This window comes from Thalassospira sp. (assembly GCF_040218635.1).
Classification (GTDB): domain Bacteria; phylum Pseudomonadota; class Alphaproteobacteria; order Rhodospirillales; family Thalassospiraceae; genus Thalassospira.
In genome coordinates, this window is sequence record NZ_JAVJRB010000004.1 from 172,191 (window position 1) to 284,596 (window position 112,406).

The window sequence follows — 112,406 nt, forward strand, 5'->3', positions numbered from 1 at the left end:
TGTCTCGCCACCCAAAAAGCTTCGCGCTTGAAACGTTCATCGCGCCGCATATCGACGAAAGGGAAACCCATTATGGCCAACTCTTTCACGACTGGTGTCAGGGTTTTCTCGACGCGTACGCGGTCAATCGGCTTTTGGGCTCCTGTCCGGTCCTGGACGACCCCGCCGTACCCGGCGGCGACATCCTTGCCGGCGTGACGAACGATGAGTTCTGCGCCTATTACGACAAGGTCGAGAAGCATCGGGATGACGCCGCAAATGCGCTCGCAGAAGAGGACCAGAACAAAGCGACCGATTATTGGCGCCGGATATTTGGGGAACGGTTCCCGAAACCAAAACAGGCGGATCTCTCCACGAAAAGCGCCGCAATCGGCATGTCACCTTTGAGCTTTACAGCTACGAAGGCAGCGCCGGCGGCGAGACCCGCGAAATTCGCGTGAGCCGATGTGGTGGCTGACGGATCAGACGCGCTTACGAACTGAACGCCAGGCCATTGAGCCGCTCGGCGCCGAATGGTTTCAGAATCCGAACTGGTCCGTCGACGGAGAATTCCGTTTGACCCTGACCTTCGATCTTGTCCTTGCGCGCGGACGTTTCCCGCTCCGCCTGATCTATCACAATACCTTTCCGGTCTCCCCGCCGAGCATTCGTCCGGTAGACGGCGAGACGCGGCTTTCGGGCCATCAATACGGTGCCGGCGGCGACCTGTGTCTCGACATCCGCAATGACAATTGGACGCTGGATGTGACTGGCGCCGACATGATCGAGAGCACCCGGCGTTTGTTGGACGCTGAAGCGCCTGGCGAAGACGGCGCACCTGTTCACGCGCCTTCAGCACACGATTTTCCGGAAACGCTTTCGCTCAGATCCGATCTGACGCGCTTCTATGTCGATCCGATGGCGCGTCTCGTTCTTGCAGGTGACGACATCGACGGTCTGCCAATAGAAATCGGAATTGACCATCGTAGCGGCAGAGCTTTCATGGCGTATCCCCTGTCAATCGGCGGAGACGGCGAGCACGCAAAACCTGTGTTCACGCCGGAACCGCTGAGGAAATCGTGTGCTGTGGAGACTGGCGCCGCCTTCGTAGCCGATGCTCCAACCACGAAGCTACAAGGGATCAAAACGCTCGGCGAACTGCGCAACCTTCTGGGCGCGCGTCTCACTTTCCAGGATGACGCGCATTGGTCTGTATTGCTCAAAGGTTCGGATGGCGGCTTCACATTGCTCAGCCATTTCAAGGATGACGACGAGTTGATGTGCTTCACCACTGTGCTGGCACCGTTCGAGGCGAACCGGTCCGGCGTCGAACTTGCGGATCTTAAAGAGAAAAAGGTCGGCCTAGTGGGCCTCGGATCGCTCGGATCGAAAATCGCCGTCTCTCTTGCACGATCTGGTGTGCGCCGGTTCGAACTGGTGGATGGCGACATTCTCCACATGGGCAATCTGGAGCGCCATGACGGCGACTGGCGGGATGTCGGCAGGCACAAGGCTGATCTGACGGCGCATCGTCTCCGGCTTATTCATTGCAGCATCGAAACCGGTGTCTGGCGAAGCGCCATCGGCGCACAGGTCTCGTCACAAGAGGCGGCGAATGTGAACCAGGCGCTCGCATCCTGCGATCTCATCATCGACGCAACGGCGAACCCCGACGTGTTCAACCAACTCGCGGGCCTGTGCCTTCGTCACAATCGCACCCTGGTTTGGGGCGCGGTCTATGCAGGCGGGGTCGGCGGCGAAATGGCACGGGCGCGGATCGACAAGGATCCGTCGCCCTATGACATTCGCGCGGTCATCAACCAGTATTACGAGACCAGCGACGAGACGCCACCAATTGCTGCGGGACGCGGCTATGACGGGTCTGTGGGCCAAGCCGCGTTGATGCAGGCTTGCGATGCGGACGTTTCCGTATACTCCGCACATATCGCCGCCTTCGCGCTCGATGCGCTGACCGGCGTCGAACCCTCGAATTATGACGCACACGCCTATCTTGTGGGGCTGAAGCGCGGATGGCTGTTTGACGGACCCTTCGACGCCCGGCCTATAGTCGTCGAAGCGCCAATCCGTCGCGCCTTATCCACAGGGAAGGAAACCGCGATAGAGTCGGAATTTATTCAATCCTTATTTCAGGGTGTGAGCAATGAGACTGCGGATACCGAAAATGATCGTTGAACGGTGGGCCGCGGATCTCAAACGGACGGGCGCCAAGGAGATCGGTGGCGTTCTCTTCGGCGAGCAGATCGATGAAGGCGATTTCCGCATAGTAGAGGCGACGCGGCAGAGATTCTGGGGCGGGACCGCAACAACGTTCAAGCGTCGTGGCGGTGGCGCGCGAAAGGAGATCCTCGCGCTTCATGAAAAAGCCGGCGGCGATCCTGAGCGCTTCAACTATCTCGGCGAATGGCATTCTCATCCAAATGCCCCGGCGTGGCCGAGCCTTCAGGACGAGATCACCATGTACAATCTGCTCGCCGACCAGGGCGAGGCCGTGAATTTCCTGGTTCTGATGATTGTGAAACTCGATGAGCGGGAACAGCTCCATATCGGCGCCAGGACCTATCTTGCTTCTGGTCATAAGCTCCCTTGCAAAATCGAAATTGAAGACTTCGCCGTTAAAGTCGAATGCGGCGGGCTAAGTGGCGATGAGGAAAAAGAATGAGCGATTGGTCACTAACGAAGATTTTGTCCGGACTGCATGACGATATTCAGCGGCGTCTGGAGACAGTTCGGGAAACGATGGCACATCCCGGGACAAAGGGCGATGCGAGCGAAGGCGTCTGGAACGGGTTGTTCAACAAGTATCTGCCGGCTCGCTACAAAGCAGACAAGGCGCATGTCGTCGACAGTAAGGGGACGTTCAGCCAACAGATCGATGTCGTTATTTATGATCGGCAGTACTCCCCCTTCATCTTTCACTTTGAGGGACAGATCATTATCCCTGCGGAAAGTGTCTACGCCGTATTTGAAGCCAAGCAGTCAGCCAATCTTGACCATGTTAAGTACGCTCAAGAGAAAGTCCAAAGTGTGCGCCGATTGCATCGCACCAGCCTGCCCATCCCGCACGCTGGGGGAACATATCCGGCAAAACCGCTGATACCGATTTACGGCGGATTACTGACGTTCGAGAGCGATTGGACGCCAGCGATCGGGGACAGCTTTATCAACGCCGTCAAGAAGGATCAGGGAGACGGAAAGCTCGACTTTGGTTGCGTCGCGGCACATGGATATTTTCATTCGGTTGATCAAGCGGGGGAGTATGCCGTGCACGCCGGTGGCAAGCCCGCCACCGCGTTTCTGTTCAAGCTGATTTCACAACTCCAATTCAGCGGCACCGTTCCAATGATCGACGTTCAAGCCTACAGCGAATGGCTGGCAGAATAGCTCCCCTCTTCGCGTGAGCATTACAGCTACTGCCAGTCTTTGCGCACCTAGAACTACTACGCTTTCAAAGCTGTTGCGGCTGATCCATTAACGGTCTTCTTGATGAGCCCCGTAATCCAACGCGGGGTCGCCGATGCTGTTCAGCAATAGAGCGCCGAATGGCCTCTCATGGCGCAACTATATCGCTCCGATGGATGGCGTAAATGGCAAAATTCTACCTTATGCGGTCGCTTCGATAGATGGGATGGACGGGCTCAATCGAGCCGTTCATCACGTCCGACACCGATGGATGCAACGGGTTGGAACCGGTATTCGCTTGCGCGGACCTACGGTTCCGTCTCGGGTGCCAAGCGCGTGGTTTTTACCGCTTGGTCAGGGGCGGTGGCGGCCTGAAAGTGAGAGGGAAGTTCGGGTTTTCCATGAACGGGTTGGAAGGGGAAAGAAGGCTTTCTCCGCCCGTTCTGGAGAAACCGACATGGCAACCCCCAAGAAAATCACCCTGTCCCAGTCCCGGGACATTCCGTTCAACAAGCTGGTGCTCTCAAACCGCAACGTCCGTCGCGTGCAGGCGGGCGTGTCAATCGAGGAACTGGCCGAGGATATCGCCCGGCGCACGCTGTTGCAGTCCCTGAGCGTGCGGCCCGTGCTCGGCGAGGATGGCCAGCCCACGGACCGATATGAGGTGCAAGCCGGCGGGCGGCGTTACCGGGCGCTTGAACTGCTGGTCAAGCAGAAGCGCCTCAATAAGACCGCGCCGATCCCCTGCGTCATTCGCGAGGACGGTATTCTCGAAGAGGACAGCCTCGCCGAGAACGTCCAGAGGCAAGCGCTCCATCCGCTCGACCAGTTTCGCGCGTTCCAGTCCCTGAAAGATCAGGGCCTCGGAGACGAGGACATCGCGGCGCGGTTTTTTGTCACCCCGCAGATCGTCAGGCAGCGTCTGAAACTGGCGTCAGTGTCGCCGAAGCTACTTGAAATCTATGCGGCCGACGAGATGACGCTGGAACAGCTCATGGCCTTCAGCATCGCGGCCAACCATGAGCGGCAGGAGCAAGTGTGGGAGGCCGTGCAGCGCGGCTACAACCAGGAACCATACTATATCCGCAAGTTGCTGACGGAAGACGCTGTTCGGGCATCGGACAAGCGGGTTCGCCTCATTGGCCTCGATACCTATGAAGCCGAAGGGGGCAGCGTCCTACGCGATCTGTTTTCCCAGAATGACGATGGCTGGTTGCAGGACGTGGCGCTCCTGGAACGCTTGGTCACCGCGAAGCTGACCGGTGAAGCTGAGACGATTAAGGCGGAAGGCTGGCGCTGGGTCCAGATCGCCCAGGACTTCCCCTATGGGCATACTGGCGATTTGCGTCGTGTCATGGGCGAAATGCAGCCTCTGTCGGATGAGGAACAAGCAAAGCGCGAAGCCCTGCGCGACGAAATGGCGGAGATCGAGGAGCGCTACTCTGGCACGGACGAGGATCTGCCCGAGAAGGTCGACCGGCGGCTTAGCGAGATCGAGACCAAACTCGACGGTTTCGAAGATCGGCCCGTCATCTACGATCCCGCCGATATCGCTTGCGCGGGCGTGTTCGTCAGCATCGACGGTGACGGTCGACTCAAGATCGAACGCGGCTATGTCCGGCCCGAGGACGAGGCGCAGAATGAGGCCGATGGCGAAGCAGCCGACGCCGACGCCTTCGTCCGCGATCATGTCGAAATCGTCCATGTCGGTGCAGATGGCGAGACCCGGCAGGTCGATCCCGCCGCGCTATCTGGTAATGCGTCTCCAGACGAGGAGGACGAAGGCATCAAGCCACTTTCGGACCGGCTGGTAATGGAACTCACTGCGCACCGGACGCTGGCCTTGCGCGATGCTCTGGCGGGCGACCCGGACATTGCCTTCATCGCCGTGCTGCATGGGCTGGCGCTCCAGACCTTCTACCGCTACGCCACCGATAGCTGCCTGGAGATCACGTGGAAGAGCAGCGGCTTTCCCGTGCAGGGACCGGACCTGAAGGAATGCCCGTCTGCCAAGGCCATCGACGAGCGACACGCCAATTGGGAAAAGCAGCTTCCCGACGAGTCCGACATGCTCTGGGAGTTTCTCTGCGGCATTGACCATGACAGCCGCATGGCGCTGTTTGCCCATTGTGCCTCGCTCGCTGTCAACGCGGTTCATGAGCCCTGGAACCGCGCGCAGGGCCGCCGGCACCATGCCGATCAGCTCGCCTGCGCCGTGTCGCTCGACATGGCCGCCGCCGGCTGGAAACCTACGCCTGAGAATTACCTGAACCGGGTACCGAAAGCGCGGATTCTGGAGGCGGTGACCGAGGCCAAGGGCGATGCCGCGGCCGAACTGATCGATCATCTCAAGAAATCCGACATGGCCGAACAGGCCGAACGGCTGCTTGATGGCACCGGCTGGCTGCCGGAGCCGCTGAGGACGTCCGGTGTCGAGTCCATGAGCGCGCCGAATACGGACGAACCGGAGGTGGCGTCTGACGCCGAGCTTCCGGAATTCCTCACCGCCGCCGAATAAGCGGTCTCAACCCAATTTATCAACTATGGCCCGGTTCACGCCGGGCCTTTTGATTTTCAGGAGACATCGACATGCAATCCGCACGCATGATTTCCAGACACGCCCTCTGCGTCCACACTCCCTGGGGCATCGCCGATCATTGCCGCGAATATGCCGAGGGTATCACCTTCTACGGCACACCGTCGCATGGCGGCTTTAAGCTCAGCCCCGAGCGCCTGGCGGCGATGCACCCCGCCTTGCGCGTGCCTGCCGGCTGGTTCGAGGAGGATTGCGAATGGGCCAAAGTCGCCTTCGCCTTTCCCGAATGCTTCACACCTGAACAGCGCGAGGCGGCAATCCATACGCTGAAGGATTGGTGCCCCGACGCCTATGAAGCCGCCACCGGCGAAACCCTTGCGCCGGGCGCATCCTACATCAAGGATCAGCGGCTTTTCCATGAGAAGCACGCCGAGGATTGGATCGTGATTTCGGCGATTTCATCCGACCAGCATCCGGGACAAGTCGAATGCATCGCTACGATTGGCGGCAAACGCGGCGAATGGGGCAAGGCTGACCCGGAGGAACGGCGCTATCTGGTGCCCAAGGCGGAATATGACAAACGCGGATCACATGGCTTCGTCATCAATCCTGCCCTTCATGCGCCCTATGACGGCCAGAGCAGTTTCATTGCGCGGAGGGCGTCGTCATGATCCCGGATTACGTCAGCGCCAATTTTCAAACCCTGCTGCGCGCTGCCGAAAACGGTGATCTCGCTTTGATGGAATGCACCGATATTCATTCCGAAGCGCCGCGTTATATCATTGCTGCCGTGCAGCGTGGCGATAAGAAGGATTGCGACTCCACACCCTTCGGACATCTGGCGGAGGGAAACCCGTTCGAGGCTTACAGGCCACCAGAGTGAGAGGAGTTTCCGGGAAGGGTGAACGGAATGGGTGAGAGAAAGCCTGTTCCGGTTCGGTTTTCAAACCTCAACCCGGAGACATCCCATGAATTATGCTCTATCCGCAGCGGCGGTTCGTACCGCCGCGCCATTCCGCACGCCCGATAACACTGCTGCCTGCATCCTCACCGCCGCCAACCGCATTCTTGCCGGTCTGGAGCGCGGCATCACCATTGAAACCCGCTTCCTGCGCCAGGCGATGGAAGAGGCATTCGGTGGCTCGGACGCCGAGGGTTTTTGGTGCTGGAAAGACGCCTATGAAGCCTGCGAGGCGGCGCAGGTGCTGTTTCTGCGCAAATATGGCCGCGCCATGCAGGAGAAGGCGGCATCGCCCGCAGCACTTCTATCGATGATCGGCCGCATCGCCGGATTGCTCCCTACCCATACGCGGCGCTCGGAGGAATCCCAATCTCTGCAACAGTTTTCGACCCCGGCGCCCCTGGCGCTGGTGGCGGCCATCGCTGCCGGAGTCACGCCCGATGACGTGGTGCTGGAGCCGTCTGCCGGGACCGGCCTGATGGCCATTTTCGCCGAGATCATGGGCGTCCGTCTGGCGCTCAACGAGGTCGCCGAAACGCGCGTGGCGTTATTGCGGCGGCTATTTCCCGACGCCGTCACCTCCACTCATGACGCGGCCAGCATTGATGACCGGTTGACGGACGATGTTACGCCGTCGGTTGTCATCATGAATCCGCCTTTCTCGGCGGCGGTGAATGTGAAAGGGCGTTCAGCCGACGCCGATTTCCATCATGTGCGTTCGGCCCTGTCCCGCTTGGCCGTTGGCGGAAGGCTGGTGACGATCACCGGCCATAATTTTCCCTATGAGCGACTGAACGGCGCAATTCGCTTTTCCTGCGTCATCGATGGCAGTGCCTATGCCAAGCATGGCACGACGTTCGAGACGCGCCTCACCGTGATCGACAAGGTTCCGGATATTGGCGTCTCCCCGATCATGCCGAAGGTGCAAAGCGCTGCCGAGTTGCTGGCCAATGTCACCCTTCATGTGCCGCCGCGCATGAAGGTGGAGGGCGAGATCGGTCTTGGCGCGGTGAAGGCGATCACGCCGATCCACCACGCTCCGGCTGCACCCAGGCCGACGACGATCTCTTCCGCTCCCGATGCCACAGAGATTGCCTATGAGCCGACCGAATGGACGGCCGCCCAAGGTGCCGATCTTGCCGACACGCTCTATGAGGGTTACGCGCTGCAATCGATCCGCATCCCTGACGCGCACCCGCACCCGACCAAGCTGGTGCAGTCCGCCGCCATGGCCTCGGTCGCGCCGCCGCAGCCGAGCTACCGGCCGTATCTCCCCACGCATATTATAAAGAGCGGTGTTCTTTCCGACGCTCAGCTTGAAAGCGTCATCTATGCGGGTGAGGCGCACACCAAGCATCTTGCCGGATCGTGGACGCTCGACGATACGTTCGACAATATTCATGCCGCCGCTGACGATGCCGAGAATGCCGTACGCTTCCGGCGCGGCTGGTTTCTTGGTGATGGCACCGGTTGCGGCAAGGGAAGGCAAGTCGCGGGCATCATCCTCGATAACTGGATCAGGGGCCGCCGCAAGGCAGTCTGGCTCAGCCGGTCCGATAAGCTCCTCGAAGACGCGCAGCGTGACTGGTTGGCGCTCGGCATGGAAAAGCTGCTGGTCCAGCCCTTGTCGCGCTTCAAACAGGGCACGCCGATCCGCCTGTCGGAAGGCATCCTGTTCGTCACCTATGCCACCTTGCGCTCCGCCGAGCGCGAAGGGAAAGCCTCACGCCTTCAGCAGATTATCGACTGGCTTGGCCATGACTTTGATGGCGTCATCGTCTTCGATGAAGCCCATGCCATGGCCAATGCCGCCGGCGGCAAGGGCGAGCGTGGCGATGTCGCGCCCTCGCAGCAGGGCCGCGCCGGGCTGCGATTGCAGCGCGCCGTGCCCGATGCCCGCATTGTATATGTGTCGGCGACCGGCGCGACCGACGTGCGCAATCTGGCCTATGCCGAACGGCTCGGCCTGTGGGGTGGCGAGGATTTCCCTTTTACGAACAGGGGCGAGTTTGTTCAGGCCGTTGAAGCGGGCGGTGTTGCGGCGATGGAAGTGATGAGCCGCGACGTGAAGGCGCTCGGGCTCTATACCGCGCGGTCGCTGTCATACGAAGGTGTCGAGGTCGAGATCGTCGAGCACGCCCTGACACCGGAGCAGGTGGCGATCTATGACGCCTATGCCACCGCGTTTCAGGTGATCCATAACAATCTGAATGAGGCGCTGGAAGCCACAAACGTCACCGGCGAAAGCCGGACATTGAACGGTCAGGCGAAGTCGGCGGCCAAATCCGCATTCGAGGGGGCGAAGCAGCGGTTCTTCAATGGCCTGATCACCGGCATGAAGGTGGTGACGCTGATCAAAAGCGTCGAGCGTGACATCGCCGATGGTCATGCACCGGTGATCCAGCTTGTCTCCACCGGCGAAGCGGTGATGGAACGCAAACTCGCTGATATCCCCGCCGAGGAATGGCATGACCTGACCATCGACTTGAGCCCGCGCGAGGTCGTCGGCTCTTACCTCCAGCATTCCTTCCCGACGCAATTGTTTGAATCTTACACGGACGATGAAGGTAATTTGCGCTCGCGCCCCGCGTTCGATGCCGAGGGCAACCCGATCCAGTGCAAAGCGGCATTGGCGGCCCGTGATCGCATGATCGAGCAACTCGCGACGCTCGATCCCGTGCCTGGAGCGCTCGACCAGATCATCCAGCACTTCGGGACGGACAAGGTCGCCGAGGTGACAGGCCGTTCACGCCGGATTGTCAGGAAAGGCGAGCGGCTTTGTGTCGAAAATCGCGCTCCATCGGCGAACCTCTCTGAAACACAAGCCTTCATGGATGATGACAAACGCATTCTCGTCTTCTCCGACGCTGGCGGTACCGGGCGCAGCTATCACGCTGACCGGGATGCCAAGAACCAGCGCTTGCGGGTGCATTATCTCCTGGAAGCTGGTTGGAAAGCCGATGCCGCCATTCAGGGGCTTGGGCGCTCCAACCGCACCAATCAGGCGCAACCGCCGCTGTTCCGGCCGATCGCGACGGATGTGAAGGCGGAAAAGCGGTTCCTGTCCACCATCGCCCGGCGCTTGGATACGTTGGGCGCCATCACGCGCGGCCAGCGCCAGACCGGCGGTCAGGGCCTCTTTCGCGCCGAAGATAATCTCGAAGGCGATCAGGCCCGCGCTGCACTGCGGCAGTTTTACATGTTGCTCGCACAGGGTGGTATCGAAGGGTGTTCGCTCACACGTTTCGAGGAGGCGACCGGCCTGTCGCTGACCTTCGAGGGTGGGACGCTGAAGGAGGATCTGCCGCCGATCACCACTTTCCTCAACCGCCTGTTGGCGCTGCCCATCGCCATGCAGAACGATTTGTTCACGGCGTTCGAGGAGTTGCTCAACGCCCGGATCGAAGCAGCGATCCAGGCGGGCATGCATGATGCGGGGCTGGAAACCATCCGCGCCGAGAGCCTGACCGTCACCGACCGTCGCACAGTATGGAAACATGACAGCGGTGCGGAAACCCGGCTCTTCACGATTGAGCGCAAGGACCGCAACAGGCCGATGTCCGTCGATGACGCATTGGCGATTCGTAACGGCAAATTGCTGGTCAATGAACGCTCGCACCGCGCGGCGGTCAGGACATCGGCGACCAGCCTGATGCTTGATGATGGCAGTATGCAGCGCCGGGTACGCATGATCCGGCCCATGCAGCGCGACATCATGAGCGTCGAGGATTTTGCATCGAGCCATTGGAAGGAAGCCGACGAGGCGCAGTTTGCCGAGGTCTGGAATACCGAGGTCACCGCAATCCCCGCGTTTTCGACCAGCACGTTCCATCTGGTGACGGGATTGTTATTGCCGATCTGGCGGCGCCTGCCGGAAAGCAACGCCCGCGTCTATCGGCTGCAAGCCGATGATGGCGAACGGGTGATCGGGCGCATGTTGTCGCAAATCGAGATGGAGGCCGTCTGCCGCAATCTCGGCATCAACGCGCCGAAAATCTCAAACGAAGACGCCTGGGGGCTCATCACGGACGGCAAGGTTACGGCCCATCTCGCCGATGGCCTGTCACTGCGCCGCGTGCGGGTGATGAATGAGCACCGCGTTGAGCTGAGCGGCTTCACCTCCGGTCTGGTCGAGGCGCTGAAGGCGCGCGGACTGATGTCGGAGATCATCAATTGGAAACTGCGGCTGTTCGTGCCGGTCGGCGATCGGGGGCAGGTGATTTTCGAAAGCCTGCTCGACCGCTGGGCGCTGACGCAAATCGCGGAAAGGGGGTGAGCCATGTCGAGCGCTTCCGATCTGGCGCGCGGTCTCGGCGACAATGCCGAGGCCGTGTGCCAAACCTATCTGACCAAAGGCCGCCGCCAGGGCCGCTATTGGATCTGCGGCGATGTGTATGGCACGCCGGGGCGCTCGCTCTATGTCCAGCTTTTCGGTGAACGTGCCGGAAAGTGGACGGACGGAGCCGAGGGCACGCATGGCGATCTTCTTGACCTCATCATGGCCAACCGCGGTCTTGATTTTCGTGCGGCGTGCGATGAGGCGCGGGCGTTCCTCAGCCTGCCAATCATTCCAATGAAACGACCAGAACCCGCACCGCCCGGCACTTCAGTGGCTGCGCGTAGGCTGTTTGCCGCATCGAGTTCGATCCGGGGCACGTTGGCGGAGGTTTATCTGTGCCAGCGTGGTGTTACTCTGCCTTCGGACGTTTCCGCCCTGCGTTTCCATCCGCGATGTTATTATCGTGCGCCGTTGGGGCGCGAGACATGGCCCGCGCTGATTGCCGCCGTCACAGATGGCAAGGGCGCGGTGACCGGCGTGCATCGCACATGGCTTTCACCGGATGGCGGCAAAGCGCCGGTCGATCAGCCGCGCCGAGCGTTGGGGCATCTCGCCGGAAACGGGGTGCGTTTCGGAACTGTCACCGACACCATGCTGGCGGCGGAAGGGTTAGAGACCGCCCTGGCGCTCAAGATGATCATGCCCGAAATGCCGGTCATGGCCGCCCTTTCGGCCGCGCACCTCGCCGCCCTGACCTGGCCGCCGAAACTCCGCCGGCTCTATGTCGCGCGCGATAATGACGAGGTCGGGCGGCTCGCGCTGGAGAAAATTCGATCCAGGGCAGGCGAGATCGACGTCCGCGAACTTGTCCCACGGGCGGAGGATTTCAACGCTGATCTCCTTACCCTCGGTCCGGATCGTCTGCGAGGCTGGATCGGGGAGCAACTCGCCCCGGACGATAGTCATTTCCTCATTCACGATGGGCGGCAATGCGCATGATGGTTTCGCCATCGGGCCGTGACGGGGTGAGCATTCCGGCAAGCCTCACCGTTCGCAAAGGGGCCGCGCCCCGGCCTTTCCAAAAGGGGTATCTGCCAGCGCCAATCGGCTTTGCAACGGCTGCGCCGTCCTCCACTGCGTTGCGGCCCTGCGGGTGCAAACCCGCTTTGCGGCGCTGGCGGACGATCCCCGGAAAGGCCGCGGGTGGCGCGGCCTCGCAAAACGGGAGACCCCGCCATGACACTTCACAACCCCTTCATCGAACCCTTCGACGACGAGCCCCATCACACATCATCGCCAACCGCCCATCTCTTGGACGAGTTGCAGATGTATGGCTATCGCCCCCATGGCGATGATCCCGATCCGCGCCCGCTGCCCGAAGCCGCCCGTGCCGAACAGGAGATTGAAAACACCTTCGAGTCCCTCACCGCCCTGATGGCCAACACGCGGCTCGAAGGCGATCTCGACGATGTGCTCTGGAACCTTGTCAACATCTTCCACCGCAAGATCGCCAATCTCGACCGTGCGCTCGACGACAATGAGCAGGCGCAGCGCCGGATGCAGCGTGAACAGGACGGCTCGGAGGTCAAATCCGTCGAACTGGAACGAATGACCGCGCAGGGCATCTCGATCATCGAGCGCCGTAACGCGTTCGAAGCCTTCCGTGAAATAGGCGCATCATGGTTCGAGAAATACACCTTCTCCGCCTGGAAACCGCGTTCCGGCTCGATGGCCAATCGCCAGACGATGACGGCGAGCATGATCGACAGCCGCGATTTTATCGCCGCCAAACGCAAGGCCGAGATCGAGCCGCTGCTGCCCACAGGGCCGCGCATTGCCTTCACCGGCGGAATGGACTGCAACGATCACGCCCGCATCTGGGACGCCCTCGACAAAGCCCACGCCAAGCACCCCGATATGGTGCTAATCCATGGCGGATCGCCGAAAGGCGCCGAGAAAATCGCCGCCTGTTGGGCTGATAACCGCAAAGTGCAGCAGATTGTCTTCAAGCCCGACTGGACCCGCTTTAAGAACGCCGCTCCCTTCAAGCGCAACGATCAAATGCTTGATGCAATGCCCATCGGCGTCATCGCCTTTCCTGGCTCAGGGATCTCTCAAAACCTCGCCGACAAAGCCCGCAAAATGGGCATCAAGGTGTGGCAATGCGAGGGCGGCGCTTAATGCGCCGTCGTTTCTTTAGGAAACTATCTCGACGTTCGGGGTCACTACCGTCTTAGTTAATTCAATCTGGATCAGGCAACCTGAACCGTCTGCACTCCCGCTTTCCTAAGTAGACCATAAAGAGTTGCGATCTTCGTTCGCGCGCCACGACGGGCACAATAGGTGAAGACGACGCGCTGCTTGGCACGGGTAAAGGCGACAAAGAACCCCGCCGTCGCCTCAATCTGATCGCCGGCGAAACTCCACCATGCGCCGTCGTCGAGACCCACGAAGATGACTGTGTGATATTCGAGACCTTTGCTCTTGTGAATCGTCATCAACGGGATCGCGTGAACGCCTTCATAAGCGTCTAGGGCGGAAGGCCAATCCACTCCATTCGCGGATGATGCAAGCAGGTGCTCTGCGGCCGCATCGAGCACCTTTTCGAGCCAGCCACCCTGGCCATAGGCGGGATGAACGGCGATCAGCCGTTCTCGACCGATGAACGCCAGAATGTCGTCCACGATGGATCGCGCCATCGCCTTTGATTTTGGTGGATTGGGACGGGCGGCTCTGAGTTTGATCGCGTATGCGTCCAGTTCGCGGGCAAGTTTGGCCTGCGCGGCATCTTCATCAGGCGCGACACCACGGAGTGCAGCCAGCGCCTCCTGACAGTCCGTCCAGTGCCGGCCAGCCCGCTTGGTCATCGCAAGGTGCAGAAGGGTGACGATTAGTTCCGATGCTTCTTCCGCCAGCAGTTCTTGCAGCATGACCGCGCCGACGGCCCCGGCCTCGTTGCGCAGGGGAATGCCTGCGGCCATGAACGCCGGTTCAAGGACAGCCGCGTAGTCGGCAGCCTTCTGGCGGACAAGCAGAACGAAATCACGTGGGCCGAGCTTGTGGGTTTTCATCTCGGCGGCGACGAACGCCGCCAGGCGGTCCGCCTCGACCTCCGGCGTCGAGAAATCCAAGATCGCACAACTGTCCCCGGCGATCGTGCCCACCGTTTTCGATACCGGCGCCACAGCGCGGGCGTCCAAAGCCTGTGCAAGGACATGCTGGATACGCACCAACTCGGGTGAAGAGCGATAGTTGTTATAGAGCGGCGTTCGCTTCGCGCCGAAGTCGGCGTCAAAGGCGGTGAAGGGATCATCCATCGCCATCGCCCAGCGCATGATCTGCTGCTTGTTGTCCCCAACGGCTGTGATCACCGTATCGGTACCGAGGAAGATGGTGCGAACCAGATCGAATTGGATCTGCGTTGTATCCTGAAACTCGTCCATAAACAGGTGCGAATAGGTCAGTCGAAGCGCGTCGCACGCCATCGGATTGACCCGCAACAGCAGTTCGGCGAGCCGCCCGATCATGGGGAACGACAGGACGCTCTTCTTGCCCTCGTGAAGCGACGTTTGCCAGAAGCGATCCGCCGCCCATTGGCCAGGTGTCGGATTTGGCCAGCCGTCCAATGGGAGCGGCGACCCCACCAGATGACAGCGCTCGAAAGCCTTCACCGCTATCGCCTGGATGTCGGCATAGGTGCCGACCGATGCCGGAGGCGTACCGACCTGCTGATACAGGAAGTCACGGTAATCCCGATCATTGGGGAACATAATTTCGTAGTCGGGCCGTGGCCGCCAGCGTTCGGGCAGCGCCTGACCAAAGCGATCGACAAGCCCCTTCGCAAAGGCGTCGAACGTCATCGAGTCGAAGCGCCCGGCATGATTGAGATGGCAGCGCTGACGGACGCGCGCGGCGAGGTTCGTGGCGGCGTCTCGCTTGAAGCTGATCGCGAGAATACGCCTCGGCGCAGGTGCAGTGCCCGTCTGAAGAAGATAGGCTGCGCGTTGCGCAAGCAACTCCGTCTTTCCCGCACCGGGGCCGGCGATGACGGATCGATTGTCTGCCGAGCGGACAACCTTCAACGCATTCGCTTCGAGCGCATCAACGCCCACCGGCTTCCAATCATCCGGTCGAACCCGTCGTGACAGCACTGCCATGGCTAGTCCCGCCGCAACGACTTGGCGATATGCTTGAGAACCTCGGCCAGCACAGCCGGCATCTTTTCCGCCAAGTCCTTTTTCTTGATGTGGGTCAGGGCCGCGAGATGCGTCGCAGGCTTACTGTTGGTGAGGAAGTGATAGCGGTAAGCCGGGAGCAGCGCCGGATAGTCCTTGAATGGACCTGTGTAGAGCGTGAGCCCTGGTCCCGCGGTCCCAAGGACAACCTCGGCTGCCTTGTCGGCCGCCATCCTCGGACCGCCGCCCTTGGGGATGATCAACTTGTAAGCGTCAGGAAACGCTTCGAGCATGGCGAGATCGAGGTCGAGCGGCGCAGAGAAATAGACGCCGTGCGGTTTGAGGCAATTGATCCATCCGTTCAGAATTTTGCGATCTTCCGCGTCCTGCCAAGTGTGCATTATAGCGAAATCATCGTCGGACAACATGCCGTCGTCGATCTTCAGAAGTGTCTCTTTTTTCACGCCGAATTCGATGAGCTTCTCGATCGCTGTCTTGACCCGGCCAAAGCCACCGCCCTCACGTCCCAGATCGAGATCCAGGAGTGTCGCGTGTGGAATGCCCAGATGTTTCAGCAACCTCCAAAAATGCTGCACATGCCGCCCGCCCAAGGGTACGATGGCGACGAAGGCAGGGTCGATCAGCAGGTCGAGCGCTTCGGCCAAGGGCGGCAGGACGATACGTTCCGAATCACCTTCAACGAGCAGGACAAACCGGGCGAAGTAGAGTTCAGGATACGCGAGCATCGCGCCCCGGACGAACTTGGCGGACTCATCAGTGCCTGACGGCATCTTGATCTTCTTCACCGTTGAGACGCGCGTCTTCGGGTCGCAGCGGCAGTAGCGGACCTCACGCGGATTGACGCGGCTCAACACCGCCGGCGAATGACTGGTGACGATGGCCTGCGCACCGCCGGCATCGGTCAGCGAGCGGACCTGACGGATGATCCGCGCGAGGAAGTATGGAGAGAGATGGTTTTCCGGCTCTTCCAGAGCGAACAGCGTGAGCGCAGGAATCCGCAGGGTGTCGTCGCGGAAGCCCTCCACTGTGCCGGCGACAACATCACGTTCGAGATCAAAAACGGCCGCAGCCAGCGCAAAATAGAAGAGCGATTGCTGCCCATCGCTCAGGGCGTCGAGACCGCGTTCCTGGCCGTCCGGTCCCTGCTCGAAGATGACGGCGATCTTGGTAATGACGTCCTCGAACCGGCGACTGACCAGACTGAGCCGGGGTTTCGTATCGACCACATCGTCGTGAAGCCCTGACCAGCGCGCCTGCAAGGCTTTGCCGATGGCGGCAATCGCGGACTCTCCCTCGAAAGCCGTGGCCAGATTCTCGGTGGCTTCCTCAACCGCCTGCTCGGTTTCGGACGACCATTCGATAGCGCGGAGCAGGCGGGCGGCAAGCGCGCCCGTCGTCGCCTTGATCTGGGCCGCCGCGTCCCGGCTGGCAGGTGTGTAGTAGAGTTGGATGAGGCCGCGATCCGCGGCCGAGACCGGGTGGCACTTGTCTTCAGCCGGTTCGTCATCGAGCGTGTCGACCCAGAAAAGCTCCTGCGAAACCTCGCCCTCGACGGTCCCGTCATCTTCCCATCGCGCTTCGAGGCGCAGACGGCAGACCGGCGGTTTGCCCTCCCGCTCGATCTGCATGTGCCGGAACGACGGCGCGATCGTCTCCGGTGTCGCGGTGCCATCGGCCAGTTCGGGCAAACCGATCAGCACGTTGATGAACAGACACTTGGGTTCGCGATCATCCGGATCGTCGTCTGCGCCTAGGTGAAAATCCGAATGCTGAACGGTGCGCTGCGCGCGCGATACGCCAAACAGCTTCGACAGTGCGTTTAGGAGCGCGGTCTTGCCCGCCGCATTCGGGCCGACGACGGCCGTGATCTCCGATGAAATCGGCACCGTGATCGGATCGGGGCCGAAACAGCGGAAGCCGGACAGGGTTACAGATTCGATACGCACAGGCTTCCTTCCGTCAGATCGCAGTGGGGAGCGGATCGGTGCCGTCGCTCCGGATTGCGAGAGACTGCTGGTACCCGTTACAGGTCCAGACCATCAGTAAGATGAGTTCCTTGGCAAGGCCATCGCCCATAGGCATTTCAAGATCGTCGGGGTTATGCGATCCATAGGAGGCGCCGGCTCGGAGCATAAGCATCAGTCGGCCGTTCTGATAAGCGTTATTCATGTCGAATAACATTGGATGCTCCAAGCGGATATTTCTTAAATAATATAATGATTTGATACGGCTTTTTGTTTTGCCGTCAAGTATTGTCACGCACATCAGCCGGTAAAATTGATCTGCTCACTATACACATGGGTGCGCGAGGCAGTTTCTCTTTAAGTATGAGTATTGTTTGGATCCCAAAATTGGCTGGCACCCGCGCGGGAACGAGCCCCGCGCACCGGGCTGTCGTGAACCGAACCCGCTTCGCGGTTTCGGCCCTTCGGGCGTCCATCCCATGGCGCTTTTGCCGGTATTCTCGGGCGGCTGGCGGCTCACTGTTACCGCCATGAAAAGCCCCGCACTTTGAGCAATTAGACATGGCTGGGAGGGGTGATGGGATTGGCGGTGCAGTAGATCCCGTTGGCAGCATGACGATCGTCTTGCGGGCGTGCCCAGCTTGGGCTTGGGCGGCGCATCTGGGGTCGAAATAGCGCGGCGGATGAGGATTGCGGCGGTCTTTGCTGCGTATTTTGGTGTGTCTATCCGGCTTCATTTTCCGTATCGTGCCACCGGCATTTAGGGCGAGGAATGGGCGTTAAGAGGCTCATCCTTGCACGGAAGAATGCCGATCCGACAGGCGGTGGTGGGCATTCGAGTAAACGGTGAAGCCGCCAGATGCATCGGTGAAAGTTGCGGGCGATAAGGCCATTCGTCTCCCTGTCCCGCCATTCATCGAGGACCAATCCCTGCATGTCTCTTGACGCTTAAATCCCGCGCCGGTCCGTTCAACCCTTCGGGCGGAGTAATTTCCCCTGCCGCTACGCGGCATTCCTCGCGAGGCAAATTTCCCCGCCCGGCGGGTGCTCCGCTTTGCTTCGCCCTTACAGGTGAACCGCCCGCCTTTGCGGTCTTTTCGCTGGTGACATCGCAGGGATGGTCCCGCGATTAACAGCATAGGAGACTTATCATGGCTATCACCCTTGGCGCTTTCACCAAATCCGTGGACGGCAGCTTCACCGGCACGCTCAAAACCCTCAACGTCACCGCCAGCCTCGTCATCGTCCCCGTGGACAAGATGAGCGAAAACGCCCCCGATCATCGCGTCTATGCCGGCAATGGCAACCGCTACGAAGTCGGCGCCGGCTGGAGCCAGGTCGCCAAATCGAGCGGCGAGACCTACCTCAACCTCAAGATCGGCGCGCCGGAATTCGGCCCCAACTGGGTGCGCGCCCGCCTCGTCAAGCTGGAACAGCCCGGCGAAGACGGTACCACCCATATCGCCCTCTGGGAGCCGCGCGACCGCTAATCCGGTTTCCCTCAAAGCCCCGCTGCGGATCGACCGTGGCGGGGCTTTTCTCGTGCTTTCGCGCCTGTTGAACCGCTGGAATTGATGCGGAGTTTCCTGCGGAAACGGGCTTTCCGTCTCGATTTCTTCAGTATGCCACCCGGCCAAACGCGAGCCTCAAGGCTGCGCGGTACCCCCAAAATGCTGCGCATTTCGGCTCCCCCACGCCCCGCTTCGCGGCGCTGACGCGGCCTTGACCCTCGCTATCCGGATGACCGCTGGGCGCGTTCTCGACGGGAGAACGGCTCAATCATCAGGAGATTTTCACCATGTCACGCATCGATATCGCTATCTGGATCGAACTCTTGGACATCGAATTGCGCGGGGGACTGCCCGCAGATGAGCGCGCATGGAACCGCGCCAAGATCGCCGAATTACGGGCCCAGCTCGATGCGATGAAGGAAGCGGAAGGGGCATAGCGCCCCTTCTTTCCGCGCGTTTTCTTCGACGGAAGCCGTGTCGCGCGCCGCCACTTTCGCGTGAGCGAAAAGGGCAACGAAAGAGGGGGCTCGATTTCGATACCCCCCGTTTTTCAAGCGTCCCGCAACGCGCCCTTGCTCGCCATCCTTAGCCCATTCACGCCGAAAGGAGCTAACGATGCAAGACGATCAATCACGGGCGAGCGAGGCCAAAAAGGGCAGCCCGTTTCTCACCACGAGAGAGGCCGCACATTACCTCAGCCTCTCCTATCGCACACTTGAGAAGATGCGCCTCACCGGCCATGGCCCGCGCTTTCGCAAGCATGGCCGCTATGTGCGCTATCACATCGCCGACCTTGATGATTGGTCAAAAGGACGGCGGCAAAGCTCCACATCGGATGGGGCGCTGTGATGAAAAAAGCCGTCCTCCTTCCCCTTGCTGCCGTCCTTTCTGGCGTCGCACTGATCGGCTTTTCCGCCATCGCCCACGCGCCGCTTCTGGTCTGGAACGCCTCGGCCAGCGCGCCGATTGGCCTCTATCGCGTCACATCCGGTGCGCCGGAACGTGGCGACCTGGTGCTCGTTCAACCCTCGAAATCCATCGCCAAACTGACCGCCGAGCGCCGCTATCTGCCCGCTGGCGTGCCGCTGATCAAACGCATCGCGGCCATGGGTGGCGATGATGTTTGCGTCTTTGACGGCGCGATCATCATCAACGGCAAAATCGTCGCCCACCAGCTTGAAGTCGACCACAAAGGTCGCCCCATGCCGCGCTGGAACGAGTGCCGCGCACTCACTGCCGACGAGATTTTCCTGCTCCTCACTCCCGCCGATTCCTTCGACAGCCGCTATTTCGGGCCAGTCCCGCGTGCCCAGATCATCGGGAGGCTTGCGCCGCTATGCACCGAATAACGCCCCTCATCATCGCGACTGCGGCCATCATCGCCCCCGCAGAAGCGGCTACGCTTGACCAGTTTCAGGCGCATATCAAAGAAGCGTCACAGCGTTTCGCCATTCCAGCAAAATGGATCGAGGCCGTCATCGTGGCCGAGAGCAATGGCGATCCGCGCGCTGTCTCGCCCAGGGGTGCGATGGGCCTGATGCAGCTCATGCCCGGCACCTGGGACGAGCTGCGCGACCAGCACAGATTGGGCACAGATCCTTTCGATCCGCATACGAATATTCTGGCAGGAACGGCCTATCTCAAGGCCATGTACGAGCGGTTCGACAGTCCCGGTCTCTTCGCCGCTTACAATGCCGGGCCGGGGCGTTATGCGGAGCATTTGCGCACAGGAAAACCGCTTCCTGCCGAGACCCGCGCCTATGTCGCTGGCTTAGAGGCGGCGCTTGCTGGCGCGCCGGAAACCACCGTCACAAATGCAAAACCCAGCCCATCGCCCGCACAAAATTCGCCGCAAATCGTCTTCGATACGCGGCTGTTTTTCCCGATTTCAACGGGTGAAAACAGCGAAAATCCCGTGGGAAATGGCGAACTTTTCGTGCCGCTTTCCACCCAAGACTCGAGCGAGAAATGAGATGAACATGCCGATTTTCATTGCGGTTTTCAGCCGGTTTATTGCCCAGTGGCGCGACCTTGCCGCCGCCGGGGTTGCTGCCCCGGTGGAGGAGTGGTCGCAGGTGATCGTGGATGGCCGCAGGAGGGATGATCAAAGCCGCGTAAGGCAAGATAAAGCTCCGGCACCATCCGCGAGCATCGCGAATGGTAAGCCTTTGTCTGCACATTGTTTTTTCGGGAGGCTGGATAGTGCCAAGCGCTATGCCGTGGTGCCAGACCTCCGGCAACACCCTGATTTTCCTCAATATCTTTAACACTATATTTCATGAGGCGTTCCATGGCTGATGATGACGATTTCAAACCAAAGCTTGGCAAGATCCGCTCGCGCGGCTCCAAAAGCGGACGTAAATTTCTGCATCAGGTTCTGGCCGCGTCGAATCTCACCCGTAGCGGTGGGGGCAAATCAAACTTCAGCGGCAGCCGTATCGGGCGCGGCGTTGGCGCTGGCCGCGTGCTCGCCAGCCGTGACCGTTATGCCGCCTTTCGTCAGCGCCGGGTCATCATCAAATCCCGCATTGTTAAACTGGCGGGCAAGGGCATGAACGGCGCGCGGGCGCATCTGCGCTATATCCAGCGCGACGGCGTGACCCGGGAGGGCGAGCCGGGTCAGCTATACAATGCGCTGGAGACCGAAGCCGATGGCAAAGCATTTCTCGAACGCGCCGATGGTGATCGGCATCAATTCCGTTTCATCGTCGCGCCGGAAGACGGCATCGAATATGAAGACCTGAAGCCGCTCACTCGCCGTTTGATGGCGCGCATGGAAGAAGACCTCGGCACCAAGCTCGATTGGGTGGCCGTGGATCACTTCAACACCGGCCATCCGCACACCCATATCATGCTGCGCGGCAAGGATGATCGGGGTCGTGACCTGATCATTGCCCGCGACTATATCACCACCGGCATGCGCGAGCGTGCCGCGGAACTGGTCAGCCTTGATCTCGGCCCGCGCACAGACCGCGAGATCGAGAACCGGCTGCGCCATGAAGTTGAGCAGGAGCGGCTGACCAGCATCGACCGCCGCCTCATGCGCGAAATGGACGAGAATGGCATCGTTTCCGCTATCGACCGCAACGCTTTTCAGCAGACATTGCGGGCGGGTCGATTGAAGAAGCTGGCACGCCTTGGCCTCGCCGAAGAACTTCGCCCCGGTGGGTGGCGATTGGAAGAGGGGCTGGAAGACACGCTGCGCCGCATGGGCGAGCGTGGTGACATCATCAAGACCCTGCACCGCGAGATGGCGACGAAAGACATCACTCGCAGCCCCGCCGATTACGTCATCCATGATCCGGTCGATCCGCACATCAAACCTGTCACCGGGCGCGTGGTGGCACGTGGGCTGTCCGATGAGATCAACGATCGGCATTATCTGATCGTTGATGGGCTGGACGGACGCGCCCACTATATCGACATCGGCAAGGGCGAGGCGACCGAACCCTTACCGGAAGGCGGTATCGTCAGCGCCACGCCGAAAAGCATCGAGCCGCGCAAGGTGGATCGCACCGTCACTGAGGTCGCCGCCGCGAATGGCGGGCGTTATAATATCGACATCCACTTGCAGCACGATCCCCGCGCCACCGAGAGTTTTGCTGAAACCCATGTCCGGAGGCTGGAAGCGATCCGCCGCGCCACCGGCAAGATCGACCGCGCGCCGAACGGCACCTGGATCATTACGCCTGACCATCTCGACCGCGTGATGGAATATGAACGCGGGCGGGCCAAGGCAGCGCCAGTCATTGTCGAAAAGCTGTCACACCTGAATCTCGATCAGCAGGTGGGCTCTGATGGGGCGACCTGGCTCGACCGCGAACTGATCGCCGACACGTTTGAGCCCACCCGCGATTCCGGTTTCGGGCGCGAGGTGAAGGAGGCCCAGTCCCGCCGCCGTCAATGGCTGATCTCGGAGGGGCTGGCGCGTCAAGAACAGGGCCGCACGATTTTCCGCGCCAACATGCTGGATACCCTGCGCCGCCGCGAACTAACCCGCGTTGCCGGACAACTCTCCGAACAACTCGGCCTCGCCTATGCCGAAACCCGCCACGGCGAACCCGTTGAAGGCACGCTCCGCCACGCGGTCGAACTCGCCAGCGGGAAATACGCCGTCGTTGAGAAATCCCGCGAGTTCACCCTCGTCCCCTGGCGCCCTGTCCTCGACCGCCACATCGGGCAAAATGTTTCCGGCATCATGCGTGGCGACAGCATCTCCTGGACCATCGGGCGGCAGAGAAGTGGGCCGAGCATATCGTGATTAGAAAGTGATGTACTGATTGATACTTAATAACGGAAACCAAGCAAACTTCCGCTTGGATCGGTGTCGGTCAGTCGAAGGCGGACTAAGTTTTCGTAGTCGAACCCCGCTGAGAAGTCACTGACTGGCACCATGTCAGTATTGAGTGTGCAGATATACTGAAAGCCGTGCTTCGCGGACATCGCGGCCGCAAGTTCGAGCGCATGCGCTCGCTGTCGCGGATCGACGCCATCGAAGATCGTGCTATCGTGGATCAGGAAGTCGATGCCCAGTCCGCGTTGCCGTGCGAAAGATATGAGCACGAGGTCATAGCAGAAAATCTTCATCTTGCTGATGCCCTCACTGGGACTACCGGCAATTTCGACATCGAACTTGTAGCCCGTGTCATCAATATCGATGACGAGCCGTCCAGGGGATTTGTAAAGATGCTCCGAGAAATCGGAGAACAGGCTCAACGCCTGGGACCAGAGCGCGCGCCGCTCTTCATAGTCGAGCGTGGTTGCGCGCTTGAGCTCGACGGTCTCAACCTTGATAGTGTCGGCCTTGGACGTCATCTGCCGCAATTGCGTGATGCGGTTGGTCAGTTCATCAACTCTGAGCCGTGTTGCGGCATGCAGTTCCTGCAACTGTGTCAGTTCTTCGAGTGCTCCTTGTCCGGCAAGGGCACCAAGATAACCTGCGCGCCGATCCGTGAGGGCGGCAATCTGATCGTCGCGCTCCGTGATCGCGGTCTCATGAGCGGCGATTTCACTGGCGATGAACTCGCGCCGGTTGACAATGATCTGCTCGTTAAAGGCGCGGGCGTCCGAGAGCGTCTTCCGGACGGCACCTGGTAACGCGATGCCGGCTTCATTGTAGAGCGCCGCGAGGCGGTCTTCGGTGGGTGCGTCTTCGGAGACCAGAGAATCTCGATAACGCTCCAGTCGGCGTTTGTCCGTGATGTTGGCGTTGACTAGGCTATGGATCTCGGTGGTGAGCGCGTTTGCCTGTGCTTCGATCTCGCGGTACTGGGGCAGTACGCGGAAATTGGACAAAGCATCCCGATCGCGCTCGAGTTGGGTTGTCAGACGCAGGCGTTCCGCTTCCAGCTCACCCAGCGACGCGAGTTCTCCGTCAACGGCGCCGGTCTTGATGGCCTGCTTCAGCGCATCCAGCGCATTCTTCTGGTCCTTGAGCTGCTGCCAGGTTGCGGCCTTTTCCCAATCGAGGCCGAGAAGGAAGGCGTTATGGACCTGAATGTCCCAAGTCTTCTGGTTGTCGAAATGTTTGAAGGGCGTGTTATAGGCTGCGAGTTGGCTTCGAACGAAGTAGGAGAGCAGCGAGCGTGCGGAGGGTTTGTATCCGCCCTCGGGGCTCAGTTCGCTGAGCCCAAACAGAGCCCAAGCGAGCACCGACCTCCACTTTTTCGTGTCGAGGCCGGTTATGCCATCCTTGTTGGTCGTAGGCTGAACAGGCCAGCCGGTGGTCGGCCCTTCGATAGCAAAGAAACCTGGCGCATCGGTGGACCGGGTCACCGCGACATCATTGCCACTGACGGTTAACTCAAGAGTGAAAGCCCATTCCTCCAAGGGTTCTACGCGGAGGCCTTTCCTGGGCGACGTGTTGCTGCCCAGGCAGAAGTCGATGATCTCGATGAGCGTGGATTTGCCGAGCGCATTCGTCGTGTCCTTGTCGCCAGCCGTGGTCGAGCGGTCGGCGAGTACGAGATTCACTCCAGGGGTAAACGTGCCCTGGTGGAAGCCTCTCCGATTGGCGCGTATTGCTCGAATCATGATGCGGTCCTGACTATCAGGCCGTCTTTCATGTCGATGGCGCCGATCAGATAGAGAAGGTTGGAGGCGAGGACGAAGCGCTCGAAGGTGCCAACATTCGCCTCTGACCTCAGACGTTCCCAGAGGCCTGAGACTGTCATCGGTCCGTTCAGATGTGCGAGAACCGTCGCGCCGACACCGATCAGCGCTTCATTTTGCGGGATGTGTTTGGTTGGCAGAATCATTTTTCGAACACATCGCAGATTTCGAACAGGTAGATCAGCACGGCGATGCCGGCCGTCCTGTCGGCCTGGCGGCGCATCCCTTGCTGAGCGAAGTCGCACATCAGTTCAAATAGCTCGTCACCCTTATGACCTTTTTTTCGCATGGCATAGTATTGCTCAAGAAAACCGGCCTTGAGGCGCTCAGGAAAATCGGAATCGAGCTGCGCTTCCGCCTCGACATAGGCTGCGACGGTCGCGCGCGAGGTCAGGCCGGCGGCGATGATGTGTCGGGCGCCGTTCGAAAGGTCATTCTTTTTGATCTTCTCGTCCGGAGTGATGAGATCGAACGATCCGTCGCCAGCAGGCGCTTGCTTGGCGACCCAGGACACAGCGTTTTGGAGCTCGGGGAAGGCGACGTCTGCGAACGCCTCTTCCATCGCTTCTCGCACCTGCTTCTCGTGTGACTCCTTCAGTGCCTGAAGTATCGGAACTGGCCAGTCAGCCTCCACCTTGTCGATGATCGTGTGATGATCCGTGCACAAGTAGATAAGGTTGCGCACGCTATCGCGTTCCTCATCGGTCATGGACGCGTCATAGCGCGCTGCTCCAGATTTCTCGCCGCGAATATGCGCGGCCTCTCCGATGTAGGTATCGTCGCCCACCTTGGCCTCATATGTGAGGTGCTTGCAGCACTTTGGGAAGGCGCAGATGCCGCCACTTCGAAAGGCCAAGATGATCCTTGTCGGGTAACTAGCGCCCATTGCAGCTACCAATCGCACAGAAATCGCGCCGCGAATGCACCGATCCGACGCGCCAGATGCCAATAATGACGAAGTATAATAGTTTGTTATAGTTCATTATTTACTTCTTACTTGACCTGTCGATACAAGTCAAAAATTCCATCTCGAAATTGGCTCTCAGGCAATCGATTAGGCTTGGTTGTGGCAGTTCCGCGCCTTCGGGCGCAGTTCAGCATCGCCGGAGAATAGAGCCTGTTTCATCGTACATAAAGGCTATAAGCGTATCCCGCCACCTGCACGATACTTGCTCCGTTTGTCTTATCGAAGAACGGAGCCATCGTCATGACACCCACCAAACTCCTGATCGGCCAGATCGCTATCGTGTTCGCCATCGTCATTCTGGGCGTGTGGGCAGCGACGCAGTGGTGTGCGGACATGCTGGGCTATCAAGCGCAGTGGGGCAACCCGTGGTTCGTGCTGTTCGGCTGGCCTGTTTATGAGCCGTGGAAGCTGTTCGAGTGGTGGTATTTCTACGAAGCCTATGCGCCCGAGGTGTTCGACAAGGCGGGCATGTTGGCCGGGGCGTCTGGCTTCATGGGCTGCGCGGCAGCGGTGGTCGGTTCGCTGTGGCGGGCGCGGCAGAGCCGGTTGGTGACGACCTATGGTTCTTCGCGCTGGGCCCTGAAGGGGGAGATGAGGAAGGCCGGGCTGTTCCGGTCCGCAGGCGTGTTCCTTGGTCAGTTTCAGGAAAAATACCTGCGTCATGACGGGCCGGAGCATGTGATGGCTTTCGCGCCAACGCGCTCGGGCAAGGGCGTCGGGCTGGTCGTGCCGACGTTGCTGTCCTGGACAGGATCGACGGTGATCCACGACATCAAGGGTGAGAACTGGCAGTTGACCGCCGGTTGGCGCACCAAGTTTTCGCATTGCCTGCTGTTCAATCCGACCGACCCACATTCCGCCCGTTACAATCCGCTGCTTGAAGTGCGCAAGGGGGCGGACGAGGTGCGCGATGTCCAGAATATCGCCGATATCTTGGTCGATCCCGAAGGCGCGCTGGAACGCCGGAACCATTGGGAAAAGACCAGCCACGCGCTGCTGGTGGGGACGATCCTGCATGTGCTCTATGCCGAGGAAGAAAAAACGCTGGCGCGCGTCGCGACGTTCCTTTCTGACCCGACACGATCTTTTCCAGCAACGCTGAGGCGGATGATGGCGACCAATCATCTGGGCACGGCGGAAAATCCGCAGGTGCATCCGGTGGTGGCCTCCGCCGCGCGCGAGGTACTGAACAAATCCGAGAATGAACGTTCTGGCGTGCTTTCGACCGCCATGTCCTTCCTCGGCCTGTACCGTGACCCCACTGTCGCTGCGACGACATCGGCCTGCGACTGGCGCATCGCCGATCTGATGGACGCCAAACATCCGGTGTCGCTCTATCTGGTGGTGCCGCCTTCGGATATTTCGCGGACGAAACCACTGGTGCGGTTGATCCTCAATCAGATCGGGCGGCGGTTGACCGAGCGGCTGGAGGGCGACCCGAAGAAGTCGCGCAAGCACCAGCTTTTGATGATGCTGGATGAGTTCCCCGCTTTGGGGCGGCTCGATTTCTTCGAGACGGCCTTGGCCTTCATGGCCGGGTACGGCATCCGCGCCTATCTCATCGCGCAATCGCTGAACCAGATTTCCAAAGCCTATGGCGAGAATAACGCCATCCTCGATAACTGCCATGTGCGGATTGCTTTCAGCAGCAATGACGAACGCACCGCCAAACGGATTTCCGATGCGCTGGGGACAGCAACGGAACTGCGTGCCATGCGCAATTATGCCGGCCACCGGCTGGCACCCTGGCTCAGCCATGTCATGGTCAGCCGCCAGGAAACAGCGCGACCGCTCCTGACCCCCGGCGAGGTGATGCAGCTCCCACCCACGGATGAACTGGTTCTGGTCTCTGGCCTCGCGCCGATCCGGGCGAAGAAGCTTCGCTATTACGAGGATGAGAACTTCACCGAGCGGGTGCTGCCCGCGCCGGCGCTGGCGACAAGCGATTATGCTGACAAGCCTGAAACGCGACCAGATGATTGGGGCAAGCAGGTGCGCAAGGCTGACGCGCGGTTGGCCGCTGAAGATGATGCGAAGTCGACCTCTGTTGATGAGGGCGGGATGCAGCAACAGCGCCATCCGGGGCTGGGCGAGGAAATTGTTAAAACCGCCGAACCCGAGCAGGGCGAATTGCCGAACCTCTTGGATGATGATCCTGACAGCACTGCCGATAAGAACATGATCGATCGCGCCGCCACACCCGCGCGCGCCTATGGTGTCAACGAAGCCATGGGGCCGGACAGAGATCTGCTGGACGGGTTTTGAGTAAGATCCCGCAAGTGATCGTGCGTCGTCGTACATAAAGGATATAAGAGATTTCAGCGGCTTAGACGATCCTTGTTCTGACTTTCTTTTTGTCAGGACAAGAATACATGAAACCGCGCCACAATATTTACATCGACGAGGAAACCAGCGCCGAATTGGAGGCGCTGGCGGCAAAACCTGGCGCATCGAAGTCGGCTATCGTCTCGGATGCTATCCGCCACTACATCCGTCATCGCGGTGCGCATCAGATCGATGAGGCGCTGAAAATCCGCCTCGACCGGGTGACGCGCGACATGGGTCTTATCCGGCGTGATCTCGATGTGCTGACCGAGAGCCTCGCCTTTTTCGTCAAACTCTATCTCACCTTCAACGCGCATACCCCCGTGCCCGACGCGTCGGCGCAGGCGGTGGCGCGCGACCGTTTCCAGAAATTCATCGAGCAGGTGGGTCGCCAGATCGCGAGCGGCAAGCGCTCCCTCAAAAACACCGAGGAGGATTCCGAATGAGCGACACATCCGAAGAGCGCCGCCGCGCCATGCTGAAAACCGCCATGGGGCCGGTGATTGCCCAGGCTTTGGGCGACCCTGCCGTCATTGAGGTGATGGTCAATCCCGATGGCAAACTGTGGGTCGAGAGGCTGGGCGAAGGCCGCGGCAATATCGGCGTGCGCATTCATCCGTCCGAGACCGAACGGATTATTCGCCTGGTGGCAAGTCATGTCCGCGCCGAGGTGCATGCGGACAATCCCATCGTCAGTGCGGAACTGCCGTCCGGCGAGCGCTTCGAAGGTCTGCTGCCGCCGGTAGCATTGGGGCCATGTTTTGCCATCCGCAAACCAGCGACCAAGATTTTGACCATCGCTGATTATGTCCGCGATCAGATCATGGTGCCGATCCAGGCCGAGGCTTTGCGCAAGGCCGTTCGGGAGCGGAAGAACATTCTGGTTGCGGGCGGGACGTCCTCCGGCAAGACGACGCTGACCAACGCGCTCTTGGCCGAAATCGCCGATTGCGATGAACGGGTGATCCTGATCGAGGATACGCGCGAGCTGCAATGTGCGGCGAAGGACTGTGTGGCGCTCAGGACCCGCGCGGGCGCGGTCACCATGGCGGATCTGGTGCGCTCGACGCTCAGGCTTCGCCCCGACCGCATCATCGTCGGAGAAGTGCGCGGCGCGGAAGCACTCGACATGCTCAAGGCCTGGAACACCGGCCATCCCGGCGGCATCGCCACGGTGCACGCCAATTCCGCCCGCTCGGCGCTCTACCGCATCGAGCAGCTCGTGCAGGAAAGCGTCACCATTGTTCCGCGTCGGCTGATCGCCGAGGCCATCGACATGGTGGTGTTTATCGCCGGGCGCGGCAGTGATCGCCGCATCGAGACCATCGCCGAAGTGACCGGCCTCGATGAGCATGGCGATTACGTCGTCAAACCTCTGTCTCTTCCGCAACTGCAATCCCTCTGATCTCTCGAAAGGACACCTCATGCGCAAGAAGCTTCGATTTTTTCTTGTCTCCGCCCTCACGTTTGCGTTTACGGCCCCGGCCTATGCGGCCGGCTCCGGCATGCCGTGGGAAGAGCCGCTGCAACGCATATTGGAATCGGTGCAAGGCCCGGTCGCCAAGATCGTCGCGGTGATCATCATCATCCTCACAGGTCTGACACTGGCCTTTGGCGAAAGTTCGGGCGGGTTCCGGCGGCTGATTCAGATCGTCTTCGGTCTCTCAATCGCCTTTGCGGCCAGTTCGTTCTTCCTCTCTTTCTTCTCCTTTGGCGGCGGGGCGCTTTTGTGATGGCCGGTATTCAAGGATTTGAAGTCCCCGTCCATCGTGCGCTGACCGAGCCGATTCTCTTGGGCGGCGCGCCGCGCGCGGTCGCCATCTTGAATGGCACGCTCTCAGCGGCCATCGGCCTCGGCCTCCAGCAATGGATCGCCGGGCTGGTGATGTTCATGGTCGGGCACACGCTCAGCGTTTTCGCCGCCAAGCGTGACCCGGACTTCCTGCCCGTGCTCGCCCGTCATCTGCGTCAACGGGGGTGGTGGCGATGCTGAACATTGGCGAATATCGCAATAAGGCCGACCGCCTCGCCGATCTGTTGCCTTGGGCGGCCATCATCGCGCCCGGCATTATCCTTAACAAGGATGGCAGTTTTCAGCGCACATTCCGCTTTCGCGGCCCTGATCTCGAAAGCGCGACGGAAGCGGAACTTGTGGGCCTTTGCGCCCGCGCCAACAATGCCCTCAAGCGGCTTGGCTCCGGCTGGGCGCTGTTTTTCGACGCCGAGCGGCTAGAGGCGCAGCATTATCCGTCATCGGAATTTCCGGACGCCGCCTCATGGCTGGCGGATGAAGAACGCCGCGCCGCATTTGAAGAAGGTCGTCAGGGCCAGCATTTCGAAAGCCACTACCACCTCACACTTTTATATATGCCGCCGCCGGATGCCCAAGCGCGCACCGAAAGCGCATTGGTGGAGCGCGACCGGGAGGGGAAAGGGGGCACCAACGCCCGGAACTGGCGGCAGGAGATTTCTCGCTTCCGGGACGAGACCGAACGGGTACTGGATCTGCTCAGCGGTTTCCTGCCCGAAGTCCGAGCGCTCGATGACGCGGAAACCCTGACCTTCCTGCATGGGACGATTTCGACCAAACGTCATCCGGTCAATGTTCCCGAAACGCCGATGTATCTCGATGGCGTTCTGGTGGACACGCCGCTGACCGGCGGGCTGGAGCCGATGCTGGGCGATCAGCATCTCCGAACACTGACCATCCTTGGTTTCCCGAACACCACCCGCCCCGGCATTCTCGACGCGCTCAACCATCGGGACTTCGCCTATCGCTGGGTGACTCGGTTTGTGCCACTCGACAAGACGGCGGCAACCAAGGTCTTGACCCGCCTGCGACGGCAATGGTTCGCCAAGCGCAAGTCGATCACCGCAGTTTTACGTGAGGTGCTGACCAATGAGGCGGCGCCCCTGGTCGACAGCGATGCCGACAACAAGGCACTCGATGCCGATGCCGCGCTCCAAGCCTTGGGTGGTGATCATGTCGGTTTCGGCTATCTCACCACCACCATCACGGTGTTCGATGAGGATGCCCAAGCCGCAGAGGAAAAAGCCCGCGCGGTTGAGCGGATCGTCAATGGGCTTGGCTTCACTTGTATCCGCGAGAGCGTCAATGCGGTGGAAGCCTGGCTGGGCTCTCTGCCTGGCCATGTCTATGCCAATGTCCGCCAGCCGCTGGTCCACACGCTGAACCTCGCGCATCTGATGCCGCTGTCGGCGGTATGGGCCGGGCCAGTGCGCAATGCCCATCTGGATGCCCCGCCCTTGTTCTATGCGGAAACCTCGGGTTCCACCCCGTTCCGGCTCTCCACCCATGTCGGCGATGTCGGTCACATGCTGATCGTCGGTCCGACCGGGGCCGGCAAGTCGGTGCTGCTGTCGCTGATCGCCATGCAATTCCGGCGCTATGCCGGATCGCAGGTTTATATCTTCGACAAAGGCAATTCGGCCCGTGCTGCCGTGCTGGCCATGGGCGGCGAACATCATGCGCTGGGGGCAGATGGCTCTCTGGCCTTTCAGCCTCTGCGCCATATCGACGATCCCGCGACACGAAGTTGGGCGGCGGAATGGATTGTCGCATTGCTCGCCCATGAGAAACTCACTGTCACGCCAGAAGTGAAGGAGGCCGTCTGGTCGGCGCTTACAAACCTTGCCAGCGCGCCAGCGGCGGAACGCACGCTCACCGGGCTCACGGTGCTGCTGCAATCCAACCCGATCAAGGCGGCACTGCAACCCTATACGCTTGACGGTCCCTTCGGTCGGTTACTCGATGCCGCGGATGACCGGCTGGCGCTGTCGGATGTCCAGTGCTTCGAGACCGAGGAACTGATGCACCAGGCAGGCGTGGTCCTGCCGGTGCTGACCTATCTGTTCCATCGCCTCGAAGAACGGTTCGACGGGCGGCCGACGCTGCTGATCCTCGATGAAGCCTGGGTGTTTCTCGATAATCCGCTTTTCGCCGCCCGCATCCGCGAATGGCTCAAAGTGCTGCGCAAGAAGAATGTCTCGGTGATCTTCGCCACGCAGTCGCTGGCGGACATCGCGGATTCCTCGATCGCTCCGGCGATTATCGAATCCTGCCCGCAGCGCATCTTCCTGCCCAATGACCGGGCGGTCGAGCCGCAGGCGCGGGCGGCCTATGAGCGCTTCGGTCTCAATGACCGGCAGATCGAACTGATCGCCCGCGCCACGCCCAAGCGCCATTACTACCTGCAATCGCGGCGCGGCAATCGGTTGTTCGAACTCGGCCTCGGCCCCATCGCCTTGGCGCTGTGCGGCGCATCCGACACGGAAGCGCAAACTCTCATCGACAGCCTATTAGCCGAACACGGGCGGCAAGATTTCGGCGCCCGGTTCCTTTCCGCACGCGGTCTCGATTGGGCCGCTGACCTCATCACCCAATTCCCTCGACACGGAGAACCCTCATGAAACGCGCATCCCTTGCGGCGCTCATCGCCACTTCACTTTCCTTCTCCTTGGCTGTTCCTTTGGCCATCACCATGCCGCAGACGGCTCATGCCGCCTGGCCGGTCTTCGATGCCACGAACTATGGCCAGAATGTTCTTCAGGCCGCCCGCGCCCTTGAGCAGATCAACAACCAGATTCAGCAGCTCCAGAACCAGGCGACCATGTTGCAGAACATGGCGAAGAACCTTCAGCGGCTGGATTTCTCCTCGCTCGGTCAGATGCAGGGCGCACTCAATCGCATTGACGGGCTGATGATGCAGGCCGAGGGCTTGAGCTTCGACCTCGCTAGCCTCGAAGGCCAATGGCGGCAGCAATATCCTGATAGCTACGATGCCTCTATTGGTGTGAACGACATGGCGACGGCGGCGCGCGAGCGTTGGCAGAACAGCATGAACGCCTACCGCCAGACCATGCGCGTGCAATCGCAGATCGTCGAGAATGTGCAGGCCGATCAGGGGCTGCTCACCGATCTCGTCAATCAGAGCCAGGGTGCCGTCGGCGCGTTACAGGCGCAGCAGGCCGCCAACCAGCTCATCGCCTTGTCCACCAAGCAGCAGATGCAGATCCAGACGCTGATGGCCACGCATTACCGCTCGCAAGCGGAGGACGCCGCCCGCAAGGCTCAAGGAGAAGAAACTGCGCGCGAGACGACCAAGCGCTTCCTCGGTTCCGGCAAAGCCTATTGATCCGGGGAAGGCGGCGTCATGAATGATTTAGGCATCATCGATCGTTTCATGGAGACCTTCAGTCAGTATATCGATTCTGGCTTCGGGTTGCTGTCGGGTGATGTCGCCTTCCTGACTTCTATCCTGATCGGCATCGATATCACGCTGGCGGGCCTGTTCTGGGCTTTGGGCGGCGAAGACAATATCATCGGGCGGCTTTTGAAGAAGGTGCTCTATGTCGGCGTCTTCGCCTTCATCCTCAATAACTTCCAGAACCTCGCCGACATTATCTACCGATCCTTCTCCGGCCTTGGCATCCAGGCCGCGCCCGGCGGCATGACCGCCGATGATCTTTTGAAGCCCGGTAAGATCGCGGCGACCGGCTATGAGGCGGCCTATCCGCTGCTCGAACAGGTCAGCCAGCTTGTCGGCTTCCCGGAAATCTTCGGCAACGCGCTCACTGTCTTCGTGCTGCTGGTGGCGTGGTTCCTGGTCCTGATCGCCTTTTTCATTCTGGCGATCCAGCTTTTCATCACCGTGCTGGAATTCAAGCTGACGACGCTCGCCGGCTTCGTGCTGGTGCCTTTCGCGCTCTGGAACAAGACGTCGTTTCTGGCCGAACGGGTGCTCGGCAATGTCATCTCCTCGGGCGTCAAGGTGATGGTGCTCGCCGTCATCGCCGGCATCGGCAGCACACTCTTTTCGACCTTCACGACCGGCCTTCAGGGCCAGGAGCCGGACTTTGCCGCCGCCATGTCGCAGGTGCTGGGGGCGCTGGCGCTCCTGGGCCTCGGTATTTTCGGCCCCGGCATTGCCTCGGGGCTTGTGTCCGGCGCACCGCAACTTGGCGCGGGCGCAGCGCTTGGCACAGCGGGTGCTGCCGCAGGGGCAGCGGTTCTTGCCGGAAGTGCCGCCATTGCCGGTGCAGGAATGGTGGCCGGTGGTGGGCTTGCCGCCATCCGGGCCGGAACGGCATTGGGGTCGGCAGCATCAACCGCATTCCAGCTTGGCCGGGCCACGTCGGGTGCTTCGGGCATGGCTGGTGCCGCCGCCGGAATGTCTGGCGTTGCCCGTGCTGCCGGTGGAGCCGCCGGACAAGGTGCGCGATCCATGGCTGGAAAGGCCGGTTCTACCCTCAAAGACAGCGCCACCAAAGGCTCGCATGGCGCATGGAAAGCGACGGGCGGCGCACCGACTTCCGGCATGCAGGAAACCGCAGTATCCCCCAACACCCCGGTCAGTTCCGCGCCAGATTGGGCGAAGCGCATTCGCTCCGAACAAAACGCCCGCGCCAGTCGGCATGCCGTCGGTCAGGCCATCAAAGACGGCGACCGGCCCGGTCAGGGCGCAAATCCCACCATTAACGACAAGGATGATTGAAGATGTTCCGCAGACCGATCCAACGTTACGGGCAGACGCCCGAGCCCGTCACCCCTTACCAAAAGGCCGAGCAGCTCTGGGATGAGCGTATCGGCGCGTCCCGTGTGCAAGCGCGCAATTGGCGGCTCATGGCCTTCGGCTGCCTGGCGCTTTCTGTCGGTCTTTCCGGCGGCTTGCTCTGGCAGTCACTGCAAAGCCGCGTCACGCCCTATGTGGTCGAGGTGGACAAATTCGGTGAAGCCCGCGCCGTGGCGCCCGCCATCCAGAACTATCAGCCTGCCGACAGCCAGATCGCCTGGCATCTGGCCCGCTTCGTCACCCATGTCCGTGGCGTTTCCACCGATCCGGTGCTGGTGCGCCAGAACTGGCTGGCGGCATATGACTTTGCCACCGACCGCGCGGCGTTGTTTTTGAACGAGTACGCCAAGACGAACGATCCCTTCGGTCAGATCGGCACCCGCAGTGTCAGCGTGCAGGTGACGAGCGTCGTGCGGGCCTCCGACACCTCGTTTCAGGTCAAATGGACCGAGCAAGTCTATGAGCGCGGCAGCCTCGCCAGGACCGAACGCTGGACCGCGATCCTGACCACCATCATCCAGCCGCCGCGCTCCGCCGAACAGCTTCGCAAGAACCCGCTTGGCCTGTTCGTCAGTGCCATCGACTGGTCGCGCGAACTCGACACGGCCAATCCCCAAGAAAAACATAATAAGGAACCCGTAGAATGAAAAATTTTCTGATCCTATCTGTTTCGGCATTGGCCTTATCGGCCTGCGCCACCAAGCCATTGCCGCCGACAATTTCCTATGATGCCGATGACTTCAAACCGGCGGCCATTGAGAAGGAACCGTTGAAGCCCGTCCAGATCGTCGAGGTGCCGAAGGTGTTGCCGCTGCCTGGCCAGCTCATGCCTGAACCCGGCAAGGTCGAGGAGGACAAACGCCCGCCGACCGCGCGCGTTGAGGACGCCAACAAGGCGGCGACGCAGGAGCCGACAAAGCACGGCTATATCAACGCCATCCAGGTTTATCCCTATGCGGAAGGCGCGCTCTATCGCCTCTATGCAGCGCCGGAACGGGTTAGCGATATCGCCTTGCAACCGGGCGAAAAGCTGACCTCGGTGTCTGCCGGCGACACGGTGCGCTGGGTGATCGGCGACACGGTGAGCGGCACGGGTGCAGGTCAACGCACCCATGTGCTGGTGAAACCCTTCGCGCCGGGCCTCACCACCAATCTGGTCATCACCACAGATCGTCGCAGCTATCATCTGCAACTCGACAGCACCGACAAAACGGCAATGGCGGCGATTTCCTGGACCTATGCGTCCGACCAACTGACCACGTTGCGTCGCCAGAATGCGGTGGCCGAGGCGGCGTTGCCCGTTGCGTCCAACCTCACGCTGGAAAACATCCGCTTCCGCTACGCGATCAGCGGCGACAATCCGCCCTGGAAACCGGTGCGCGCCTTCGATGACGGGCATAAGGTCTATATCGAGTTCCCGCGCCGTATCGATCAGGGCGAGGCCCCGCCGCTGTTTGTGGTGGGCACGGACGGCGGCAGCGAACTCGTCAACTACCGCATGCGCGGCAATTACTACATCGTCGATCGCCTCTTCGCCGCTGCAGAACTCCGGCTCGGCACCAAGCCACAACAGGTGGTGCGCATCATGCGGACGGACGGCACGCCCCGGCGAACTAGCCTCCTTGGCGGCACGGGTGATGCGCGGTGGCCGAAGGCCAGCAATCGATCCAGTGAATCGATTGCAGCAACGAACGCCCGGAGCCATGCGGAGGGCAGGAAATGACAGCGAAACAGGATGAAAAGCTCGACCTCCGCGCCGCGCCGGGTCGTAAACTGGTGCGCTTCAAGAAGGGCGTGGTGATCGGCGGCGCAGCCATCGCATCCGCCGGAATTCTGGGTGTCACCATGCTGGCGCTACAAGCACCGACTTTGCGCAACGGTCAGCCTACGGAAGAGCTTTATAACACCGACAAGAAACCGACGCCCGACGGTCTCGCCGCGTTGCCGGGGGATTATTCGGAAGTGAAGCTTGGCCCGCCGCTGCCCGGCGATCTTGGCCGTCCCATCCTTGAACGTCAGCGTCAGTTTGGCATTGCGCCGGGAGGAAAGGAGTTATCCGCCGCCGAACAACGCCTTGCGAGCCAAGCCATTCAGGCCAAGGAAGCCGGTGTCTTCTTTCGCATCGAGAACCGGCCGCAGCAAAATGCGCCGGCGGCGACCGCGCAGCCGATGCAAACCGCGGCGGTTCAGCCCGACGCAGGCCGCCTGACACTCGATCCCGAACGCGACCAGAACAACCAGCAGCGCAAGCTCGATTTCCTGCACCAGCAGGACGAGGGTGGCATCTACAATCCGCATGCCCTGCAAACCCCGGCCTCGCCGCATCAGGTCATGGCGGGCAGCGTGATTGCCGCCAGCCTTATTACCGGGATCAATTCCGACCTGCCGGGCCTTGTCGTGGCGCAGGTGACCGAAAATCTCTACGACACTGTGACGGGCCAGATATTGCTCATCCCGCAGGGCGCGCGGCTGATAGGCACTTACGACAGCGTCGTCGCCTTCGGCCAGTCTCGTGCGCTGCTGGTCTGGCAGCGGATCATCCTGCCGGACGGCTCCTCCATCCAGATCGACAATCTCCCCGCCAGTGATGCCGCTGGTTATGCCGGGCTGGAGGATGACGTCGATTACCACACCTGGCAGCTCTTGAAGGGCATCGCCATGGCGACGCTTTTGGGCGTCGGCACCGAACTCAGTTTCGGCAGCAATGAAAACGATCTCGTCAGCGCCATCCGTGAATCGACGCAAGCGAACGCCGCTCAGGCCGGTCAGCGCATCACTGAGAAGAACCTCAACATTCAACCGACCATCACCATCCGCCCCAGCTGGCCGCTGCGCGTCATTGTCCAAAAGGACATTGTATTGCGGCCCTATAAGGGCTGAAAGGATCGATCATGACCAATCTGAAACTTGCCAAACTCCCTAACCGCACACCGGCGAAAATCACCATTACGGTAAGCGCGGATCTCAATCAGGCGCTTTGCGATTACCAAAAACTCTACGTCGCCACTTACGGCGCGTCGGAAAAAATCGCCGATCTGATCCCCTTCATGCTCGAAGCCTTCCTCGACAGCGATCGCGCTTTCGCCAAGGCCCGGAAGGAGGGGGTGCGGGAAGTCGAGAATGATAAATCCGCTCGCCGCTCCCGCTCATCCCGCGTAGGCGATGCAGAACCCACATCGCCCATAGCTCAATCTGCATCATCGCGGCCACAGGAGGATTGATGCCGAGTTGTGCAGAACAGGGAGAGAGAAGGATTGTTGACAATTACGCTGTGAAAGGTGTATATATTGCCCATTCAATAGCAATTTCACGAACCTAAATGTCAACACGCACGCACAGGACGACATCCTTCCTCTCGGCCCATCCGGTGTTTACCCGGGCGGAGTTTGCCGCTGCGTTCGAGCGCCCGGCAGGCTCTGCGAGCATCACCAGCTTGCTCAAGCATCACCTGAAGGCCGGCAACATCAAACGGCTGAGCCGCGAGGTTTTCGCGGCCGTTCCGGCGCATTTGTCGGCGGAGAATCTGATGGTGGATCGTTTCGCCGCCGCCAGCAAGCTGCGCGCCGATGGCGTGTTGGGCTATCACTCTGCGCTGGAATTGCATGGCGTTGCCTATTCCGAATTCAACGAAGTTCAATTGATAAGCCGGGGGCGCACTGAGCTGGCCGATTTGCCCTTCGGGCTCTGCCGCCTCATAGGGCCGCCGAAGGCGCTGCTGGACACGGACCGGACGGACTATCTCGCCGTCATCATGGATCGTCTGGGCATGCCCATCAAAGTAACAGCCATCGAGCGAACATTGGTTGATGTACTGCATCGGCCGGACATAGCGGGCGGTGTCGAAGAGGTGCTGCAATCGCTCGATATGGTGCGCTACCTCGACCCTGAAAAACTCGTCGATTATGTCGAACTGCTTGGCTTCCGCTCGCTCGCCGCGCTCGCCGGCTGGTGGCTTGAGCGGCGGCAGTCCGCGCTGGGTGTAGCCGACAGCGTCCTTGACCGCCTGCGCGCGCTTCTTCCGCGTTCGAAGCATTATGCGCTTGGTGCAGAACCCGGGAACGCGGTGCTGGTCGAGCCTTGGCGTGTTCTCCTGCCGCCACAGGCGGTTGAAACCGGCTTTGAGGGCGTGTGAATGGAAGTGTCTGCCCAAAGCCTTGCTCGAATAGCTGCCGAACGGCAGTTTCAGCCCGCGACGCTGGAGCGTGTGATCCGCCTGCTCGACATCCTCGACGCCATTGCCGCAGACAGTCTGATTGCCCCGCGCGTCGCGCTCAAGGGTGGCACGGCGCTCAATGTGTTTCACGCCGCGCTTGACCGGTTGTCGGTCGATATCGACCTCAATTATGTTGGCGCCGTCGACAGGGCGAGCATGGACGAGGATCGGCCGGGTCTCGAAGATCGCATTCTGCGTCTGATGGAATCGAAGGGCTATTCGCCCCGGCGCGAACCGGCTGAACATGCCGGCGGCAAATGGATCTTCCGCTACGCCTCGGTGCTGGGCGGCGCCGGTTCCATCGAGATCGACATCAACTATCTTTTCCGCACACCGCTTTTCGGTGTGTGGCCGATGCCCTCAGTGGCGCTTGGCGACACCCAAGCGATGGCAGTGCCGGTGCTCGATATCCATGAGATCGTCGCCGGTAAGCTGGTCGCCCTGATCGCACGGCGCACGGCGCGCGATCTGTTTGACGCCCATCGCATCATCGCCATGCCCGACCTGGACTGGTCGAAAGTCAAGCTCGGCACCCTGATGATCGGTGCATCCGCCCGTAGCTTTGACTGGCGAACCGCATCCGTGGACATGATCGGTTGCGACGGGAAGGACCTTGCCGCCAAGCTGATCACCTGCCTGCCTGGAGCATATTTTGATCCCTATGGCGGGCAGAAGGGTTGGATCGACACGGCAACAGTGGAGTGCCGCCAGGGTCTTGAACCGCTTTTCCAATTCGGCAAAGGCGAAATGGCGTTCCTGACCGGCGTGCTTGAAGAAGGCATCATCGACGCCGCGCGGTTGGACGCGCCGGACGATGTGCGGGCGGCCATTGAGGCCTGCCCGGCGCTTCGCTGGAAGGCGCAGAATGTCAAAGCCTGGAAAACCGGTGGCGCGTCGCCTGCCAAACGCGGCAGGCGTCGGCGTCGCAGGCACGAAGAATAACAACAAAATTCCCGCATAGGGTTTTCTATTCCTTGTCATTTCCGGTTTTTGCCGTATTTTCTCATGATGGAATCATGGGGAATCGCATGAGTTCGGATGTGATGACGCTGCCGGAGGTGGCCGAATATCTCCGCCTGACGGAAAAGACGACCTACCGGCTGGCGGCGGATGGCACGCTGCCTGGCTTCAAGGTCGGAGGATCTTGGCGCTTCAGGCAGGTCGATATCGATGCATGGATCGAGGCGAAGAAGGCGGAGACCAAGCAGAGTGTCAGGCCTGAACAGCCTGAGCGGGCGTTGCCCGCGACCTCATCGAAAGGGGAGAAAACACGTTGAACGCAGTCGAGATAGAGGAGGCAATTTCTGCGCTTGCTGGTCAGCCGTTTGACCGCGAGGCGTTCCCCTTTGCCTTTCTGGAAGCGTTCGGCAACAAGGCGACGACCATCAAGAAGCTCAGAAGCGGGGCGTCGAACAAGTCCGATTTGGGCGGCGTGCTCCAGACCAACAACATCCACATCAAGGTCTGCGCACAAGGCGAGGTCACAAACACGCTCAAAGCGTTGCGGGAAAGCCCGGCCACGAGGAAGGCCAAGGCGAAGTTCGTATTGGCCACGGATGGCGTCGATTTCCAGGCGGAAGATCTGACAAGCGACGAGCCGCCCGTCGTTTGCAACTATCCCGACTTTCCCGATCACTTCGGTTTTTTCTTAGCCCTCGCGGGTATCACCACCGTCAAGCAGATCCGTGAAAGCGCATTCGATATCCGGGCGACCAGCCGGCTCAACCGGCTTTATGTCGAGTTGTTGAAGGATAACCCCGAATGGGGCACGGCCGAACGCCGCCCGGAAATGAACCATTTCATGGCGCGGCTAATCTTCTGCTTCTTTGCTGAGGATACCGACATCTTTCATCCGAACTATGGTTTTACCAGCACGGTTGAACGGATGAGTGCCCGGGATTCCTCCAACACCCATGAGGTGATTGGGGAAATCTTCCGTGCGATGAATACGAAGACCGAGGACAAGCGGACCGCCAACCTGCCTCGGTGGGCAGATGGCTTTCCCTATGTCAATGGCGGGCTATTCTCGGGCAGCACAGAGGTTCCGCGCTTTTCCAGGATTGCCCGGTCCTATCTTCTTCATATCGGCAATCTCGATTGGAAGCAGATCAACCCCGACATCTTCGGCTCGATGATCCAGGCGGTCGCCGATGATGATGAACGCGGCGCGCTCGGCATGCATTACACCAGCGTGCCGAACATCCTGAAGGTTTTGAACCCGCTATTTCTCGACGATCTGCGCGAAAAGCTAGCGGATGCAGGTAGCAGCCCGCAAAAGCTTTTGAACCTGCGAAAGCGCATGGCCAAAATCAGGGTCTTCGATCCGGCCTGCGGCTCGGGCAATTTTCTTGTCATCGCTTACAAGCAGATGCGGGAGATCGAGGCTGAGATTAACAGACGGCGCGGTGAGCCGGACCGGCGCACCGAAATCCCGCTCACCAATTTCCGGGGGATTGAACTCCGCGACTTCCCGGCCGAGATCGCCCGCCTCGCTCTCATCATCGCCGAGTACCAGTGCGACGTGCTCCATCGCGGGCAGAAGGAAGCCCTGGCCGAGTTTCTACCGCTCGATGCGATGAACTGGATTACCTGTGGTAATGCTCTACGGCTGGACTGGTTCAGTATCTGCCCGCCCACAGGGACGGGTGTTAAGCATCACGCGGAAGACCTGTTTCATACGCCGCTCGATCAGGCGCAGATCGACTTCGAGAATGAAGGCGGCGAGACCTACATTTGTGGCAACCCGCCGTATGTTGGCGACAAGAACCAATCAACCGAACAGAAGAGCGACCTCCATTTCGTTTCGAATGGGAAGAAAAATGCTAAGGCCATTGACTATGTTGCAGGGTGGCTTTGGAAGGCTTCTGAGTACATTCAAACAGAAGGGGCCTTCGCCTTTGTGACGACAAATTCAATTTGCCAAGGAGTTCAAGTCCCAGTCATCTGGCCGGAAATATTCGACAGAGATCAGGAAATTTATTTCGCTCATCGTAGTTTTTATTGGAAGAACAACGCCAGCAATAATGCAAATGTGATTTGCGTCATAGTTGGTGTCCGCAATGCCTCAAGCAAGAGAAAGTACCTGTTCAGAGAGGAGCAAAAGAAAGAAGTCAGCAACATCAACGCGTACCTGGTGGAGGGGCCGAGCGTTATTGTGCAAAAGCACCCAGAATCAATTGCCGAACTTCCTCCAATGGTCGCGGGCAACATTCCGCGCGACAAAGCGAACTTCATGCTGAACTCCGATGAGAAAGATGCGCTCTTGGGCGGGCACCCTGAAGCATCCGTTTTGATAAGAAAGATTCTTGGATCAAAAGAGTTTATCAATGGGCTTGAAAGGTATTGCCTCTGGATTCCGGATGAGCTCGCTGAAGTGGCTGCATCCATTCCGGCGATCAAAGAAAGGCTGGATCGAATAGTTCAATACCGTGAAACGGGAAGCGAGAGGGGGAAGCTTGGCGTTGCAACGCCGCATAGGTTTGAACGAACTATAATTGGAAAAAAGAATGCTATCATCGTTCCGCGCGTCTCCTCAGAGCGGCGTGAGTATTTGCCCGTAGGACTTCTCGGTCGGCACGAGATAATTTCGGATGCGGCGCAAGCTATCTACGATGCTCCGTTGTATATAGTTTCAATTATTAGCTCAAAGATGCACATCGCATGGACTGGCCTGACCGCTGGCCGGATGAAATCTGATTTCAGGTATTCCTCGGGTGTTTGCTACAACAGCTTCCCGCTCCCGACCCTTACCGAGAAGAACAAGGCCGATCTGACCCGCTGTGCCGAAGACATCCTTCTGGCGCGCGAGGCGCATTTCCCCGCCACCATCGCCGAACTCTACGATCCCGAGAAGATGCCCGACGACTTGCGCGCCGCACACGACCGAAACGACGAGGTGCTTGAGCGCATCTATATCGGCCGCCGCTTCCGCAACGACACCGAGCGGCTGGAAAAGCTGTTCGAGATGTACACCAAGATGACTGCGGCCAGCCCGTTGAAGCGAAAAGCGGGGGCAACATGAGCAGCCTCACGGATATTGAAAAACGTTACCTTGAAAAGCTGCTTGGCATGCAAAGCGGCTATGTTCTGGATTACTCCGACGCTACCTTTGGTGAGTTTTTCAATCGCCATAAGATCGATATTCATGGCTCGAAATATCAGACCTATGGCACCTCCAAGGCCAAGAAGATGCGGACCTTCTGGGAGCGCGAGCCAGACGCCCTGGTTGGCAACGTCCTGTCGGAGATGCTGGATTCGTATGAGGCCGATTGCGATCTGAACAATCGAGAAGCTGATGCATCCGTTCTTGAAAAGTCGCGAGGTATTGTTGCTCGGCTTTCCGGGAAGCCTGTTCCTGCAAAACCGGCCCAGACCGTTGACGATTTCCTACATCGCGAATTCACCGTTCCCAACATCCAAAAGCTGCCGATTGAAACGCAGGCCGTGGCAATCATTGAAAACCGCCTTGGCGAAGCGCGGACTGCTATGGGTGTTGGCGCGTATCTTTCTGTCATCTTTCTGTGCGGCAGTGTACTTGAAGCCGTCTTGCTTGGGGCGGCCCAGAAAGAACCTTCACGCTTCAATCGGGCTTCGAGCAGCCCGAAGGCTGCTGACGGCGGCGTAAAGCGCTTTCACGAATGGAGCCTCGCTCAGTTCATAGATGTTTCCTGTGAAATCGGCCTGCTTAAACCCGATGTGAAGAAGTTCAGCCACGGGCTCCGGGATTTTCGCAATTACATTCATCCATACGAGCAAATGGTATCCGGTTTCACGCCGGATGAGCACACAGCGAAAGTCTGTTTTCAGGTACTTAAGGCGGCGCTTGCCAGCGTTGCGGGGGAAAGAAAATGAAGCCAGAAACAAAATCCGTCCCCTCCGTCTCGGTCTCCTACGCCCGCAACGGCTCCTCGACCAAGTCCAACGAACTCGGCATGCGGGCCATGCAGGAGCGCGCCTATGAAAAGCGCGGCGAGCAATACCTGCTGATCAAATCCCCCCCTGCTTCGGGCAAGAGCCGCGCGCTGATGTTCGTCGCGCTCGACAAGCTCCACAATCAGGGCCTGAAACAGGCAATCATTGTTGTGCCGGAGAAATCCATCGGCGCGAGTTTCAACGACGAGCCGCTGACCAAATTCGGTTTCTGGGCGGACTGGTACGTCGAGCCGAAATGGAATCTGTGCAACGCGCCCGGCTCGGACAATGGGGGAAAGGTCAAGTCGGTTGGCGCGTTTCTGGCAAGCGACGACAGGGTGCTGGTCTGCACCCACGCCACCTTCCGCTTTGCCGTCGATCAGTTCGGGGTGGAGGCGTTCGACGACCGGCTGATTGCGGTGGACGAGTTCCACCATGTTTCAGCCAACCCCGACAACAAGCTTGGGCTCCATCTCGGGCAATTCATCGCCCGCGACAAGGTGCATGTCGTCGCCATGACGGGATCGTATTTCCGGGGCGATGCCGAAGCGGTGCTCATCCCTGAGGATGAGGCAAAATTCGATAGTGTCACCTACACCTACTACGAGCAGCTCAACGGCTATCAATATCTCAAGACGCTCGATATCGGCTATTATTTCTATTCCGGCTCCTATGCTGACGACATCCTGAACGTGTTGGACCCGGCCGAGAAAACCATCGTCCACATCCCCAGCGTCAATTCCCGCGAGAGCACCAAGGACAAGATCAGGGAAGTCGAACACATCATCGAGGAATTGGGCGAGTGGCAGGGCGCCGACCCGGTGACGGGATTTCAGCTCGTCAAAACACCTGAGGGCCGAGTCCTTCGGATCGCCGATCTGGTCGATGACGACCCGGCCAAGCGCGACCGGGTTTCCGCCGCGCTGAAGGATGCGGGCCAGAAGAACAACCGCGACCACGTGGATATCATCATTGCGCTGGGCATGGCCAAGGAAGGGTTCGACTGGATCTGGTGCGAACACGCGCTGACGGTCGGTTACCGCTCATCCCTGACCGAGATCGTGCAGATCATCGGCCGGGCGACACGGGACGCGCCGGGCAAGACCCGCGCACGCTTCACCAACCTGATCGCCGAACCCGACGCTTCCGAGGAAGCCGTCACCGAAGCCGTGAACGACACGCTGAAAGCCATCGCAGCGAGCTTGCTCATGGAGCAGGTGCTTGCACCGCGCTTCAATTTCAAGCCGAAGAACGAGACGAGCGGTCCGGTCGAAGGGTTCGACTATGGTGAAGGCGGTTACGACCCGGCCAAGTGCAATGTCGGCTTCAACGAGGAAAGTGGACAGTTCCAAATCGAAATCAAGGGGCTGGCCGAGCCGAAGAGCAAAGAGGCCGCGCGCATCTGTCAGGAAGACCTGAACGAGGTCATAACCGCCTTCGTGCAGGATAAGACGGCGATCGAACGCGGATTGTTCGACGAGGAGCTTGTGCCCGAGGAGCTGACACAAGTTCGCCTGGGCAAGATCATCAAGGATAAATACCCCGAACTCGACGAAGAGGATCAGGAGGCCGTCCGTCAGCATGCCGTCGCCGCCTTGAATCTGACCCAGAAGGCAAAGGAAATCGCTCTCGGTGGCGCGGAGGCCGATCAGGGCGGCAACACGGCCCTGATTGACGGCGTTCGTAAATTCGCGATGGACGTGCGCGAGTTGGATATCGACCTGATCGACCGGATCAATCCCTTCGGCGAAGCCTATGCCATCCTCGCCAAGGCCATGAGCGAAGAAAGCCTGAAGCAGGTGGCGGCGATCATCTCGGCCAAAAAGGTGAGCCTGACCCCTGAAGAAGCGCGCGAACTGGCCAAGCGCGCCCTGAAATTCAAGCAGGAGCGCGGGCGCCTGCCTTCGATCACATCTCCGGACGCCTGGGAAAAACGCATGGCCGAAGGTGTTGCCTTCCTCGCGCGCATGAAAGCGGAGGCGGCGAATGGCTAATCAATTCACTGATGAAGATGATGCCCTTCTTGCCGAGCTTGGTGTCGAGGCCGAAACTAAGAAGGCTGCCAGCCGCACGCCGCGTGAAGAGCGCATCATCGCCGGTTTCGAGGAAATCCAACGCTTCGTCGATGAGCACGGGGCCGCACCCCGCCACGGTGAGGACCGGGATATTTTCGAGCAGCTCTACGCCGTGCGGCTCGACCGCTTGCGCTCGCTACAAGAATGCCGGACGCTTCTTGACCCCCTTGATCATCAGCGGATTCTGACCAGCTTTGAGGTCGCCGACCAGGCTGCTCCAGACGACATGGATGACGAAGCCCTTTTGGCAGAGCTTGGCGTGACCGCCGATGCGGCGGACATAACGGAATTGCGGCATGTCCGATCCAGCGCGGAGAAGCGCGCGGCCGAGGAGATCGCCAATCGCGAGAAGTGCGAGGATTTCGATAAGTTCAAGCCGCTCTTTGAGCAGGTTCAGCGCGAGCTTGATACCGGCGTCAGGGTGACACGCCCCTTCGAGATGAAGGCGGAGATTCAGAAAGGCCGGTTCTTCATCGTCGGCGGCCAGAAAGCCTTTGTCGCGGACATGGGAGAGATGACGCTCACCGAGCATGGGCGCACCGATGCCCGCCTGCGCGTGATTTTCGACAATGGCACCGAGAGCAACATGCTTATGCGTTCGCTACAGCGGGCGCTTAACAAGGATGAAGCCGGACGACGCATCACAGACCCGGTTGCGGGACCGTTGTTTGCTGGTGAAACGATCGACGGCGACGAGGCCAGCGGCACGATCTATGTGCTGCGCAGCAAGTCCGACCACCCGATAGTGGCGGAGAACCGTGACCTGGTCCACAAGATCGGCGTGACCAACATGAATGTCGAGAAACGCATCGCCGGTGCCCATCTTCAGCCGACCTTCCTGATGGCCAATGTCGAGATCGTCGCGACCTACGAGCTTTACAACATCAACCGCACCAAGCTGGAAAACCTGATTCACCGGATATTCGACCCGGCGCGCCTCGATATCGAGATCATGGACCGTTTTGGGAAGCCGGTTGTGCCGCGTGAATGGTTTCTCGTGCCGCTCTTCGTGATCGACGAGGCGGTTGAGAAGATCAAGGACGGGACGATTTCGAATTTTGTTTACGACCCCAACTTGGCAGTTTTGAAGCGTGTGAGGTGAGCGATGTGCTGACACATATCAACCTGATCAGGAATGTGGGGCGGTTTGATTCCGTATTTGCCGGCGCCAACGTCCCGTTCCAGAAATTCACCCTGATCTACGGGGAAAATGAACACGGCAAGGCGACGCGCCAATTCTTCAACAGGGCACTGCGTGAAGTGCGACCGTGTTCTTCTGGAACGGGAGCGGGCCAACAATGACGGACACGACACTGCATAACCCAGACCGATTTATGGTCGATTTGCGTCAGATTCTGTCACAAGGAAAGAAGCGCATAGGCCTACTTTTGGGAGCTGGCGTACCTGTCTCCGTTCGGGTGAATAATGATGGCAAATTGGACGATGCCGGTACCCCTCTGATTCCAGATGTTGCACGCCTTACGCAGATCGTGGTTGACGACTTGTCGCCCGAGGATCGCGCAGTCATTGAGATACTTCGGCCGGAACTGGGCGATAATCCCAACATTGAGACGATATTGACGCGAGTCAGGCGGTTGTCACAGGCTATCGGACCAGCCGAGGTTCATGGACTCAACGGAAACGCGTATGGCGAATTTGCTCAGCGCATTTGCGAAAAAATTGGCACGATAGTAGCGAGGTCACTTCCCGAAGAGCCAAATGCGTTCACCGAACTTGTTTCGTGGATTGGGGGGACACACCGTGACCACCCAATAGAAATATTCACGCCAAATTACGATCTCTTGCTAGAGGAAGCGTTCGAACGCGCAAGGTTGCCTTACTTTGATGGTTTTACCGGTTCCCACAAGCCATTCTTCGATCCCACAAGCATATCGGAAGACTCGCTTCCACCTCGGTGGTCGCGAATGTGGAAGATACATGGTTCACTTGGCTGGGAGGTGAAGCCGGACGCAATCATTAGGACAGGTAGCCGCGAAGCGACACAGCTTATCTATCCCGATCACCTCAAATACGAGCAGATTGCGCGTCAACCATATTCAGCACTGTTCGAGCGCTTGCGCGACTTTCTCACAACACCGGATACGATTCTGATCTGCTCGGGTTTTTCCTTCTTCGATGCACATATCTGCGCTGTTTTGGATGAAGCGTTATCAGCAAATACGCACACCGCAATTTTGGCGTTCCAGTTCAGACCCCTTGAGCAAGAGGAATTGGCTGTAAAGCTGGCTCTGCGCAGGCCTAATTTAAGCGTTTACGCGCGCGACGGGGCGGTAATCTTCGGGGTGAAAGGCAAATGGCGGCCCGGAGAACCACCAACAGAAGAATGGAAGAGCATTCGACGCACATTTTGGGAATCAAAGGATGAAGGCGAAAGTCAGTTCGTGTTGGGCGATTTTGCGCGACTTGCACGCTTTTTTGCGTTGGCTCAGGCCACCGACATAGCCCGCAAACCCGAATCGACAATCGACGATAAGGCTGATGAACCTGACGGATTACCAGCGGCTGGTACCGGAAATGCTTAGTCGCGATCCCACATATCTAGGCAGCGTCGCGTCAGTATCCGGTTCAGCCGTGAGTGTGCATCTCGCACAATCCGTAGCTTCGGGTCTCTCTATGATCGAAGGTCGGGCTTATCGGATCGGACAGGTCGGCAGCTTCGTAAGGATTCCGCAAGGATACCAGGAATTATATGGAGTTGTGTCGGCTGTCGGGGCGAACGCAGCCCCTCAAACGGGTGTTATTCCCGAGACAGATACTGGTCGCTGGATGGAGGTACAGCTCGTCGGCGAGGCAATAAGCGGTGTCTTTGAGCGCGGCATCAGCCAATACCCCAACGTCGGCGACGGAGTGCACATTACAACGGAGAGCAGTCTTGCCAAAATTTATGGTGCCAGCGACAGGGGCCAGATTGTCATAGGTTCTCTATCGAGTGCTGAAAGCATTCCCGCCAAACTGTCTTTGAATGAATTGGTCACCCGTCATTCGGCCATTTTGGGTTCGACCGGTTCGGGCAAATCGACGACCATTGCGAGTCTCTTGCGCTCGATTTCAAGCTCCGACGAGGGGGTGGAGCATTATCCCAGTGCCAGAATTTTGATGTTGGACATTCATGGAGAATACTCGACTGCACTCTCGGACATAGCGACCGTTTTTTCGGTCGATCCGCAGGCCGGAGAAGAAGAATTATTGATGCCCTATTGGGCGTTGGACGCATCCGATTTGCTCGACTTCTTGACCGGCGGTGTTGATGGTGCTCGCGAGACAGCATTCTCTGACAAGATTTTTCAGCTCAAGATTGCTTCGCACGCGGCTCGGAATTTTCCAGGCGTTCTTGAAAGTTCAATCACAGTCGATACCCCTTTGCCGTTTAGCCTTAAGCAACTTTGGCACGAACTGATCGATTTCGAGATTGCGACGTTTGAGGGACAAAACCGCGATCAGCCTACATTGCAGGATGCCGGTGATGCGGACCAACTCATTGCTCCGAAATATAAACCGCACGCGATGGGGGCGCAGGGGCCCTTTTTGAACCAGCAAGCCATTGGTATTCGTAGGCAACTCAATCAGCTTCGTTCATTGTTGCTCGATCGACGATACAATTTCCTTCTCCATCCAGGGGATTGGGAGCCCGCGCTCGACGGTACGATCAATAGGGACCTTGATGAATTGCTTGCCGGTTGGATTGGTGGTCCCAAGCCGATCACAATCCTTGATCTATCGGGTGTTCCTAGCCTCGTGCTGGAGCGGTTGGTAGGCTCGATCCTGAAGGTTGTTTATGAATCCATGTTTTGGAGCAGGGAGAAATCTGAAGGGGGCATTGAACGGCCATTGTTGGTCGTAATGGAGGAGGCACACCGCTACCTGTCGAGTAGTGCGAACGGATTAGCTTCCCAGACAGTTCAAAAGATCGCGAAGGAAGGCAGGAAGTACGGGGTAGGTGCCATGGTTATTAGCCAAAGGCCTTCCGAGGTGGATGAGACCATATTGTCTCAGTGCGGTACCTTTTTTGCGTTACGTCTCTCGAACCCTCACGATCGAGCAAGAGTTCAGGGTACATTGCCCGATGGCCTTGTCAGTCTACTTGAGGTGCTACCTGTCCTTCGAACAGGTGAGGCTATCGTCATGGGTGAGGCCGCAAAGCTTCCGATGCGCTGCCGCATCACTTTGCCGCCAGAAGAGCATCAACCCAGAAGCAGTGACCCAAGAGTCAGTGAGCGTTGGTCGATACCCCGTCGTGAAGAAGGATATGATCGTGTGGTGGCTTCATGGCGTGCACAGCGCCCGCGAGCAATAATCAATACCGTCGAGATTCAGCGCCAGCCTGTCGATGACGAATCAGAGGGTGATTAGGAGGAATTCATGGAGAGATACTCTGTTGCGTCATCTAACATTGCATCCATTGGGTATGATGGTCCTTCACAAATTTTGGAGGTCGAATTTCTCAATGGATCGATCTACCAGTATTATGGTGTGCCAGAAAACATGTATGACCAGCTTATGCGGGCGGGATCAAAAGGTGTATTTTTGAATACTTACATTAAAAATGCATACGGGTACTCCAGAGTTGGTTAAACGGTATCCGGCCATTGATTGAGAGAGAATATGCAACTCACCAAGACAGACTTCATCCAGTATCTGAATTGCCCGAAGTCTCTTTGGTTGCTCAAAAGCGCACCCGATGAATACCCCCACGGTGAGTTTTCGGTATTCCTGCAAAAGCTGACGCGCGAAGGCTATGAGGTCGAGCGCTACGTCCGGCGGTTCTTCGAGAGGTCGGTCGGCAGAAATGTAGATTTCCAGCGGGCCTTCGAGGCCGCAGACGGGCTCTATGCCCGTGCCGATGCTCTGGAGGAGTTGGGTGGCGGCGGGACGGCCCTCTACGAAATCAAATCCTCTACAAGCGTGAAGACGGACGATGCGCACAATCACATCAAGGACGCCTGTTTTCAGGTGATCTGTGCCGAGCGGGCGGGGCAGCAGATTAATTCCGTTTCGCTCGTACATCTCAACGGCAAGTACGAGCGAATGGGTGACATCGACCCCGAAGAGTTGCTTGTCTTCGAGGACGTGACGGAGCGTGTCCGCGAGATTGAATCCGATACGGCGATCGAGATGGATCAGGCGCTCGAACTGCTGCGCGAAATCGAGCTCGACCGGAGCGGTTGCTCTTGTCTACACAAGTCCAGGGGCAATCACTGCGACACATTCGCGCTCTTCAATCCGGCGATCCCTAATCCATCGATCTACAGCCTGCCAAGACTGAGCGCGAAAAAGAGGGCGGAGTTGATCGCGAACGGCATATTCGACCTTCTCGCGATTCCCGATGATTACGCGCTCACCGCCAATCAGACAGGGGTTGTGCAGGCCGCAAAGTCAGGTGCGCCCATAATTAATCTCGAAGGGATCAGGGCTTTTTTAGCGGCTTTCAGCTTCCCGCTCTATTTTCTCGACTACGAGACCTATGCGTCAGCCGTGCCGCTGCTCGACAGGACGAGCCCCCACAAGCATTTTCCGGTTCAGTATTCGCTGCACGTCCTTCATGCCGATGGCGCACTTGAACATTACGAATATCTGGAGCGCGAGGCACGGCTTCCTGATCGCCTAGCTGCCCAATTGAATGCCGATATCAGCAGCGAAGGCAGCATCGTTTCGTGGCACGCTTCGTTCGAAAGGACGCAGAACAAGGAGATGGCTCGGCTGTTCCCGGAGTATGCTGCATTCCTCACCGATCTGAATGAGCGCATGGCTGATTTAGAGGAGGTCTTCAAAGCCAATTACGTTGATGCCCGCTTTGACGGCTCGACCTCTATCAAGAAAGTGCTCCCCGTTATTTGTCCCGAGCTCAGCTACAAGGAGTTTGATGTGCAGGATGGTGCCACCGCTATGGACGCGTGGCAGAAGATGATCGCTTCGAACGGTGATGAGGCCAATCGTATGGCCCGCAATTTGCTCAGTTACTGCAAACTCGACACCTTCGCGATGGTAGAAATCTATCGGTTTCTGTCCAAGCTTGCAGCAATGTGACCCCGTTAGCTTGCGCGTCGGTGAGCATCAATGCAGTCTTTGCGGCAGAAAAACGGGGCGAATCGTATCAATTCTCCCGCATATAGGCGACAATTGAGTCGTCAAGATGCATGCCGAGATTGAGACTGCATAAAGCCAATCTTTTCATAAGCGTAGTAAATTGACGGTATATTTGACGGTATACGAAAAATTCATGAAAAATATTCCGCAGAAATATCAATGCGTTAGCATATCAATTGATCATCGAGTGGGAATAAGTTTTCCGATACCGGAAACAACAAACGGCGCGTCCATTGGGCGCGCCGTTTTGTTATGAAATCATAGGAGGCTCAGTGTATATTGCACGAGTGAATTGTATTCTAACCGAAAAGCGCGTTCACTCGGGCTTAGGTTTGTGCCGATATTGATTGTTATCGAGTTCATGAAGTCAAAAGAGAAGAAAATGTTCATTAGGAGTTGTGACGAACACGACAGCGAAGATTTGTTCGCTTGGCGGAATGACCCGTTGACCCGCGAAATGTCTTTGAGTACGGATTTAGTTTCGCAAGCTGTTCACGAACGTTGGTTTGCAAACAAATGCAGCGATCCCAATTGCTCCCTGTATATTGGAGAGAAAGGTGGCGAAAAAACCGGTGTTGTTCGGTTTGACTACGACCCAGCAAAAATATTGGCTGAAGTATCGATTAATCTAAATCCTCAGTTTCGTGGGAAAAGGATCTCCGTTCCATTTTTACTGGTAAGCATAGAGGCTTTCCACAAAGTTAGAGATTGTCCCATTTATGCCTGCGTGAGGGATGAAAACGTTGCCAGTTGCAAGTTGTTTAGTAAAGCAGGTTTCCACGAAGCGAAGGTGGAGAATGGCGTGCGCGAGTTCATTCTGGCCCGATAAGAATCTATTGTAGAAAGAGGATGGGGCAAATGGCAAAAATCACATTTTGTAAAATTGATGGGACAGAATCTCAGATCCAGTGTCTTTACGACATGTTGAACAAGCGTGTTCACAATATCAGCCACAGTAAAAATCCGTCATATGAGGAGCATAGGGATTTTGTGCTCAACCACCCGTATCGATTTTGGTACATCGTTGTGAAAGACGATTTACCAATTGGAACGTGCTATGTTATGGAAAGTAATTCCGTGTCAGCCTTTCTGGTCGATGGCGAGGAGGAACACTTGTATGGTGTTATACAATTCATTTTAAGTAATCACAAACCTCTGGAAGAATTGAAGTCCTTACGTCCTTCTCACTTTTATATCAATGTTCCAACAGGAAATATTGACATGAAAGAACGTCTTTCCAAGATGGGTTGGCTAGAAGTTCAGACGACGTTTTCATTGGCAGAACCATACAATATATCGAGTGAGTAATTTGTTTAGTATTTCTGGTCGAGTTGTTGGCAGTTCAAACGCGCCGTATATTATCGCGGAGCTTTCAGCTAACCATAATGGATCTATCGAAAGGGCTAAAAAAAGCATACTGGTAGCTAAGCAGGCCGGGGCGCACGCAGTAAAGTTGCAAACCTATACGGCTGACAGCATGACAATCGATTGTGACCTGCCAGATTTCATGATTAATGGCGGGTTGTGGGATGGTTATAGTTTATATGATCTTTATGCCGAAGCACACACACCTTACGAATGGCACAAGCATCTTTTCGAGTTTGCCAAAGAAATAGGCATAACAATATTCTCTTCGCCATTTGATGAAACTGCGGTGGATTTGTTGCAGTCTTTGGATGCTCCTGCCTACAAGGTCGCCTCATTTGAGCTAACAGACCACCTCTTGATTGAGAGGATAGCTGCGGCAAAGAAACCATTGTTGATGTCAACAGGTATGGCCTCTGAGATTGAAATCGGTGAAGCGGTTGAAGTGGCTAGAAGTTGTGGTGTTGAAGAAATATTGCTTTTCCATTGTATAAGCAGCTACCCGGCACCAACAGAACAATGCAATCTCAACAATATCTTATATCTTAAGCAGGAGTTTAATGTCGCAGTCGGATTATCTGACCACACGTTAAACAATACAGCTGCAATTGCGGCTGTTGCATTGGGAGCGGTGGCGATTGAGAAGCATTTTACGCTAAGCCGTGCTGAGAAAGGCCCTGATAGTGAATTCTCTTTGGAGCCAGATGAGCTTGCTTCGCTAGTCAACCATACAAAAGAGGCTTGGCTTGCTCTTGGCCAAACGAAGTTTGCTCGGGCAGGGGTGGAAAACGCAAACAAAGCTTTCCGTCGGTCTCTTTACTTTGTTCGAGATGTCGCCGCAGGCACTCAGCTAACGGACAGAGATGTGCGCAGGATTCGTCCAGGTTTCGGGTTGGAGCCAAAACACTACTCAGTGGTAATTGGTAAGAAAGTTAAATGTGACGTTTTTCGTGGTGAACCAGTTCGATGGAATGTTTTGAGCGACTGACTCCAATTTTGAAGTAAGTTGCGCGAATAGTAGCAAAAAATTAGTGGTCTCGTCAGGGCGTTAGTCGTGACGAGGTCCTTCCGACCCACAATCACCCGTCGAGTTACACGCATTCGACAATGCCTGCTGCACGCTGCGCTGCCAGTTGAATGTCAGGCAGGACGACAGGGATAAGACTGCGGCGACTGTGATGATCAGGCGAAGCGGGCGCATGGTTCCAAAGCCTCTATTTTCTCAAAGCAGGTAGTCCAACACCCGTGGTCTCGAACCCGCCATCTGCGGCAATGACCTGACCGGTCACAAAGCTTGCTTTGTCCGAGCACAGGAACGTAATCACCTCGGCGATTTCGTTTTCGCTGCCATAACGATTAAGTGGCATGGCATCTAGATAGGCCGAAATAATGTCGGTTGAATGTACTGCCATCGCAAGTTTGGTTTTGACCGGGCCGGGGCAGACGCAATTGGCGCGGATGCCAAATTCACCCAGTTCTGCGGCCTGTTGTTTGGTCATATGAATGACGGCGGCCTTTGATGTGCCGTACGCAATGCGCAAGGTTGATGCCCGCAGGCCGGAGATCGAGCCGATATTGACAATTGCACCCTTGGTTTCCTTCAAGGCCGGTGTTGCGGCCTGCGATACCAGAAAGACGCCATCAAGATTGGTGTCCATGATCCGGCGCCATGTGGCAAAGCTGGTTTCTTCAATCGGCAGGAAATCGGCAACGCCGGCATTATTCACAACAGCATCAATCCGCCCGAATTCGGAAAGCACCGCATCAATCATTTGATCGACCTGTTCGGGGATCGATACGTCGTAGGCGAACGGTTTTGCCTCGGTTAGGGGAGCTGCCGCGGTTGAGAGTTCATCGCCGTCCCGGTCGACCATTGCAACTTTCCAACCCTGTTCGATGAACAGTTTGGCTGTTGCCAGTCCAATTCCGCGGGCCGATCCGGTCACCAAGGCGATCTTTTGCGTCATTCCAAACGTCCTTTCCTGAAACATTCCCTATAACCGTGAGCTTGGGTCATCAGTTTGGCGCGCGCACATTGCACAGCGACCAATTGTTGGTGCCATTTAGGCAAAACAAACCGGATGCGGCAAGTACCCGATCACATCGGTGTTTTGAAAGTTCGATTTGGAGATGGGTTAAAACAACTGCGTCGCATAAACCAGCATGGCAAACAGACTGACAAAATAGGCAATCGAACGCACGCCGTTAATGCCCGGAACGCGAGATATGCCAGCAAGGTAGAAACCACCATGGGCAATGCGGGCCATCAGGAAGATCGTCGCACAGGCAGTGGTGATGCTGTTTGAAACGCCAATAACATGCGCAATCAAGACAATGATCGCAAAGGGCACCAGATTTTCCAGATGGTTCTGATGGGCGCGCAGGCCTCGCTCAGCAGCTCCTTCGCGTTCAGGAAGATTGTCGCGATTGCCCATAAGGCGCTTGCCACCAACCCCGCGCTGCTTGGCATAGGCATAGTTATAGGCCCACGGGAAAGCGAGGCAGAGCAAGGCGTTGACAACAAGAATGGAAAGTTCATAGGTCACGAGGGAAATCCAGAATTTTGCGAAAGATAAATGGCTTACGCAAAATGCCCGCCATCCGGATCAGTTTTAGATATCCACCTTGTCCGATTTAACTGATCCCGAATGGATTGATGGATGAAGTGAATGCGGTGAAGCGCCATCAAGTTTTCTTTTGGGGCGGTATCATTTTGTCCCATACCTGTTGCATGCGGCGGTTGGCTGCATGAAACCGTGCAACTTCGGCCGGGGACGGGTTGGGGGCGTGATCCTTCATCGCGTTCCACGCAACTTCCATGTCATCCCAAGCTTGAACCACTTCGCTTGGTAGCTGTTCAAGGCCGGTTTTGGCATTCTTGTAATGTGCCGACAAGCCAAATTCCCAGTCCTTGAAGGTCTGTTGGAGCTTGGCATGCTCTGGAATAGGGCGGGGCGTCATGGGAGCGTCCTTATGAAATTGCCGTCACCCGCAACATAAGCGGCAATGATGCCGATCAATGTCAGATCAAAGGCAATTTTGGGGCATTCGTCCCGCCGTCAGTCGAAAAGGCGGGCCAGGATAACGGCATTTCCATCCAGTGCGCGATGTAATGCCCCTAACCATCCTTTTCAAATTCCAGAAGATCACCCGGCTGACAGTCAAGTTCCTTGCAGATGGCAGCAAGTGTTTCAAACCGTACGCCCCGGACTTTGCCGGATTTCAACAGCGACAGGTTCTGTTCACTGATGCCGATGCGCGCAGCAAGGTCTTTTGACTTCATCTTGCGGGTTGCGAGCATCACATCCAGTCGCACGATAATACCCATTAGATGAAGCTCCGGTTTTCATCATCAATCCGCACAGCTTCGCCAAGAACCCAGGCAATAACAATGATCAAGGCGCCAAGGAACAGCGTGCTGGCTTCGGCGTTGCTGAGCCCGATGGACAGAACCCGTTCGCCTGCCGGTCGGTGAAACGTCGCCAATACCGATGTTGCCGCCCCGGCAAGGGGTTTGATCAGTGTTTGCGCCAATAACGCAATGCCAAAGGCCCGCAGATGCATGATCGGTTCACTGTGAAAAATGGTGTCTTTGGCAAAGGCACCAAACATCCGGCGCAACCGGTCCAGCCCATAGGCCATCACAAGCGACGGGATCATCATGACGCCCATGGTGGCGTATTTTTGCCAGCCCGAAAGACTGCGCAGTTCGGCAATGCTCACGGTCATCTGACTGGTGCTTGCTTCGACCCAGCCGGGCACGTACCAGATCAAAGGAACAAGACAAATCTGAAAAATGATCGCCAAGGCACAGGCCCAGTAAAGGACCGTGCTGACATTGCGCACATTTTTAAGTGTATCTGTTTTGGGGATCGTGGACATTTGGGGCTTCCTTCACCATAGGGTGTTCGTGAGTTGGTCAAATTATTATTGTAAAACATGAATAAATTCATGAAATGAGTCAATATATGAATTTGAAGCCTGAGAATTAAAGCCGGATGTGACACGTGCCGGTGTCGGTTGCGCCCTTGTGTGGATGTCATTTTCAAGTGCGGTCTTGTGCATGATTGTGCGTTGATATGTGCTGGTTTGAGGGCTGTGTTGCATGGTTCCCCTTGCCATCGACCGGCAGGCATGGAAAATAGACCCCATGTCAGAAAGCAAAACCAAATCCCCGATGACCGCAACCAAGACGTCCGCAGATGATGCAGATTGTCAGGAATGCGATACTGCTGCCCGTCTTGGTCTGAGCACCGAGCAGGGCGAAGCCGTAACCCGTGATGCATCGCGCGCGGTCGGGGCGGAATTGGCATTGCCTGATATCGAGGCGGCGGCGAAAATCTTTTCGCTTTTGGGGGATGCCGGGCGGTTGCAGCTTGTCCTGCGCTGTATGGAAAAACCGCAAACTGTTGGCGAGCTGGCCGATGCGACCGATATGTCGCAATCGCTGTGCAGTCATCATTTGCGCCATCTTCGCGATCAGCGGATTCTCGCATCCGAACGGCGTGGGCGGCATATTTTCTATCAGATTGATGATGAACATATCTCGCGCGTGGTGCGCGATGTGTTTGCCCATGTCACGCACGACTAGCATCTGCGTGCGACCACAAATCCATTTTCATTTGTAAGTTCAATGTCCTGTGTGACTGCCTGCCGAAAGTGGGGCGGTACGGATGGCTATGCCGGAATCAAACATTCAAACCGTCATTTGAATGTTGTTGACAAAGCAAAACATGAATCATAGTTTGAATATAACATATGAATGAAAATTTGATTTTGTGAGGAACGAATGTCTTTCATCGCGAAATGGAACGACCTTCCGGCGATTGGAAATTGCGCACAGTGTCAGGAATCCCTGCTTTTTGCTGTGAATAACGCCTTGCCAAACCATGGCTTTGTCAATGACAGGACCGGGATATCCACCGCAATCCCGATCAGTGCGGAAGATGAAGCCATTATCGGCAACGTCCTTGCCCGTCACGGCACATCGATTGCCCATTATCAGTGGCAGGTATCGGGCATGGATTGCGGTTCATGCGTTGCCAAAATCGAAACCGCCCTTGGCAAAATTGACGGGGTTTCGTGCGTTGATGTGTCGATGATGCGTGAAAATGTGACACTGGGCTTTGATGACGCCCATGCGCACAACCGCGACGGGATCGCCTCCACATTGACCAAGCTTGGCTACCCGGCACAGGAAAAAGGCTCAAACAGTCCATCTGCAAAAGACCCCGGCGCATCCTGCTGTGGCAATGGCGCAAGTTGTGGCAGTGATGTCAAAGCCAGCACCCATGCAGATGGCAAAGATGCAGCCCCGCAAAGCCTGTTGCGGCGCGTTGCCCCCTGGTCGTCCGATAATGACGAGATTGCCTTTGCCGCGATCTGTCTTTTGCTGGGCGGATTGATCGGCGCGATTGTGCCGGTAACCGCACCGTATGCCATGTCTGTGGCATCGGTTTTGGCCGCAATTCCGGTGATGAAAAAGGCCGTGCGCCTGGCGCAAAGCGGGGCGATCTTTTCAATCGAACTTCTCATGTCGGTTGCCGTGCTTGGTGCGATTGCGATTGGCGAAAGCCTTGAGGCCGGCATGGTCGTGCTGTTGTTTGCCATTGGTGAACGGCTTGAAGGTGTGGCTGCGGGACGTGCACGCAGCGGGGTGAAGGCTTTGATGAAGCTGACCCCGGAACAGGCCCGGCGTGTTAATGACGGTGGCTTTGAAAACATCTCGCCGCGTGATCTTGCGATAGATGACATTGTTGAAGTCCGTCCGGGCGAACGCATTCCATCGGATGGCGTGATCGCATCTGGTGCGGCCGAGATCGATAACAGCCACCTCACAGGTGAATCTGTCCCGGTTTATTGCGAAATGGACGCCGAGGTCTTTGCCGGTGCGATTGTGACCGACAGCCCGGTTCGGGTGCGTGTCACCCGTGCGGCCGGCCAGACCATGCTGGATCGCGTGATCGAGTTGGTTGAACAAAGTGAAAAGCACAAAGCCCCGGTCGAACGGTTTGTCGCAAAATTTGCCCGCATCTATACCCCGATCATTATGGGGTTGGCCGCAGCCACGGTTGTTATTCCGCCCATTCTGTTCGGACAGGCGTGGGATGAGTGGGTCTATCGCGGTTTGGCGTTGCTTTTAATTGGCTGCCCTTGTGCCTTGGTCATCTCAACCCCGGCGGCTGTGACATCGGCCTTGGCCCGTGCGACCAGAATTGGCTTGCTGGTCAAAGGTGGTGCCGGGCTTGAGCTGATTGGGGCGGTGCGCACCATGGCGTTTGATAAAACCGGAACCCTTACCGAAGGCCAGCCAAAGCTGACGGCGATTAAAACCCGGGATGGTTATGGCGAAAATGGGATTCTGACCATTGCAGCGGCACTGGAAACCGTGACCTCACACCCGCTTGCCCGCGCAGTGGTCGAAGCGGCAGAAAACCGCCATCTTGCCTTGCCAGAAGTCGAAAATGCCAAGACCATTGCCGGGGCAGGGGTCGAAGGGCGCATTGATGGTGTGATGTATCAGGTCGGGGCGGTTAAACGCCTGAAGGCATCCGTCGATGCTGCAACGGCCAAATGGCTTGAAGACCAGGAAGATGACGGCTCTACCGCCGTGGTTGTTCTAAAGGACGGTCAGGTGATTGGTGCCTTGGCCTTGCGTGATGTTGCCCGCGAAGATGCCAAATCTGCACTGGCCGAACTTAACAGGCTTAACATTACCCCGGTCATGCTGACCGGTGATGCGGACCGGGTTGCCCGACGCATGGCATCTGAATTGGGGATAGATTACCGGGCGGAATTGCTGCCCGAAGACAAGCTTAATGCGATTGCCGCCTTGCGCAATGATCCCGATCGGTCCGGTCCTGTCGCGATGGTCGGCGACGGCATCAATGATGCCCCTGCGCTGAAAGCAGCCGATGTCGGGATTGCGATTGGTGGTGGCACGGATATCGCCCTTGAGGCCGCGGATGCGGTCGCGATCAAGGACCGTCTGGGCGATGTGGTCAATCTGGTGAAACTGTCGCGTGCGGCGCGTCGGGTGATCCGCGAAAACATCGCGCTGGCAATCGGGCTTAAGGCGGTATTTCTGGTGACATCCATCACCGGCCTGACGGGCCTTTGGTTGGCTGTTCTGGCAGACACAGGCGCGACTGTTCTGGTCACGATCAATAGCTTGCGGCTGCTAATAGCTTTAAAGTCGGCCGACACAATGTCCAAGGATTGATAGGGGCTGCCAATGGATTACCATAGGTTGAAGTAGAATGTTTGAATGTGAGGATTTAGGTGGTATTCTGACCTCCAAATATACAGGAGGGGTAGGATATGCGAAATGCACTAATTCTCACTGCGATGCTACTTGGTGGATGTGCAGGATGGTTGCCTCAGTCAACTCCTGACACCTTAGGCGCGAAAGCTGCTGCTTCGACCTATATCCCGATTGATCCTTTAAAAGTTGTGATTGCGTCGGGGTCCAATTGCGATCCATCGGCCTCAGATTACGTCTTCTTAAATACCCTGCCAGACAATTATCTGCGAATGGCAATCGGATCGTTCGATGCAGATGGCAATATTCAATTCGGTGTTGGTTCGGTTGGCGGGGAGAACGAGCAGTTCAAGGTTGTTCAAGATTATATCAATGCTGATACGGCCAACGTCCGCTTCGCGATTTCTTGGGTACGCGAGGGGAGTGATCCCAGACCCTTCTATGCAATGTCAGCAGATGAAGCGGCAAAGATGGGGTATTCCGGGTCTGTGCGACGTATCGATAGTGATCAGGCTATAACGTCTGATTTTTATGTCGGGGCGGATCAAATTGTTATCCCGGTTTACATTGGCGTAGGGTTGCGCATTACCGCAGATGTAACCGTTATCAAGGCGAATACAAAAATCACAAGCCTTGGCGCAATTGGTTTTGAGGCAAGTGCGAATAACCTTACGGGTACATTGGTTGTTCAGACTCTTGGCATTACCGGCGACAAAGTTCGTGCTTCAATTCCTATGCCGAACGAATTGAACAATACGACTGTGCAGAACTCGATAATGGCTCTCGGTGCTATAAAAGCAACATTGGGGGATAGTGCGGTTATTGCTCAGCCACGTGCAACAGGGTTTTACAATCCAATTGGTTCATCTGACAAAGGATTGATGAATGCAATCGTTTCAGAGTTGTCGCGGGAACCAATTGTTTGGGAACAGGAATGTGGATTGCGTGCAGAGAGCTGAAATGAAGGTGTTGTGTCTTTGTCCTCTTCTGCTGCCATGCTCTTACTAGATCACTGAGGCATAAAGAGGAAGCGGCGGTTATCGTTTCCCGCATCGATAACCACCGCTGATCCACCTTGAGAGGCCTACGGGGAGAGAGGACCCGTAGGTGAGAGACAAGCCATTTGGGGACAAATGCGAATGGGTTGCATTCGCGGGCTGTGTCGAGACCTGTTATAGGGGGCGGAAAAGATGGAAACAAGTGAAAATCGTTATCAATCGCAAAGAATTTTTAGTTGATGATTGTCTTATGTAATTATCCCGACCTGAATGGTCGGTTAATTCGTTGATTTTCTGCGGACTGTAGGGCCACTAAAGCATAAAGCCCGCACCAAATGTGCGGGTTTTAAAGTATCAACTTGATGCCTTGATCAGGCGGTAATGCGTCTAAGATGATTGTCCCAGTGAAGCGATTTATGCGAATCGTCGGGTAACTCAACCCGTTTTCGGCGAATCGCATCCATGCGCCAGCTATTGCCAAGTCCGCTGGTGCCGACAAACTCGCCCGCACGATCCGTCGCCGCAAGGCCACAGCCATCCGGGGCGGCAATATGGGTCAGGAAATCATGCGACTTGGCATCCCAGAACGTCACCAATCCACCCCGCGGGCAAGAAATACCAAATACCTGACCAGATGCATCAAATCGCACTGACCCGCAATATTGGCGCATACGGTATTGCACCGTGTCAGGGGCTTCTATGGCGCGAATTTCTGTGCCGGGCTGCCAGATGCCGACCAAGGGAACCTGATCGGTCAATACGCCTTGATACTGGAAGCCGGCGGCAATGGTTCCGTTGGCCGAAACATCGAGATGCCGGATTGATAATTGATGCCAATCGGCTTTCAAGGCGGCCTGATGGACCAGTTTGCCGCTATGGCGGTCAATGATCGACAGGTTCGGTTCCATTGAAGCGATATTAAGCGGTGTGCGCCCATCCTGATCCGGGTGGGTGTGAAGTCCGCCATTGGCAATGACCAACTGATCACCACCCGGCATCAGGTGCAATTCATGCGGGCCGGTGCCAAAGCTGTCGAACTCTGCCACCCGGCGATAGCCATCCTCTGCATCCCAGACAGACACCACGCCGCGGGCATGATCAAAATCGTTTTCGGTGATGTAAAGATACCGGCCATCATTGGAATAAATGGCGTGGCCATAAAACCGGCGATCTTCCGGGCAATGCAGTTTGGCCCGAACGTCCCCGGTATGGCGATCAAGGATCAAGCCATATAGCCCCGGTCGGCGTTCGACGGCGGCGACATCAACATGATCGGGGCGCAGGCCAATGTCATGACCCCGGCCGGGCAGGGCCTGTTCAAACAGGATTTTACCCGACGCATTAAACGCGCTGACATAATAGTCATCGCTGTCCCCGGCATTGTCCTTGGCACTGGCCGCGATATAAACCGCACGGTCATCAATGGTTGGAATACTGGCGGCACGCGCGATATCAAGCGGCAACAGGGTAAAGGCCCCGCCAATACCCATGAGTTTTAAAAACTCCCGACGTTGATGTCTCATTTCAATCTCCGCTCCGTGCGCCTTGCTTCAGCCCTAATCGCCATCGAGCGAATTAAACCCGCCGCCAAGCTGGGTGTTGCCGCCAACATCATTTTCAACAAGAGTTGTCAGAAAGTCGATCTGACCGGCAAAGTCTAAAAGCTTGGCGTAACCATCGGGCTGTTCAAGCAATTCACCAACCGATGACGGCAGTTCGGAAAGCTGATCCTGAACCGTTTGCCAATTAAGCCGGAAAGACCGATCCAGCAGGCTGCTATCAATCAATGAAGCCAAGCCGGTGCCGTCTTCGCCAACATCGCCCCATTTACCGTCATAGAGGGCAAACAGACCGATCAGGTTATGTTCGATATTGCGAAGGGATCGTTTGGATGTTTCGCTTTCTGCCCGACTGGCTTTGGCGTCTTTTTCATTTTCGCCAAGGGGACGGCCAAGCTTTTGGCTTGATATGATCAAAAGCCCTTCATGCAGCGCACGGTACAAATCGGTCGCGGCAAATTTGGCGGTGGGATAATCCATGCTGTCAGGACCGGCCGTGCTCATGGCCCGGGCAAATTCCGGCCACTCATCGCGAAGCTCGCCTGAAATTGTCTGAAGGTTGGTGGCAATGGCTTGGCCATATTGGCAAAGATATATGCCGTCCTCATCCGCATTGATCAATTGGCCTGCACGTTCATCATCAAACAAAACTTCTCCAAGGGCCGGAAACCCCTGAAGCGCGGCACTGGCTTCGGAAAGCTTGGCCGGGTCGGTATAGGCCGCCGGTTTGTCAAACATCAGTTTTCCGAACTGGCGGGTGGCTGTACCGTGTTTGTCGGGCCAGTATTCAATATGCTGATCACGGCCATTGGCCACCAGCGGTCCCATGCGCCAGGGCTGAATTTCCTGCCAGATGTCCATCGCACTGTGGAATGCGCCTTGCGCATCGATCAGGCCATCTGCGTCCGGTTGGGTGCAAAAATCAGCGATGGTGTCAGACAGCTCCGCACTCGCATCATAAAATGCATCAAGCTTCGGCGGCATCACGTCGATCAGAAGATGCGACAGGATGGGTTGATATGCCTCATCGGGAATGTCTGCCCGTGCGACAGGGGCGCTAAAACCAACAACCATTGCGGCCGTGGTCGATAGCAGCACGGTGCGCCAGCAAATTTGTGGGAACATATATCTTTTCCGACTATTCATAAAATTTGGAAAACTTATACAGGTTCAAAGCGACTTTAGAAACGCCAGCAGTTTACTGCGCTCCGATGGTGGCAGCTTTGCGACCGCATCACGTGCCAATGCCGCTTCGCCGTCATGCCATAACACGGCTTCAAGAATGGTACGTGCCCGTCCATCATGCAAGAACTGCGCACGGGGATCTATGTCATGTGCCCGGCCAATGCCCCAAAGCGGCGGGGTGCGCCATTCACGCCCTGATGCCTGTGCTTCGGGGCGGTGATCGGCCAGTCCTTCTCCCATGTCATGCAGCAACAGATCACTATAGGGCCAAATGTTTTGACCCGATTGCTCTGGCATATCGGCACGTTCTGGCAATTGATAATGCGGTGTATGACAGGACGCACAGCCGATATCGTTAAATATCTTCTGCCCTTCAATAACATCGGCGTCATTGGCGTTTGTCCGAATGGGCGGGGCGATGTTGCGTGTGTAATACAACACCAGATCCGTGATCACGGAATGGGCTTCAAGATTTTTGAATTCCGGGCTGTTGCCGTTCGGGGCGGTCAAACAGTCTTCCTGTGCGGCTGTGCAATCACCGGACGCGTTCGGGTAAAGCGGGGTTGAAAGACCGATATCAAATTGAAAGGCATTCTGGTTTTGCTGATCAAGGCTCGGCATGCCGGCCTTCCAGCCAAACCGGCCGATTGCAAGGTCATTTTTCGCAATGTCCCGGACGTAATTTACCCGGCCAGATATGCCATTCCGATCAGTATCCTGCGGATCAGAGGCGGCAAGCAAGACGTCATCTGGAATGGCTTCAAGCAATCCAAGCCCGATCATCGGCGGGGCCAATCGCGGTGATACCATGATATCGGTATGAAGCGGGCCATAGGCCAGATCGGTCATTTCATAGCGGGGCTTTTGAAGGGTGACGGTTTCACCCCCGGCCAGTGCGACATCAAAATTGTCAAAGGTGACTTTAACGCGGCCTTCGGCATCAATGCCGGGAACTGAAAAGTCCTGAAACTGTCCGCCGTAAACCGGGTCGGGCACAGTTGCGAGTTTGCCATCCAGATGATCACGCAGCTGATCGGCTGTTTGTGGCGGGATCGAAAGGCGCAACAACATCGATGTTGCCCCGGCAGATGGATCATTTTCATCCACCGGATGACCGCGCCCGTTGCGGATATGGCAGCCATTACAGGCCCGCGAATTAAACAGCGGGCCAAGACCATCGGCGGCCTTGGTCCGGGTGGGGGCTGTCACCCAAAGTCTTTGAAAAAGGGCCTCGCCAAGCTTGAAGTCAAGCCGCTTTTCAAAATCCATATTGGCGGAATAGTGGGTAAAGGCATTGCGTCCTGCGGGTTTTGGCCATGTGGTGTCGCCGCCGGGAAAGGCGTGATCATTCGTTCCCTGTGCAAAAACAGTGACCGGGACCATGGCAATGCCAAGACCAAGACAGATAAGCACAAAGGGAATGGCGGCGGGACGTTTCATCGGTGTTGTGTTTCTTGGTAAGGTTTCTTGTGATTTATCAAAAGCAAACGGCGGGAGAAACATCCCCCGCCGTTTAACGCCAATCAGACAGGTGCCTGATAAAAGGCTTAGTTCACAGAAGAAGGATTGTCGAGGCTGTCAGAACCTTCGAATTCGATACCATCAATGCCAACAGCGGCAATGATCTGCTCGATCGATTTGGTCTGATCGACAAGCGCATCGACAAAGGTCTGAACAACCGCATTGCCATCATCGTTGCCCATAGCAATCAGCTGATCAAAGGCTTCGCCGCCTTCTGCACGGGTCACCATGGCTTTGCCTGCCAGAACCGAACTTGCGAGTTTGCCACGCAGTTCGGTATCAAGGGCTGCGTCTTTGGCTGCAACCAGATCGGAAAGCGATGCGCCTTCGACGACCGATCCGTCAACACGGGTGTAACGGCCAAGATAAACGTTCTGGATGCCCAGCGCGTCGAAGTAATGGCTGTTATGGGTGTTGTCCGAGAAGCAGTCATGCTCTTCTTCCGGATCATGCAGCAACAGGCCAAGTTTGGTACGCTCGCCGCCCAGTTCGCCGTATGACAGCGACCCCATGCCGGTAACAATCGCGGTCAAACCCGGAACGCCGTCGCCTTCAAGAACGGTTTGGCGTGCTTCGCCGCCATCGGCCCACTGTGCCGTGATCCATTCGAGATCGGAAATCATAAGCCCGGTGGCTGCTTTCAGATAATCACCACGGCGATCACAATTGCCGTTGGTGCAAGCATCACCAGCCGCATAATCGGTCCATGCACGTGCGCCTGCACCGGCATTGGTGCCGTTCAGGTCCTGACCCCAAAGAAGGAATTCAATCGCGTGATAGCCGGTCGCAACGTTTGACTCAACATCATCAATTTCATGCAGGCTTTCAAGCAGGGCCGCATCAATGGTTGATGCGTCAATGGATTCACCGGAAATGTTCAGTGTCGGATTGGCAATAACATTGGCGGTGTAAGCCGGGTTTTCTTCGCTTTCTTCGCCGTATAGTCCGGTTTCGACATAATCGATCAGACCTTCATCAAGCGGCCAGGCATTCACCTTGCCTTCCCAGTCATCAACAATGGCGTTGCCAAAACGATACACTTCGGTCTGCTGATAGGGCGCACGTGATGCCAACCATGCCGATTTTGCCGCAGCAAAGGTTTCAGCAGACGGTGTCGCGACCAGCGCGTCAACAGCAACCTGCAGTTTCTGAGCGGTGATCAGTGAGTCTTCGTAACCGGCATGCGCGATATCCGCATAAGTCGTCAGTACGTCTTTTGCGCCCGGTGCGGCATATGCCTGCGCGCCAAGGGTCGAGACCAGTGCGGCCGTGCTCAAAATTTTTGCGATTTTCATAGGAGTTCCCATCTATCCCTGAAAGGTGAGCCAAGGGCAAAGCCCCATGGATCAGGGTAAAAACAACAAGTGCAAATGACGGCATTTGCACCTGAAATGTGACCCTGTTCACTCTACTTCTAGGTAAGTGATACTGCTTGTGAGAATGATTTTCAATTAGAGAATCCGAAACTGATGAGTTTTTTACGGTTTTTGAATGTGGTAACGGCAAAATGAACTGGTCTTGGCGCCGATAGAAGGCATTATTGTCGCCAGACGAAATAACCTGTCACGTCGAGGGAGGGCATGATGAGCGATCAGACGTCGGATCAGAAAAAAGTCAAACTTTGGGATTTTCCCGTACGCCTGTTTCACTGGGCATTGGTGATCGCGATTGTGACATCATGGTGGACCAACCGGGAATTAATGATCGATATCCATGCGATTGCCGGATACAGCGTCCTGACACTTGTGCTGTTTCGAATTGTCTGGGGTTTCGTCGGCAGCTCAAACGCCAAGTTCAAAGCCTTCCTTACCGGCCCCAGAAAAGTCATTGGCTATGCGCTTAAAATCCCGAACGGATCGATGGCCGAACTGACATATCCCGGGCATAACCCGGCGGGGGGCTGGATGGTTGCGGTCTTGCTTGTTCTGGTCGGTGTGCAGGCGGTAACAGGCCTGTTTGCCAGCGAGGATACCTTCCTGTTCTTTGACGGGCCCTTGGTGACCTATGTCAGTTCAGACTTTGCCAATACGATGAACTGGATTCATCACACCAATATCAATCTGATCTATGCCGCTGTCGGCCTGCATGTCTTTGCCGCCCTTTTCTATCTGGTGGTTAAACGTGAAAACCTGATCGGTGCAATGGTGACGGGTGCGCGCAAAGTGCCTGCTGACTTGGTCAGCCGGTTTGCCGAAATCCGCTTTGCGTCACCCATCCTGGGGATCGGTATTCTCATTGTTTGCGGGTTGCTGGTTTGGGGTGGGGTTACCTTGGCCCGGGGGTAATGTTTGGCCCACGTCCCATGCGTTAAGATTTCTGCCCGTTCTTACAAAGAAGGCCACCTTACCGACTTCGGAAAGGTGGCCTTCTTTGTTTAAGGAAATCCCCGGTCAGAATTTTCGGGTTTGCTGAGGGTACAGCATTGGGGGGAGAAAATGAGACCGGGGGCGCCCGCCCAAGGGAAAGAGCGGGCAGGGGTTCCTTATTTCGAACGATAGGTGTCATGGCATGATTTGCAGGACTTGCCGAGTTCACCCATGGCAGCACCCATGGCCGATTTATCACCAGCGGCAGCCGCCATCGCAAGGGCACCTTCTTTCAGGACGGCGAACCGACCCGAAAAATCATCCCAGTCGGTCCAGACTTTCTCGGTTGCAGTTGTTTTGACAGATGCATCCATGGTTTTGGGTTCAAACGCAGCCGGGGCTGCGCCCGCAGCAAAGGCAATGCCGTTTGCCAGATTGCGCAAAACCGGGTCTGGAAGATCACATTGCCCTTTCAGATAACAGCCAAGGGTTCCCATCGCACCACCAATGCCATCCATCAGCATTTTGCGGTTTTCAACAGTCGCATTGTCCATCGTCTCGTCAGCATTGGCTGTCAGTGGCGTAATGGCTCCGGCGGCAATGATCACGCCGAGCAGGCCTGCAGTAACAAGGTGCTTCATGGCTTCCCTCTATTGTCGTTTTGTTTGTCTCTCTGATCGCGAATTGGGCATTGGTTTCTTATCTGTTTAAGAAGCATCTTGTTGCTTCGTGCCCGTCGCTCGGCTTAGTGTCCCAGTAACGCCCCCGAAACCGGAATCACAAGCGCGTGAAATCGCATAATTTTTTGCAGTACGCGTCAAAGGAACCGCCGCAATATGTCGTCCGTCGCCCCGAATTCTTCGTCAGATGCCAGTGAAACCGCCATTCGCGAAGGCCGTGCCCGTGCGCGCAATGTCATTCGCGATTGGGATTTGAAACACGCCTATATCAATGGCGTATGGCGCGATGCCGATAGTCGCGAGGTTCTTGACGTCATTGATCCGGCAAAAGGTGACGTCATTGGCGGCGTTCCGTTCATGCGGACATCCGAAGCCCGAAGTGCCATTGATGCCGCCCATGATGCCTTTCCGGGCTGGTCACGGATGCTGGCAAAGGACCGTTCAATCATCCTGCGCCGCTGGCGTGATTTGCTTGAAAGCCATATGGAAGAATTGGCAGCCCTGATCACGCTAGAACAGGGCAAACCATATGATCAGGCCCTGCGCGAAGTGGTCGGTGCCATTGCCTATGCCGAATGGTATGCCGAAGAAACCAAACGTGCCTATGGCCAAACCATGCCCGCCACCCAGCGTGATCGACGTGTGGTGGTGCAGAAACATCCCGTCGGCGTGGTCGCGGCGATAACACCATGGAACTTTCCGTTGACGATGGTTGTGCGGAAATGCGCCCCGGCCCTTGCGGCGGGCTGCACCGTTGTTGTCAAACCAGCTGAAGATACTCCGCTTTCAGCCCTTGCCGCAGCCAAGCTTGCTGATCAGGCAGGCTTTCCGCCCGGTGTGTTTAACGTCGTGACCGGATTGCCTCAACCGATTGCCGAGGCCCTGACAGGCGATGAACGCGTAAGGATGCTGTCCTTTACCGGCTCGACCGAGGTGGGCAAACGTCTGATGGCACAATGTGCGCCGACAATGAAAAAGCTGTCACTGGAACTGGGCGGGAATGCACCGTTTATCGTGATGGATGACGCCGATATGGATGCCGCCGTGGCCGGTGCAATGATTTCAAAGTTCCGCAACAGTGGCCAGACCTGCGTCTGTGCCAATCGCATCTTTATTCAGGACGGCGTCTATGATGCCTTTGTTGAAAAGTTTATTGCCGCCAGCACTGCCCAGACCATTGGCAACGGGTTTGTGCCCGGTACGGACATCGGGCCGCTGATCAACCGTCAGGCGGTGGCAAAGGTCGAACGTCTGGTTGATAATGCCAAGAAGGCCGGGGCGACCCTGTTTTACGGCGCGGATGTTCCGCAACAGGGTCATTTCATCCGGCCTCTTGTCATGACCGATGTTCCCATTGATGCCGATTGTTTTGACGAAGAACTGTTTGCCCCCGTCGCCCCGATCTATCGGTTTAAAACCGAGGATGAGGTCATCAGCCTTGCCAATCGGGTGCGGACAGGTCTGTCGTCATACCTCTATAGCCGCGATATTGGCCGCATTCAGCGCATTGCCGATCGGCTTGAAGCCGGTGTGGTCGGAATTAATGACGGCACCACCAGCCACGAAGGCGCACCGTTTGGCGGGGTCAAGGAAAGCGGGCAGGGGCGTGAAGGCGGGCATTGGGGATTCGAAGAATATCTTGAACCCAAATACCTCAATTATGCCCTTGGCGGGAACTAGCCGGAAAACACCCCGGCAAAGACAGAATTTCAAAGATCGCAAAACGGCAATTTCATCAAATGGTATTGCCGTTTTCTGCTTTTGAACAAGCCATGCAAAATTGTTTGGTAGGACTCCGAAGAAAATTGGATGGTTTTTACCCGCTTTGACCGAAAATCCATGCTGTTCAAAGTATTTTTAAGCGGTGTTTCTTCTACCCCTGTGCGCGAATGGGCCGTTTACCGTGTCGGAAACCGGTGTGAAACATTAGACCTTTCTTGGGTCTTCCAAGGTGCCTGTCCAAAATATCGAGCAAATCGAACGTTTTATTTGTCATGAGACATTCATGCGTCTGGCGCATGATGGATTTGTGGCGAAAATGTTTCACGATATGCGTGAAATGCATGGGTGAGCTGAGGAATCTCTTCTCGTAGGAGTGCCGGAACAGGCGTACATCGGTCTCAACAGAGCGAAACGAGAAACCCAAGCGCGAGTAGCGCTGGATGATTTTAAAAGGAAACGGTTATGGAAATGTATCGTGGTTATGACCTGGTTGCCCTCCAGCGCGAAGCCGAGCGTCTCCGTGCACAGGCTATTCGCAACATGGCAGTCGCGTTTGTTCGCAAAATCGGCGGCGTCTTTGGCGTAAACCGTAAACCGCATGGCGGCGTACCGGCTGGCGCGTAAGTTCGCGACACACAAAATTCCGGTGCCGGTTGATCTGGCACCTTTAAAAGCACCTCCGCATTCCTCCCATGCGGGGGTGTTTTTGTATGTATGCTTCACCTTGGACCGTCTCCCGGTTATGAATGGGACTAGAACCCGTCTAGTTGCCCGGAGAAGTTGGCCCCATGAAGCTCGCCCATTACGCCTTTGGTGAAGAAAACCGCGATAACGGCACCATCGTCATCGTCCATGGTCTGTTTGGTCAGGCCCGGAACTGGACGGCGATTGCCCGGCGGTTGGCGGGAAAATACCATGTGGTGACAGCTGATCTGCGCAATCACGGTCGGTCCGACTGGGACGGGGAAATGACCTATCCTGCCATGGCGGCCGATCTTGCCGACCTGATTGGCGATGTTTCGGATCAACCGGTGCATCTTGTCGGCCATTCCATGGGGGGCAAGGCATCCATGGTTCTGAGCTTGTCACAAGATGCCGGTTTGGTGTCCGATCTCGTGATCGTTGATATCGCACCTGTGGTCTATGACCATGATTATAGCGGCTATATTTCGGCCATGCGCGGGGTGGATTTTAATGCCATCACCCGCCGCGCCGAAGTGGAAGATGCTTTGTCATCGGGTGTTTCGGAAAAAGGTGTACGTCAATTCCTTGCCCAGAATGTCACAACCGACAAAGAAACCGGCAAAATGGCATGGCAGGTCAATATTGATGCCATGGCATCGCACTTATCGGACATTACCGGTTGGCCCCAAAACGGGCTTTCGGATCATTATGATGGCGATGTGCTGTTTATTTCCGGCGCGAATTCGCACTATGTCGATTCCAAGGACCGTGATCATATAAAATCCATGTTCCCCAAGGCGGCCTTTACCAGCATCAAAGGGGCCGGTCACTGGGTGCATGCGGAAAAGCCCGATGCGGTTTTACTGACCCTTTCCGCCTTCTTGAAACGCAAATCGTAACCGTCCCCCGGAGGCGCCGCCAGATGACCGATCTTCCAAAAGGCTGGTCTGTTCGTGATCAGGACCACATGCGTTTAAACGACATCACCTGTCTGTCGGACAACTGGTATCACCTCTATCGGGTGAGCTTTGATCTGAAACGATCAGACGGAACATGGCAAACCCAGGAACGCGAAGCCTATGACCGGGGCAATGGTGCCGGGATATTGCTGTATAACCGCAGGGATCGCACCGTCATCCTGACCCGGCAGTTTCGCTTGCCAAGTTTCGTGAACGGCAATGAAGACGGCATGTTGATCGAAGTGCCCGCCGGCCTTTTAGATGACCGCGATCCGGCATCTGCGGTGATTGCCGAGGTCGAGGAAGAAACCGGCTATAAAATCGGCAAACCAAGTCTGGTCTTTGATCTTTTCATGAGCCCGGGTTCCGTGACTGAAAGGTTGCATTTGTTTGTTGCCGAAGTCACCCGTGATCACCAGAAAGGTGAGGGCGGTGGGCTGGAAGAAGAAGGCGAGGACATCCACGTTCTTGAAATCCCGTTTGCCGACCTGGTGCCCATGATGGCCGATGGACGCATCCGCGATGCCAAGACTGTTATCTTGGTGCAGCATGCCCTTTTGACCGGCTTGTTTGACTAAACACAGTCTTTACCAAGGCAGTTCCTGTCCGTCATAGGCAAAAAATCCACCGGTCTGGCGGGCATCAAGACCATCAATGACATTCAGCATATTGACGGTGGCCTGTTGCGGGCTTTGAACATTCAGCCCTGATTTGGCAAACGGGCCAGACAGGCCGGTATCGACTGTGCCGGGGTGAAGGGCGATGCAAATGGCATCACGTTTGGATCGCCCAATTTCAATCGCGGTGCATTTTACCAGTTGATTGAGGGCTGCCTTGGCCGCGCGGTAGCCATACCATCCCCCCATCCGGTTATCGCCAATGCTTCCGACCTTGGCCGAAAGGGTTGCAAAGACCGATTTTCCGTCGCGCGGTAGTAACGGGCAGAAATGCTTCATCAGCAAGGCCGGGCCAATTGCATTGATCTGAAACTGTTTGGCCATGTAATCGGCATCAATGTGGCGCAGGGATTTTTCCGGTTGAAATGCCTCGTCATGAAGATAGCCGGTGGCATCAATCACAAGGCGGATCTTGCGCCCCGACTGCGTTGCCTGACCTGCCGCATCTTTTGCACAAATTGCGATGCTCTCAGGATCCGTGAAATCAAGCGACGGCACCGTTGCACGGGCATATTCCACCACCTTGGAAAAGCGGTTGGATGCTTTCAGATGATGAACAAATGCGCGGCCGATCCCGCCGGTCGCACCGACGACGATTGCGATATCGCCGTCGGCAAAGCTTTCAAGGGTTGGTATCGGGGCATTGGTCATTCGGGCGGCCTTTTTCTGTTACAGGCCTTGTTACGGTGCAGTTCTACACATGGTTCAAAATGTCGGGTTATTGCGCAGGGTTGGTGTCGGTTGCTTTATGGGCATCGGTGTTTGCCTCGCGCTCATCCATTTCATCGCGTTCTTCACGCATGATCTGAAACAGGGTTTCATTTTGCGATCGCAGGGTGTCGAAATACCCCTTGTCGACCCCGTGCTCATTCCAGCGCGTACGCAGTTCGCCAAGCGTTTCTAAATCGTGTTTACGGAACTTGTTTTGACGTCTGTCGGCCTGATTGGCTGTCAAACCCAATGCCATCAACCCGTCACGCCCAAGTTTCAGCGCACTTTCAAAGGTTTCGCGTTCAACATGGTGTGCCCCGGCATTTTCAAGTTCATAGACATGATGCCGGTCATGTGCGCGGGCAAGAATGCGGACATTGGGATAATGCTTGGCGACATGGGCGACAAGTTCGGTCAGCTTTTCACGGTCATCGATTGCCGCGACAAACAGTTTGGCTTTGTCGATGCCCGTTGTATGCAGCAGGTCTGGCCGGGTGGCATCGCCGTAATATGCGGGGAAACCGACACGGCCAAGGTTTTCAACCACCTGCGGGTCATGATCAAGAATGATCACGCTATACCCGTTTGTCGCAAGCAGGCGGGTAATGATCTGGCCAAAGCGGCCAATACCGGCAACCACAATACAGCCGGTCTTGTCTATCTCATCGGCTTCGCGTGTTCCGGTTTTCACCAGTTTCGGGGCAAGCCAGCGTTCATGAATGATAAAGGCAAGCGGTGTCAGCATCATGGTCAATGCGACAGCCAAGGTCAGTTTCTGCACCAGTTCAATCGGCAAAACACCCACACCAAGCGCCATGCCAAACAGAACGAATGCAAATTCCCCGGCCTGCGCAAGGCCAAGGGTGAATAACATCCGGTCCACACCGTACATCCGGACCGTGGTCGCAATGGCAAACAAAACGACGGCCTTGATCACCATGATGCCCAAGGCGATCGAAATCAGCGTTCCGGGTTGATCAAAAAGCAGATTGAAATCGATCCCGGCACCAACGGTCAGGAAGAAAAGGCCAAGCAACAATCCCTTGAACGGTTCGATATCGTTTTCAAGTTCGTGGCGATATTCACTGTCGGATAAAACAACACCGGCTAAAAATGTGCCAAGGGCAGGGCTCAGACCAATGGCATTCATCAAAAGCGCCGTTCCGATCACCAAAAGAAGTGCGGCGGCGGTAAAGACCTCGCGCAGATGCGCCTTGGCGATAAAGCGGAATACCGGACGAATAAGATAACGGCCACCGACAATGATGGCGGCAATGGCCCCGATAATGACCAGTGGCTGGGCCCATTCGGCGACAAGATCAAGCAACATGCCACCGTGACCAGCATCATGGGTGACGTCACTGCCATGGGCGGCAACGGCGAGAAGCGGCATGATGGCAAGCATCGGGATAACGGCGACATCCTGTGTCAGAAGGACCGAAAAGGAACTTTTGCCGCCAACCGTGCCAAGCCAGCCTTTTTCGCCAAGCGTTTGCAAGACAATCGCAGTGGAAGACAGGGCAAGCACCATGCCGATTGCAACAGATTGCTGCCAGCTTAGTCCAAGGGCATAGCTGGCCGCGGCAATGATCGCGGTCGTGCCCAGAACCTGAAGCCCGCCCAAGCCAATCAATTGTCCGCGCATGGACCATAACATCGCCGGGCGCAGTTCCAGCCCGACCAGAAACAGCATCATGACCACGCCAAACTCGGCGAAATGCTGAAGATCGGCGGCTTCTGCACCGACGATGCCCAGAACCGGTCCAATGATCACCCCTGCAATCAAATAGCCCAGTACCGAACCAAGACCCAGTCGTTGTGCAATCGGAACCGCCACCACAGCCGCGACCAGATAGACAAAAGCAGAAGACAGGAGTTCCATCAGGCGATCTCCGCGCAATGTCGTTGGTTTGCGGGACTGTTTTGCCCGATGCCTGATGCCATGAGTGTCTCCGGTGCGTTTTGATATGTCGTCATTACGTTAAAGCATATTGCATTTAATCTACCGCATTTTGTTTGTTTTTGGCGTGTCGTTTGGCAAGGCACAGCGTGCAGGGCGATGCGGCGCATCGTTCAAACGGTGTAACGTCGTCAAACGCCGCCAAAATCAAACCCTTCGGGCCGGGACAGCCTTCCGCCCCGCAGCGTCAAGAACTTTGAGCGTAGCCTCGCTACGCCCTGCGGCCCTTTCCTTGCGCGACAGAAGGCTGCCTCCGGCAAAATGAGGCAAATTAAATGCAATATGCTTTAGCCTGCTTTGCGGTCAAGCAGAAGCCCACAGCTGTTGCATCCGCACAAAAAAAGCCACCCGTTTTATCGGGCGGCTTTTCAATTTGATTGTGTGTTGGTTATTCAGCAGCGTTGATATGGGTGACATTCGGGGCACTACGTGCGCCTTTGCCCTCATGATCGTGGCGGCGAATGAATTCTTTCAAACGCGGGCTGATCTGTTCGCGCCAACGGCGGCCGTTAAAGACGCCGTAATGACCAACACCTTTTTGCAAGTGATGCATGCGCATGTTGTCAGGCAAATTGGTGCAAAGTTTATGCGCCGCACGGGTCTGTCCCGCGCCGGTAATGTCATCACGCTCACCTTCAATCGTCAGAAGGGCGGTTTTGGTGATGGCCGATGGGTCAACCTGAACACCCTGCCAGCGAAGGGTGCCTTCGGGCAGGTTATGTTCGTGGAACACAACTTTTAACGTCTGAAGATAGAATTCCGCCGTCATATCCATGACCGCAAGATATTCCTGATAGAAATGACGCTTGGCATCGGCACTTTCGCCGTCACCTTCGACCAGATGATTGAACATGTCATGATGGGCCGAAACGTGGCGGTCCCAGTTCATGCTCATGAAGCCGGCAAGCTGCATGAAGCCCGGATAAACCCGGCGCATCACCCCTGAATGGGGCAACGGCACGTGGGAAATCACATGCTGTTCAAACCAGTCAAGGCTGTGCTGCTTGGCGAATTTGTTCACTTCGGTCGGGTTTTCACGCGTATCAACCGGGCCCCCCATAAGGGTCATGGATGCCGGTTGGCATTCTTCGTTGCCTGCCGCCATCAGGGAGGCCGCCGCCATCACCGGAACCGATGGTTGACAAACAGCCATCATATGGGTGTTCGGACCAAGGGTACGCAAAAAGCGCATGATATAATCGACATAGGTATCAAGATCGAAATGCCCCTGATGAACAGGGACGGTGCGCGCATCGATCCAGTCGGTGATGTAAACGTCGTGATCTGGCAGCAATGCCTCGACCGTGCCGCGCAGCAAGGTTGAAAAGTGACCCGACAGCGGGGCGACAATCAACAGGCGCGGATCATCAGGCTGCGTTTTAAGGTGGTCTGTTTCACGTTTGAAATGCAACAGGTCACAAAACGCTTCGCTGTGAACGATTTCTTCGGTGATCGGAACGGTTTCACCATCAATGATGGTGCTGTCCAGGCCGAATTCGGGTTTGCCGTATCGATGAGTGATATGGGTGAACACGTCACACGCTGCCGCCGCTGCCCGACCCTGATGGGTATAGGACATCGGATTTGCCGGATTGCGCAGCCACTTTTTGCTGGCGTCTGCCGCCATACGAAGCGGACTTATTGTGGCGTGCTGCAATTCATATAGGTGATACAGCATTTACTCTCACTCCCGGGTGACGGGCATATCGTTGCCGAGGTCACCGAACTGGTTACGGCTTTTCATCCTGTTTTCTTGTCGCGCATACCATATCAGCATGACGCGGCTTGGCACTTTGGGCCTGATCCGGGCATCGGGATTAAGCCGATGCCATCTGATGTGCAGCGCATTTTGGCTGCTTACCAGTTGGCAGAAACCCGATAATTGCTTTGAAGCCTACGATAGTTAGGCTTTCATGCAATAGCCATAAAGTATGATGAAATTCCAAATTATCGTTTTTCACGTTGATTCAAACCAAATTTCACCACTATGTCGAGTTAAATTTTGCAATGCAGCGTAAGTTGTTGCGATGCAATAAATGTTTTAGCTGCCAAAATGGCGTTCAACTGCAGTGTGATGGCGAATTGTCCGACAATTGAAGACTCGCCTGATTGGGGCTTTAATGCGCCCCCGCCGGGAATATGAGCCGCTTTCACCGGGCCAAAGAAAAGGCGCTGCTATTGGGGAATAGCAGCGCCAAGTCGTGCGGAGATTGTTATTGCGGTCGGAGGCCCTTGGGGAAGACGGGCATAGGGAAGTCTGATCGGCAGGCGGGACAGGGTTTGGGTGCGGGGTAGCCTGCCGATCAGATGCCCGTGATGGACTAAAGCTGGGTGGCTTAAGGTCCGGGCCTCACAGATTTCAAGTCGATTTCAATAGGGAACTATTCAGACAAGACCGCGAAGGGATTGCGCCATGCCAATTGCGATCACGAACAGGAAAAATCCTGTGCTGCCGACAACAGCAACGGTGCTGCAAAGCTCGTTCAAGCGGGTCGGGTTTTCGATCAGTTTCAACATGGTCTGTCCTCCTTAATCTGTCTGAAGAAACCATACTGTTCTGATTTTGTTCTCGCAAGAACAAAATTGGAACAAAACTTCCTGATGATAGTTATCTTTATGATATTAAATGATTTAATGTTGGATTTGAATGTTCTCATTTTGTGCTGAAAATGAGAACATCTGGCCCGGAACATGAGAATCGGGTTGAATGAAAGCCGCAGAAACAGGCGCTTTTGCGCGAGTCTTTATATAATCGGGGCTGTTCTTGTTCTTTCCCGCGTTCTTGTACCCTCGAATGGATGTTCTTGAGGTCCCACCGATGGGCAAGATTGCCCTGAACATTTCAAATCGTCATCAAAGTTTGCATTTCATCGCTGCTAATTGCGTGCCTAGGTGTAATTCCACGGTGACACGGGGCAATTATTGGATCGATTCATTTTAGTTAAGGATGCTGTAAGGTCGCGTTTGCTAAAATCCGATCAATGTGGCTGAAATCAAATTGTTGCAGGATATGCAGACTGCCCTAAAATGGGGTCCAGCCCGGAGGCTGGGTATGCCGTTTTGCTACAATTTGTTACGGTTCAACCGGATTCCGGTAAAGCGGTCGTTTTCGCGCTTGATCGCAGTGGTCTTACCCCCAGAGATCGTGTAACAGTGCGCTTTAGGATTGGAATGTGGCAGCCTTGCTGATCAGGACACAGCATGGATGTTTGTTACGATCAAACCGGTCAAATAAGTGAACAACGCCATTCGCGATGATCGCTGGCAGATGTTCGATGCGGCAGAAATGCGCATTGTTTGACGGTGAAAGACAGCCTGCATCCGGCCAACATGGCGCGTGCCACAGGGGGCTTGCAGGCAAAAGCACATCGACAGTGCCGGGAAAACCCGGTGTTGTTATCACGGTAAATACCGTGCCCGGTCGTTTGCCAGAGTCCTTAGGGCTCGGGGTCCCACCTTGGCGACGGGAAGGAAACGTTGGAAGGCTTAGGGCAAGATGACACAAACGACGACGCAGCGCCAAAGGCTGAAGCACCGTATCGCCGATATCGTAATTTTCGGTGGGACCGGCGATTTGGCGTTACGCAAGCTTTTCCCGGCACTTTACGAAATGGAACGTACCGGGCGTTTCGATGATGCCACCCGTATCTTTGGCGCATCGCGCAGCGAACATAGCGACAAAGAGTTTCGGGCAAAGCTTGAAGAAGCTGGCAAGAAATTCATTCCCGAAGGCGAATTTGATTCCAAAATCTGGAAGAAATTCGAAAGCCGCGTTGTCTATGTTCAGGTTTCTGCAGGCGATGAAGCCGGGTTTAAGGTTCTTCACGAAAAACTGTCCGATCAGCCTGATCGTGACCGGGTTTATTATTTCTCCACCAGTCCGGCATTGTTTGCCGATATGGCCTTTAATCTGAAAAAGGTCGGTCTGGTCACACCGAATTCCCGTGTCGTGCTTGAAAAGCCGCTGGGCCACGATCTTGATAGTTGCCGCGAAATCAACGGTCAGATCGGCGAGGTGTTTGAAGAAAACCAGATTTTCCGTATCGACCATTATCTTGGCAAGGAAACTGTGCAGAACCTTATGATTCTGCGCTTTGCCAATGCGATGTTTGAACCGCTGTGGAACAGTGCACATATCGATCATGTGCAGATCACGGTCGGTGAAGAAGTCGGTGCCGAAGGGCGTTGGTCCTATTACGATGATGCCGGTGCGATGCGCGACATGGTGCAAAACCATATGTTGCAGCTTTTATGCCTTGTCGCGATGGAACCGCCTTATGTTCTTGATCAGGACGCGGTGCGCGATGAAAAGGTCAAAGTGCTTAAGGCACTTCACCCGATCAATGACAGCAATATCGATAGCTCCACTGTCCGCGGCCAATACCGCAAAGGGGCTGTTGGTGGCAAAGAAGTGCCGGGTTACCTTGAAGAAGAAGGTGCCAATGTCGACAGCACGACAGAAACCTTCGTCGCGATCCGGGCCGAGCTTAATAACTGGCGCTGGTCTGGTGTGCCGTTCTATCTGCGCACCGGGAAACGGTTGCCAAAACGTCATTCGGAAATCGTCATACAATTCCGCGATGTGCCGCATCAGATCTTCCCGCTGGCCAAATCCATGACCAATTATCAGGCCAACCGCCTTGTTCTGCGGTTACAGCCCGATGACGGCATCCATCTTGTGTTGAATAACAAAAATCCGGGGCCGGGACTTGTGCGATTGCGTCCAACCGCGCTTAACCTGTCATTTGCCGAGGCGTTTGGCGGGCGTAGCCCGGATGCTTATGAGCGTCTTTTGCTGGATGCGATCGATGGCAATAACACCCTGTTTGTCCGCCGTGATGAACAGGACATTGCATGGCAGTGGGTTGATGCAATTCAGGATGCCTGGCGCAACAATCACGTCACACCCAAGGGCTATACCTCCGGGACGTGGGGGCCATCTGCTGCCATCGCATTGATTGAACGCGATGGACGGACCTGGAACGAAGAAGCCGGGTTTTAGGCAGGTTCTTTAAGATGTTCAGTCCCTTGCCAAGAGCGGCAGGGGACTTGCGAGACGCCTTGTACGACCCCAAATTCGGGAAGAAGACATGACAAACGAACGCGTTTTTAAAAGCGGCGATGAAATGCTTGCGTCAATGGTGAAAGAAACCATCGAGCGGCTTGAATTTGCAGTCGCAACCCGTGGCCATGCCAGCATTGCGGTTGCCGGTGGACGTTTTCCAAAACCATTGTTTGAAACACTTTCACGCGCCCGGCTTGACTGGTCAAAAGTCACCGTGACCCTTGGCGATGACCGCTGGGTCGGGTTGGATGATGATCAGTCCAATGAAAAGCTGGTGCGAGATTACCTGTTCATCAACGAAGCACAGCATGCCCGCTTTGTATCGTTGAAAACATCTGACAGCAGCCCGGAAGATGCGGTCAATACCGTCAGTGCGCGTTTGCGCACCGAACTGCATTGGCCGCTTGATATCGTATTTCTGGGGATGGGCGATGACGGGCATACCGCATCGCTTTTCCCGTCCTCAACGCCCGAAGCCCTGCGTAAAGGGCTTTATCCCGAACATGGCGAGATTGTCGCTGCTGCCCGCCCGACCGTTTCCCCGGTCCCGCGTATCAGCATGACTTTGCCTGCCATCCTCAATGCCCGGTATATTGGTATCCATATTACCGGACAGTCCAAATGGTCGACCTATGAAACCGCGAAAAACGGCACCGAAATCGAAGAGATGCCGGTTCGCGCAATCTTGCAACAGACTGACGTCCCCGTCGATCTGTGGTGGAGCGCCGAGAACCCGAAAGGCTGAACCCCATGAAACGTGAAATAGATCAGATTACCAAACGCATTATCGAGCGTTCCAAACCAACCCGCGAAGCATATCTTGCCAAGATCGAAGCCGCGGCATCCGACCGCCCGCATCGATCATCCTTGTCATGTGGCAACCTTGCCCATGCATCAGCTGGTTGTAGTGCGGCTGACAAAGAACGCATCAATGAGGGCGAGGGTGCCAATCTTGGCATCGTGACCTCCTATAACGATATGCTGTCCGCCCATCAGCCACTGGGTGTTTATCCCGACCGCATTAAAAAGGCAGTCTATGAAGCCGGCGGCACCGCACAGGTTGCCGGTGGCGTTCCGGCCATGTGTGATGGCGTGACACAGGGCCGTCCGGGCATGGAGCTTTCCTTGTTCTCGCGCGACGTGATTGCAATGTCGACCGCCGTTTCGCTGTCCCATGATGTGTTTGATGCCGCCATGTATCTTGGCGTGTGTGACAAAATCGTTCCGGGTCTTGTCATGGGGGCGTTGTCCTATGGCCATATTCCGGCGGTTTTTGTGCCTGCCGGTCCAATGCCATCTGGCCTTCCGAACGATGAAAAGGCCCGCATCCGTCAGCTTTATGCCCAAGGCAAGGTTGGCCGGAAAGAACTGTTGGAAGCCGAAACCGCGTCTTATCACAGCCCGGGTACCTGCACATTCTATGGTACGGCAAATTCAAACCAGATGCTGATGGAAGTCATGGGCCTGCATTTGCCGGGGGCGGCGTTTGTTAATCCAAACACCGATCTGCGCGATGCCCTGACCGAAGAAGCCGCACGCCGTGCGCTTGCGATTACCAAGCTTGGCAATGACTACCGTCCGATCGGCAAGATTTTGGATGAAAAGGCCTTTGTGAACGGGATTGTTGGTCTTCTGGCAACCGGTGGGTCAACCAACCATACGCTGCATTTGCCTGCGATGGCGCGTGCGGCCGGGATTGAACTGCGCTGGGATGACTTTGACGAATTGTCGCGTCTGGTGCCGCTTCTGTGCCGTGTTTATCCGAACGGTCAGGCCGATGTGAACCATTTCCATGCTGCTGGCGGCATGGGCTTTGTCATCGCCGATCTTTTGAAAAACGGCATTCTGCATCCCGACCTTGAGACCATTCATACCGGTGGAATGGCGGCATACGGTACCGAGCCGTATCTGAATAATGGCAAGCTTGCATGGCGCGATGCACCGGAAAACAGCCATGATGAAGAAATCCTGCGCCCGACCGAAAAGGCCTTTAGTGCCGATGGTGGTTTGCGCATGCTTGCCGGTAACCTTGGCCGTTCCGTGATCAAGGTATCCGCCGTTAAACCGGCAAACCGCGTGATCGAAGCCCCGGCTGCGGTCTTTACATCGCAAGAAGAAATGATGGATGCGTTCAAGGAAGGCAAACTCCATCGTGACGTGATTTGTGTTGTCCGCTTCCAGGGCCCGAAAGCCAACGGGATGCCAGAACTTCACAAACTCACCCCGCCACTGGGCGTTCTTCAGGATCTTGGTTACAAGGTTGCGCTGGTCACCGATGGTCGTATGTCGGGGGCATCGGGCAAGGTGCCTGCGGCAATTCACGTTACGCCAGAAGCCATGATGAATGGTCCGATTGCCAAGGTACAAGATGGCGATATCGTTCGTCTGGATGCCGAAACCGGCGAGTTGATTCTGAATGTGACCGAGGCCGAACTGGCCAAGCGCGATTTTGCGACCTTTGACAACAAGGCCGAACATCAGGACGGCTTTGGCCGCGAGATGTTTGGTGTGTTCCGTGAGCATGTTGGTCTGGCAGAATTGGGTGCCAGTGCGGTGTTTCCGGGGAAGGCTGAAGTCGCGTAATGATGCTGGTTGGTGATATTGGCGGGACCAATGCCCGCTTTGCCTGGCTTGACGATGACGGCAATCCGTTTACCCCGATGACATTGCCGGTGCGTGAATACGCCACCATCGGTGATGCCATGCGGGACTTTATGGCAAAAACCGACAGCACGGAATTGCGTGAATTTGCCGTGGCCGTGGCATGTCCTGCCATGGCCGATACGATCAAGTTCACCAATAATCCGTGGGTGTTTTCCAAAGAAGCCCTTAAGGCCGAGTTCAATCTTGACCGTCTTGTGGTGGTCAATGATTTCACCGGCCTTGCGATGTCTGTGCCCTATCTGGGGCAGGAAGACCTGATCACGTTGTTTGATGGTCCGGGGCGTCCCGGCCTGCCATTGGCAGTCATCGGGGCGGGAACGGGGCTTGGTGTTTCCGGGCTTTTACCCCATGAAGGGCATTGGTTGCCCATTCAGGGCGAAGGCGGGCATGTGTCTTTGCCAGCAGTCGATGACCTTGATTATGAAATCGTCAAATTCCTCAGCAACGAATTGGGCCGGGTGTCGGCCGAACGCATCTTGTCGGGTATGGGGATTGAAAACCTGTATCGGGCGCTGGCTGCGATTGACGGGGTTACGGTTGATCCCAAAACGGCGGCCGAAATCGTTGATGGTGCGCTTAAAAATAATGACCCGCTATGTCTTAAGGTTCTGGATCGGTTCTGCCTGTTTATGGGCGGGGTTGCCGGTGACCTTGTGCTGACCCTCGGGGCGTTTGACGGGGTGTTTATTGGCGGCGGCATTGGCCCGCGCATTGCCGATTATATGAAACAAAGCGGCCTGAAAGATCGTATGATCGCCAAGGGCCGTTTCCAAGATTTGATGAATGATGTGCCGGTGCGCCTGATGACGGCGAAATACCCGGCCCTGATCGGTTGTGCCAAGATTTTAACGGCCTGACCGGGAAACTGGAGGAAGAGTTTATGAGCCTTTCATCGCGTGAGATTCTGTCCAAAGCCCCGGTGGTGCCGGTTCTGGTGATCGAAGACGTTAAGGATGCCGTTCCGTTGGCCAAGGCACTGGTTGCCGGTGGTTTGCCGGTTCTGGAAATCACCTTGCGCAGTGCTGCTGCGGAAGAAAGCATCAAACGCATTATCGCCGAAGTGCCCGATGCGATTACCGGTGCCGGGACCGTGATCAATGCCAAACAGATGGAACGCATGGCTGAAATCGGCTGTGCCTTTGCCGTATCACCGGGACATAGTGCCGGACTTTTAAAAGCAGCTGCCGATACCGGTTGTCCGCTTTTGCCCGGTGCGGGAACACCATCGGAAATCATGAACCTGCTTGATCATGGCTATGATGTTTTGAAATTCTTCCCGGCTGAACAGCAGGGTGGGGTGTCGATGCTCAAAGCCCTTTCGGGGCCATTGCCACAGGTCAGCTTCTGTCCGACAGGGGGGGTTTCATTGAATAATCTCGCGGATTATTTAAAATTATCGAATATTATCACAGTCGGTGGTTCGTGGATTGCACCAAAAGATGCGGTCAAGGCCGGTGATTGGGCCCGAATTACGAAACTTGCCCAAGAGGCAACAGACCGGGTCAACGCCCTGCGCGGCTGATCAAACGGTAATAATCATACAAATAAAAAAGGGACCCGGTTAAGCTCGGGTCCCTTTTTCCGTGGTGGCGCGACCGGGGCGTGTGTTTAACGTTTTTTACCAACCGGGAGATCGTTTGAAATCCGGTCGACATACCAGGTCATGCCGTTAAATTTGCGCTGTAAGCCAAGGTCGGCAAGCTGCGCGTGGCTCAGATCGTCCATAACGTTGCGCTGGGCTTTGCGTTTGCGGGCCGCGATCGAATATTTAACGATGCGGTTGAGCAACGCACCAAACGGCATGCGTTTGGTGAAAGGATCGGTTTTGACATCGAAGTGTGTGTGGTCGGTAATTGGCTGTGCCATGGTGGCCTCCTGATATCTCAGGGTTGAATTGCGTGGTTGATGGGCGGACAATGTCATATGCAAAATAAAACGGGAATTAGGTTGTTTTGCATATCTGGTGTGCAAAAATGACCGGACATTCGAAGGGTCGAACGTCTAAGGTGCAGATATGAACTGGAACGATTTACGTTATTTTCTTGTCCTTGCCGAGGAAGGAAGCCTTTCGGGGGCTGCACGACGCCTGCGTAAGGAGCACACAACTGTTGCCCGCCGGATCGAGGCGCTTGAAGCCGATGTCGGCACCAAGCTGTTTGACCGTTTGCCGCGTGGTTGGCAATTGACCACAGCGGGGCATAATCTTGTGCCGGTGGCTGAACGGGTTGAAGAAGAAGCCTTGGCGTTCGAACGTCAGGCCAAGGGGGATGAAGCCGCCCACGGGGTTGTGCGCATTTCCGTGCCCCCGGTCGCGGGGCGCGTTTTGTTTGCCCCACGTTTGGCGCGGTTGCTTAAAGCCCATAAGGGGCTTGAATTTGAAATCATCGGGGCGGCCAATGTGGTCAATCTGGCAAGGCGTGAAGCCGATGTTGCCGTGCGCATGGTCACCCCGCGTGAGCCGGGGCTTATTACCCGAAAACTGGTCGAACTTGGTGTTGGCTTATATGGCGCGGTCGGCTATCGCGACCGGGTGCCAGAAATCGATTGGGAATTTTGCGGTTACGAAGACACCGCCTATGGCGCAGCGAAAAAAGAATGGGTGCGCAATGTGTTGGGGCGTGAATTACCGTGTCGTTTCCGGGCCGATGAAACCGAAACCGTGCGGCAGTTCATCGCAGCCGGTCACGGGGTTGGCGTCTTGCCACGATATCTTGGGGATAAGGATGACGAACTTGAACTGATCCATGCCGATGTCGATGGCCAAAGCCGCGAAACCGGCTGGTTGGTGGTTCATCCCGACATGCGCAGATCACCCGGTGTGCGATTGGTGATGGATGCCTTGATCACAGCAGCAGACAACATCGCCGAAGAATTTCAGGTTTAATCCCCAGACCATGGTGAACAAGAAAGGCTCCTGCAAAACAGGAGCCTTTTTGATGCCTGAGGGAGGCATATCAAAGCATGTCGATTGCCAGAGTGTGAACTTCAGGCTGCTTTGATGGTTGTATGATCTGGACCTAAAAACGGTCGCGATAAACAAAGCCATCACGGCTGCGTTCCAGACCAATATCGCGCAGTTGATCATCGTTTAAACGGGTCAAAGCGACACGGCTTTGATAGCGTTTATAAGACGCGATAACCGCATCAAGGATCACCGGAATGATAGCGCTAACACCCTTGGTTTTGCTGGGGCGCGAGGCGGGGGTGGTCAGGCATTGCGCGATCATGTCCGGCGATGTTTTGGTCGAAAGGCATCCAACAGCGCGATTGCATTCGAACGGGTTTGAAATAGCCATTTTGATGCTCCTGTATCGTGTTGGCTGATGTCATGACACGCAGAATGACATGCGCAGAAATACAGTTGAATTCAGATAAAATGCGCTATAGTTGTGCAAAATTGCGCAAGGTACATTTTGTGCAGTTTCACGGCGGGTTTGAGGATTACGGTTATGAATTGGAACGATCTTCGGTTTTTCGTTGCGGTGGCACAGGAAGGCACCCTGTCGGGGGCGGCACGCCGTCTGGGCAAGGATCACACGACGGTTGCCCGACGGGTGGAGGCACTTGAAACCCATTTGGGTGCGCATTTGTTTGACCGGCTTGCTACGGGGTGGAAATTGACCGATGCGGGTGAAAACCTTGTGCCGGTGGCCGGGCGGATCGAAGAAGATGTTTTGGCGTTTGAACGCCAAGCCCGTGGGGATGAAACCGCCCATGGTGTGGTGCGGATTGCGGTCCCGCCAGCAGCAGGACGGTTGTTGTTCGCCCCGCGTCTGGCCGAGTTGTTACGCGATCAGAAGAACCTTGAATATGAAATTCTGGGATCAAGCGTGATTGCCAATCTGTCACGCCGCGAAGCGGATCTGGCGGTGCGGATGGCGACCCCGGATCAAAGTGGTTTGATCGCACGTAAACTGACCAATCTGCGATTTGCGGTTTATGCGGCAAAGGGATATGCCGAAAGGGTCGCAAAAAAGGATTGGGAATTTTGTGCTGATGGCCGCAATACATTTGGTGATTACCAGCAAGGCTGGCTATGGGAAACGCTGAACCGTAAATTGCGGGTACGGGTCAAGGCCGATGATAGCCAGACCGTTCTGGCCTTTGTTGCCACAGGTCACGGGCTTGGTTTATTGCCCCGCTATATGGCAGATGTTGATGACCGACTTGAGTTGATTGTCGATGATGAACTTGGCGAAGTCAGCAAGCCGGTCTGGATGGTGGTCCATCCCGATATGCGCCGATCACCCGGCGTGCGGATGGTCATGGATGCCTTGGTCAAAGCGACCGAAAACATTCCGGCGGAATATAAATCGTGACGCGCAATAATTGTTATGATGTCTGTCTGATCAAGTATCGGTTTTGCATCGTATGAGAAAGTGGTTCGGGATTTTAATCCCGTATATGTGTATTTTCGTGCCTGAACCCCGGTTTGACGCACGCAGCAGGCGGTGAATATGACATCGACCCGAGATCTGGAAAACCTGCTTAGACAGTCGCGCAATGGCGATACGAACGCGTTCGAGCATCTTTATCATGCAACATCGGCGAAACTTTTCGGCATTGTCCTGCGTATCTTAAGAAACCGCGCCCAAAGCGAGGAAGTGCTTCAGGATATTTATGTCCGCATCTGGCAGAAGGCGGCTGATTTTGAGCCGGGCCGTGCGTCAATCATCACATGGATGGCAACGATTGCACGCAACCGGGCGATTGATATCGTGCGCCGCCAGCGGCCCGAGGTGGATATCGATGATGCCGATATTGAAATGATGGCATCAACCGATAGCGTGTTTGAGGATGTCGCCCTTGCCAGTGACGTGCGCCAACTTGAAAATTGTCTGGCCGGATTGGAAGATGACCGCCAGAACATGGTCAAGTTGGCTTATCTTGAGGGATGGTCGCGGGCCGAGCTGGCCGAGAAATTCGCCCAGCCTGTCGGAACGATCAAGACGTGGCTGCATCGCAGCCTGCGACAATTAAAGGAATGCCTGGGATCATGACAGACCGGGATGATATCGATATGTTGGCGGCGGAGTATGTGTTGGGGACACTTGACCCGACGCAAAGGACGTCTGTTGTGGCCCGTCGTATGAACGAGCCTGACCTTGATGCGGCGATTGCCGATTGGGAACAGCGTCTGGCACCGCTGAATACCTATTATGGTGCCATCGAGCCATCGGAAAACCTTTTTGCCTCTATTCGAAGCAAGATTGATGCGATTGGAAAATCGACCATCGATCAGATCCCGAGCCTTGCCGAATTTGCCAGAATGAAACGCAACCTTGCCGCTTGGCGCGCAGGGGCACTTGGTACCGGGGCAATTGCGGCCAGTTTGATCATTGCGGTTCTGGCAACAGATATCGCATCACCAGTTCAGAGCGGTCAGTTTGTTGCGGTGTTTCACCGCGATGATACGCAACCAGCATTCGTCATGAGTGTTGATATCGATACCCGTGAAGTCACCATTCGCCCGATCGAGGCCTCCATGCCCGAAGGCAAAACCTATCAATTGTGGATCGTGACCGAACAAACCGGGCCCAAGCCAAAATCGCTTGGTCTGTTGGAAAATATCGCACAACCGACCAAAAAGCAGCTTGGTCAGTTTGACCCGGCAATGCTTAGAAATGCGACCTTTGGCATTAGTCTGGAGCCCGAAGGCGGATCGCCGACCGGACAGCCAACCGGACCGGCTATTCATGGGCGTTTGATTTCTGTCGAACACTGAAATTAAAAAAAAACGATAAAAATATCTCCTTTGCTGAAACCCGATCGGATTGCCTGCGTAGCTTCTGTGTGTGCGATGAAACGCATGACACGAGCGGACCGCAAAAAAGGCGTGTTCCAGATCAATAGCAAAGGAGACTTCACATGACGTTCAAAGCCAAATCAACAGCAAAAGCAACCGGTGTTATGACTGCAATGATGCTCAGCGCAGGACTCGTGTTTGGTGGTGCAGGCACCGCAAACGCCATGGGCCCGATGGTTGAATCTATGGATCAGGATGTCTCGAGCGGGACGGTCACTGCGTCGAAAGTTATGGCAGATGAAAATGGCTGGCTGGTTATTCATCGTACCGGCAAAGACATGAAGCCGGGCCCGGTGATTGGCTATGCGCCGCTTAAAAAGGGCGAGAACATGGATGTTGCCGCCATTCTGCAAGAGCCGGTTGAATCTGGTGAAATGTTGATGCTGATGGTGCATTCCGAAGCCGGTGGCATGAAAACCGGTGTGTTTGAATATACCCTTGGCGCCAAAGAAGACGGGCCGATCAAGCCGGATGGCAAGCTTGTCATGAAGGTCGTTCACGCCGAATAAACCGGCCTGAGACTATTATTTCAACAGCCCGCATGGTTAGGGTCCTGACCCTAATGGCCTTGCGGGCTGTTTATGTTTAGAGCCAACCCAACTGGCGGGCAGAGGCCAGTAAAAGCATCACACCAAACAACGTAATCATGCCCGCACCGGCAAAGCCGACCACACGGCGCAGTATGCCTGATGTGCTGTCTGATACGGTAAACAGATGCTGTGTGCCGGTGCGAATGCCAATCGCGGCCAGCCCGATCAGGCTGATGGTCAGGGCAACGCCAAGCGCCATGGCAAAGGCGGCAGCAATCCCGATTAAAAACATCCCGTTTGCCAGTGTGAACAGCAAAACCAGAATTGATCCGGTGCAGGGGCGCAAGCCGACAACAATGCCGCTTGCGATCATTTGCCAGCGGTTCTGAAGCGTTTCGGACTTGTGATCATGGTGATGGTCGTGGTCATGAGCATGGCTATGATGGTCGTGCGCGTGATGATGGTGGTGATCATGATCATGTGCCCCATGATCACAGCAATCATCGCGGCCTTGGGCAATGCGCAGGCACATCACTGCACCAAGAACCACGATCAGCGCGTATGACACGGCCTCCATCACCAGACCATTTTGCGTGATCGCGGCAGGGCCAAGATTAAGGATCAGGGTCAAGGAGCCGACAAGCAGGATGGCCGTTACGGCCTGAACGGCTGCGATCAAACTTCCCATGGCGACCCCCTGTTTCCATCCGGCGTCACGCGACAGGAAATAGGTGGTGGTGACCATCTTGCCATGACCGGGGCCGGCGGCATGGAAAACCCCATAGGCAAATGACAGGGCAATGATCATTAGCCCCGGCCAGAAACTGTCGCCATTTTTGGCGTCACGCAGGGTTGCTGTGATTTCGCGGTTCAGTTTGGTCTGAATGATCACGGTTTGCCCGATGATATCAGACAGCCAGTCCGGCAGAGTTATCAGGCTTTCGTCCGCGGGCGGCGATGTTTGGGATGTTGGCGCACTGCTATCGGTCGCCCCACGGCCCAGAAGGTTCGATGATTGCGCAAAAGCGGGGTTACTCGACGAGAACGAAATCACCAGGAGCAAGGCCGCCAGAACTGCTGTTATCTGCCACCTTATCTGCGCAAACAAGGTCAGCACGGATCGGTGCGACAAGGTCAAAATAGATGCGGTTCTTTTCATCTTCGCTCATTTCGAAATGGCAGGAGAGTTCTTTGGTATTGGCAAACAGAACGGGGTCGACTTGTGTAAATGCAATGTCGATATAATATTCCGCGTCATAGACCGACAGGCTGATATCGTCCTTGGTCGGGTCAATCGGGGTGGCAAGCATCAGTTTGAAATCATAACTCACCCGGCGGTCATCGGTAATATCGGCTTTGAAATCTGTCGCATTGGCAAAGCTTACCAGTTCTTCGTTCCGGCGCAGATGTGTCAGCCATGAAACGTCGGCAAGGGCGTTAAAGGCATTGTCACGCACCGTGGTGTTTTCTTCGCCAAAGAACCTTGTATCAAAGTTTTCATCAAACTCGTCGATCAAGGTCATGCTGAACAGATCATCGAACAACCAGTGCATATGGATTGCGGTGATCTGATTGTTTTCAAAAACGAATTCGGCATTGGCATCAATCCAGACATGTGGATGGGCCAATGCCGACGGGCTGGTTGCCAGCAATGATATGCCCGCAACCAGCGAGGCCAGAACGGTTTTACGTGCCGTCTGAAAGGCATTTAACAAGGGCGTCAACATTCTGTGTAAGGATGTCCTGATAGGCAGTTGGGCCGGCCGCGATATCCGCACCCAGCGGATCAAGCGTTCCGGTGCGAATGCCGGTATCGGCGACAACGGCCTGAACAATTGCCGGGCGGAATTGCGGTTCGGCAAAGATGCAGACTGCCCCTGTATCACGAATTTTGTCTTCGATTTCATGAAGGCGTTTGGCTCCGGGTTTTTGATCAGGCGATACCGTGATCGACCCAACCGCATTTAACCCAAAGCCGGTTTCCAGATACTGATAGGCATCGTGGAAAACAACGTAAGGATTGGTGCGGATCGGTGCGACCTTTGCGCTCAGATCATTGCCAAGAGAATGCAGGCTGGCAAGCAACGTTTTCAGATTTTCACGATAGTCATCTGCATGGTCCGGGTCGAGATGGGAAAGCTCGTCGGTGATTGCCATGGCAATCGTCGCCCCATTGGCCGGATCAAGCCAGATATGCGGATCAATGCCACCATGTTCCTGATGGTGATCTTCGTCATCATGATCGGTGTGCTTTTCGGGGGCATGTTCGTGGTCATGATCTGCTGCATGTTCAGCATCATGATGGTCTTCGTGATCGTCATGCGCGTGTTCTTCATGATCGTGATCATCGTGACTGTCATGATCATCATCATGGTCCGCGTGACCCGAATGGTCGTGACCATGGGATTCCCATGTGCCGCCTTCGCGCATGTCGCGAAGGGCAAGACCGTTTAAGTCGATCAGTTCAAGAATATGGCTGTCTGCTGACAGAGACTGCAAAGGTTTTTCAAGGAAGCTTTCAAGCGTGTGGGAGACATAAACCACAAGGTCCGCATCGCGCAGGGCGCGGGCTTCGCTTGGGCGCAGGGAATAGGCATGCGGCGATGATGCGCCATCGAGCAGAAGGACAGGTTCGCCAACATCTTTCATAATCGCACTGGCGATACCATGTATCGGTTTGATGGTGGTCACGACATTGGGCACGTCATGGCCGTGAGCCGCAGCGGGGGAAGAAGCAGCACTTAGAATGGGCGCAGCAGCGATGAGCGGAGCGGCAAGGAGAAAACGGCGAAGAGTTTTGGGGAGTGGGTGCATGGTTTCGATCCGGTCAGGGGTGAGATGATCAAGATGTGTTTTGTTATGTTATAGCATAACAAAACGTCAAGCGAAAAATGATCTGGAATACGATCGATGCAAAACAGTGTGGGGTAGGGCACCAGACAGATCACCGTTGCGTCCGTTGATGAGGAATGTGGTCGCGTAATTCGATTCGTAGAACAGGGTATTATCGATATTGAGAATACAGATATGCGTTCATGAATGGCAGATCGTTCAAGTCCCTATTGGGTGATTAATTGATCTAATTAAGATCCATTACTTGATCGAAATAGGTAAGTTCCGTTCCCGAAACAAAAAATCCGCACCTGTAGTTGGTGCGGATTTTTTGTTGGGAACCGGGGTGTTTCAGACCCGATATGTGTCAGTGATCAGGCAATGAGCCGCCCGGTTGGACGGCTCATATACCGGGTTATTTCGAGACGTTTTTGAAGTCAAAGAAGAAGCCGGATGGATGGATGTGGTAGTTTTCAACATCCTTGGTGGCGGCAACGACAAAGACCTTATGCACCAGCGGAATGATCGGTGCATCGTCATGCAGGATGTTCATCGCCTTGGTATAGGTTGCTTCCTGCTCATCGCCGAGATCAAGGGTACGGCCCTTGTCGACAGCGGCATCAAAATCGGCATTTTCCCAGAACTGATAGTTCAGGCCTGCTTTGGAATGGAACTGTGATTTCAGATGCAGGTCCGGGTGGCCGGTCATTTCCGGAGTCCAGAAAACGACCGAAACGTCATATTCACCACGTTTGACCAGATCAAGCATTCCGCCCCAGGTATACATGCCAACTTCGGTGGCAATGCCCTGCTGGTTAAGAAGGGCTGCCATTGCTTCGGTGATCATTGGCATTTCTGTACGCGAGGTATAGCTGAGGATACGCAAGGTGAGCGGTTCGCCATCCTTGACCCATTTACCATCAACTTTCTCATACCCGGCATCACTCAGAAGCGATGCGGCAAGGTCGGTATCAAGTTTGTATTTGTGATCCGCACGTGGCGCCCAGTCAAAGCTTGGCGCGAAGAATTCCCACGCCGGTTCACCGATACCATCAAGGGCAGCTTCGACAATCAGGTTACGGTCAACCAGCGCATTGACGGCGCGTCGGATGCGAACATCCGACAAGATGCTGTTTTCACCGGCATTGAATGCGCCGTAATAGATGCCTGAAGTCGGTTCGGCATAAACCTTGAAATCTTCGTCTGCGGACAGGCGTTTCACGTCTGATGGCAGCATGTTGGTGACGAAATCAATTTCGCCTGCCTCAAGGGCCAGCGTGCGAGAATTATGATCGGGGATAAAGCGGTACTCGATTTTCTCAAGTGCCGGTTTTTCACCCCAATAGCCATCAAAGCGCGAGACGATGGTACGGTCCTGTTTGCGGTATTCTTCGAATTTCCACGGGCCGGTGCCGACCGGTTTGACAAATTCGCCAGCATCGTTGAAGGACGACTTGGCATAGACAACCGTGATCGCGTCAGTCAACTGGTTGGGCAAGGCGGCATATGGTTCGGAGTTTTCAATCTCAAGCACAAGCGGCGAAAGCGCATTGATCGATTTGATGTTCAGAAGATCCGCTGCATAGGGCAGAAGGGCGACAACACGTTCGATTGAAAATTTGACCGCTTGCGCGTCCAGTTTGGTACCGTCATGGAAAACAACGTTTTCGCGCAGTTTGAACTGCCAGACGGTGGGCGATACGCGGTGCCATTCGGTGGCAAGACCGGGGATCGGTTTAAGATCATAATCAAGCTTGATCAGGGTATCGAGGATTTCGCTTTCATTGAAAAAGCGCGACCGGCGCGGGGCCATGGCAAGGGGTTGCGATTCCCACATGGTGCCAATGACAAGGGTTTTGTCATCCGATGCCTTGGCATCATGGGATGTGCCGGTAATAGCAGTCATCGCAAGTGCTGCGAAGGCAGCCCCAAGAAGTGTCTTTTTGATCATCTTACTGTCTCTGTCCATTAGTGAAGATAGTTGATCTGGCGAAGTCGGAAACGGTCTCCCAACACGTCTCCGAGCAGATTGACCGCAACCACAAAGGCCGCAATGGTCAGGCCCGGTGCAAGCACCAGACGCGGGTAATCGCGCAAGTAATTACGGGATTCAGCAATCATCAGGCCCCATTCCGGCGTGCCGGGTTCGACCCCCAGTCCAAGGAAGCTCAGCCCGGCAAAGGCCAGGATCGCCCAAGACATGGAATAGGCCCCAAGGGTCAGCAGAGGCCCGATGATGTTGGGAAAGATATGGCGGCGCGCAATGCGGTGGCGGCGCGCACCCAGCGCAACAGCCGCCATGACATAGGGTTTGGTGCGTTCGACAATCACGGCATTGCGGACAACCCGGGCATAATCGGTCCAATGCACCGTGATCAGGGCAATGATCACGGCCTGAAGGCCAAGTCCAAGGGTGCCTGCAATGATCATGCAAATGGCAAGGGCGGGAAACACCGACATGCCTTCGCAAAACCGCATCAAGGCACGATCAAGGATGCCACCCACCATACCGGCTATTGCGCCAATCAGGCTGCCTATCACGGATGCACACAACACAACCGCCAAGGCCGATGCGGTGGTCAGACGCGCGCCATACATCAGGCGCGATAAAACACATCGCCCAAGCGCATCGGTGCCCAGCGGATACTCAAAGCTTGGCGGTTTAAGGCGATAGAGGAACTGAGCAGCGTAGGGATCATTGGGCGCAAAGAATGGCAGGATCAACACCGCAAGAATGATCAGCACCATCACCAACGCATATCCGCGAAAAACAGCGCGCCCGGCATGGAAAAGCTTGCCACCGGTAAAGGACATCTTTTGCATTTGCATCACACGATCTCCCGCGAACGGGGGTCGTAAAGGGCGATGCACAGATCAACAATCAGATTGACCAGAATGTAGGAAGTGGCAATCAACAGGAAACAGGCCTGAATGGCGGGGTAATCGCGGTTCAAAAGTGATTCCACCAAAAACCGGCCAATCCCCGGCCAGGCAAACAGGGTTTCGACTATGATCATGCCGTCAAAAATCCGGGCGAACTGCATGCCTGAAAAGGTCAGAACGCCCGGCGCAATATTGGGTGCAGCGTGACATAGAACCGCCCGCAAGCGGCTGGACCCTTTGGCCTTGGCGGTACGGATATAGGGTTTGGAGAGTTCTTCAAGCAGGCTACCGCGGACATAGCGCGATAAAACTCCGGCGATGGATGTTGAAATGACCATGGTGGGCAAAACCGCATGGGCCCATGTGCCATGCCCGCCGGTTGGCAACCAGCCCAGCACAAGCGAGAACAACAATGCCAGTAACAGCGAATACCAGAAATTCGGGATCGACATGCCAATCACGCTGATCATACCGGCAACCCGGTCGACCCGGCTGCCGGGATAGCGGGCGCATAAAATGCCAAGCGGAACCGCAATCACAAGGGCGACGATCAAGGACCAAACCGCAAGCAGCAAGGACTGCCCAAGGCGCAGGGTGATGTCGTTTATGATCGGCTCGTTGGTGATAAAGGATTTCCCAAGATCGCCCTGGAACAGGGCAAACAACCAGCGCAGATATTGTTGCGGCAATGGATCATTCAGCCCGTTCTGATCGGCAAAAAGCGCAACCTGATTTGCATTGGGCAGGGTGCCATCCATTTGCGCCATCAACAGGATTTCGGCGAAATCGCCGGGCATCAGACGCAAAAGGGCAAAGCCGACAACAGAGACGACGAACAGTAAAATAAGGGCATGCGCAATCCGGGCAGAAAGACGGGATGCCATTAACAAACCTTTGGTGCGAGAAACGCGAACCGGGAACTTCCGGGAAAGTGAAAGTAATAACGGTTCTCAATTTATTATTGCAACTGATATTGCTTATTAATTTCATAAAATATGATTATCTCGCGCCACGCGGGACGCTCAAAACCTTTCCACACTTTATGGTTTATGTTTCGTGCAGGAATGTGGGTGTGTGGGGCACCAAATACTGGATTTGTGCGTTTGGAGAAGTGGCGAGTCTTCTGCTGACGGGGGGTGTTTATCTTGTGGTTGGACTTTAATTCGGTTTCGGCGGCTACAATCTAAGAAGTTGGTAATAGAGAAAAACTTCCCATCAAAGGGCATCATGATGTGCTGAAGAATTACCCGTTTCGAATGTGGTTCCTAAGTGGTGTGCTTGTCCTTTTAGCAGCCAGTTTTCAGCCCGCGCATGCAGAGACATTTCGCGTCCCCCTTATCGGGGATGCAGAAAGCGGCCCGTTTGCGTATCAATACAAACTTCTGCGTCTCGCCCTGGATCATTCGGGCGAGACACATCAGATTGAGTTTATTGATCACGTTGGCACACCTGCAAGCCGGATTATGGAGTTAATGGATGCGGGGGACAGTGATGTCATGTTCACGGGCTACAGCCTTGCGTGGGAACAGAAGTTTGCGCAGGTCGACTTTCCCCTGACGCGCGGTATTCTTGGTCATCGAATATTTGCCACCCGCGGGGAGCTAAGCGGGGCACTTGACCATGTCAGAAATGTTGAGGAGCTTAAACATCACTGCATTGGCTCTGGCACGGACTGGCCGGATACGAAAATTCTTGAAGCCAATGGGTTTTGTGTTGAAAAGGCAGCCTATCAAAATCTCTGGCAGATGCTTTCACATAGCAGGTTCGATTTTTTCAACCGGGGTGCGCACGAAGTGTATTCCGAAGTCAAGCAGGCGCAGGAAGCCGGCGAGAATGTGATCGTCGAAGAACACATTCTTTTGGTCTATCCGATGGACTTCTTTTTCTATGTGCGGGCGGATGATGCCGTACGTCACGAGATTTTAACGACCGGTTTGAAAAATGCCTATGAGAGCGGGGCTTTCATGCGCAATTTCTATTCTGACATCGGAATAGCCAAAGCATTGCGGGCTGCAAACGATGATCAGCGCGTCGTTTTTCGTCTGGAAAACCCGTTCATGTCGGAAAGCACGCTTCACATTGCACCGGATTATTGGGAAATGTACTGAGCCCCAAGCTTCGTCGCGACAATCTATCCAAACAGGTATTTTTCTGATCAAAAAAGACAAACTCTGCGCCCGAAACAAAAAACGTCATGTGAAGTTTTCACGGGCTTTATTTGTTTGTCAGTCGGATGGCCCGATTGAGAGCGTAGGCGTTTTTGCTGCGATCAAATAGGACTGAGACGAACCCTTGATGGAAGGCATATTGATGCCTTCCTGATCCGGGCAGGGGTTTTCGGTTTCAGGGCATGAATATCGGTTCTCATCCGTGTTGAGCTCAAGATTCCCATGCCAGTATTTGGCATCAATATTTTCGGTTGCTGGATCGAGGATCGGGTTTTGAATGGTGAATGTATAAGGAATGCGGCTTAGTTCAGCCAGCGCCCGCTTAAGGCTTGGCTCGCTTTCAAAGTTTTTCATGAAGGCGCCGGACGCGTAAGAGCGTTCCAAACCGGTTGTCAGCAGTTCTTGAAGCTGCGTATTGCCTTTGCGCACATAGATGAAGAAATCGAACTTGTAGACAAGCGAGATATCGGGAATCAGGACCAAATCGGGATATTTGTCTTGGAGTTCGGGAAGTTCTCTGAACGCTTCGTATGCGGCGCGCGTCAAAAGGGGAAAACGTTTATTTTCCAGCATCTCCCAAAGCCGGTTTCGCGGGGCACGATCCACACAAAACCCATTTTGTTCCATGATGTCTGCATCCGGCCAATCTGATCCGGCACCGATACAAAAATGTTTAAGGTCGGCAAGCGTTTTGACCCGGCCAAATGCAGCAAGGTTGTCGCGATGTGTGACGAAAACGCGGTGTCCCAGCATGCCGCGTGTCATGGGAATATTGATCTGAAGAAGACTTTCATTGCGCTGTGGACTGTAACCGCCAAAGATCACATCCGTTTCACCAGCTTTTAGCATTTCGACCAAGCGAGAACCGCTTAGTCCGTCTATTTCTGTCACATTGAGAGACATGTCGGCATCACTGTGCTCAAGGGAAAGTTCTATGACGCTAAACTCGTACTTAAACAGCTCTTTGAGGCCGGATGGAAAGGCGATGTTGAGTGTTTCAGCCTGAGCGACATTGCCCGCAAAGAACAGAAAGCTTGCAAGAATACCGACGATCGTGGGACGAAGTTTCATCTGTATGCAGGCTCCAGCGCGAACACATTCATTACATGAGTAACTAGATTGCCATCTTGCCGCATAAGTTAAAGGCGGGGTGCGTTTTTTACGATCAGTTGCCAGCCAAGTCGTCCGGCTTGTAATTCGTTTCATGCAGGATTTCGCCGGTTTCGTTATCGACCGCCTGAAGGGTCACGCCATAGCCCCAAAGCTGCCCGATATAGCCAAGCGTCATTTCGGCTTCTGACTTTTCAAGACGGATGCCTTCATGTTCGGTGTGCTGGATATAGAGTTGGCGGTTGCCGCGAATATCGACATCAACGACCTGCATGTCAGGTTCGCGCACCGAAATATCATGCATCCGGGCAAGGGAGCGGCGGACATTGCGATAGCCATTGTCATTATGGATGGCGGCAACTTCGAGATGCGGGGTCGTGCTTTGATCATTGATCATAAACATCCGCATATCACGCATCAGTTTGGGCGACAGGAATTGCAAGATGAAGCTTTCATCGCGGTAATTCGCCCATGCTTCTTTCAGTGTTTCAACCGGCTTGCCATTGCCTGCGATATCAGGGAACCATTCACGGTCTTCTTCGGTCGGATCTTCGCAAATCCGGTGGATGTCCTGCATCATGGCAAAGCCAAGCGCATAGGGGTTAAACCCGGAATAACGTTGATCGTCAAATTCGGCCTGAAACACGACGCGCGAATGGTAGTCGATGAATTCCATCATCGCCCCTTCGGAAATCAGCCCCTTGTCATAGAGGCTGTTCATGATGGCGTAGTGCACATAACAGGCACAGCCTTCATTCATCACCTTGGTCTGTTTCTGCGGATAGAAATATTGCCCGATATTGCGCACGATGCGCAAAAGTTCGCGTTCCCACGCCTGCATTGCGGGGGCGTTTTTTTCCAGAAAATATAGAAGGTTTTCTTCAGGCAAACCAAACTGCGCGCGGCGTTCTTCGATGCGCATTTTGCGTTTAAGTTCATCTATATCCTGATCATCGGCGTCCGGCTGGGGCAGGGTCCGCCACAGATCGTTATAGGTTTCGTCTTCGTATTTTGCCCGTTCGCGTTCGCGGGCAAGTTCGGCCGCCAGGTTGGGTTTTTCAGGATGGGAATATCGGTTAACCCCCTGATTCATCAAGGCGTGGGCGGCATCCAGCACACGTTCAACCGCATCAAAGCCATGGCGATCTTCGCACTTGGCGATATATCGTTTGGCAAATTGCAGGTAATCAAGAATACCTTCGGCATCGGTCCATTGTTTGAACAGATAGTTGTTTTTGAAAAAGTGATTATGGCCAAAGGCCGCATGGGCCATGACCAAGGCCTGCATGACAACGGTGTTTTCTTCCATCACATAGGAAATGCAGGGGTTGGAATTGATCACGATTTCATAGGCAAGCCCCTGATAGCCTTTGCGATACATCGCATCATCACGGACAAAGCGTTTGCCGAACGACCAGTGGTGATACATCAAAGGCATGCCGATTGATGAATAGGCATCAAGCATCTGTTCGGATGTAATCACCTCGACCTGATTGGGATAGACGTCGAGTTTAAGTTCGTTCAGGGCGATGTCTTCGATCGCGTCATAGGTTGATTTGAGCGTCTCGAAATCCCAGTCGGCACTGGTGAAAAGCAGTTTGTCGGCGGGGTTTGGTTTGGGGCTCATATCTTGGCCTCCGCACGGTTTTTGGCAAACAGTTCGCGAAATACCGGGAAGATATCAGCCGCCTTGGTCACACGTTTCAAGGCAAAGCGCGGATTGTGCGATGCCAGTGGCGCATAAGCCTTCCAAAGGGCGGTTTCGCCTTCGGCGGCGGCGAATATCTCGGCCTCGCGTTCGTCTGTGATTTCGATATAGGCGTAATACTGACATTTCGGCAGAAGGTCTTCGGCCAGAAGGGTGGTGCATTTTGATCCGTCATTGGAATAGTTATCGCCATCCGATGCCTGTGCGGCGTAGATGTTCCATTGATCGGTCGGGTAACGGTCTTTGAGCACCTTTTTCATTTCTTCAAGGGCGGTGGAAACAATCGTTCCGCCGGTTTCGCGCGAATAGAAAAATGTTTCTTCGTCGACTTCGGATGCGCGCGATGTATGGCGGATAAACACCACCTCGACATGCTTGTAACGACGGTGCAAAAACAGATGCAGCAACATGAAGAACCGTTTTGCCAGTTCTTTCATCTGTTCTGACATCGAGCCTGAGACATCCATCAAACAGAACATTACCGCCTGTGTATTCGGTGTGGGGATTTGCTGAAACTGGTTATAGCGGGTGTCAATCGGATCAATGAACGGGATCGCCTTCATGCGGCGTTTGGCGTTTTCCAGATCGGCCAGCAACAGATGAAGTTTTTCATCATCAAGTTTGGTCAGCTTGCCCGATGGGCGTTTTTCCGCCTTGGCCTGAAGGGCGGTGATTTGTTCTTCGAGTTCGCGGATTTCAGCATTTTTGGGGCGGCGCAACCCGATGCGCCGTGCCAGTGAATTGCGCATGGTACGCACAAGGCTCAGATTGGCGGGGGTGCCTTCGACCGAGAACCCGGCACGCGCATTGCGAAACGCGGTGGTTTGTTTCAGGCTTTTTTTCAAAAGATCGGGAAGTTCAAGATCCTCGAAAAAGATATCAAGGAATTCATCGCGGCTTAGGGTGAACTGGAATTCATCTTCGCCCTCACCATCGGGGCTGGCCTGTGATCCGCCTGCACCGCTATCCCCGCCTTGTGGTCGGGCAATGCGATCACCTTGGACAAATTTTTTGTTACCCGGAAGGACATAATTGCGATTGCCGCCACGTCCTGCGTGGTGAAAGCCTGGTTCTTTTAATGTTTTGCCGGGAATGGTGATTTGGTCGCCGCTGCTGATATCGGTGATGCCGCGCGACCGGATGGTGTCTTCGACGGCCTTTTTGATCTGTGCCTTGGCCCGGCGCATGAAACGCTGTCGGTTGCCAAGGCTTTTACCTGTCGGGTTCTTGCGACGATCAACGATATAGAGCATGGGCAGTCACATCCTTGCACGGGTTCGTAAGGCGGTGTGCAGGTTACTTATGGTCCAGATCATGCGGGATGCGCAGGCACACGGCGCATCCCGTGTTAGAAAGACACCGGGCGGACACAAGGGGAGAAACCGCCCGGTGAGCCGGCAGCCCAGGATTTGGCTTAACCGGCCTTGTTCACGCGCATATACCATTCGACCAGACGGCGGGTTTGACGTTCGGTATAGGTCCGGTCGATCATGCGTTTGACGAATTCGTTGTGTTTCTTTTCGGTTTCGCTATCTTTTTTCGATCCGAAAGAAATCACCGGCAGCAGGTCTTCGACCTGACTGAACATCCGTTTTTCAATAACTTCACGGAGCTTCTCGTAAGACGTCCATGACGGGTTTTTGCCCTTGTTGTTCGCACGTGCGCGCAGGGCGAATTTAACCACTTCGTTGCGGAAGTCTTTCGGGTTGGCAATGCCAGCCGGTTTTTCGATTTTGGACAGTTCCTGATCAATGATCTTGCGATCCAGAAGCTGTCCGGTATCGGGGTCTTTGAAGTCCTGATCTTCGATCCATGCATCGGCATAGGATACATAGCGATCAAACAGGTTCTGCCCGTAATCGGAATAGCTTTCGAGATAGGCTTTCTGGATTTCAGCCCCGATAAATTCGGCATAACGCGGGGCCAGTTCGGACTTGATGAAGTCCATATAATCCTTTTCGCGCTCTTCGGGGTATTGTTCGCGCCGGATCGCCTGTTCAAGGACATACATCAGATGCACAGGATCAGCCGCGACTTCGTTGGTGTCATGGTTGAAGGTTTCCGAGAGAACCTTGAAAGCAAAGCGGGTCGAAATGCCGTCCATCCCTTCGTCAACACCGGCGGTATCGCGGTATTCCTGCATCGATTTTGCTTTGGGATCGACGTCCTTTAAGGTTTCGCCGTCATAAACGCGCATCTTGGAATAGAGGTTGGAATTTTCATGTTCCTGCAAACGCGACAGAACCGAGAATTGCGCAAGCATCTTAAGCGTTCCGGGGGCACAGGCCCCTTGTTCAAGTTCTGATCCTTGCAGAAGCTTGTCATAGATCATGGTTTCTTCGCTGACACGCAGGCAATAGGGCACCTTGATCACGCTGATACGGTCAATGAAGGCTTCGTTGTTTTTATTGGCCTTGAATGTTTGCCATTCGGCTTCGTTTGAATGGGCAAGGATCAGGCCCTGAAACGGAATGGAGCCGAGATTTTCCGTGCCGATATAGTTGCTTTCCTGTGTGGCGGTCAGCAAGGGATGGAGCATCTTGATCGGGGCTTTGAACATTTCGACAAATTCAAGCAAGCCCTGATTGGCGCGGTTCAGGCCACCGGAATAGCTGTAGGCATCCGGGTCATTCTGACTGAAATATTCAAGTTTGCGGATATCGACCTTCCCGACAAGCGATGAGATATCCTGATTGTTTTCATCGCCGGGTTCGGTTTTGGCGATGCCGATTTGACGCAGACGCGACGGGATCAGTTTAACGACCGAGAATTTCGTCAGATCACCGTCAAATTCATCAAGGCGTTTGACCGCCCATGGCGACATAAGGCCGGTCAGGCGGCGTTTGGGAATGCCGTATTTGTCTTCGATTGCATCGCCCATTTTGGCCGGGTTAAACAGGCCAAGCGGGCTTTCGAAAACCGGGCTGATGTCATCACCGGCCTTGAGGACGTAAATCGGTTCATGCTCCATCAGCTCTTTGAGCCGTTCGGCAAGCGAACTTTTACCCCCGCCAACCGGGCCGAGCAGATAAAGAACCTGTTTGCGTTCTTCCAGCCCCTGGGCGGCATATTTAAAGAACCCGACGATGCGTTCGACGGTTTCTTCCATGCCATAGAAGTCTGCAAAGGCAGGGTAACGTTTGATGGTTCGGTTCAGGAATATGCGGCCAAGGCGAGAATCTGTCGATGTGTCGATCAGTTCAGGTTCGCCAATTGCCGAAATCATGCGTTCAGCAGCAGAAGCATAGGCCGTTGGGTCTTCGCGACATAGATTTAGGTAATCGCGGATGGTCAGTTCGGTTTCTTGTTTGCCGTCATAGCCTTCCGCATACAGCTCGAAGATATCCTTGTCTTCAGGCATGGCGCGGTCTCCTTTCAAACGTTATCTCATGCGTGTCAAACTTACGTTTCCTGTCTTGCCTGTTTTGCGTTGCAGCAGGCCTGCGAATGGCCGCCTTGTTCTGTTTACGTCGGCAAAAGTCGTTTAGATGCAATTGCCGGACTGTCAATATTTTAAAGAATTCTGTTTAGCGTCTGATTAATAAGCGGCAGAATTTGCCAAGAGTTTGAGGTTGCTTATATTTTCATGCTTCAGTTCGGTATTCTCTGGTTCTGGTCTTGATATTCATCCGATGTTAAAGCGGCTTTTGGCGTCTACTTGAAACCCGTTTTGGTACCCCCCTGATGCGGGATCGCGGTTTTGGTCACTGTAAAATATCTTGTCTATTTGACTTGGGAATCCCCAATAGGTTCCGCAAGGTAAAGTGTGACGATTATTGATGGAATTTCCATCAATGTGGTCACGTCTTGGTGAGGCGTAAAACCGCGGGGCAGGCAATGATATCCGGGCGTTTCGGGGCGCGTTTTATTGTCCGAAAGATGTCTAAAAATATTTTGCATTTGCACAATAGGCAAAGTGCCCACTATCACTGAGCGATATCTGGATGCGATCAAGCACCATCGAGCGACCATTCCAAACATATGATGGATATCGACCCAAATGACCGACGGTACCGTAAAGTTTGTCGAACCCCATGAACTTGATCTTTTGATCGGGCAGGAAAATGTCACTGTGATTGATGTGCGCGAACCAGAAGAATTCGCTGCCGGTCACATTGAAACCGCGATCAATATCCCGACCTCAAATTTCGATATCCCGGCCTTGGTTGATCTTACGGAAGAAACAGAAACCGATCTGGTGTTTGTCTGTGCCGTTGGTCAGCGATCCTTTGGCGCCGCCAATGCCATCTTGCCCCATGTTGATTGCGCGGTGTCCAATCTTAAGGGCGGCATTCAAAGCTGGACCCGTGCCGGATTTGACCTTGAAGACGGGAAATAGGGCACAGGCCCATCCATGACGTTTGAATAAGACGGATGTGATGAAACGATCGACACAACCGGCCGCTTGGCCGGTTTTTATATCTTGACGAATTCCCGAAAATGGAAAAATATCCCGTTATTGAGATTCGAGGTGAGGATATGGACGAGATCGAAACACGGCTTGCCGCAAGATTATCTGGATTAAGGGCAGAACGCGGATGGTCACTTGATGAATTGGCAAAGCGCAGTTCGGTCAGCCGGGCAAGCCTGTCGCGTATCGAGAATGGCGATGTCAGCCCGACGGCAAGTGTGCTGGGCAAATTATGTGTCGCATTTGGCGTTACCTTGTCGCGTCTGATGCAGATGGTCGAAGATCATTTTGCGCCCTTGGTGGCCCGTGCAGCACAGGAAATCTGGACCGATCCAGAAACTGGCTATCGGCGTCGACTGGTATCGCCAACATCAAAGAACCTGTCTGGTGAAGTGCTTGAAGTTGAAATCGATCCGGGGAAACGGATTGAATATGCCGGAACGCCGCGTGACGGGATGGAACATCATCTGGTGATGTTGGAAGGCGAACTATCTATGGAGGTCGACAACCAGTGCCACAAACTGGGGGCTGGGGATTGCCTGCGCTATCAGTTGCGCGGGGCAAGTGTGTTTCAAACCCCGAAACATGCCGGTGCCCGCTATCATTTGTTTATCGTCGCGTAATGCGAAGGAAATCGAGGCGATTATGACCGTGACCTCCAATGCCCCAAAAATCATCAACCTTGATGCGGATGGTTTGACCCACAGGATCGAGCAGTTTGGCGAGATGCTGCATGCCTGCGTTCATGACGGGGCCAGTATCGGCTTTATCGAACCGTTTGTGATGGAAGAAGCGGTTGCGTTTTGGCGCGACCGGATTGTTCCTGCCCTGCGTGGGGGCAAACGCAGCTTGTTTGTCGCCCTTGACGATGACCGGGTGGTTGGCACGGTCCAGCTTGATTATGACACCATGCCCAATCAGCGCCATCGGGGGGATATCAGCAAATTGATGGTCCGCCCCGATTGCCGTCGGCGCGGGATTGCCCGGATCCTTATGATGGCGGCAGAAAACAAGGCGCGGGAACTGGGGCGCAGTTTGCTGACCCTTGATACCCGTACCGGGGACAGTGCCGAAACGCTTTATGCATCGCTTGGGTTTGTGCGTGCCGGTGTGATCCCGGAATATGCCCGCGATCCGTTTTCCGAAAAGCTCAGTGCAACGACGGTGATGTTTAAACATCTGAGTGTTTAGGTGATTGGTTTTGGGGGCGATTCTCGGCACCGGTATCTAGAATGATTGTTCTGGCATGCCACAATCACGGGAATAAGACACTCGGCAATCAAAAATTGAAATACTGCGCTGCCGTAATAATAGACGTGTGGTGCGCAAAATTCGTTTTTTCCGTAACTGTTCAAAGACTTGTGCGGTGCACTAAGGGTTTGTTGACAGGGGTGTTGAGCCGGTCGAAAGATGTTGAACAGCGTTTAAAATTAGGCGCATCTTTGCGAACTTGCAGAAGCAATTAAAATAAAAGTTCTCGGAGGACGTTCATCATGAAGAAACTTGCCCTTGCCGCAGCCTTGCTGGCGGCAGTCGGATTTTCCGGTGCTGTGAATGCAGCGGACCTTACCCTGCGCATTTCGTTGCAGTTGCCTTTGAAAAGTCACCTTGGCCAGAACTTGTTGATGTTCAAGCAAGAGGTCGAGGAAAAATCGAACGGCGATATCGAAGTTCAGATTTATGATTCAGCCCAGCTTTACAAGGACAAGGAAGTCCCGGCAGCCGTCGGCTCCGGTTCCATCGAAATGGGGGTTGCGTCGCTGACCCGTTATGTTGGTGATGTTCCGGCGGTTGATGTGTTTTATCAGCCATTCTTGCTGGATTCCGAGGAAAAGGTCCGCAAGGCCGTCGCACCGGGATCACCCGTGCGCGGGCCGCTTGATGCCGCAATCGCAGAAACCGGGGCGACCGTTCTGTGGTGGCAGGCTTATGGCGGATCGATCATGCTGTCCAACGACGGTCCGATCAAAGGCCCGGACGGGTTGAAAGGCCAGAAAGTTCGTGTGTTTTCCAAAACGCAGGGTGATTTTATTTCCGCAGCCGGTGGCGCACCGACCCTGATTTCCGGGTCTGAACAGTATATTGCCTATCAGCGTGGCACGGTGGATGTTGGTATGACCGGCATGTCCGGTGTCAAATCCCGCCAGTTGTGGGAGGTGATGGATACTGTCACGACCACCAATGACGCCGATATCGAATTCATCGTGGTTGTGAATACCGATTTCTGGAATGGTTTGACCGATGCCCAGCGTGACATCATTTCAACCGCCGGGATCAATGCCGAAAACGATGTGCGTGATCGTATGTCGACCATCGAGGCCGAAGCCTTTGCCGAGGCCAAAGCCAATGGCATGACCATCTATACCCCGACCGAAGAAGAACTGGCCGCGTGGCGCGAAGCCGCAAAACCGGTTCATGCAGAATTCCTTGAGCATGCCGGTGATCTTGGCAAGCAGGTCTTTGAGGCTGCTCAGAAGTTCTGATGTGACGATTTTACCGTGTCCCGGTTGGATGCCGTATGGTCAAGCCTGCGGATGCCAACCGGGACGCGGAATTGATCCGTCGTCCCGCCTTTTCCCCAGATCAGGAGATCGCCGTTCCGGCATTCCGTCCGATAGCCAACGGCATAGTTCGAGTCATGTTTGATCGTTTGACGCTTTTCCTTGCATGGGTTGCGGCCCTGCTGTTTGTCCTGGCGGGGTGTATGCTTACATACGAGGTCCTTGCCCGGTATTTCTTTATACGCCCGACAATCTGGGCGGCGGAACTATCCCAGCTTTGCCTGATTTGGGGATCGTTGCTGGGCATGCCGTGGGCATTGGCCGCACGCCGTCACATATCGGTTGATGCGGTGACCCGGTTGCTGGCCCCTGCGGTTCAGCGCGGTGTGGAGATTATTGCCATGCTATGCGTTCTGGCCTTTTCCGTGATGGTGACGATCAAGGGATGTGAGATTTTCTTTGAAAGTTTTGAACGCGGACGGACCAGCGGCACGATGCTGGATCTTCCGGCATGGGTTGCCGAATTGCCCATTGCGGTGGGGTTTGCGCTTTTATCCATTCAGGCATTGATTGAAATTATTGGTCTTTTGCGTGGCAAAGACATTCCCAAAGGGGCACACGAATGACGATTATTCTGACCCTTGGGGCGATGTTTGGCCTTTTGTTGATGCGCGTACCCGTTGCCTTTGCGCTGGGCGGTCTTGGCCTTGCCATGTTGGTGTTGGGCGGGTTTTCCCCGCTGATGGCGCCACAGGCGGTTTTATCGACACTGGATGGCTTTATCCTGTTGGCGGTGCCGCTGTTTTTGTTGATGTCCAATATTTTGCTGCGTGCGGGTGTGGGCAATGATCTGTTTGCTGCGGTCAGTGCGTGGGTTGGTCATTGGCCGGGCGGCTTGGCGGTTGCGACGATTTTATCGTGTGGTGTGTTTGCCGCGATTTCAGGATCGTCTGTTGCAACGGCGGCAACCATCGGCACCGTTGCTATCCCGGAAATGATTAACCGGGGCTATAACAAGAAGTTCGTTTATGGACTTCTGGCCGCAGGCGGAACTCTTGGCATTTTGATCCCGCCTTCCATCCCCATGATCATTTATGGCTTTGTCACCGAAGAATCGGTGATTTCGCTGTTTCTTGCCGGGATCGGGCCGGGGATTGCGCTTTTGGTGTTCTTTATCATCTTTTCGATGATTTATGCCCGCCTGGGCGGGCAGGAACGCGAAGCCAAACAAGGGTGGGATCAGCGACGTCGTGCGACATTGCGCGCGCTTCCGGCGGTGGTTTTGGCTGTTTTGATTATTTCGGGGATTTATTCGGGCGCCTTTACCCCGACCGAGGCCGCGGCAATCGGCTTTGCGGCATCCTTGATCATTACCGGACCGATCATGCGCGTTCTGACGTGGGATGCGTTTAAAAAGGCCGTGTTTGATAGTATGGCAACCACGGTTGCAATCCTTCTGATCATTGCCGGGGCAAAGATTTTCGGCAAGGCGATCACGTTATATCGAATCCCGCAGGACATTTCGGTGATGATCACCCAAGGGATTGATACCGAACTTGGCTTTATCCTGATTGTCACAGCGGTTCTGTTGGTGATGGGGCTTGTGTTTGAAGCCTTATCAATGGTGCTGATCATGACGCCGGTTCTGTTGCCGGCTGCCTTGGTGCTTGGTTTTGATCCGATCTGGTTCGGGGTCTATATGGTGATCATGGTGGAATGTGCTTTGATCACGCCACCGGTTGGATTGAACCTGTATGTGATCCAGTCTGTCGCCAAGGCCCGATTGGGCGAGGTGGCAAGTGGTGTCGCACCGTTCCTGATTCTGATGTTTGCCTGTGCAGCACTTTTATATCTCTGGCATGACCTTGCTCTTTATATTCCGTTCAAAATGTGATGATTGATGACACATAACCAAACACCTGCGGATACGCTCCGCGCCCTTCTTGCCACGGGTGATCTGATCACTATGCCGTGCTGTTTTGATGCGCTTTCGGCCAAACTGATTGAACAGGAAGGATTCGGCCTGACCTTTATGTCGGGATTCGCAACATCTGCGGCTCGGATTGGGGCTCCTGATCTTGGATTGATGTCTTATGGCGAAGTCCTTGATCAGGCGCGCAACATTACCGATGCGATTTCCATCCCGCTGATTGGCGACGGCGATACCGGCTATGGCAATGCGATGAATGTCAGGCGGACCGTGACCGGCTTTGCCAAGGCGGGCTGTGCGGCGGTCATGATCGAAGATCAGCTTGCCCCGAAACGCTGCGGCCATACCAAGGGCAAGGAAGTTGTCGGACGCGACGAGGCATTTGACCGTATCAAAGCAGCCGTCGATGCCCGCGAATCCGGTGCCGATATCCTGATCCTGGCGCGCACCGATGCCCGGCATCAGCATGGTCTGGCTGAGGCAATTGACCGTGCGGCAAAGTTCAAGGAGTTGGGTGCGGATATCCTGTTTGTCGAAGCGCCGAAATCGGTGGATGAAATGCGCAGCGTTTGTTCCGAACTATCGGGACCCAAAATGGCCAATATCGTCGAAGGCGGGGAAACCCCCGATCTGTCGCCAGAAGAGCTTAAAGAAATCGGCTATCAGATTGCCGCCTATCCATTGTCACTGATGGCAGCAGCGATGAAGGCGATGGTTGAGACCCTGCAAACGATGAAGCAGGGTGTTCCGCGTGATGACAAGCTGATGACCTGGCCTGATCTGCGCAAACGCATCGGCTTTGATGACTATTACGACGTTTCGGAACGCTATGCATCGTCCAGACGGGACGGGTAGGGGGGCGTTTCATGGCAGACAAACATCACGGCAGTTGTTTGTGCGGGGCTGTGCGCTATGAGGTGACTGGCGATTTTAGCGCATTCTTTCTGTGCCACTGCAGCTATTGCCAGAAGGACAGCGGTTCGGCCCATGCCGCCAATCTGTTCTCAAGCGCAGCGACGCTTATCTGGTTGGAAGGGCAGGCGCAAATACAGTCCTTCAAGCTTCCCGGTACGCGCCATGAAAAGGCTTTTTGCAAGACATGTGGGTCGGCATTGCCCCATACGCAGATGGCGGGAAAGCTTGTGGTCGTGCCGGCAGGCAGTCTCGACAGTCCGGTATCCATACGCCCGAACGCCCATATCATGCTGGGCAGCAAGGCTGATTGGGATTGCGGACTTGATGAAATTGAAAAGCTTGATGGTCTGCCCGAATAACATTTTGGCGTGAGACCAAAAGAAACCCCCGCAGCCAAAAAGGCGTGCGGGGGTTTCTTTTTAATGGTGCCGGCAGAGAGACTCGAACTCCCAACCTTCGAATTACAAATCCGCTGCTCTACCAGTTAAAGCTATGCCGGCTCAGGCGGCGCGAAACTTAGTCCAGACCGTTCCTGAATGCAAGGGGGTGAATCACAGAATTTTGCATCTCTGATTTCCCCCCTAGATTCGCGCCATTCTTACTTGCGGTAAAGCTCGTAAAGCGCAACAGCCGCCGCGTTAGAGACATTAAGGCTTTCGATGCGATCAGACATCGGCAACTTGACCAGAAAATCACAAGATTCGCGGGTCAAACGACGCAGGCCTTCGCCCTCGGATCCCATCACAATCCCGACCCGGCCATGCAGTTTGGCTTCGGCCATGGTCTGTTCGGCATAGCCATCCATACCTGCCAACCAGAAATGGGCATTTTTAAGCTTATCAAGCGTCTGGTTTAAGTTACCGGCATGGATATAAGGCACGGTTTCAAGCGCACCACTGGCCGATTTGGCCAAAACACCGGTTTCAAGCGGGGCGTGACGATCGGGCACAATCACGGCAGATGCGCCAAAGGCCGCCGCACTGCGCAGGATTGCGCCAACATTGTGCGGGTCGGTGACCTGATCAAGAACAAGCACGGTGCATTGTTCCGAATCCTTATGGTCGGCGATCAGTTCTTCGACGGAGAGCTGGGGCAGGGGAGCGCAATGCATCGCCATACCTTGGTGCACAGTGCCCGGTGGCAGCATTTCGTCAAGGTCGGTACGTCCGGCGGCATCAACGGCAATGTCGGTGCGTTCAGCATCCGCTAAGGCGGCATTGATTTCGTCCCGGACGTTTTCTGTCGCCCAGATTTTGTGAATCGTGCGCTGCGGGTTGGCAATTGCCATGATAACCGGGTGACGCCCAAAGAGAATCAGGCGTGAATTTCCACCCGAAGAACCACCATCGCGGCCGCGCTTTCGTCCACGGCGCGAATTGCGTTCTTGGTTTTCATCGTTTTGCGGGAGGTTATCCTGCCCGACGTCACCTTGATGACGATTTCCTGAACGTGAGTTATTGCGACGCGACATAATGGCGGAAACCTCCGGGCCGTAAGGAACTGAATGCGTTTTGCTTGGCAAGATCGGCAAAGCTTGGGGAACATATAGGAAAGGAAATACGATTTCGTGTTTTTTTTGCTGTTGACAACACATGGCCCTCCGCCGTATTCCCTCCCTCGCCGCAACGAGGCCGGGGTCAAACCCGGATGGCGTTACGACCCTGATGGAGGGGTGGCAGAGCGGTCAAATGCAGCGGACTGTAAATCCGCCGACTTAGTCTACGCAGGTTCGAATCCTGCCCCCTCCACCATTCTCTCGCCCCTCGCGAGAGCTCGCACTAGAAATATGCGGGTGTAGCTCAATGGTAGAGCAGAAGCCTTCCAAGCTTACGACGAGGGTTCGATTCCCTTCACCCGCTCCAAGTTTACTATGTAACCCGTCGGCTCGTGCGGTGGGTTTCTACGTGTTTTTTTTGGTTCGGATTAGGATCTGAGTACAATGGCTAAAGAAAAGTTTGCGCGTACAAAACCGCACGTGAACGTAGGCACCATCGGCCACGTTGACCACGGTAAAACCACGCTGACCGCAGCGATCACCAAAGTTCTGGCAGAAGCCGGCGGTGCATCGTTCCAGGATTACAGCATGATCGACAAAGCACCGGAAGAGAAAGCTCGTGGTATCACGATCTCGACCGCGCACGTCGAATAT

105 protein-coding genes and 3 tRNA genes (1 of these 108 only partly in view) are annotated in these 112,406 nt (G+C 55.7%); 74 read left to right on the top strand and 34 right to left on the bottom strand.

Annotation, left to right across the window (positions count from 1 at the left end; translation table 11 throughout):
- From RIC05_RS02930 to RIC05_RS02975, 10 genes are all read left to right on the top strand, one after another.
- On the top strand, positions 1 to 440 hold the 3' portion of the coding sequence (locus RIC05_RS02930; RefSeq protein ID WP_350046238.1) for an SMODS domain-containing nucleotidyltransferase. Its footprint begins 574 nt before the window's first position; 440 of the gene's 1,014 nt are visible here — the last part of the coding sequence; its start codon lies off the left edge, out of view; the stop codon is at positions 438 to 440.
- A gap of 4 nt (positions 441 to 444) precedes the next feature.
- Positions 445 to 2,172, top strand: coding sequence for a ThiF family adenylyltransferase (locus RIC05_RS02935; protein WP_350046237.1), 1,728 nt, complete (start codon positions 445 to 447; stop codon positions 2,170 to 2,172).
- Positions 2,162 to 2,659 (top strand): Mov34/MPN/PAD-1 family protein, encoded by a 498-nt coding sequence (locus RIC05_RS02940; protein ID WP_350046236.1) that lies wholly within the window; start codon positions 2,162 to 2,164, stop codon positions 2,657 to 2,659. The genes RIC05_RS02935 and RIC05_RS02940 overlap by 11 nt, the downstream gene beginning before the upstream one ends.
- On the top strand, positions 2,656 to 3,381 hold the full coding sequence (locus RIC05_RS02945) for a DUF6602 domain-containing protein (RefSeq protein ID WP_350046235.1): 726 nt from the start codon (positions 2,656 to 2,658) through the stop codon (positions 3,379 to 3,381). Before RIC05_RS02940 ends, RIC05_RS02945 begins: the two co-directional genes overlap by 4 nt.
- 475 nt (positions 3,382 to 3,856) lie before the next feature.
- Positions 3,857 to 5,917, top strand: coding sequence for a ParB/RepB/Spo0J family partition protein (locus RIC05_RS02950; protein WP_350046234.1), 2,061 nt, complete (start codon positions 3,857 to 3,859; stop codon positions 5,915 to 5,917).
- Between the two features lie 71 nt (positions 5,918 to 5,988).
- Positions 5,989 to 6,606, top strand: coding sequence for a DUF7007 domain-containing protein (locus RIC05_RS02955; RefSeq protein WP_350046233.1), 618 nt, complete (start codon positions 5,989 to 5,991; stop codon positions 6,604 to 6,606).
- Positions 6,603 to 6,818, top strand: a complete 216-nt coding sequence (locus RIC05_RS02960) for a DUF6117 family protein (protein ID WP_322333734.1) — start codon at positions 6,603 to 6,605, stop codon at positions 6,816 to 6,818. The genes RIC05_RS02955 and RIC05_RS02960 overlap by 4 nt, the downstream gene beginning before the upstream one ends.
- 85 nt (positions 6,819 to 6,903) lie before the next feature.
- A complete protein-coding gene (locus tag RIC05_RS02965; protein WP_350046232.1) occupies positions 6,904 to 11,172 on the top strand; it encodes a strawberry notch-like NTP hydrolase domain-containing protein in 4,269 nt (1,422 codons plus the stop codon).
- 3 nt (positions 11,173 to 11,175) lie between these two features.
- Positions 11,176 to 12,174, top strand: coding sequence for a DUF7146 domain-containing protein (locus RIC05_RS02970; RefSeq protein ID WP_350046231.1), 999 nt, complete (start codon positions 11,176 to 11,178; stop codon positions 12,172 to 12,174).
- Between the two features lie 237 nt (positions 12,175 to 12,411).
- Entirely contained in the window at positions 12,412 to 13,356 is a 945-nt protein-coding gene (locus RIC05_RS02975) for a DUF2493 domain-containing protein (protein WP_350046230.1), read from the top strand.
- A gap of 71 nt (positions 13,357 to 13,427) precedes the next feature.
- Here the strand turns inward: RIC05_RS02975 and RIC05_RS02980 are convergent, their stop codons facing one another.
- From RIC05_RS02980 to RIC05_RS02990, 3 genes are read right to left on the bottom strand one after another with little or no spacing between them, the layout of a single operon-like run.
- Positions 13,428 to 15,332, bottom strand: a complete 1,905-nt coding sequence (locus RIC05_RS02980) for a UvrD-helicase domain-containing protein (RefSeq protein ID WP_350046229.1) — start codon at positions 15,330 to 15,332, stop codon at positions 13,428 to 13,430.
- A gap of 2 nt (positions 15,333 to 15,334) precedes the next feature.
- Complete coding sequence (locus RIC05_RS02985) at positions 15,335 to 17,317, bottom strand: ATP-dependent nuclease (RefSeq protein ID WP_350046228.1); 1,983 nt, start codon at positions 17,315 to 17,317, stop codon at positions 15,335 to 15,337.
- Positions 17,318 to 17,330: 13 nt separating this feature from the next.
- Entirely contained in the window at positions 17,331 to 17,552 is a 222-nt protein-coding gene (locus RIC05_RS02990) for a hypothetical protein (RefSeq protein ID WP_350046227.1), read from the bottom strand.
- Between the two features lie 934 nt (positions 17,553 to 18,486).
- Here RIC05_RS02990 and RIC05_RS02995 point away from each other — a divergent pair.
- The 7 genes from RIC05_RS02995 to rlxS all read left to right on the top strand — a co-directional run bounded on the left by RIC05_RS02995 (position 18,487) and on the right by rlxS (position 23,107).
- Positions 18,487 to 18,825, top strand: a complete 339-nt coding sequence (locus tag RIC05_RS02995) for a DUF736 domain-containing protein (protein WP_350046226.1) — start codon at positions 18,487 to 18,489, stop codon at positions 18,823 to 18,825.
- Between the two features lie 308 nt (positions 18,826 to 19,133).
- Positions 19,134 to 19,283: a hypothetical protein gene (locus RIC05_RS03000; RefSeq protein ID WP_350046225.1), complete on the top strand. Its 150-nt coding sequence runs from the start codon at positions 19,134 to 19,136 to the stop codon at positions 19,281 to 19,283.
- 178 nt (positions 19,284 to 19,461) lie between these two features.
- Positions 19,462 to 19,695, top strand: a complete 234-nt coding sequence (locus RIC05_RS03005; RefSeq protein WP_350046224.1) for a helix-turn-helix transcriptional regulator — start codon at positions 19,462 to 19,464, stop codon at positions 19,693 to 19,695.
- Positions 19,695 to 20,195, top strand: coding sequence for a conjugative transfer signal peptidase TraF (gene traF / locus RIC05_RS03010; protein ID WP_350046223.1), 501 nt, complete (start codon positions 19,695 to 19,697; stop codon positions 20,193 to 20,195). Before RIC05_RS03005 ends, traF begins: the two co-directional genes overlap by 1 nt.
- Positions 20,183 to 20,818 carry a lytic transglycosylase domain-containing protein gene (locus RIC05_RS03015; protein WP_350046222.1) on the top strand — a complete coding sequence of 212 codons (636 nt, stop codon included), beginning with the start codon at positions 20,183 to 20,185 and terminating at the stop codon, positions 20,816 to 20,818. The genes traF and RIC05_RS03015 overlap by 13 nt, the downstream gene beginning before the upstream one ends.
- A 1-nt stretch (position 20,819) precedes the next feature.
- The gene (locus RIC05_RS03020; protein WP_350046221.1) at positions 20,820 to 21,113 is read left to right on the top strand and encodes a hypothetical protein; all 294 of its coding nucleotides are present in this window, start codon (positions 20,820 to 20,822) and stop codon (positions 21,111 to 21,113) included.
- A 23-nt stretch (positions 21,114 to 21,136) separates the two neighbouring features.
- The gene (gene rlxS / locus RIC05_RS03025; RefSeq protein ID WP_350046220.1) at positions 21,137 to 23,107 is read left to right on the top strand and encodes a relaxase/mobilization nuclease RlxS; all 1,971 of its coding nucleotides are present in this window, start codon (positions 21,137 to 21,139) and stop codon (positions 23,105 to 23,107) included.
- A 26-nt stretch (positions 23,108 to 23,133) separates the two neighbouring features.
- Here the strand turns inward: rlxS and RIC05_RS03030 are convergent, their stop codons facing one another.
- From RIC05_RS03030 to RIC05_RS03040, 3 genes are read right to left on the bottom strand one after another with little or no spacing between them, the layout of a single operon-like run.
- On the bottom strand, positions 23,134 to 24,879 hold the full coding sequence (locus tag RIC05_RS03030; RefSeq protein WP_350046219.1) for a DUF2326 domain-containing protein: 1,746 nt from the start codon (positions 24,877 to 24,879) through the stop codon (positions 23,134 to 23,136).
- Positions 24,876 to 25,103: an ABC-three component system middle component 6 gene (locus RIC05_RS03035; RefSeq protein ID WP_350046218.1), complete on the bottom strand. Its 228-nt coding sequence runs from the start codon at positions 25,101 to 25,103 to the stop codon at positions 24,876 to 24,878. Before RIC05_RS03035 ends, RIC05_RS03030 begins: the two co-directional genes overlap by 4 nt.
- Positions 25,100 to 25,744: an HNH endonuclease gene (locus RIC05_RS03040; protein WP_350046217.1), complete on the bottom strand. Its 645-nt coding sequence runs from the start codon at positions 25,742 to 25,744 to the stop codon at positions 25,100 to 25,102. The genes RIC05_RS03035 and RIC05_RS03040 overlap by 4 nt, the downstream gene beginning before the upstream one ends.
- Positions 25,745 to 26,164: 420 nt before the next feature.
- Here RIC05_RS03040 and RIC05_RS03045 point away from each other — a divergent pair, with 420 nt between their 5' ends.
- The 27 genes from RIC05_RS03045 (at position 26,165) to pseI (ending at position 54,499) form a co-directional block, all read left to right on the top strand.
- Positions 26,165 to 28,189 (top strand): conjugal transfer protein TraG, encoded by a 2,025-nt coding sequence (locus RIC05_RS03045; RefSeq protein WP_350046216.1) that lies wholly within the window; start codon positions 26,165 to 26,167, stop codon positions 28,187 to 28,189.
- A 107-nt stretch (positions 28,190 to 28,296) separates the two neighbouring features.
- The gene (locus RIC05_RS03050; protein WP_350046215.1) at positions 28,297 to 28,695 is read left to right on the top strand and encodes a ribbon-helix-helix protein, CopG family; all 399 of its coding nucleotides are present in this window, start codon (positions 28,297 to 28,299) and stop codon (positions 28,693 to 28,695) included.
- Positions 28,692 to 29,654: a P-type conjugative transfer ATPase TrbB gene (gene trbB / locus RIC05_RS03055; RefSeq protein WP_350046214.1), complete on the top strand. Its 963-nt coding sequence runs from the start codon at positions 28,692 to 28,694 to the stop codon at positions 29,652 to 29,654. Before RIC05_RS03050 ends, trbB begins: the two co-directional genes overlap by 4 nt.
- A 19-nt stretch (positions 29,655 to 29,673) precedes the next feature.
- Positions 29,674 to 29,982: a TrbC/VirB2 family type IV secretion system protein gene (locus RIC05_RS03060; RefSeq protein ID WP_350046213.1), complete on the top strand. Its 309-nt coding sequence runs from the start codon at positions 29,674 to 29,676 to the stop codon at positions 29,980 to 29,982.
- The gene (locus tag RIC05_RS03065; protein WP_350046212.1) at positions 29,982 to 30,242 is read left to right on the top strand and encodes a VirB3 family type IV secretion system protein; all 261 of its coding nucleotides are present in this window, start codon (positions 29,982 to 29,984) and stop codon (positions 30,240 to 30,242) included. Before RIC05_RS03060 ends, RIC05_RS03065 begins: the two co-directional genes overlap by 1 nt.
- The gene (trbE, locus tag RIC05_RS03070; RefSeq protein WP_350046211.1) at positions 30,236 to 32,680 is read left to right on the top strand and encodes a conjugal transfer protein TrbE; all 2,445 of its coding nucleotides are present in this window, start codon (positions 30,236 to 30,238) and stop codon (positions 32,678 to 32,680) included. The genes RIC05_RS03065 and trbE overlap by 7 nt, the downstream gene beginning before the upstream one ends.
- Entirely contained in the window at positions 32,677 to 33,405 is a 729-nt protein-coding gene (gene trbJ, locus RIC05_RS03075) for a P-type conjugative transfer protein TrbJ (protein WP_350046210.1), read from the top strand. Before trbE ends, trbJ begins: the two co-directional genes overlap by 4 nt.
- Positions 33,406 to 33,423: 18 nt before the next feature.
- Positions 33,424 to 34,764, top strand: a complete 1,341-nt coding sequence (gene trbL / locus RIC05_RS03080) for a P-type conjugative transfer protein TrbL (RefSeq protein WP_350046209.1) — start codon at positions 33,424 to 33,426, stop codon at positions 34,762 to 34,764.
- Positions 34,765 to 34,766: 2 nt separating this feature from the next.
- Complete coding sequence (gene trbF / locus RIC05_RS03085; protein WP_350046208.1) at positions 34,767 to 35,489, top strand: conjugal transfer protein TrbF; 723 nt, start codon at positions 34,767 to 34,769, stop codon at positions 35,487 to 35,489.
- Positions 35,486 to 36,565, top strand: coding sequence for a P-type conjugative transfer protein TrbG (trbG, locus tag RIC05_RS03090; protein WP_350046207.1), 1,080 nt, complete (start codon positions 35,486 to 35,488; stop codon positions 36,563 to 36,565). Before trbF ends, trbG begins: the two co-directional genes overlap by 4 nt.
- A complete protein-coding gene (locus RIC05_RS03095; protein ID WP_350046206.1) occupies positions 36,562 to 37,722 on the top strand; it encodes a TraB/TrbI/VirB10 family type IV secretion system protein in 1,161 nt (386 codons plus the stop codon). Before trbG ends, RIC05_RS03095 begins: the two co-directional genes overlap by 4 nt.
- An 11-nt stretch (positions 37,723 to 37,733) precedes the next feature.
- Entirely contained in the window at positions 37,734 to 38,063 is a 330-nt protein-coding gene (locus tag RIC05_RS03100; RefSeq protein WP_350046205.1) for a DUF2274 domain-containing protein, read from the top strand.
- 98 nt (positions 38,064 to 38,161) lie between these two features.
- Positions 38,162 to 38,974 carry a type IV toxin-antitoxin system AbiEi family antitoxin domain-containing protein gene (locus RIC05_RS03105; protein ID WP_350046204.1) on the top strand — a complete coding sequence of 271 codons (813 nt, stop codon included), beginning with the start codon at positions 38,162 to 38,164 and terminating at the stop codon, positions 38,972 to 38,974.
- On the top strand, positions 38,975 to 39,997 hold the full coding sequence (locus RIC05_RS03110) for a nucleotidyl transferase AbiEii/AbiGii toxin family protein (protein ID WP_350046203.1): 1,023 nt from the start codon (positions 38,975 to 38,977) through the stop codon (positions 39,995 to 39,997).
- A gap of 86 nt (positions 39,998 to 40,083) precedes the next feature.
- The gene (locus tag RIC05_RS03115; protein ID WP_350046202.1) at positions 40,084 to 40,332 is read left to right on the top strand and encodes a helix-turn-helix domain-containing protein; all 249 of its coding nucleotides are present in this window, start codon (positions 40,084 to 40,086) and stop codon (positions 40,330 to 40,332) included.
- Entirely contained in the window at positions 40,329 to 43,076 is a 2,748-nt protein-coding gene (locus tag RIC05_RS03120) for a class I SAM-dependent DNA methyltransferase (protein ID WP_350046201.1), read from the top strand. Before RIC05_RS03115 ends, RIC05_RS03120 begins: the two co-directional genes overlap by 4 nt.
- Positions 43,073 to 43,906, top strand: coding sequence for a hypothetical protein (locus RIC05_RS03125; RefSeq protein ID WP_350046200.1), 834 nt, complete (start codon positions 43,073 to 43,075; stop codon positions 43,904 to 43,906). Before RIC05_RS03120 ends, RIC05_RS03125 begins: the two co-directional genes overlap by 4 nt.
- Positions 43,903 to 45,960, top strand: a complete 2,058-nt coding sequence (locus tag RIC05_RS03130; RefSeq protein ID WP_350046199.1) for a pseudomurein-binding repeat-containing protein — start codon at positions 43,903 to 43,905, stop codon at positions 45,958 to 45,960. Before RIC05_RS03125 ends, RIC05_RS03130 begins: the two co-directional genes overlap by 4 nt.
- Positions 45,953 to 47,143: a GIY-YIG nuclease family protein gene (locus RIC05_RS03135; RefSeq protein ID WP_350046198.1), complete on the top strand. Its 1,191-nt coding sequence runs from the start codon at positions 45,953 to 45,955 to the stop codon at positions 47,141 to 47,143. Before RIC05_RS03130 ends, RIC05_RS03135 begins: the two co-directional genes overlap by 8 nt.
- The gene (locus RIC05_RS03140) at positions 47,140 to 47,343 is read left to right on the top strand and encodes a hypothetical protein (RefSeq protein ID WP_350046197.1); all 204 of its coding nucleotides are present in this window, start codon (positions 47,140 to 47,142) and stop codon (positions 47,341 to 47,343) included. Before RIC05_RS03135 ends, RIC05_RS03140 begins: the two co-directional genes overlap by 4 nt.
- On the top strand, positions 47,340 to 48,584 hold the full coding sequence (locus RIC05_RS03145; protein ID WP_350046196.1) for an SIR2 family protein: 1,245 nt from the start codon (positions 47,340 to 47,342) through the stop codon (positions 48,582 to 48,584). Before RIC05_RS03140 ends, RIC05_RS03145 begins: the two co-directional genes overlap by 4 nt.
- Complete coding sequence (locus RIC05_RS03150) at positions 48,541 to 50,412, top strand: ATP-binding protein (protein WP_350046195.1); 1,872 nt, start codon at positions 48,541 to 48,543, stop codon at positions 50,410 to 50,412. The genes RIC05_RS03145 and RIC05_RS03150 overlap by 44 nt, the downstream gene beginning before the upstream one ends.
- Before the next feature lie 9 nt (positions 50,413 to 50,421).
- Positions 50,422 to 50,634: a KTSC domain-containing protein gene (locus RIC05_RS03155; RefSeq protein WP_350046194.1), complete on the top strand. Its 213-nt coding sequence runs from the start codon at positions 50,422 to 50,424 to the stop codon at positions 50,632 to 50,634.
- A 30-nt stretch (positions 50,635 to 50,664) separates the two neighbouring features.
- On the top strand, positions 50,665 to 52,086 hold the full coding sequence (locus tag RIC05_RS03160) for a DUF2779 domain-containing protein (RefSeq protein WP_350046193.1): 1,422 nt from the start codon (positions 50,665 to 50,667) through the stop codon (positions 52,084 to 52,086).
- A gap of 442 nt (positions 52,087 to 52,528) precedes the next feature.
- Positions 52,529 to 52,975, top strand: a complete 447-nt coding sequence (locus tag RIC05_RS03165) for a GNAT family N-acetyltransferase (protein ID WP_350059737.1) — start codon at positions 52,529 to 52,531, stop codon at positions 52,973 to 52,975.
- 29 nt (positions 52,976 to 53,004) lie between these two features.
- Positions 53,005 to 53,454 carry a hypothetical protein gene (locus RIC05_RS03170; RefSeq protein WP_350046192.1) on the top strand — a complete coding sequence of 150 codons (450 nt, stop codon included), beginning with the start codon at positions 53,005 to 53,007 and terminating at the stop codon, positions 53,452 to 53,454.
- Between the two features lies 1 nt (position 53,455).
- Complete coding sequence (gene pseI / locus RIC05_RS03175) at positions 53,456 to 54,499, top strand: pseudaminic acid synthase (protein WP_502989534.1); 1,044 nt, start codon at positions 53,456 to 53,458, stop codon at positions 54,497 to 54,499.
- Positions 54,500 to 54,725: 226 nt separating this feature from the next.
- Here pseI and RIC05_RS03180 read toward each other — a convergent pair whose 3' ends face one another.
- The 5 genes from RIC05_RS03180 to RIC05_RS03200 form a co-directional block, all read right to left on the bottom strand.
- Positions 54,726 to 55,478 (bottom strand): SDR family NAD(P)-dependent oxidoreductase, encoded by a 753-nt coding sequence (locus RIC05_RS03180; RefSeq protein WP_350046190.1) that lies wholly within the window; start codon positions 55,476 to 55,478, stop codon positions 54,726 to 54,728.
- Between the two features lie 168 nt (positions 55,479 to 55,646).
- Positions 55,647 to 56,057 carry an MAPEG family protein gene (locus RIC05_RS03185; protein WP_350046189.1) on the bottom strand — a complete coding sequence of 137 codons (411 nt, stop codon included), beginning with the start codon at positions 56,055 to 56,057 and terminating at the stop codon, positions 55,647 to 55,649.
- A gap of 139 nt (positions 56,058 to 56,196) precedes the next feature.
- Positions 56,197 to 56,472 carry a hypothetical protein gene (locus RIC05_RS03190; RefSeq protein WP_350046188.1) on the bottom strand — a complete coding sequence of 92 codons (276 nt, stop codon included), beginning with the start codon at positions 56,470 to 56,472 and terminating at the stop codon, positions 56,197 to 56,199.
- Positions 56,473 to 56,629: 157 nt separating this feature from the next.
- Positions 56,630 to 56,839: a helix-turn-helix domain-containing protein gene (locus RIC05_RS03195; protein ID WP_350046187.1), complete on the bottom strand. Its 210-nt coding sequence runs from the start codon at positions 56,837 to 56,839 to the stop codon at positions 56,630 to 56,632.
- Entirely contained in the window at positions 56,839 to 57,393 is a 555-nt protein-coding gene (locus tag RIC05_RS03200; RefSeq protein WP_350046186.1) for a DUF2975 domain-containing protein, read from the bottom strand. Before RIC05_RS03200 ends, RIC05_RS03195 begins: the two co-directional genes overlap by 1 nt.
- 268 nt (positions 57,394 to 57,661) lie before the next feature.
- Between RIC05_RS03200 and RIC05_RS03205 the strand changes: the two genes are divergently transcribed.
- The 3 genes from RIC05_RS03205 (at position 57,662) to RIC05_RS03215 (ending at position 61,731) form a co-directional block, all read left to right on the top strand.
- On the top strand, positions 57,662 to 58,102 hold the full coding sequence (locus tag RIC05_RS03205; RefSeq protein WP_350046185.1) for an ArsR/SmtB family transcription factor: 441 nt from the start codon (positions 57,662 to 57,664) through the stop codon (positions 58,100 to 58,102).
- A gap of 198 nt (positions 58,103 to 58,300) precedes the next feature.
- The gene (locus tag RIC05_RS03210) at positions 58,301 to 60,733 is read left to right on the top strand and encodes a heavy metal translocating P-type ATPase (RefSeq protein ID WP_350046184.1); all 2,433 of its coding nucleotides are present in this window, start codon (positions 58,301 to 58,303) and stop codon (positions 60,731 to 60,733) included.
- A 98-nt stretch (positions 60,734 to 60,831) separates the two neighbouring features.
- A complete protein-coding gene (locus RIC05_RS03215; protein ID WP_350046183.1) occupies positions 60,832 to 61,731 on the top strand; it encodes a hypothetical protein in 900 nt (299 codons plus the stop codon).
- A gap of 410 nt (positions 61,732 to 62,141) precedes the next feature.
- Here RIC05_RS03215 and RIC05_RS03220 read toward each other — a convergent pair whose 3' ends face one another.
- From RIC05_RS03220 to RIC05_RS03235, 4 genes are all read right to left on the bottom strand, one after another.
- Entirely contained in the window at positions 62,142 to 63,293 is a 1,152-nt protein-coding gene (locus RIC05_RS03220) for a DUF1513 domain-containing protein (RefSeq protein ID WP_350046182.1), read from the bottom strand.
- A 33-nt stretch (positions 63,294 to 63,326) separates the two neighbouring features.
- Positions 63,327 to 64,454: an imelysin family protein gene (locus RIC05_RS03225; RefSeq protein ID WP_350046181.1), complete on the bottom strand. Its 1,128-nt coding sequence runs from the start codon at positions 64,452 to 64,454 to the stop codon at positions 63,327 to 63,329.
- Positions 64,455 to 64,499: 45 nt separating this feature from the next.
- Positions 64,500 to 65,954 carry a di-heme oxidoreductase family protein gene (locus tag RIC05_RS03230; protein WP_350046180.1) on the bottom strand — a complete coding sequence of 485 codons (1,455 nt, stop codon included), beginning with the start codon at positions 65,952 to 65,954 and terminating at the stop codon, positions 64,500 to 64,502.
- Positions 65,955 to 66,061: 107 nt separating this feature from the next.
- A complete protein-coding gene (locus RIC05_RS03235) occupies positions 66,062 to 67,330 on the bottom strand; it encodes an imelysin family protein (RefSeq protein ID WP_350046179.1) in 1,269 nt (422 codons plus the stop codon).
- Positions 67,331 to 67,618: 288 nt separating this feature from the next.
- Here RIC05_RS03235 and RIC05_RS03240 point away from each other — a divergent pair, with 288 nt between their 5' ends.
- Positions 67,619 to 68,320 carry a cytochrome b/b6 domain-containing protein gene (locus RIC05_RS03240; protein ID WP_350046178.1) on the top strand — a complete coding sequence of 234 codons (702 nt, stop codon included), beginning with the start codon at positions 67,619 to 67,621 and terminating at the stop codon, positions 68,318 to 68,320.
- 197 nt (positions 68,321 to 68,517) lie between these two features.
- Here the strand turns inward: RIC05_RS03240 and RIC05_RS03245 are convergent, their stop codons facing one another.
- On the bottom strand, positions 68,518 to 68,982 hold the full coding sequence (locus RIC05_RS03245) for a c-type cytochrome (RefSeq protein ID WP_350044075.1): 465 nt from the start codon (positions 68,980 to 68,982) through the stop codon (positions 68,518 to 68,520).
- Positions 68,983 to 69,177: 195 nt separating this feature from the next.
- Between RIC05_RS03245 and RIC05_RS03250 the strand changes: the two genes are divergently transcribed.
- From RIC05_RS03250 to RIC05_RS03265, 4 genes are all read left to right on the top strand, one after another.
- Entirely contained in the window at positions 69,178 to 70,701 is a 1,524-nt protein-coding gene (locus tag RIC05_RS03250; protein ID WP_350046177.1) for an NAD-dependent succinate-semialdehyde dehydrogenase, read from the top strand.
- A 504-nt stretch (positions 70,702 to 71,205) separates the two neighbouring features.
- The gene (locus tag RIC05_RS03255; protein WP_350044077.1) at positions 71,206 to 71,367 is read left to right on the top strand and encodes an RSP_7527 family protein; all 162 of its coding nucleotides are present in this window, start codon (positions 71,206 to 71,208) and stop codon (positions 71,365 to 71,367) included.
- Positions 71,368 to 71,531: 164 nt separating this feature from the next.
- Complete coding sequence (locus RIC05_RS03260) at positions 71,532 to 72,326, top strand: alpha/beta fold hydrolase (RefSeq protein WP_350046176.1); 795 nt, start codon at positions 71,532 to 71,534, stop codon at positions 72,324 to 72,326.
- 23 nt (positions 72,327 to 72,349) lie between these two features.
- Complete coding sequence (locus tag RIC05_RS03265; RefSeq protein ID WP_350046175.1) at positions 72,350 to 72,964, top strand: NUDIX domain-containing protein; 615 nt, start codon at positions 72,350 to 72,352, stop codon at positions 72,962 to 72,964.
- A 9-nt stretch (positions 72,965 to 72,973) separates the two neighbouring features.
- On the opposite strand, the gene RIC05_RS03270 is transcribed toward RIC05_RS03265, so the two are convergent.
- The 4 genes from RIC05_RS03270 to RIC05_RS03285 form a co-directional block, all read right to left on the bottom strand.
- Positions 72,974 to 73,714: an SDR family oxidoreductase gene (locus RIC05_RS03270; RefSeq protein ID WP_350046174.1), complete on the bottom strand. Its 741-nt coding sequence runs from the start codon at positions 73,712 to 73,714 to the stop codon at positions 72,974 to 72,976.
- A gap of 67 nt (positions 73,715 to 73,781) precedes the next feature.
- Positions 73,782 to 75,656, bottom strand: a complete 1,875-nt coding sequence (locus tag RIC05_RS03275) for a monovalent cation:proton antiporter-2 (CPA2) family protein (protein WP_350046173.1) — start codon at positions 75,654 to 75,656, stop codon at positions 73,782 to 73,784.
- A gap of 466 nt (positions 75,657 to 76,122) precedes the next feature.
- Positions 76,123 to 77,412 carry a polyhydroxyalkanoate depolymerase gene (locus RIC05_RS03280; RefSeq protein ID WP_350044082.1) on the bottom strand — a complete coding sequence of 430 codons (1,290 nt, stop codon included), beginning with the start codon at positions 77,410 to 77,412 and terminating at the stop codon, positions 76,123 to 76,125.
- Positions 77,413 to 78,119: 707 nt separating this feature from the next.
- The gene (locus tag RIC05_RS03285; protein WP_350046172.1) at positions 78,120 to 78,251 is read right to left on the bottom strand and encodes a hypothetical protein; all 132 of its coding nucleotides are present in this window, start codon (positions 78,249 to 78,251) and stop codon (positions 78,120 to 78,122) included.
- A 979-nt stretch (positions 78,252 to 79,230) separates the two neighbouring features.
- Here RIC05_RS03285 and zwf point away from each other — a divergent pair.
- The 5 genes from zwf (at position 79,231) to RIC05_RS03310 (ending at position 84,985) form a co-directional block, all read left to right on the top strand.
- Positions 79,231 to 80,736 (top strand): glucose-6-phosphate dehydrogenase, encoded by a 1,506-nt coding sequence (gene zwf / locus RIC05_RS03290; protein WP_350046171.1) that lies wholly within the window; start codon positions 79,231 to 79,233, stop codon positions 80,734 to 80,736.
- An 88-nt stretch (positions 80,737 to 80,824) separates the two neighbouring features.
- A complete protein-coding gene (pgl, locus tag RIC05_RS03295) occupies positions 80,825 to 81,544 on the top strand; it encodes a 6-phosphogluconolactonase (RefSeq protein ID WP_350044085.1) in 720 nt (239 codons plus the stop codon).
- Between the two features lie 5 nt (positions 81,545 to 81,549).
- On the top strand, positions 81,550 to 83,382 hold the full coding sequence (gene edd / locus RIC05_RS03300) for a phosphogluconate dehydratase (protein WP_350046170.1): 1,833 nt from the start codon (positions 81,550 to 81,552) through the stop codon (positions 83,380 to 83,382).
- Positions 83,382 to 84,320: a glucokinase gene (gene glk / locus RIC05_RS03305; protein ID WP_350046169.1), complete on the top strand. Its 939-nt coding sequence runs from the start codon at positions 83,382 to 83,384 to the stop codon at positions 84,318 to 84,320. The genes edd and glk overlap by 1 nt, the downstream gene beginning before the upstream one ends.
- A 23-nt stretch (positions 84,321 to 84,343) precedes the next feature.
- Complete coding sequence (locus RIC05_RS03310; RefSeq protein ID WP_350046168.1) at positions 84,344 to 84,985, top strand: bifunctional 4-hydroxy-2-oxoglutarate aldolase/2-dehydro-3-deoxy-phosphogluconate aldolase; 642 nt, start codon at positions 84,344 to 84,346, stop codon at positions 84,983 to 84,985.
- 86 nt (positions 84,986 to 85,071) lie between these two features.
- On the opposite strand, the gene RIC05_RS03315 is transcribed toward RIC05_RS03310, so the two are convergent.
- The gene (locus tag RIC05_RS03315; protein WP_350046167.1) at positions 85,072 to 85,329 is read right to left on the bottom strand and encodes a hypothetical protein; all 258 of its coding nucleotides are present in this window, start codon (positions 85,327 to 85,329) and stop codon (positions 85,072 to 85,074) included.
- Between the two features lie 148 nt (positions 85,330 to 85,477).
- On the opposite strand from RIC05_RS03315, the gene RIC05_RS03320 reads away from it, so the two are divergent.
- Entirely contained in the window at positions 85,478 to 86,347 is an 870-nt protein-coding gene (locus RIC05_RS03320) for a LysR family transcriptional regulator (protein ID WP_350044090.1), read from the top strand.
- 133 nt (positions 86,348 to 86,480) lie between these two features.
- Here the strand turns inward: RIC05_RS03320 and RIC05_RS03325 are convergent, their stop codons facing one another.
- Positions 86,481 to 86,759 carry a YjiS-like domain-containing protein gene (locus tag RIC05_RS03325; protein ID WP_350046166.1) on the bottom strand — a complete coding sequence of 93 codons (279 nt, stop codon included), beginning with the start codon at positions 86,757 to 86,759 and terminating at the stop codon, positions 86,481 to 86,483.
- 153 nt (positions 86,760 to 86,912) lie between these two features.
- On the opposite strand from RIC05_RS03325, the gene RIC05_RS03330 reads away from it, so the two are divergent.
- The 4 genes from RIC05_RS03330 (at position 86,913) to RIC05_RS03345 (ending at position 89,778) form a co-directional block, all read left to right on the top strand.
- On the top strand, positions 86,913 to 87,782 hold the full coding sequence (locus tag RIC05_RS03330) for a LysR family transcriptional regulator (protein ID WP_350044092.1): 870 nt from the start codon (positions 86,913 to 86,915) through the stop codon (positions 87,780 to 87,782).
- A 138-nt stretch (positions 87,783 to 87,920) separates the two neighbouring features.
- On the top strand, positions 87,921 to 88,463 hold the full coding sequence (locus RIC05_RS03335) for a sigma-70 family RNA polymerase sigma factor (protein ID WP_350044093.1): 543 nt from the start codon (positions 87,921 to 87,923) through the stop codon (positions 88,461 to 88,463).
- Entirely contained in the window at positions 88,460 to 89,188 is a 729-nt protein-coding gene (locus tag RIC05_RS03340) for an anti-sigma factor (RefSeq protein WP_350046165.1), read from the top strand. Before RIC05_RS03335 ends, RIC05_RS03340 begins: the two co-directional genes overlap by 4 nt.
- A gap of 143 nt (positions 89,189 to 89,331) precedes the next feature.
- Positions 89,332 to 89,778 carry a DUF7282 domain-containing protein gene (locus tag RIC05_RS03345; protein ID WP_350046164.1) on the top strand — a complete coding sequence of 149 codons (447 nt, stop codon included), beginning with the start codon at positions 89,332 to 89,334 and terminating at the stop codon, positions 89,776 to 89,778.
- Positions 89,779 to 89,854: 76 nt separating this feature from the next.
- Here RIC05_RS03345 and RIC05_RS03350 read toward each other — a convergent pair whose 3' ends face one another.
- The 6 genes from RIC05_RS03350 to RIC05_RS03375 form a co-directional block, all read right to left on the bottom strand.
- Positions 89,855 to 90,853, bottom strand: a complete 999-nt coding sequence (locus RIC05_RS03350; RefSeq protein ID WP_350046380.1) for a nickel/cobalt transporter — start codon at positions 90,851 to 90,853, stop codon at positions 89,855 to 89,857.
- Complete coding sequence (locus tag RIC05_RS03355; RefSeq protein WP_350044096.1) at positions 90,831 to 91,526, bottom strand: DUF1007 family protein; 696 nt, start codon at positions 91,524 to 91,526, stop codon at positions 90,831 to 90,833. Before RIC05_RS03355 ends, RIC05_RS03350 begins: the two co-directional genes overlap by 23 nt.
- A complete protein-coding gene (locus RIC05_RS03360; protein ID WP_350046163.1) occupies positions 91,486 to 92,613 on the bottom strand; it encodes a zinc ABC transporter substrate-binding protein in 1,128 nt (375 codons plus the stop codon). Before RIC05_RS03360 ends, RIC05_RS03355 begins: the two co-directional genes overlap by 41 nt.
- 433 nt (positions 92,614 to 93,046) lie before the next feature.
- Positions 93,047 to 94,582 (bottom strand): ABC transporter substrate-binding protein, encoded by a 1,536-nt coding sequence (locus tag RIC05_RS03365; RefSeq protein WP_350046162.1) that lies wholly within the window; start codon positions 94,580 to 94,582, stop codon positions 93,047 to 93,049.
- Positions 94,583 to 94,599: 17 nt separating this feature from the next.
- Positions 94,600 to 95,460, bottom strand: coding sequence for an ABC transporter permease (locus tag RIC05_RS03370; protein WP_350046161.1), 861 nt, complete (start codon positions 95,458 to 95,460; stop codon positions 94,600 to 94,602).
- Positions 95,460 to 96,398 (bottom strand): ABC transporter permease, encoded by a 939-nt coding sequence (locus tag RIC05_RS03375; RefSeq protein WP_350046160.1) that lies wholly within the window; start codon positions 96,396 to 96,398, stop codon positions 95,460 to 95,462. Before RIC05_RS03375 ends, RIC05_RS03370 begins: the two co-directional genes overlap by 1 nt.
- Before the next feature lie 348 nt (positions 96,399 to 96,746).
- On the opposite strand from RIC05_RS03375, the gene RIC05_RS03380 reads away from it, so the two are divergent.
- On the top strand, positions 96,747 to 97,622 hold the full coding sequence (locus tag RIC05_RS03380) for a hypothetical protein (protein WP_350046159.1): 876 nt from the start codon (positions 96,747 to 96,749) through the stop codon (positions 97,620 to 97,622).
- Positions 97,623 to 97,739: 117 nt separating this feature from the next.
- Here the strand turns inward: RIC05_RS03380 and RIC05_RS03385 are convergent, their stop codons facing one another.
- The 4 genes from RIC05_RS03385 to RIC05_RS03400 all read right to left on the bottom strand — a co-directional run bounded on the left by RIC05_RS03385 (position 97,740) and on the right by RIC05_RS03400 (position 103,861).
- Positions 97,740 to 98,888, bottom strand: coding sequence for a transporter substrate-binding domain-containing protein (locus tag RIC05_RS03385; RefSeq protein WP_350046158.1), 1,149 nt, complete (start codon positions 98,886 to 98,888; stop codon positions 97,740 to 97,742).
- On the bottom strand, positions 98,848 to 100,419 hold the full coding sequence (locus RIC05_RS03390; RefSeq protein ID WP_350046157.1) for a SpoVR family protein: 1,572 nt from the start codon (positions 100,417 to 100,419) through the stop codon (positions 98,848 to 98,850). The genes RIC05_RS03385 and RIC05_RS03390 overlap by 41 nt, the downstream gene beginning before the upstream one ends.
- Entirely contained in the window at positions 100,416 to 101,753 is a 1,338-nt protein-coding gene (locus tag RIC05_RS03395) for a YeaH/YhbH family protein (RefSeq protein ID WP_350046156.1), read from the bottom strand. Before RIC05_RS03395 ends, RIC05_RS03390 begins: the two co-directional genes overlap by 4 nt.
- A gap of 161 nt (positions 101,754 to 101,914) precedes the next feature.
- Positions 101,915 to 103,861, bottom strand: a complete 1,947-nt coding sequence (locus RIC05_RS03400) for a PrkA family serine protein kinase (RefSeq protein WP_350044105.1) — start codon at positions 103,859 to 103,861, stop codon at positions 101,915 to 101,917.
- Positions 103,862 to 104,500: 639 nt separating this feature from the next.
- On the opposite strand from RIC05_RS03400, the gene RIC05_RS03405 reads away from it, so the two are divergent.
- The 8 genes from RIC05_RS03405 to RIC05_RS03440 all read left to right on the top strand — a co-directional run bounded on the left by RIC05_RS03405 (position 104,501) and on the right by RIC05_RS03440 (position 110,616).
- Positions 104,501 to 104,839 carry a rhodanese-like domain-containing protein gene (locus tag RIC05_RS03405; RefSeq protein WP_350046155.1) on the top strand — a complete coding sequence of 113 codons (339 nt, stop codon included), beginning with the start codon at positions 104,501 to 104,503 and terminating at the stop codon, positions 104,837 to 104,839.
- A 140-nt stretch (positions 104,840 to 104,979) separates the two neighbouring features.
- The gene (locus tag RIC05_RS03410) at positions 104,980 to 105,534 is read left to right on the top strand and encodes a helix-turn-helix domain-containing protein (RefSeq protein ID WP_350046154.1); all 555 of its coding nucleotides are present in this window, start codon (positions 104,980 to 104,982) and stop codon (positions 105,532 to 105,534) included.
- A gap of 22 nt (positions 105,535 to 105,556) precedes the next feature.
- On the top strand, positions 105,557 to 106,102 hold the full coding sequence (locus tag RIC05_RS03415; protein ID WP_350046153.1) for a GNAT family N-acetyltransferase: 546 nt from the start codon (positions 105,557 to 105,559) through the stop codon (positions 106,100 to 106,102).
- 302 nt (positions 106,103 to 106,404) lie between these two features.
- Complete coding sequence (locus tag RIC05_RS03420; protein WP_350046152.1) at positions 106,405 to 107,394, top strand: TRAP transporter substrate-binding protein; 990 nt, start codon at positions 106,405 to 106,407, stop codon at positions 107,392 to 107,394.
- Positions 107,395 to 107,429: 35 nt separating this feature from the next.
- A complete protein-coding gene (locus tag RIC05_RS03425) occupies positions 107,430 to 108,038 on the top strand; it encodes a TRAP transporter small permease (protein ID WP_350046151.1) in 609 nt (202 codons plus the stop codon).
- Positions 108,035 to 109,306 carry a TRAP transporter large permease gene (locus RIC05_RS03430; RefSeq protein ID WP_350046150.1) on the top strand — a complete coding sequence of 424 codons (1,272 nt, stop codon included), beginning with the start codon at positions 108,035 to 108,037 and terminating at the stop codon, positions 109,304 to 109,306. Before RIC05_RS03425 ends, RIC05_RS03430 begins: the two co-directional genes overlap by 4 nt.
- 6 nt (positions 109,307 to 109,312) lie before the next feature.
- Positions 109,313 to 110,197, top strand: coding sequence for an isocitrate lyase/PEP mutase family protein (locus tag RIC05_RS03435; RefSeq protein WP_350046149.1), 885 nt, complete (start codon positions 109,313 to 109,315; stop codon positions 110,195 to 110,197).
- An 11-nt stretch (positions 110,198 to 110,208) separates the two neighbouring features.
- Positions 110,209 to 110,616, top strand: a complete 408-nt coding sequence (locus tag RIC05_RS03440; protein ID WP_350046148.1) for a GFA family protein — start codon at positions 110,209 to 110,211, stop codon at positions 110,614 to 110,616.
- 64 nt (positions 110,617 to 110,680) lie between these two features.
- Here the strand turns inward: RIC05_RS03440 and RIC05_RS03445 are convergent.
- Both RIC05_RS03445 and rlmB read right to left on the bottom strand, forming a co-directional pair.
- Positions 110,681 to 110,757: transfer RNA gene (locus RIC05_RS03445), tRNA-Thr, on the bottom strand.
- 98 nt (positions 110,758 to 110,855) lie between these two features.
- Positions 110,856 to 111,728 carry a 23S rRNA (guanosine(2251)-2'-O)-methyltransferase RlmB gene (rlmB, locus tag RIC05_RS03450; RefSeq protein ID WP_350044114.1) on the bottom strand — a complete coding sequence of 291 codons (873 nt, stop codon included), beginning with the start codon at positions 111,726 to 111,728 and terminating at the stop codon, positions 110,856 to 110,858.
- A gap of 195 nt (positions 111,729 to 111,923) precedes the next feature.
- Between rlmB and RIC05_RS03455 the strand changes: the two genes are divergently transcribed.
- From RIC05_RS03455 to RIC05_RS03465, 3 genes are all read left to right on the top strand, one after another.
- Positions 111,924 to 112,008, top strand: a tRNA-Tyr gene (locus RIC05_RS03455).
- 37 nt (positions 112,009 to 112,045) lie between these two features.
- Positions 112,046 to 112,119: transfer RNA gene (locus RIC05_RS03460), tRNA-Gly, on the top strand.
- Between the two features lie 77 nt (positions 112,120 to 112,196).
- A partial coding sequence (locus RIC05_RS03465; protein WP_350044115.1) for a GTP-binding protein occupies positions 112,197 to 112,406 on the top strand: 210 nt, incomplete at its 3' end.

Bases quoted from the DNA above. Each gene is read 5' to 3' on its own strand.
- RIC05_RS02935 (WP_350046237.1), top strand. From the start codon at position 445: ATGTGGTGGCTGACGGATCAGACGCGCTTACGAACTGAACGCCAGGCC.
- RIC05_RS02940 (WP_350046236.1), top strand. From the start codon at position 2,162: ATGATCGTTGAACGGTGGGCCGCGGATCTCAAACGGACGGGCGCCAAG.
- RIC05_RS02945 (WP_350046235.1), top strand. From the start codon at position 2,656: ATGAGCGATTGGTCACTAACGAAGATTTTGTCCGGACTGCATGACGAT.
- RIC05_RS02950 (WP_350046234.1), top strand. From the start codon at position 3,857: ATGGCAACCCCCAAGAAAATCACCCTGTCCCAGTCCCGGGACATTCCG.
- RIC05_RS02955 (WP_350046233.1), top strand. From the start codon at position 5,989: ATGCAATCCGCACGCATGATTTCCAGACACGCCCTCTGCGTCCACACT.
- RIC05_RS02960 (WP_322333734.1), top strand. From the start codon at position 6,603: ATGATCCCGGATTACGTCAGCGCCAATTTTCAAACCCTGCTGCGCGCT.
- RIC05_RS02965 (WP_350046232.1), top strand. From the start codon at position 6,904: ATGAATTATGCTCTATCCGCAGCGGCGGTTCGTACCGCCGCGCCATTC.
- RIC05_RS02970 (WP_350046231.1), top strand. From the start codon at position 11,176: ATGTCGAGCGCTTCCGATCTGGCGCGCGGTCTCGGCGACAATGCCGAG.
- RIC05_RS02975 (WP_350046230.1), top strand. From the start codon at position 12,412: ATGACACTTCACAACCCCTTCATCGAACCCTTCGACGACGAGCCCCAT.
- RIC05_RS02980 (WP_350046229.1), bottom strand. From the start codon at position 15,332: ATGGCAGTGCTGTCACGACGGGTTCGACCGGATGATTGGAAGCCGGTG.
- RIC05_RS02990 (WP_350046227.1), bottom strand. From the start codon at position 17,552: ATGTTATTCGACATGAATAACGCTTATCAGAACGGCCGACTGATGCTT.
- RIC05_RS02995 (WP_350046226.1), top strand. From the start codon at position 18,487: ATGGCTATCACCCTTGGCGCTTTCACCAAATCCGTGGACGGCAGCTTC.
- RIC05_RS03000 (WP_350046225.1), top strand. From the start codon at position 19,134: ATGTCACGCATCGATATCGCTATCTGGATCGAACTCTTGGACATCGAA.
- RIC05_RS03005 (WP_350046224.1), top strand. From the start codon at position 19,462: ATGCAAGACGATCAATCACGGGCGAGCGAGGCCAAAAAGGGCAGCCCG.
- traF (WP_350046223.1), top strand. From the start codon at position 19,695: ATGAAAAAAGCCGTCCTCCTTCCCCTTGCTGCCGTCCTTTCTGGCGTC.
- RIC05_RS03015 (WP_350046222.1), top strand. From the start codon at position 20,183: ATGCACCGAATAACGCCCCTCATCATCGCGACTGCGGCCATCATCGCC.
- RIC05_RS03020 (WP_350046221.1), top strand. From the start codon at position 20,820: ATGAACATGCCGATTTTCATTGCGGTTTTCAGCCGGTTTATTGCCCAG.
- rlxS (WP_350046220.1), top strand. From the start codon at position 21,137: ATGGCTGATGATGACGATTTCAAACCAAAGCTTGGCAAGATCCGCTCG.
- RIC05_RS03030 (WP_350046219.1), bottom strand. From the start codon at position 24,879: ATGATTCGAGCAATACGCGCCAATCGGAGAGGCTTCCACCAGGGCACG.
- RIC05_RS03035 (WP_350046218.1), bottom strand. From the start codon at position 25,103: ATGATTCTGCCAACCAAACACATCCCGCAAAATGAAGCGCTGATCGGT.
- RIC05_RS03045 (WP_350046216.1), top strand. From the start codon at position 26,165: ATGACACCCACCAAACTCCTGATCGGCCAGATCGCTATCGTGTTCGCC.
- RIC05_RS03050 (WP_350046215.1), top strand. From the start codon at position 28,297: ATGAAACCGCGCCACAATATTTACATCGACGAGGAAACCAGCGCCGAA.
- trbB (WP_350046214.1), top strand. From the start codon at position 28,692: ATGAGCGACACATCCGAAGAGCGCCGCCGCGCCATGCTGAAAACCGCC.
- RIC05_RS03060 (WP_350046213.1), top strand. From the start codon at position 29,674: ATGCGCAAGAAGCTTCGATTTTTTCTTGTCTCCGCCCTCACGTTTGCG.
- RIC05_RS03065 (WP_350046212.1), top strand. From the start codon at position 29,982: ATGGCCGGTATTCAAGGATTTGAAGTCCCCGTCCATCGTGCGCTGACC.
- trbE (WP_350046211.1), top strand. From the start codon at position 30,236: ATGCTGAACATTGGCGAATATCGCAATAAGGCCGACCGCCTCGCCGAT.
- trbJ (WP_350046210.1), top strand. From the start codon at position 32,677: ATGAAACGCGCATCCCTTGCGGCGCTCATCGCCACTTCACTTTCCTTC.
- trbL (WP_350046209.1), top strand. From the start codon at position 33,424: ATGAATGATTTAGGCATCATCGATCGTTTCATGGAGACCTTCAGTCAG.
- trbF (WP_350046208.1), top strand. From the start codon at position 34,767: ATGTTCCGCAGACCGATCCAACGTTACGGGCAGACGCCCGAGCCCGTC.
- trbG (WP_350046207.1), top strand. From the start codon at position 35,486: ATGAAAAATTTTCTGATCCTATCTGTTTCGGCATTGGCCTTATCGGCC.
- RIC05_RS03095 (WP_350046206.1), top strand. From the start codon at position 36,562: ATGACAGCGAAACAGGATGAAAAGCTCGACCTCCGCGCCGCGCCGGGT.
- RIC05_RS03100 (WP_350046205.1), top strand. From the start codon at position 37,734: ATGACCAATCTGAAACTTGCCAAACTCCCTAACCGCACACCGGCGAAA.
- RIC05_RS03105 (WP_350046204.1), top strand. From the start codon at position 38,162: ATGTCAACACGCACGCACAGGACGACATCCTTCCTCTCGGCCCATCCG.
- RIC05_RS03110 (WP_350046203.1), top strand. From the start codon at position 38,975: ATGGAAGTGTCTGCCCAAAGCCTTGCTCGAATAGCTGCCGAACGGCAG.
- RIC05_RS03115 (WP_350046202.1), top strand. From the start codon at position 40,084: ATGAGTTCGGATGTGATGACGCTGCCGGAGGTGGCCGAATATCTCCGC.
- RIC05_RS03125 (WP_350046200.1), top strand. From the start codon at position 43,073: ATGAGCAGCCTCACGGATATTGAAAAACGTTACCTTGAAAAGCTGCTT.
- RIC05_RS03130 (WP_350046199.1), top strand. From the start codon at position 43,903: ATGAAGCCAGAAACAAAATCCGTCCCCTCCGTCTCGGTCTCCTACGCC.
- RIC05_RS03135 (WP_350046198.1), top strand. From the start codon at position 45,953: ATGGCTAATCAATTCACTGATGAAGATGATGCCCTTCTTGCCGAGCTT.
- RIC05_RS03145 (WP_350046196.1), top strand. From the start codon at position 47,340: ATGACGGACACGACACTGCATAACCCAGACCGATTTATGGTCGATTTG.
- RIC05_RS03150 (WP_350046195.1), top strand. From the start codon at position 48,541: ATGAACCTGACGGATTACCAGCGGCTGGTACCGGAAATGCTTAGTCGC.
- RIC05_RS03155 (WP_350046194.1), top strand. From the start codon at position 50,422: ATGGAGAGATACTCTGTTGCGTCATCTAACATTGCATCCATTGGGTAT.
- RIC05_RS03160 (WP_350046193.1), top strand. From the start codon at position 50,665: ATGCAACTCACCAAGACAGACTTCATCCAGTATCTGAATTGCCCGAAG.
- RIC05_RS03165 (WP_350059737.1), top strand. From the start codon at position 52,529: ATGTTCATTAGGAGTTGTGACGAACACGACAGCGAAGATTTGTTCGCT.
- RIC05_RS03170 (WP_350046192.1), top strand. From the start codon at position 53,005: ATGGCAAAAATCACATTTTGTAAAATTGATGGGACAGAATCTCAGATC.
- RIC05_RS03180 (WP_350046190.1), bottom strand. From the start codon at position 55,478: ATGACGCAAAAGATCGCCTTGGTGACCGGATCGGCCCGCGGAATTGGA.
- RIC05_RS03190 (WP_350046188.1), bottom strand. From the start codon at position 56,472: ATGACGCCCCGCCCTATTCCAGAGCATGCCAAGCTCCAACAGACCTTC.
- RIC05_RS03195 (WP_350046187.1), bottom strand. From the start codon at position 56,839: ATGGGTATTATCGTGCGACTGGATGTGATGCTCGCAACCCGCAAGATG.
- RIC05_RS03200 (WP_350046186.1), bottom strand. From the start codon at position 57,393: ATGTCCACGATCCCCAAAACAGATACACTTAAAAATGTGCGCAATGTC.
- RIC05_RS03205 (WP_350046185.1), top strand. From the start codon at position 57,662: ATGTCAGAAAGCAAAACCAAATCCCCGATGACCGCAACCAAGACGTCC.
- RIC05_RS03210 (WP_350046184.1), top strand. From the start codon at position 58,301: ATGTCTTTCATCGCGAAATGGAACGACCTTCCGGCGATTGGAAATTGC.
- RIC05_RS03215 (WP_350046183.1), top strand. From the start codon at position 60,832: ATGCGAAATGCACTAATTCTCACTGCGATGCTACTTGGTGGATGTGCA.
- RIC05_RS03220 (WP_350046182.1), bottom strand. From the start codon at position 63,293: ATGAGACATCAACGTCGGGAGTTTTTAAAACTCATGGGTATTGGCGGG.
- RIC05_RS03225 (WP_350046181.1), bottom strand. From the start codon at position 64,454: ATGTTCCCACAAATTTGCTGGCGCACCGTGCTGCTATCGACCACGGCC.
- RIC05_RS03230 (WP_350046180.1), bottom strand. From the start codon at position 65,954: ATGAAACGTCCCGCCGCCATTCCCTTTGTGCTTATCTGTCTTGGTCTT.
- RIC05_RS03235 (WP_350046179.1), bottom strand. From the start codon at position 67,330: ATGAAAATCGCAAAAATTTTGAGCACGGCCGCACTGGTCTCGACCCTT.
- RIC05_RS03240 (WP_350046178.1), top strand. From the start codon at position 67,619: ATGAGCGATCAGACGTCGGATCAGAAAAAAGTCAAACTTTGGGATTTT.
- RIC05_RS03245 (WP_350044075.1), bottom strand. From the start codon at position 68,982: ATGAAGCACCTTGTTACTGCAGGCCTGCTCGGCGTGATCATTGCCGCC.
- RIC05_RS03250 (WP_350046177.1), top strand. From the start codon at position 69,178: ATGTCGTCCGTCGCCCCGAATTCTTCGTCAGATGCCAGTGAAACCGCC.
- RIC05_RS03255 (WP_350044077.1), top strand. From the start codon at position 71,206: ATGGAAATGTATCGTGGTTATGACCTGGTTGCCCTCCAGCGCGAAGCC.
- RIC05_RS03260 (WP_350046176.1), top strand. From the start codon at position 71,532: ATGAAGCTCGCCCATTACGCCTTTGGTGAAGAAAACCGCGATAACGGC.
- RIC05_RS03265 (WP_350046175.1), top strand. From the start codon at position 72,350: ATGACCGATCTTCCAAAAGGCTGGTCTGTTCGTGATCAGGACCACATG.
- RIC05_RS03270 (WP_350046174.1), bottom strand. From the start codon at position 73,714: ATGACCAATGCCCCGATACCAACCCTTGAAAGCTTTGCCGACGGCGAT.
- RIC05_RS03275 (WP_350046173.1), bottom strand. From the start codon at position 75,656: ATGGAACTCCTGTCTTCTGCTTTTGTCTATCTGGTCGCGGCTGTGGTG.
- RIC05_RS03280 (WP_350044082.1), bottom strand. From the start codon at position 77,412: ATGCTGTATCACCTATATGAATTGCAGCACGCCACAATAAGTCCGCTT.
- RIC05_RS03285 (WP_350046172.1), bottom strand. From the start codon at position 78,251: ATGTTGAAACTGATCGAAAACCCGACCCGCTTGAACGAGCTTTGCAGC.
- zwf (WP_350046171.1), top strand. From the start codon at position 79,231: ATGACACAAACGACGACGCAGCGCCAAAGGCTGAAGCACCGTATCGCC.
- pgl (WP_350044085.1), top strand. From the start codon at position 80,825: ATGACAAACGAACGCGTTTTTAAAAGCGGCGATGAAATGCTTGCGTCA.
- edd (WP_350046170.1), top strand. From the start codon at position 81,550: ATGAAACGTGAAATAGATCAGATTACCAAACGCATTATCGAGCGTTCC.
- glk (WP_350046169.1), top strand. From the start codon at position 83,382: ATGATGCTGGTTGGTGATATTGGCGGGACCAATGCCCGCTTTGCCTGG.
- RIC05_RS03310 (WP_350046168.1), top strand. From the start codon at position 84,344: ATGAGCCTTTCATCGCGTGAGATTCTGTCCAAAGCCCCGGTGGTGCCG.
- RIC05_RS03315 (WP_350046167.1), bottom strand. From the start codon at position 85,329: ATGGCACAGCCAATTACCGACCACACACACTTCGATGTCAAAACCGAT.
- RIC05_RS03320 (WP_350044090.1), top strand. From the start codon at position 85,478: ATGAACTGGAACGATTTACGTTATTTTCTTGTCCTTGCCGAGGAAGGA.
- RIC05_RS03325 (WP_350046166.1), bottom strand. From the start codon at position 86,759: ATGGCTATTTCAAACCCGTTCGAATGCAATCGCGCTGTTGGATGCCTT.
- RIC05_RS03330 (WP_350044092.1), top strand. From the start codon at position 86,913: ATGAATTGGAACGATCTTCGGTTTTTCGTTGCGGTGGCACAGGAAGGC.
- RIC05_RS03335 (WP_350044093.1), top strand. From the start codon at position 87,921: ATGACATCGACCCGAGATCTGGAAAACCTGCTTAGACAGTCGCGCAAT.
- RIC05_RS03340 (WP_350046165.1), top strand. From the start codon at position 88,460: ATGACAGACCGGGATGATATCGATATGTTGGCGGCGGAGTATGTGTTG.
- RIC05_RS03345 (WP_350046164.1), top strand. From the start codon at position 89,332: ATGACGTTCAAAGCCAAATCAACAGCAAAAGCAACCGGTGTTATGACT.
- RIC05_RS03355 (WP_350044096.1), bottom strand. From the start codon at position 91,526: ATGTTGACGCCCTTGTTAAATGCCTTTCAGACGGCACGTAAAACCGTT.
- RIC05_RS03360 (WP_350046163.1), bottom strand. From the start codon at position 92,613: ATGCACCCACTCCCCAAAACTCTTCGCCGTTTTCTCCTTGCCGCTCCG.
- RIC05_RS03365 (WP_350046162.1), bottom strand. From the start codon at position 94,582: ATGATCAAAAAGACACTTCTTGGGGCTGCCTTCGCAGCACTTGCGATG.
- RIC05_RS03370 (WP_350046161.1), bottom strand. From the start codon at position 95,460: ATGCAAATGCAAAAGATGTCCTTTACCGGTGGCAAGCTTTTCCATGCC.
- RIC05_RS03375 (WP_350046160.1), bottom strand. From the start codon at position 96,398: ATGGCATCCCGTCTTTCTGCCCGGATTGCGCATGCCCTTATTTTACTG.
- RIC05_RS03385 (WP_350046158.1), bottom strand. From the start codon at position 98,888: ATGAAACGAATTACAAGCCGGACGACTTGGCTGGCAACTGATCGTAAA.
- RIC05_RS03390 (WP_350046157.1), bottom strand. From the start codon at position 100,419: ATGAGCCCCAAACCAAACCCCGCCGACAAACTGCTTTTCACCAGTGCC.
- RIC05_RS03395 (WP_350046156.1), bottom strand. From the start codon at position 101,753: ATGCTCTATATCGTTGATCGTCGCAAGAACCCGACAGGTAAAAGCCTT.
- RIC05_RS03400 (WP_350044105.1), bottom strand. From the start codon at position 103,861: ATGCCTGAAGACAAGGATATCTTCGAGCTGTATGCGGAAGGCTATGAC.
- RIC05_RS03405 (WP_350046155.1), top strand. From the start codon at position 104,501: ATGACCGACGGTACCGTAAAGTTTGTCGAACCCCATGAACTTGATCTT.
- RIC05_RS03410 (WP_350046154.1), top strand. From the start codon at position 104,980: ATGGACGAGATCGAAACACGGCTTGCCGCAAGATTATCTGGATTAAGG.
- RIC05_RS03415 (WP_350046153.1), top strand. From the start codon at position 105,557: ATGACCGTGACCTCCAATGCCCCAAAAATCATCAACCTTGATGCGGAT.
- RIC05_RS03420 (WP_350046152.1), top strand. From the start codon at position 106,405: ATGAAGAAACTTGCCCTTGCCGCAGCCTTGCTGGCGGCAGTCGGATTT.
- RIC05_RS03425 (WP_350046151.1), top strand. From the start codon at position 107,430: ATGGTCAAGCCTGCGGATGCCAACCGGGACGCGGAATTGATCCGTCGT.
- RIC05_RS03430 (WP_350046150.1), top strand. From the start codon at position 108,035: ATGACGATTATTCTGACCCTTGGGGCGATGTTTGGCCTTTTGTTGATG.
- RIC05_RS03435 (WP_350046149.1), top strand. From the start codon at position 109,313: ATGACACATAACCAAACACCTGCGGATACGCTCCGCGCCCTTCTTGCC.
- RIC05_RS03440 (WP_350046148.1), top strand. From the start codon at position 110,209: ATGGCAGACAAACATCACGGCAGTTGTTTGTGCGGGGCTGTGCGCTAT.
- rlmB (WP_350044114.1), bottom strand. From the start codon at position 111,728: ATGTCGCGTCGCAATAACTCACGTTCAGGAAATCGTCATCAAGGTGAC.